Source organism: Selenobaculum gibii (genome assembly GCF_030273445.1).
Classification (GTDB): Bacteria; Bacillota; Negativicutes; order ICN-92133; family ICN-92133; genus Selenobaculum; species Selenobaculum gibii.
On the sequence record NZ_CP120678.1, the window covers coordinates 943,528 to 1,058,870 of the forward strand.

At 35.6% G+C, this 115,343-nt stretch carries 113 protein-coding genes, 3 rRNA genes and 1 other annotated feature (2 of these 117 only partly in view); of the genes, 97 read left to right on the forward strand and 19 right to left on the reverse strand.

The genetic code is table 11. The annotated features are described in order from the left end of the window. From P3F81_RS04430 to P3F81_RS04445, 4 genes are all read left to right on the forward strand, one after another. Window positions 1–723, forward strand: partial view of a SagB/ThcOx family dehydrogenase gene (locus tag P3F81_RS04430; RefSeq protein WP_147667970.1) — the 3' portion only. The gene continues 12 nt to the left of window position 1, outside the view; the window shows 723 of its 735 coding nt (coding positions 13–735); its start codon lies off the left edge, out of view; its stop codon occupies window positions 721–723. Window positions 724–933: 210 nt separating this feature from the next. Then, window positions 934–2,664 (forward strand): phosphoethanolamine transferase family protein, encoded by a 1,731-nt coding sequence (locus P3F81_RS04435; protein WP_309320695.1) that lies wholly within the window; start codon window positions 934–936, stop codon window positions 2,662–2,664. A 6-nt stretch (window positions 2,665–2,670) separates the two neighbouring features. Beyond that, window positions 2,671–2,847, forward strand: coding sequence for a hypothetical protein (locus P3F81_RS04440; protein WP_309320697.1), 177 nt, complete (start codon window positions 2,671–2,673; stop codon window positions 2,845–2,847). 191 nt (window positions 2,848–3,038) lie between these two features. Beyond that, on the forward strand, window positions 3,039–4,331 hold the full coding sequence (locus P3F81_RS04445; protein WP_147667972.1) for a divergent polysaccharide deacetylase family protein: 1,293 nt from the start codon (window positions 3,039–3,041) through the stop codon (window positions 4,329–4,331). 25 nt (window positions 4,332–4,356) lie between these two features. Here the strand turns inward: P3F81_RS04445 and P3F81_RS04450 are convergent, their stop codons facing one another. Then, window positions 4,357–5,148, reverse strand: coding sequence for a tRNA 2-thiocytidine biosynthesis TtcA family protein (locus tag P3F81_RS04450; protein ID WP_147667974.1), 792 nt, complete (start codon window positions 5,146–5,148; stop codon window positions 4,357–4,359). A gap of 288 nt (window positions 5,149–5,436) precedes the next feature. Between P3F81_RS04450 and P3F81_RS04455 the strand changes: the two genes are divergently transcribed. From P3F81_RS04455 to ligA, 3 genes are all read left to right on the forward strand, one after another. Further along, window positions 5,437–7,077 carry a putative manganese-dependent inorganic diphosphatase gene (locus P3F81_RS04455; protein ID WP_147667976.1) on the forward strand — a complete coding sequence of 547 codons (1,641 nt, stop codon included), beginning with the start codon at window positions 5,437–5,439 and terminating at the stop codon, window positions 7,075–7,077. 136 nt (window positions 7,078–7,213) lie between these two features. After that, entirely contained in the window at window positions 7,214–9,436 is a 2,223-nt protein-coding gene (gene pcrA, locus P3F81_RS04460; protein WP_147667978.1) for a DNA helicase PcrA, read from the forward strand. Between the two features lie 22 nt (window positions 9,437–9,458). Continuing rightward, window positions 9,459–11,477, forward strand: a complete 2,019-nt coding sequence (gene ligA / locus P3F81_RS04465) for an NAD-dependent DNA ligase LigA (protein ID WP_147667980.1) — start codon at window positions 9,459–9,461, stop codon at window positions 11,475–11,477. A gap of 46 nt (window positions 11,478–11,523) precedes the next feature. On the opposite strand, the gene P3F81_RS04470 is transcribed toward ligA, so the two are convergent. Then, window positions 11,524–12,576 carry a nicotinate phosphoribosyltransferase gene (locus P3F81_RS04470; RefSeq protein ID WP_147667982.1) on the reverse strand — a complete coding sequence of 351 codons (1,053 nt, stop codon included), beginning with the start codon at window positions 12,574–12,576 and terminating at the stop codon, window positions 11,524–11,526. A gap of 138 nt (window positions 12,577–12,714) precedes the next feature. Between P3F81_RS04470 and folP the strand changes: the two genes are divergently transcribed. The 66 genes from folP (at window position 12,715) to P3F81_RS04800 (ending at window position 71,540) form a co-directional block, all read left to right on the forward strand. Next, entirely contained in the window at window positions 12,715–13,923 is a 1,209-nt protein-coding gene (gene folP / locus P3F81_RS04475) for a dihydropteroate synthase (protein ID WP_147667984.1), read from the forward strand. Further along, window positions 13,916–14,284, forward strand: coding sequence for a dihydroneopterin aldolase (gene folB, locus P3F81_RS04480; RefSeq protein WP_147667986.1), 369 nt, complete (start codon window positions 13,916–13,918; stop codon window positions 14,282–14,284). Before folP ends, folB begins: the two co-directional genes overlap by 8 nt. Continuing rightward, entirely contained in the window at window positions 14,281–14,760 is a 480-nt protein-coding gene (folK, locus tag P3F81_RS04485) for a 2-amino-4-hydroxy-6-hydroxymethyldihydropteridine diphosphokinase (RefSeq protein ID WP_147667988.1), read from the forward strand. The genes folB and folK overlap by 4 nt, the downstream gene beginning before the upstream one ends. Window positions 14,761–14,798: 38 nt before the next feature. Further along, complete coding sequence (locus P3F81_RS04490; RefSeq protein ID WP_147667990.1) at window positions 14,799–15,911, forward strand: MGDG synthase family glycosyltransferase; 1,113 nt, start codon at window positions 14,799–14,801, stop codon at window positions 15,909–15,911. A 99-nt stretch (window positions 15,912–16,010) separates the two neighbouring features. Continuing rightward, on the forward strand, window positions 16,011–17,105 hold the full coding sequence (dprA, locus tag P3F81_RS04495) for a DNA-processing protein DprA (protein WP_147667992.1): 1,095 nt from the start codon (window positions 16,011–16,013) through the stop codon (window positions 17,103–17,105). Then, window positions 17,102–19,336 (forward strand): type I DNA topoisomerase, encoded by a 2,235-nt coding sequence (topA, locus tag P3F81_RS04500; RefSeq protein WP_147667994.1) that lies wholly within the window; start codon window positions 17,102–17,104, stop codon window positions 19,334–19,336. The genes dprA and topA overlap by 4 nt, the downstream gene beginning before the upstream one ends. After that, entirely contained in the window at window positions 19,336–20,646 is a 1,311-nt protein-coding gene (trmFO, locus tag P3F81_RS04505) for a methylenetetrahydrofolate--tRNA-(uracil(54)-C(5))-methyltransferase (FADH(2)-oxidizing) TrmFO (protein ID WP_147667996.1), read from the forward strand. The genes topA and trmFO overlap by 1 nt, the downstream gene beginning before the upstream one ends. Before the next feature lie 20 nt (window positions 20,647–20,666). After that, complete coding sequence (gene hslV / locus P3F81_RS04510) at window positions 20,667–21,200, forward strand: ATP-dependent protease subunit HslV (protein WP_147667998.1); 534 nt, start codon at window positions 20,667–20,669, stop codon at window positions 21,198–21,200. 11 nt (window positions 21,201–21,211) lie between these two features. Then, window positions 21,212–22,597, forward strand: a complete 1,386-nt coding sequence (hslU, locus tag P3F81_RS04515) for an ATP-dependent protease ATPase subunit HslU (RefSeq protein ID WP_147668000.1) — start codon at window positions 21,212–21,214, stop codon at window positions 22,595–22,597. Window positions 22,598–22,713: 116 nt separating this feature from the next. After that, a complete protein-coding gene (gene codY, locus P3F81_RS04520) occupies window positions 22,714–23,490 on the forward strand; it encodes a GTP-sensing pleiotropic transcriptional regulator CodY (protein WP_147668002.1) in 777 nt (258 codons plus the stop codon). 242 nt (window positions 23,491–23,732) lie between these two features. After that, window positions 23,733–24,146 (forward strand): flagellar basal body rod protein FlgB, encoded by a 414-nt coding sequence (gene flgB, locus P3F81_RS04525; RefSeq protein ID WP_147668004.1) that lies wholly within the window; start codon window positions 23,733–23,735, stop codon window positions 24,144–24,146. A 44-nt stretch (window positions 24,147–24,190) separates the two neighbouring features. After that, window positions 24,191–24,631 (forward strand): flagellar basal body rod protein FlgC, encoded by a 441-nt coding sequence (gene flgC / locus P3F81_RS04530; RefSeq protein ID WP_147668006.1) that lies wholly within the window; start codon window positions 24,191–24,193, stop codon window positions 24,629–24,631. 19 nt (window positions 24,632–24,650) lie between these two features. After that, the gene (gene fliE, locus P3F81_RS04535) at window positions 24,651–24,950 is read left to right on the forward strand and encodes a flagellar hook-basal body complex protein FliE (RefSeq protein ID WP_147668008.1); all 300 of its coding nucleotides are present in this window, start codon (window positions 24,651–24,653) and stop codon (window positions 24,948–24,950) included. 43 nt (window positions 24,951–24,993) lie between these two features. Beyond that, on the forward strand, window positions 24,994–26,565 hold the full coding sequence (fliF, locus tag P3F81_RS04540; protein ID WP_147668010.1) for a flagellar basal-body MS-ring/collar protein FliF: 1,572 nt from the start codon (window positions 24,994–24,996) through the stop codon (window positions 26,563–26,565). A gap of 22 nt (window positions 26,566–26,587) precedes the next feature. After that, entirely contained in the window at window positions 26,588–27,601 is a 1,014-nt protein-coding gene (gene fliG / locus P3F81_RS04545; protein WP_147668248.1) for a flagellar motor switch protein FliG, read from the forward strand. Between the two features lies 1 nt (window position 27,602). Continuing rightward, window positions 27,603–28,388: a FliH/SctL family protein gene (locus P3F81_RS04550; protein ID WP_309320784.1), complete on the forward strand. Its 786-nt coding sequence runs from the start codon at window positions 27,603–27,605 to the stop codon at window positions 28,386–28,388. After that, a complete protein-coding gene (gene fliI, locus P3F81_RS04555; RefSeq protein WP_147668014.1) occupies window positions 28,388–29,704 on the forward strand; it encodes a flagellar protein export ATPase FliI in 1,317 nt (438 codons plus the stop codon). The genes P3F81_RS04550 and fliI overlap by 1 nt, the downstream gene beginning before the upstream one ends. 18 nt (window positions 29,705–29,722) lie before the next feature. Then, complete coding sequence (fliJ, locus tag P3F81_RS04560; RefSeq protein WP_147668016.1) at window positions 29,723–30,169, forward strand: flagellar export protein FliJ; 447 nt, start codon at window positions 29,723–29,725, stop codon at window positions 30,167–30,169. 4 nt (window positions 30,170–30,173) lie between these two features. Next, on the forward strand, window positions 30,174–30,692 hold the full coding sequence (locus P3F81_RS04565) for a lytic transglycosylase domain-containing protein (protein WP_147668018.1): 519 nt from the start codon (window positions 30,174–30,176) through the stop codon (window positions 30,690–30,692). A gap of 37 nt (window positions 30,693–30,729) precedes the next feature. Next, on the forward strand, window positions 30,730–31,365 hold the full coding sequence (locus tag P3F81_RS04570; RefSeq protein WP_147668020.1) for a MotE family protein: 636 nt from the start codon (window positions 30,730–30,732) through the stop codon (window positions 31,363–31,365). 28 nt (window positions 31,366–31,393) lie between these two features. Continuing rightward, complete coding sequence (locus tag P3F81_RS04575; protein ID WP_147668022.1) at window positions 31,394–32,749, forward strand: flagellar hook-length control protein FliK; 1,356 nt, start codon at window positions 31,394–31,396, stop codon at window positions 32,747–32,749. Between the two features lie 15 nt (window positions 32,750–32,764). After that, window positions 32,765–33,259: a flagellar hook capping FlgD N-terminal domain-containing protein gene (locus tag P3F81_RS04580; protein ID WP_147668024.1), complete on the forward strand. Its 495-nt coding sequence runs from the start codon at window positions 32,765–32,767 to the stop codon at window positions 33,257–33,259. Window positions 33,260–33,274: 15 nt separating this feature from the next. After that, window positions 33,275–33,661 (forward strand): TIGR02530 family flagellar biosynthesis protein, encoded by a 387-nt coding sequence (locus P3F81_RS04585; protein ID WP_147668026.1) that lies wholly within the window; start codon window positions 33,275–33,277, stop codon window positions 33,659–33,661. 79 nt (window positions 33,662–33,740) lie between these two features. Further along, complete coding sequence (locus P3F81_RS04590; RefSeq protein WP_147668028.1) at window positions 33,741–35,135, forward strand: flagellar hook protein FlgE; 1,395 nt, start codon at window positions 33,741–33,743, stop codon at window positions 35,133–35,135. Between the two features lie 52 nt (window positions 35,136–35,187). Then, window positions 35,188–35,388, forward strand: coding sequence for a flagellar FlbD family protein (locus P3F81_RS04595; protein WP_147668030.1), 201 nt, complete (start codon window positions 35,188–35,190; stop codon window positions 35,386–35,388). A 162-nt stretch (window positions 35,389–35,550) separates the two neighbouring features. Next, window positions 35,551–36,036: a flagellar basal body-associated FliL family protein gene (locus P3F81_RS04600; protein ID WP_309320700.1), complete on the forward strand. Its 486-nt coding sequence runs from the start codon at window positions 35,551–35,553 to the stop codon at window positions 36,034–36,036. Between the two features lie 47 nt (window positions 36,037–36,083). Further along, window positions 36,084–37,088, forward strand: a complete 1,005-nt coding sequence (gene fliM / locus P3F81_RS04605; RefSeq protein WP_147668032.1) for a flagellar motor switch protein FliM — start codon at window positions 36,084–36,086, stop codon at window positions 37,086–37,088. Beyond that, on the forward strand, window positions 37,081–38,310 hold the full coding sequence (fliY, locus tag P3F81_RS04610) for a flagellar motor switch phosphatase FliY (protein WP_147668034.1): 1,230 nt from the start codon (window positions 37,081–37,083) through the stop codon (window positions 38,308–38,310). The genes fliM and fliY overlap by 8 nt, the downstream gene beginning before the upstream one ends. 41 nt (window positions 38,311–38,351) lie before the next feature. Further along, window positions 38,352–38,714, forward strand: a complete 363-nt coding sequence (locus P3F81_RS04615; RefSeq protein ID WP_147668036.1) for a response regulator — start codon at window positions 38,352–38,354, stop codon at window positions 38,712–38,714. 5 nt (window positions 38,715–38,719) lie between these two features. After that, window positions 38,720–39,259: a flagellar biosynthetic protein FliO gene (gene fliO, locus P3F81_RS04620; protein ID WP_147668038.1), complete on the forward strand. Its 540-nt coding sequence runs from the start codon at window positions 38,720–38,722 to the stop codon at window positions 39,257–39,259. A 65-nt stretch (window positions 39,260–39,324) separates the two neighbouring features. Then, window positions 39,325–40,041, forward strand: coding sequence for a flagellar type III secretion system pore protein FliP (gene fliP / locus P3F81_RS04625; RefSeq protein WP_147668251.1), 717 nt, complete (start codon window positions 39,325–39,327; stop codon window positions 40,039–40,041). 14 nt (window positions 40,042–40,055) lie between these two features. Then, window positions 40,056–40,325 carry a flagellar biosynthesis protein FliQ gene (gene fliQ, locus P3F81_RS04630; protein WP_147668040.1) on the forward strand — a complete coding sequence of 90 codons (270 nt, stop codon included), beginning with the start codon at window positions 40,056–40,058 and terminating at the stop codon, window positions 40,323–40,325. 16 nt (window positions 40,326–40,341) lie between these two features. Then, the gene (gene fliR, locus P3F81_RS04635; RefSeq protein ID WP_147668042.1) at window positions 40,342–41,127 is read left to right on the forward strand and encodes a flagellar biosynthetic protein FliR; all 786 of its coding nucleotides are present in this window, start codon (window positions 40,342–40,344) and stop codon (window positions 41,125–41,127) included. Further along, window positions 41,081–42,232 carry a flagellar biosynthesis protein FlhB gene (gene flhB / locus P3F81_RS04640; protein ID WP_147668044.1) on the forward strand — a complete coding sequence of 384 codons (1,152 nt, stop codon included), beginning with the start codon at window positions 41,081–41,083 and terminating at the stop codon, window positions 42,230–42,232. Before fliR ends, flhB begins: the two co-directional genes overlap by 47 nt. A 26-nt stretch (window positions 42,233–42,258) precedes the next feature. Then, window positions 42,259–44,328, forward strand: a complete 2,070-nt coding sequence (flhA, locus tag P3F81_RS04645) for a flagellar biosynthesis protein FlhA (RefSeq protein WP_147668046.1) — start codon at window positions 42,259–42,261, stop codon at window positions 44,326–44,328. Then, complete coding sequence (gene flhF / locus P3F81_RS04650; protein WP_147668048.1) at window positions 44,329–45,504, forward strand: flagellar biosynthesis GTPase FlhF; 1,176 nt, start codon at window positions 44,329–44,331, stop codon at window positions 45,502–45,504. Between the two features lie 9 nt (window positions 45,505–45,513). Next, on the forward strand, window positions 45,514–46,398 hold the full coding sequence (locus P3F81_RS04655) for a MinD/ParA family protein (RefSeq protein WP_147668050.1): 885 nt from the start codon (window positions 45,514–45,516) through the stop codon (window positions 46,396–46,398). 26 nt (window positions 46,399–46,424) lie between these two features. Next, the gene (locus P3F81_RS04660; RefSeq protein ID WP_147668052.1) at window positions 46,425–47,111 is read left to right on the forward strand and encodes a flagellar brake protein; all 687 of its coding nucleotides are present in this window, start codon (window positions 46,425–46,427) and stop codon (window positions 47,109–47,111) included. A gap of 6 nt (window positions 47,112–47,117) precedes the next feature. Then, window positions 47,118–48,191, forward strand: coding sequence for a protein-glutamate methylesterase/protein-glutamine glutaminase (locus tag P3F81_RS04665; RefSeq protein WP_147668054.1), 1,074 nt, complete (start codon window positions 47,118–47,120; stop codon window positions 48,189–48,191). Between the two features lie 28 nt (window positions 48,192–48,219). Continuing rightward, window positions 48,220–50,268 carry a chemotaxis protein CheA gene (locus tag P3F81_RS04670; protein WP_147668056.1) on the forward strand — a complete coding sequence of 683 codons (2,049 nt, stop codon included), beginning with the start codon at window positions 48,220–48,222 and terminating at the stop codon, window positions 50,266–50,268. 16 nt (window positions 50,269–50,284) lie between these two features. After that, window positions 50,285–50,743 (forward strand): chemotaxis protein CheW, encoded by a 459-nt coding sequence (locus P3F81_RS04675; RefSeq protein WP_147668058.1) that lies wholly within the window; start codon window positions 50,285–50,287, stop codon window positions 50,741–50,743. A 9-nt stretch (window positions 50,744–50,752) separates the two neighbouring features. Beyond that, window positions 50,753–51,388 (forward strand): chemotaxis protein CheC, encoded by a 636-nt coding sequence (locus P3F81_RS04680; RefSeq protein ID WP_418627508.1) that lies wholly within the window; start codon window positions 50,753–50,755, stop codon window positions 51,386–51,388. A gap of 1 nt (window position 51,389) precedes the next feature. Then, on the forward strand, window positions 51,390–51,875 hold the full coding sequence (locus P3F81_RS04685; protein WP_147668062.1) for a chemotaxis protein CheD: 486 nt from the start codon (window positions 51,390–51,392) through the stop codon (window positions 51,873–51,875). A 16-nt stretch (window positions 51,876–51,891) separates the two neighbouring features. After that, on the forward strand, window positions 51,892–52,257 hold the full coding sequence (locus tag P3F81_RS04690) for a hypothetical protein (protein WP_147668064.1): 366 nt from the start codon (window positions 51,892–51,894) through the stop codon (window positions 52,255–52,257). Window positions 52,258–52,280: 23 nt separating this feature from the next. Further along, entirely contained in the window at window positions 52,281–53,033 is a 753-nt protein-coding gene (locus tag P3F81_RS04695) for a FliA/WhiG family RNA polymerase sigma factor (RefSeq protein WP_147668066.1), read from the forward strand. Between the two features lie 220 nt (window positions 53,034–53,253). Next, window positions 53,254–54,912 (forward strand): flagellar assembly protein A, encoded by a 1,659-nt coding sequence (locus tag P3F81_RS04700; RefSeq protein WP_147668068.1) that lies wholly within the window; start codon window positions 53,254–53,256, stop codon window positions 54,910–54,912. Window positions 54,913–54,950: 38 nt separating this feature from the next. Beyond that, window positions 54,951–55,274, forward strand: coding sequence for a hypothetical protein (locus P3F81_RS04705; protein WP_147668070.1), 324 nt, complete (start codon window positions 54,951–54,953; stop codon window positions 55,272–55,274). A 42-nt stretch (window positions 55,275–55,316) separates the two neighbouring features. Further along, window positions 55,317–55,790, forward strand: coding sequence for a DUF6115 domain-containing protein (locus P3F81_RS04710; RefSeq protein WP_147668072.1), 474 nt, complete (start codon window positions 55,317–55,319; stop codon window positions 55,788–55,790). A gap of 175 nt (window positions 55,791–55,965) precedes the next feature. Further along, the gene (rpsB, locus tag P3F81_RS04715; RefSeq protein ID WP_147668074.1) at window positions 55,966–56,679 is read left to right on the forward strand and encodes a 30S ribosomal protein S2; all 714 of its coding nucleotides are present in this window, start codon (window positions 55,966–55,968) and stop codon (window positions 56,677–56,679) included. Between the two features lie 78 nt (window positions 56,680–56,757). Beyond that, complete coding sequence (tsf, locus tag P3F81_RS04720; protein ID WP_147668076.1) at window positions 56,758–57,408, forward strand: translation elongation factor Ts; 651 nt, start codon at window positions 56,758–56,760, stop codon at window positions 57,406–57,408. Window positions 57,409–57,513: 105 nt separating this feature from the next. Beyond that, a complete protein-coding gene (gene pyrH / locus P3F81_RS04725; RefSeq protein ID WP_147668078.1) occupies window positions 57,514–58,239 on the forward strand; it encodes a UMP kinase in 726 nt (241 codons plus the stop codon). Then, window positions 58,239–58,796 carry a ribosome recycling factor gene (frr, locus tag P3F81_RS04730; protein WP_147668080.1) on the forward strand — a complete coding sequence of 186 codons (558 nt, stop codon included), beginning with the start codon at window positions 58,239–58,241 and terminating at the stop codon, window positions 58,794–58,796. The genes pyrH and frr overlap by 1 nt, the downstream gene beginning before the upstream one ends. A gap of 5 nt (window positions 58,797–58,801) precedes the next feature. Next, window positions 58,802–59,005, forward strand: a complete 204-nt coding sequence (locus tag P3F81_RS04735) for a hypothetical protein (RefSeq protein WP_147668082.1) — start codon at window positions 58,802–58,804, stop codon at window positions 59,003–59,005. 2 nt (window positions 59,006–59,007) lie between these two features. After that, window positions 59,008–59,175: a 4Fe-4S ferredoxin gene (gene fdxA, locus P3F81_RS04740; RefSeq protein WP_147668084.1), complete on the forward strand. Its 168-nt coding sequence runs from the start codon at window positions 59,008–59,010 to the stop codon at window positions 59,173–59,175. Between the two features lie 60 nt (window positions 59,176–59,235). Further along, entirely contained in the window at window positions 59,236–60,009 is a 774-nt protein-coding gene (gene uppS / locus P3F81_RS04745) for an undecaprenyl pyrophosphate synthase (RefSeq protein WP_147668086.1), read from the forward strand. Between the two features lie 29 nt (window positions 60,010–60,038). Further along, window positions 60,039–60,872 (forward strand): phosphatidate cytidylyltransferase, encoded by an 834-nt coding sequence (locus tag P3F81_RS04750; protein WP_147668088.1) that lies wholly within the window; start codon window positions 60,039–60,041, stop codon window positions 60,870–60,872. 14 nt (window positions 60,873–60,886) lie between these two features. Next, a complete protein-coding gene (locus P3F81_RS04755) occupies window positions 60,887–62,056 on the forward strand; it encodes a 1-deoxy-D-xylulose-5-phosphate reductoisomerase (RefSeq protein WP_147668090.1) in 1,170 nt (389 codons plus the stop codon). Window positions 62,057–62,078: 22 nt separating this feature from the next. Further along, window positions 62,079–63,110, forward strand: coding sequence for an RIP metalloprotease RseP (rseP, locus tag P3F81_RS04760; RefSeq protein ID WP_147668092.1), 1,032 nt, complete (start codon window positions 62,079–62,081; stop codon window positions 63,108–63,110). Window positions 63,111–63,139: 29 nt separating this feature from the next. Then, on the forward strand, window positions 63,140–64,201 hold the full coding sequence (gene ispG, locus P3F81_RS04765) for a flavodoxin-dependent (E)-4-hydroxy-3-methylbut-2-enyl-diphosphate synthase (protein ID WP_147668094.1): 1,062 nt from the start codon (window positions 63,140–63,142) through the stop codon (window positions 64,199–64,201). 7 nt (window positions 64,202–64,208) lie between these two features. After that, complete coding sequence (locus tag P3F81_RS04770; protein ID WP_147668097.1) at window positions 64,209–65,912, forward strand: proline--tRNA ligase; 1,704 nt, start codon at window positions 64,209–64,211, stop codon at window positions 65,910–65,912. Window positions 65,913–66,210: 298 nt separating this feature from the next. Next, window positions 66,211–66,480 carry an ACT domain-containing protein gene (locus P3F81_RS04775; RefSeq protein WP_147668099.1) on the forward strand — a complete coding sequence of 90 codons (270 nt, stop codon included), beginning with the start codon at window positions 66,211–66,213 and terminating at the stop codon, window positions 66,478–66,480. Between the two features lie 32 nt (window positions 66,481–66,512). Further along, on the forward strand, window positions 66,513–67,871 hold the full coding sequence (locus P3F81_RS04780) for a PFL family protein (RefSeq protein WP_147668101.1): 1,359 nt from the start codon (window positions 66,513–66,515) through the stop codon (window positions 67,869–67,871). A 75-nt stretch (window positions 67,872–67,946) separates the two neighbouring features. After that, the gene (gene nth / locus P3F81_RS04785; RefSeq protein WP_147668103.1) at window positions 67,947–68,582 is read left to right on the forward strand and encodes an endonuclease III; all 636 of its coding nucleotides are present in this window, start codon (window positions 67,947–67,949) and stop codon (window positions 68,580–68,582) included. A gap of 263 nt (window positions 68,583–68,845) precedes the next feature. Continuing rightward, window positions 68,846–69,298: an N-acetyltransferase gene (locus P3F81_RS04790; protein ID WP_147668105.1), complete on the forward strand. Its 453-nt coding sequence runs from the start codon at window positions 68,846–68,848 to the stop codon at window positions 69,296–69,298. Between the two features lie 52 nt (window positions 69,299–69,350). After that, window positions 69,351–69,588: a binding site (T-box leader), on the forward strand. Window positions 69,589–69,639: 51 nt separating this feature from the next. Beyond that, window positions 69,640–70,656 (forward strand): 3-deoxy-7-phosphoheptulonate synthase, encoded by a 1,017-nt coding sequence (gene aroF, locus P3F81_RS04795; RefSeq protein WP_147668107.1) that lies wholly within the window; start codon window positions 69,640–69,642, stop codon window positions 70,654–70,656. Further along, on the forward strand, window positions 70,653–71,540 hold the full coding sequence (locus P3F81_RS04800) for a prephenate dehydrogenase (protein ID WP_147668109.1): 888 nt from the start codon (window positions 70,653–70,655) through the stop codon (window positions 71,538–71,540). Before aroF ends, P3F81_RS04800 begins: the two co-directional genes overlap by 4 nt. Window positions 71,541–71,630: 90 nt before the next feature. On the opposite strand, the gene fba is transcribed toward P3F81_RS04800, so the two are convergent. The 4 genes from fba to P3F81_RS04820 form a co-directional block, all read right to left on the reverse strand. Beyond that, window positions 71,631–72,566: a class II fructose-1,6-bisphosphate aldolase gene (gene fba / locus P3F81_RS04805; protein WP_147668111.1), complete on the reverse strand. Its 936-nt coding sequence runs from the start codon at window positions 72,564–72,566 to the stop codon at window positions 71,631–71,633. Window positions 72,567–72,828: 262 nt separating this feature from the next. Further along, the gene (locus tag P3F81_RS04810) at window positions 72,829–73,719 is read right to left on the reverse strand and encodes an RluA family pseudouridine synthase (protein WP_147668113.1); all 891 of its coding nucleotides are present in this window, start codon (window positions 73,717–73,719) and stop codon (window positions 72,829–72,831) included. Window positions 73,720–73,808: 89 nt separating this feature from the next. Next, window positions 73,809–74,273 carry a hypothetical protein gene (locus P3F81_RS04815; protein WP_147668115.1) on the reverse strand — a complete coding sequence of 155 codons (465 nt, stop codon included), beginning with the start codon at window positions 74,271–74,273 and terminating at the stop codon, window positions 73,809–73,811. Between the two features lie 12 nt (window positions 74,274–74,285). Continuing rightward, window positions 74,286–74,600: a hypothetical protein gene (locus P3F81_RS04820; protein WP_147668117.1), complete on the reverse strand. Its 315-nt coding sequence runs from the start codon at window positions 74,598–74,600 to the stop codon at window positions 74,286–74,288. A gap of 441 nt (window positions 74,601–75,041) precedes the next feature. Here P3F81_RS04820 and P3F81_RS04825 point away from each other — a divergent pair, with 441 nt between their 5' ends. Together P3F81_RS04825 and P3F81_RS04830 are read left to right on the forward strand one after the other, a co-directional pair. Then, a complete protein-coding gene (locus P3F81_RS04825; RefSeq protein WP_147668119.1) occupies window positions 75,042–75,302 on the forward strand; it encodes a hypothetical protein in 261 nt (86 codons plus the stop codon). An 11-nt stretch (window positions 75,303–75,313) separates the two neighbouring features. Then, window positions 75,314–75,805, forward strand: coding sequence for a YajQ family cyclic di-GMP-binding protein (locus P3F81_RS04830; RefSeq protein WP_147668122.1), 492 nt, complete (start codon window positions 75,314–75,316; stop codon window positions 75,803–75,805). Window positions 75,806–75,852: 47 nt separating this feature from the next. On the opposite strand, the gene P3F81_RS04835 is transcribed toward P3F81_RS04830, so the two are convergent. The 4 genes from P3F81_RS04835 to P3F81_RS04850 all read right to left on the reverse strand — a co-directional run bounded on the left by P3F81_RS04835 (window position 75,853) and on the right by P3F81_RS04850 (window position 79,797). After that, complete coding sequence (locus P3F81_RS04835) at window positions 75,853–76,986, reverse strand: ABC transporter permease (protein WP_147668124.1); 1,134 nt, start codon at window positions 76,984–76,986, stop codon at window positions 75,853–75,855. Continuing rightward, window positions 76,983–78,119 (reverse strand): ABC transporter permease, encoded by a 1,137-nt coding sequence (locus P3F81_RS04840; protein WP_147668126.1) that lies wholly within the window; start codon window positions 78,117–78,119, stop codon window positions 76,983–76,985. Before P3F81_RS04840 ends, P3F81_RS04835 begins: the two co-directional genes overlap by 4 nt. Next, window positions 78,106–79,128: an HlyD family secretion protein gene (locus P3F81_RS04845; RefSeq protein WP_147668128.1), complete on the reverse strand. Its 1,023-nt coding sequence runs from the start codon at window positions 79,126–79,128 to the stop codon at window positions 78,106–78,108. The genes P3F81_RS04840 and P3F81_RS04845 overlap by 14 nt, the downstream gene beginning before the upstream one ends. A 108-nt stretch (window positions 79,129–79,236) precedes the next feature. Further along, complete coding sequence (locus P3F81_RS04850; protein WP_147668130.1) at window positions 79,237–79,797, reverse strand: TetR/AcrR family transcriptional regulator; 561 nt, start codon at window positions 79,795–79,797, stop codon at window positions 79,237–79,239. 152 nt (window positions 79,798–79,949) lie between these two features. Between P3F81_RS04850 and cobO the strand changes: the two genes are divergently transcribed. From cobO to P3F81_RS04865, 3 genes are all read left to right on the forward strand, one after another. After that, a complete protein-coding gene (cobO, locus tag P3F81_RS04855) occupies window positions 79,950–80,486 on the forward strand; it encodes a cob(I)yrinic acid a,c-diamide adenosyltransferase (RefSeq protein WP_147668132.1) in 537 nt (178 codons plus the stop codon). Window positions 80,487–80,561: 75 nt separating this feature from the next. Further along, window positions 80,562–81,914, forward strand: coding sequence for an amino acid permease (locus tag P3F81_RS04860; protein WP_147668134.1), 1,353 nt, complete (start codon window positions 80,562–80,564; stop codon window positions 81,912–81,914). Between the two features lie 276 nt (window positions 81,915–82,190). Beyond that, window positions 82,191–82,298 carry a flagellin gene (locus tag P3F81_RS04865; protein ID WP_147668137.1) on the forward strand — a complete coding sequence of 36 codons (108 nt, stop codon included), beginning with the start codon at window positions 82,191–82,193 and terminating at the stop codon, window positions 82,296–82,298. Window positions 82,299–82,487: 189 nt separating this feature from the next. Here P3F81_RS04865 and hydG read toward each other — a convergent pair whose 3' ends face one another. Then, on the reverse strand, window positions 82,488–83,915 hold the full coding sequence (hydG, locus tag P3F81_RS04870; protein ID WP_147668139.1) for a [FeFe] hydrogenase H-cluster radical SAM maturase HydG: 1,428 nt from the start codon (window positions 83,913–83,915) through the stop codon (window positions 82,488–82,490). Further along, window positions 83,908–84,183 (reverse strand): TM1266 family iron-only hydrogenase system putative regulator, encoded by a 276-nt coding sequence (locus P3F81_RS04875; RefSeq protein WP_147668141.1) that lies wholly within the window; start codon window positions 84,181–84,183, stop codon window positions 83,908–83,910. Before P3F81_RS04875 ends, hydG begins: the two co-directional genes overlap by 8 nt. A 342-nt stretch (window positions 84,184–84,525) precedes the next feature. Between P3F81_RS04875 and ilvD the strand changes: the two genes are divergently transcribed. From ilvD to P3F81_RS04910, 7 genes are all read left to right on the forward strand, one after another. Then, on the forward strand, window positions 84,526–86,178 hold the full coding sequence (ilvD, locus tag P3F81_RS04880; RefSeq protein ID WP_147668144.1) for a dihydroxy-acid dehydratase: 1,653 nt from the start codon (window positions 84,526–84,528) through the stop codon (window positions 86,176–86,178). Window positions 86,179–86,345: 167 nt separating this feature from the next. Further along, window positions 86,346–87,869 carry a phosphohexomutase domain-containing protein gene (locus P3F81_RS04885; RefSeq protein WP_147668253.1) on the forward strand — a complete coding sequence of 508 codons (1,524 nt, stop codon included), beginning with the start codon at window positions 86,346–86,348 and terminating at the stop codon, window positions 87,867–87,869. 153 nt (window positions 87,870–88,022) lie between these two features. Continuing rightward, entirely contained in the window at window positions 88,023–88,481 is a 459-nt protein-coding gene (gene trmL, locus P3F81_RS04890; RefSeq protein WP_147668146.1) for a tRNA (uridine(34)/cytosine(34)/5-carboxymethylaminomethyluridine(34)-2'-O)-methyltransferase TrmL, read from the forward strand. Window positions 88,482–88,589: 108 nt separating this feature from the next. Beyond that, complete coding sequence (gene murB / locus P3F81_RS04895; RefSeq protein ID WP_147668148.1) at window positions 88,590–89,507, forward strand: UDP-N-acetylmuramate dehydrogenase; 918 nt, start codon at window positions 88,590–88,592, stop codon at window positions 89,505–89,507. Window positions 89,508–89,735: 228 nt separating this feature from the next. Continuing rightward, window positions 89,736–91,340: an MBL fold metallo-hydrolase RNA specificity domain-containing protein gene (locus tag P3F81_RS04900; RefSeq protein ID WP_147668150.1), complete on the forward strand. Its 1,605-nt coding sequence runs from the start codon at window positions 89,736–89,738 to the stop codon at window positions 91,338–91,340. A 223-nt stretch (window positions 91,341–91,563) separates the two neighbouring features. Further along, window positions 91,564–93,378, forward strand: coding sequence for a translational GTPase TypA (typA, locus tag P3F81_RS04905; protein WP_147668152.1), 1,815 nt, complete (start codon window positions 91,564–91,566; stop codon window positions 93,376–93,378). Between the two features lie 168 nt (window positions 93,379–93,546). Then, window positions 93,547–93,957 (forward strand): cell division protein SepF, encoded by a 411-nt coding sequence (locus tag P3F81_RS04910; protein WP_147668154.1) that lies wholly within the window; start codon window positions 93,547–93,549, stop codon window positions 93,955–93,957. A gap of 45 nt (window positions 93,958–94,002) precedes the next feature. Here the strand turns inward: P3F81_RS04910 and P3F81_RS04915 are convergent, their stop codons facing one another. Then, window positions 94,003–94,908: an RluA family pseudouridine synthase gene (locus P3F81_RS04915; RefSeq protein ID WP_147668156.1), complete on the reverse strand. Its 906-nt coding sequence runs from the start codon at window positions 94,906–94,908 to the stop codon at window positions 94,003–94,005. 236 nt (window positions 94,909–95,144) lie between these two features. On the opposite strand from P3F81_RS04915, the gene pepD reads away from it, so the two are divergent. The 3 genes from pepD to thrC all read left to right on the forward strand — a co-directional run bounded on the left by pepD (window position 95,145) and on the right by thrC (window position 98,830). Beyond that, window positions 95,145–96,617 (forward strand): beta-Ala-His dipeptidase, encoded by a 1,473-nt coding sequence (gene pepD, locus P3F81_RS04920; protein ID WP_147668158.1) that lies wholly within the window; start codon window positions 95,145–95,147, stop codon window positions 96,615–96,617. Window positions 96,618–96,842: 225 nt separating this feature from the next. Further along, the gene (gene ybaK / locus P3F81_RS04925; protein WP_147668160.1) at window positions 96,843–97,313 is read left to right on the forward strand and encodes a Cys-tRNA(Pro) deacylase; all 471 of its coding nucleotides are present in this window, start codon (window positions 96,843–96,845) and stop codon (window positions 97,311–97,313) included. 23 nt (window positions 97,314–97,336) lie between these two features. Beyond that, on the forward strand, window positions 97,337–98,830 hold the full coding sequence (gene thrC / locus P3F81_RS04930; RefSeq protein WP_147668162.1) for a threonine synthase: 1,494 nt from the start codon (window positions 97,337–97,339) through the stop codon (window positions 98,828–98,830). A 136-nt stretch (window positions 98,831–98,966) separates the two neighbouring features. Here the strand turns inward: thrC and P3F81_RS04935 are convergent, their stop codons facing one another. From P3F81_RS04935 to P3F81_RS04945, 3 genes are all read right to left on the reverse strand, one after another. Beyond that, entirely contained in the window at window positions 98,967–99,269 is a 303-nt protein-coding gene (locus P3F81_RS04935) for a zinc-ribbon domain containing protein (protein ID WP_147668165.1), read from the reverse strand. Between the two features lie 133 nt (window positions 99,270–99,402). Further along, window positions 99,403–101,265 carry an oligoendopeptidase F gene (gene pepF, locus P3F81_RS04940; RefSeq protein ID WP_147668167.1) on the reverse strand — a complete coding sequence of 621 codons (1,863 nt, stop codon included), beginning with the start codon at window positions 101,263–101,265 and terminating at the stop codon, window positions 99,403–99,405. Window positions 101,266–101,358: 93 nt separating this feature from the next. After that, on the reverse strand, window positions 101,359–102,138 hold the full coding sequence (locus P3F81_RS04945) for an N-acetylmuramoyl-L-alanine amidase family protein (RefSeq protein WP_147668169.1): 780 nt from the start codon (window positions 102,136–102,138) through the stop codon (window positions 101,359–101,361). 278 nt (window positions 102,139–102,416) lie between these two features. On the opposite strand from P3F81_RS04945, the gene P3F81_RS04950 reads away from it, so the two are divergent. The 6 genes from P3F81_RS04950 (at window position 102,417) to P3F81_RS04975 (ending at window position 111,006) form a co-directional block, all read left to right on the forward strand. Continuing rightward, window positions 102,417–104,168: a B12-binding domain-containing radical SAM protein gene (locus tag P3F81_RS04950; protein WP_147668171.1), complete on the forward strand. Its 1,752-nt coding sequence runs from the start codon at window positions 102,417–102,419 to the stop codon at window positions 104,166–104,168. Continuing rightward, window positions 104,158–105,102 (forward strand): tRNA modification radical SAM protein MnmL/YtqA, encoded by a 945-nt coding sequence (gene mnmL / locus P3F81_RS04955; RefSeq protein WP_147668174.1) that lies wholly within the window; start codon window positions 104,158–104,160, stop codon window positions 105,100–105,102. Before P3F81_RS04950 ends, mnmL begins: the two co-directional genes overlap by 11 nt. A 402-nt stretch (window positions 105,103–105,504) precedes the next feature. Next, a 16S ribosomal RNA gene (locus P3F81_RS04960) occupies window positions 105,505–107,061 on the forward strand. A 245-nt stretch (window positions 107,062–107,306) separates the two neighbouring features. Continuing rightward, window positions 107,307–110,231: ribosomal RNA gene (locus P3F81_RS04965) — 23S ribosomal RNA — on the forward strand. Between the two features lie 332 nt (window positions 110,232–110,563). Beyond that, a 5S ribosomal RNA gene (rrf, locus tag P3F81_RS04970) occupies window positions 110,564–110,680 on the forward strand. The 16S, 23S and 5S rRNA genes sit together here, the layout of an rRNA operon. Before the next feature lie 203 nt (window positions 110,681–110,883). Then, the gene (locus P3F81_RS04975) at window positions 110,884–111,006 is read left to right on the forward strand and encodes a hypothetical protein (protein ID WP_309320710.1); all 123 of its coding nucleotides are present in this window, start codon (window positions 110,884–110,886) and stop codon (window positions 111,004–111,006) included. Between the two features lie 60 nt (window positions 111,007–111,066). On the opposite strand, the gene P3F81_RS04980 is transcribed toward P3F81_RS04975, so the two are convergent. Beyond that, window positions 111,067–111,783, reverse strand: a complete 717-nt coding sequence (locus tag P3F81_RS04980) for an SIMPL domain-containing protein (protein ID WP_147670794.1) — start codon at window positions 111,781–111,783, stop codon at window positions 111,067–111,069. Between the two features lie 117 nt (window positions 111,784–111,900). Next, a complete protein-coding gene (locus P3F81_RS04985; RefSeq protein WP_309320712.1) occupies window positions 111,901–112,611 on the reverse strand; it encodes a M48 family metallopeptidase in 711 nt (236 codons plus the stop codon). A 215-nt stretch (window positions 112,612–112,826) separates the two neighbouring features. On the opposite strand from P3F81_RS04985, the gene P3F81_RS04990 reads away from it, so the two are divergent. Next, window positions 112,827–113,174: an ASCH domain-containing protein gene (locus P3F81_RS04990; RefSeq protein ID WP_147670790.1), complete on the forward strand. Its 348-nt coding sequence runs from the start codon at window positions 112,827–112,829 to the stop codon at window positions 113,172–113,174. A gap of 66 nt (window positions 113,175–113,240) precedes the next feature. Here P3F81_RS04990 and P3F81_RS04995 read toward each other — a convergent pair whose 3' ends face one another. Beyond that, window positions 113,241–113,441 (reverse strand): DUF1858 domain-containing protein, encoded by a 201-nt coding sequence (locus P3F81_RS04995; RefSeq protein WP_147670788.1) that lies wholly within the window; start codon window positions 113,439–113,441, stop codon window positions 113,241–113,243. A gap of 392 nt (window positions 113,442–113,833) precedes the next feature. Here P3F81_RS04995 and P3F81_RS05000 point away from each other — a divergent pair, with 392 nt between their 5' ends. After that, a complete protein-coding gene (locus tag P3F81_RS05000) occupies window positions 113,834–114,616 on the forward strand; it encodes a prolipoprotein diacylglyceryl transferase (RefSeq protein WP_147670786.1) in 783 nt (260 codons plus the stop codon). 48 nt (window positions 114,617–114,664) lie between these two features. Then, window positions 114,665–115,343 carry the 5' portion of a polysaccharide deacetylase family protein gene (locus P3F81_RS05005; RefSeq protein WP_147670784.1) on the forward strand. It continues 134 nt past the right edge of the window, so 679 of the gene's 813 nt are visible here — the first part of the coding sequence; its start codon is at window positions 114,665–114,667; its stop codon lies beyond the right edge, outside the window.

A 115,343-nucleotide genomic window follows, 5' to 3' on the forward strand; every position in this document is an offset into this window, starting at 1 on the left:
GTTGGAACTCAATTTATGCAAGCAACGACGTATGAAAATCTGAACCCGAGTGGACAAAAACAAGGCTTGCCAATGCCAGCATTTGAATTGCCATATCAGACGAATGTAAAAATGGTAAAATTACCCGAGCCTGATATGCTAGCCGAAAAAGAAGTCAATTTCTTAGAGCTGATTGAACTTAGAACAAGTGTAAGACAATATCACAATACGGTGCTTACATTACATGATTTATCTTATCTCTTGTGGTGCTCACAAGGGGTAAAAATGGCAATGCCAGAAACGGGGACACTGAGAAATGTTCCATCAGCTGGAGCGAGACATGCATTTGAAACCTATGTTTTAATTAATCATGTCGAAGGAATTCCAGCGGGACTATATCGTTTTCTTGCTTTAGAACATGTGTTAATTGAGGTTAATATATCAGACACAATTGCCCAGGAAATTACGCAAGCATTTTTGAATCAAAAAATGATTTTATCAAGTTCGGTAACTTTTATCTGGACGGCTGTTGCTGAACGCATGACATGGCGCTATGGTGATCGTGGGTATCGTTATTTACATTTAGATGCTGGACATGTTTGTCAAAATATATATTTAGCAGCGAATACGTTAAATTTTGGCGCTTGTGCAATCGCAGCTTTTAATGATGAAGAATTGAATAAAGTACTTGGTGTAGATGGCGAAAAACAATTTGCAATTTATGGCGCGTGTATCGGAAAATGAAAAAAGCAAGCAAAAAGCTTGCTTTTTTGTTTTAGAGACAGGAAAAAGGTATATAAGAAATTTTCATACCGTATAAATAGTTTAAGAGAATTTTTAAATCTAAGATATTCCAAAAAAAAATGCAAACTTTATATTGCCTAAAGTTTATTTATAGTCTATCATAATAAAATGATTGAATTATTTTGTAAAATATAGTGGTGGGTGAATGTGTTGAATAAAAAAGTTTTAAAGATGAAACTTTTAAGTTTTGGTGAAAAAGTGCAATGTATTTTTCGGGATTGTCTAGGATTTATTATTACTTTATTTTTGCTCAACTTTACGACAATGGCCTGGTCACTGATTAATGAAGATAAAATAGATCTTTTATTTTGTTATGGATTTAGTTTGTTCTTTGCTGTCTTTATTGTAGCGGGGATGATTAATTTGCTTTGCAAAAAGACCTGGCTAAAAGAAACGGTAAAGGGATTTGTTTTATTTATTTCATCTATTATTTTTGGTGTTGAATTTTTTACGATGTATAATTATCAGTCTTTAATTGGTACAGGAATTATTAATTCATTATTTGAGACAAATTTTCGTGAAGCTTTAGAATTTTTGGATATGTATGTTGGTGTAAAAGAAGTTGCCTATGTCGTATTATCATTAGTATTTTTTTATTTTGTGAGAAAGCGCAGGCTGATTGATGGTGTGCGTAGTCAACCTCATTTCAACAAATTTGCAATGGGCGTTTTTGTTATAGGTCTTTTTTATATGGTACGGATGTTTTATTGTTATGGTGAATTTTTTATAGATCATCAGTTTATTCCTTTTCAGCGTGCATATGCTTCAGCAAAAGTGGCTTTGAAAAATATAGAAGCGTATGATGATTTATCAGGAAAGCTAAACGCCAATATTGAGTTAAGGGAAAATAAATCTAAAGTTAAAAATGTTGTTTTAATTTTAGGAGAGTCGACGAATAGAAATCATATGGGTGTATATGGCTATTATTTGCCGAATACGCCTAATTTTCAAAGAATGCGCGATAATCAAGAATTACAAGTTTTTACTGATGTTATTAGTCCACATTCAACGACAATTGCCGTATTAAGTAAATTATTTACATTTTGTAATTATGAATCGGATAAAGAGTGGTATAAATATAATAATTTGATTGATATTGCAAATGCGGCAGGTTATAAGACTTTTTGGCTATCAAATCAAGAGAGTTCTGGAATTTGGGGCAACGTTGCTCAGATTTTTGCGCAACATAGTACAAAGCATGAGTTTACAAGGATTCGTGAATCCAGAGAAGATTATGGGATTGTAGATGGGGAGTTATTTCCATTAATAGATCGCGCATTGCTAGAACCGGGGGAAAAGAATTTTTTTGTGATTCATCTTATGGGAGCACATGGACTTTATTATAATCGCTTTCCTTATGCTTTTTCTAAATTTTCCAAAGATGATATTCATCTTGATGTCAATGATGAAAAGAAAACGATTATTGCCCAATATGATAATGCTGTTTATTATAATGATTTTGTCGTCAATGAAATTATTAATAAATTTAGGGATAGAGAAACCGTTGTTTTATATGTTTCAGATCATGGCGAAGCTGTATATGATGAGCAAAATTTCACTGGACATATTGAAGAAAATCCAAATCGTCACATGATAGAAATTCCGATGATGATATGGGGTTCAGAAGAGTTTAAAAAGAATTATCCAGAGAAGATGCAGCATATTATGAATTCAACAGACAATCCATATATGACAGATGATATGATTCATACGTTTTTAGATCTTATGGACATAAAAACTCCTGATTATAATTCTGGACGCAGCATTATTAATGAAAATTTTGATATAACAAGAAAACGTATTTTTAATGAACGTGATTATGATAAGGAAATAAAAAATGGTGCTGCTAAAGAATCTGATGTAATACAGAATAGAGGGTAGATTATATTGGAAAAATGTAATGTGGAAAATTGTACGTGTCCACACGTGAATTGTGAAAATCATGGAAAGTGTTGTGCCTGCATCAATGCACATTATCGCAAAAACAGCCTTGTTTATTGTATGAGAAAGATAAGTGAAGCGAGAATTAAGCGAGCTGTGGATGAAGCTTTAGCAGGAAAATAGAAAAAATACTGGAATGTTTAAAATAATGAACATTCCAGTATTTTTATCCGATGGCTAACGGGGGCTATAATATTCCCTTCTAGACGAAAGTAAAGATACCGTAAGCCCCTGGATTATGTGTCTGATTTCAGTAGGACTTTAACTCCCACTGAAACAGCCGGGTTCATATCAGGAAAAGTAGGTGATTTTATATGGCAACAAATGGAACAGGGAAGAATAAGAAAACTAATACAAAGTCAAAAGTAAAACAAAGCCATTCGAGGACTATTTTTCGTTCATTTTTTATGATAAGTTTAGCGATTGCACTGGCTTGCGGATATTTTTACTTTGTTAACGATGACAAAAAAGATGACCATATAAAATCAGTGCCTAATTATATTGTTGAGAAAACAGGTTCAGCAGCAATTGCTGATTTTACAGATAAAACGAAGCAAGTGAATCAAGTTGTTGATGATGTGATAACTGAAAATGGAGCTACGATTCTTGATGTAAAGAATTTAAGCAAAATGGTATCAAGAAAATCGGTTGAGGGATCAATTAAATGGACCTGCAGTGAGATTCCAATTTCGCTGGAGATAAGCAAAATCAATGATTTTGAGCAATTGTTAAAAAAACGCCTTGGAAAGATTGGGGCTGATATTTTAACTATAGAACCTGACAAATATAATGGTCAGTCTGTGATGCGTTATGATATTGGCGTAAAAGATAAATTAGAAGATAATGATGATGTAACGATTATTGCAACTAAAATTTTTGTCATACAAAAGTCAAATGAAAATATTGCAACTGTCGAGAAAGTTAAGGAAAGAAAAACTACGCCAGGAGCGGGGAAACTTGCTTTAATTATTGATGATTTTGGTTATACAAAGGAACCAATTCAAGCTTATCGTAGAATTCATCGACCGCTTACTTTTGCAATTTTACCAAATCATCCATATAGTATGGATGCAATGAAATATGGAAAGCAGGATGGCAGGATACTTATTTTACATTTACCAATGGAAGCTATGAGTAGTGCGGCAAAAGAAGAAGCGATAACGATTCATACTGACATGAGTGAGAGTGAAATTAGAGCGGTGATTAACCAGTTAACAGAGGCTGTCCCTAATATATCCGGAGTAAATAATCATCAAGGATCTAAGGCGACAGCAGATAACAGGGTTATGCAAACCGTAATGAATGAGATGGAGGGAAAAGGATTATTTTTTATTGACAGTCATACGAGTGGTAGTTCTGTTGCATATAGTACCGCACGTAAACTTGGTGTACCAACGGCTCAAAATGAACTATTTATTGATAATGATAGTGATGTTAATGCGATTAAAATGCAATTAAGAACTGCTGGCGATATGGCTTTGCGCAATGGTGATGCGATTGCAATTGGGCATGCGAGAATGAATACAGCAAAAGCAATAAAAGAAATCATTCCAGAGCTTGAAGCAAAAGGTGTTGAATTTGTATTTGTAACTGAACTTTTACAGTAAGAAAAAAACTGAGCTGAAATTCAGCTCAGTTTTTGTTTTCTCCATAGATAAATTTGTTATAGATATCTTTCATTTCATAACGATTTTTTTGTGGAGGCCATAACTCGACGATTGCACTTTCACGCATGCCAGCCGCAAGATGAGAATAAAGCATTGGGTTATTTTTGCCAAGAGTAGCAATGAGTTCTTTAATTTCTTGACGCTTTGTTTTTCCATTTAGCGGACATGGACTTTCTATTGGCGTAAATCCGTGAATGTGAACGCTATCTTTTAATTCTGATTCACGAAAATAGACAAGAGGGCGAATAACCGTCAAATCTTTGCGATCTAAATAAGTTTTGGGTAAAAAAGTTTTTAATTGCCCTGAGCAAAGTAAACTCATGAAAAAAGTTTCTACGGCATCATCATTGTGATGTGCGTAGGCTACTTTATTATAGCCTTTTTCTTTAGCATAACGATTTACTGCTCCACGGCGAAAGAAAGCACAGGTAAAACAAGGATCTTTGCCATTTTGTTCTTTAATAATACCGGCGATATCTACTTGCTGCGTAAAAAATGGAATTTTTAAATCTGTGCAAAATTTTTCGAGACGGCTAGTTTCAAATTTATCAGTAAACATAGGATCAATCGTGATGGCAGCTAAAGAAAAATTTTTGTTTAATCGTTCACGGAGTACAGCCAATGCATAGGTCATAAACACGCTGTCTTTACCACCTGATAAACCGATTAATATTTTATCGTTTTCTTCAATTAAATCGAATTCTACAATCGCACGTAAAATTCTACTAAAATACATTTGGGGGAGTTGAATATTCATTTTACACCTCAATTAAACCTTTTATATTCTCTTTATTATAGCGTAAATCAATAAAAATAAAAGAATGATTATAAATATTTTTATTTTCGCTAAATACAAAAGTAGAAATATGAGAATATTAGGGAATACTATAATATCTCGTTTAAAAAGAAAAAATAGGAGGGTACTTTTCTAGAATAGGTAAAATGTCGTATAATAATATATAATGAAAACTATGCGGGCAGGTAAGCAGGTTTTTTGTATAATGAATTCAATTTATTATAGATAAAGATAATGGGGGTTAATCTTATGAAATCAACAAAACCAACTTATACGATTGGACATCGTAATCCAGATACCGATTCAATTTGTTCGGCAATTGGTTATGCACATTTGAAACAAAAATTAGGTGAGAATGTTTTACCAGCAAGAGCGGGAAAAATTAATGCAGAAACGAAATATGTATTAGAAGCATTTAAAATGGAAACGCCGAAATTAATTACTGATTTATATCCAAGGGTAAAAGATGTTACTTTGGCTTGTAATATTGTAGTTAAAGAAACGGATAATTTACGAAGACTAGGTGAGGTTCTGCGTAAACATGATATGAAATCAGTACCAGTTGTTGATTCTCATAATCATTTATGCGGGATAGTTACAGTGAGTGACTTAGCGAAACGTTATTTTAATGAGTTGAGCATGCAAAACTTAGCAGAAGCTAATGTATCATTAAAAGCAATCGTTGAGGTTGTTGATGGGGAAATAATTAATCAAGGCGATATGAGTCAAACGGTAAAAGGCAATGTACGTATTGGAGCTGGAAGCCGTGAGACTGTTCATAAATTTATTAAATCAGGCGATGTAGTATTGATTGGCGATCGAAAAGAAGCGATGTATATTGTTGCTCAGCAGGATATTTCTTGTTTAATTGTTACTGGTGATGGTGAAATTCCAGCCAATGTACTTGAGCTTGCAGAAGAGAAAAATTTATTAGTTGTATCTTCTCCATATGATACATATACTTGTGCTAGACTGGTAAATCAATGTATTCCTGTAAGTATGATTATGCAAAAAAATGTAACGACATTTAAACCAACAGATATGCTTAGTGATATCAAAGGAACGATGCAAGCGACACAATTTAGAAATTATCCAGTAGTAGAAAATGAAAAATTAATTGGTATTGTAAGTCGTGATCGGTTATCCATTCCAGAACGCGAAAAAGTAATTTTAGTTGATCACAACGAACGGAGTCAGGCTGTTGAAGGAATTGAAGAAGCTAAAATTCTTGAAATTATTGATCATCATCGTTTAGGTGGGATTCAAACAAGTGATCCTATTTTTACGCGTCAAGAACCGGTTGGTTGTACTGCTACAATTGTAGCTAATATGCATTGGCATCGTGATATAGAAATTCCGGCGGATATTGCTGGCTTATTGTTATCGGCGATTATTTCCGATACAGTGTTATTTAAATCTCCAACATGCACACCTTATGATAAAGAAACTGCTGAAAAGTTAGCGAAAATTGCGGGGGTTGATCTTAATGAGCACGGTATGGCATTATTAAAAGCTGGCTCAGGTATTGGAGATATGACACCGATGGAAATCGCAAAAAATGATTTGAAGGAATTCCAAATTGGTGATTATCGTATGATAGTCAGCCAAATTTCGGTTATGGATACAGAAGAAGTATTGGCATTAAAAGATGAATTGATTGCTTGTATGAACAGTATTTGTGAAGCTGAAGGGTATAATATGAGTTTGCTCATGGTAACTGATATTATTGAAGAAGGAACACATCTACTGTTTACGGGTAATCCAAAAACGATTATAGGTGAAGCATTCCATCAAGATGCAAGTGGTAATTTGATTTATTTACCGGGCGTAATGTCTCGTAAAAAACAAATTATTCCACCGATGGTTGAAGCATCTAAAAAAGATATGTAAAATAAGTTACGCAAATATAGAGACGTAAATTAACCTCTGGAGACTGAATCATCAGTTTTCAGAGGTTACTATATTCTTTATGCATAAGAATATAGCGGAGATTCATGATTTGGCGAAAGTAAAGATGGAGGAAAAGATGGATATATTTGAAGGATTAAACCCAGCGCAGACCGAGGCGGTAAAACAAACGAAAGGGCCGTTACTTATCATGGCTGGAGCTGGTTCTGGCAAGACGAAGGTGCTAACTTGCCGAATTGCAAATTTATTAGAACAAGGGATTGCCCCTTATAATATTTTAGCAATTACGTTTACCAATAAAGCAGCAGCTGAAATGCGTGAACGTGTAGATAGAATGATCGGAAATAAAGCGAAAGATGTTTGGCTTAACACATTTCATTCCTTTTGTGCAAAATTTTTAAGACGTGAAATTGAAGTTTTAGATGGCTATAAAAAGAATTTTACAATTTATGATTCCAGCGATTCCTTAACTTTAATAAAGAATTGTTTAAAAGAGCTAAATTTAGATGACAAACAATATGCACCGAATAGCGTCCAAGGCGTCATTTCTAACGCCAAGAATGCTTTAACGGGTGCGCGTGAATTTGAGCGCTCGGCAGATACCTTCTTTACGAAAAAGGTCGCGGAAGTATATGCGTTATATCAGAAAAAATTAAAGGCCAATAATGCATTGGACTTTGATGATTTATTAATGGTAACGGTAACTTTACTGCAAGAACATGAAGAAATTTTGCAGAATTATCAAGTTCGGTTTAAATATATTTTAATTGACGAGTATCAGGATACAAATGCGGCACAATATTTACTAGCTAAATTATTAGCGGCAAAATATCGTAATTTATGTGTTGTTGGTGATGCTGATCAGAGTATATATGGCTGGCGTGGTGCTGACATTCGTAATATTATGGATTTTGAAAATGATTATCCTGATGCTTTGACCATAAAATTAGAGCAAAATTATCGTTCGACGAAAAACATTTTGGCAGCTGCAAATGCGGTCATTGAAAACAATATCGACCGTAAGCCTAAAGAACTTTGGACGGAAAATCAAACCGGTGAAAAGATTACATGTTATTTAGCAAATGATGAACGTGATGAAGTGCAATTTATCGCCAATACAATAGTAAAACAAAAAACGATTTTTAATACATCTTATGGAGATATTGCCGTATTATATCGTACGAATTCACAGTCGCGTGTTTTAGAAGAAGGCTTTATGCGCGCGGGGATTCCTTATACGATGGTTGGTGGGTTAAAATTCTATGATCGCAAGGAAATCAAAGATATTCTTGCTTATTTAAGAGTGATTTTTAATCCCAATGATACCGTAAGTTTGATGCGAATCATCAATGTGCCAAAACGTGGGCTTGGGGATGCGACGATTGGCAAATTGAATGAATATGCCAATGCAAATCAATTATCGTTGTTTGATGTTGTATCAAATCCAGATATGGTACCAGGAATTACGGCACGTGTAAAACGACCGTTAGAACTGTTTGCAGAATTTGTTTTTAAAATGATGGCGTATCAAAATAATATGTCGGTGATGAATTTAATTGATCATGTGATGAAAGAATCCGGCTATCTTGCCGAGCTTGAAGCGGAAGATAAAGTGGAGAATCAAACGAGAATTGAAAACTTGAAAGAGCTGTTAAGTGTGGCAAAAGATTTTGCTAAAAGCGGTGAAGTGGACAATTTGGAAAATTTCTTAAGCCAAGTTGCGCTGGTATCAGATATTGATAATGCCGATTTAGAAGATGATCGCGTGACGTTAATGACGCTTCACTCCGCAAAAGGTCTGGAATTCCCAATTGCATTTATTGCGGGGATGGAAGAAGGGTTATTTCCACATGCGAGAACGTTAATGAATGAAAGTGAAATTGAAGAAGAGCGGCGAATTTGTTATGTGGGGATTACGAGAGCCAGACGTAAATTGTATTTAACAAATGCCAAAATGCGGACAATCTATGGAAAGACATTATCGTATCCACAATCTAGATTTTTAAATGAAATTCCGGATGAATATTTAGATAGGCTGGTTGTACGGGCAAATAATTATGGCTTTACCAATGCGAGCAATAATCAAATTGGGTTTAGCAGCAGCTTCCGTCCAACGAACCAGATGCAAACAGCGACGACACCAGTGCAAAGGGCAGATGTGATTAAGCCTGATACGAATGTAGCATGGCGTGCTGGCGATAAAGCAAAACATGGAAAATGGGGAATTGGCACTGTGGTTGCAGTAAAAGGATCAGGGGAAGAAGTTGAGCTCCAAATCGCATTTCCAGAGCAGGGAATTAAAGCTTTAATGCAGAAATATGCACCGATTACGAAAGTATAAGTAAAGCAGTAGAGGTGGCAAAATGAACCGCGAGCAGGCAAAAAAAGAAATTACCAGTTTGAGAGAAAAAATTAATTATCATATGCACCGATATCATGTATTAGATGCTCCTGAAATTGATGATTATACGTATGATATGATGTTTAAACAACTTAAGGAATTAGAGGAAAAGTATCCGGATTTAGTTACTGAAAATTCACCAACGCAACGTGTTGGTATGCAGCCGGCTGAAGGGTTTCAAAAAATCACGCACTTTACGCCAATGCGTAGTTTAGGAAACGTTTTTTCAGAAATGGAATTATTGAACTTTCATAAACGGGTGCAAAATGGATTAGATACTACACAAGCAATTGAATACGTCATTGAGCATAAGATTGATGGATTGGCAATTAATCTTGTTTATGAAAATGGCAAGTTGGTACGTGCGGCTACGCGGGGAGATGGAGTTACTGGTGAAGATGTAACTGCAAATATTAAAACGATTCGTTCAATACCACTGGAACTTCATCAAGATAAGGTAGAAATTCCGCAATTTTTAGAGGTGCGCGGTGAAGTATATATGCCCAAAGAATCGTTTATTCGGTTAAATGAGCAGCGGGAAGAAAATGACGAACCTTTATTTGCAAATCCGCGGAATGCAGCAGCTGGTTCATTAAGACAGCTTGATCCTAAAGAAGCGGCTAAAAGGTCATTAGATTCGATTTTATACGGAATAGGAGCGCATGAAGGCATTGAAATTTCTACTCATGAGATGATGCTAAAATGTCTTGAAGCTTGGGGCTTTAAAATTAATCGGATGTATAAAGTGACCAGTGATATTGATGAAGCTGCACAATATTGCCAAAGCTGGTCTGATAAACGCAACGATTTACCATTTGCGATTGATGGAATGGTAATGAAGGTTAATGATTTAGCTGCACAGGAGCTGCTTGGAGCAACAGCAAAAGATCCACGTTGGGCAATTGCATATAAATTTCCACCAGAACAGGCAGTAACTGTTGTTGAAGATATCATTATTAGTATTGGACGTACAGGGGTGTTAACGCCTACGGCAGATTTAACGCCAGTATTACTATCAGGCTCTACAGTTAGTCGAGCTACTTTGCATAATGAGGACTATATCAAAGAAAAAGATATTCGTATTGGTGATACGGTGTTAATTCATAAAGCGGGAGAAATTATTCCAGAGGTTCTTACCGTTTTAACTGAAAAGCGTACAGGTAAAGAAGTCCCTTTCGTTATGCCGCATTTATGCCCGGTTTGTGGAAGCGAAGCAAAACGTGTGGAAGATGAAGCCGCTTATCGGTGTACAAACGAAAATTGTCCAGCATTAATCCGGGGAAAAATTATTCATTTTGTATCGAGAGATGCAATGAATATTGAAGGGCTAGGGCCTGCGGTTGTCAGCAATTTATTAGAATCTCATTTAATTGAAGATGTTGCGGACTTATATCAATTGACGCGAGAACAATTGGTCAATTTAGAGCGAATGGGCGAAAAATCAGCGGCGAAATTACTTCAGTCAATTGAGATAAGTAAAAAAGCGGGTTTATCTCGTGTTTTATTTGGACTTGGAATTCGGTTTGTCGGTGTAAAAGCAGCAGCAACTTTAGCCAGAAAATTTGGCGATGTTGTTTCATTGCAAAGGGCAACAGTAGACGAACTTATTTTGCTTGAAGATATCGGTGAGAAAATTGCGCAAAGCGTAGTAACTTACTTCAATCAACTCAAACACATTGAATTAATTGAAAAACTCAAAAGTAGAGGCGTAATAATGACCGCTGAAAAAGTTGAACATAGAGTGGCGCAGAATTTTGCTGGGGTAACTTTTGTTTTAACAGGAACGTTGCCGACTTTAACGAGAAAAGAAGCAGCTGAGATGATTGAAAATAGGGGAGGCAAGGTCTCTGGTTCGGTAAGTAAAAAAACGAATTACGTTCTTGCCGGAACAGAAGCGGGAAGCAAGCTCGACAAGGCGGCGAATTTAGGAATCGCGATTATTGACGAAGCTGCATTTATGAAAATGGTAGAAGAAAATTAAAGCAAAAGGGTGCATGAACTTTTATGTTCATGCACCCTTTTGCAATTTACTTAACAATTTCTAAACGTGGATTTGGATTGTAGTTCCTACCTACTTTTGAGCAAGGCTTTCCATCGACCATAACAACGTCAGCCGTAAAATCAACATTCGTTTTAAAAATACTGCTTCCTACCGCATATACATCTACGGGAACATTTTCTTTTTCAAATTGTTTTATGCGCGCTTCGTTAAATCCACCAGAGACCATAATTTTTACATGGTCAAATCCTTCGTTATCCAAAGCATTGCGGACATTGTGAACCAATTGTGGATTTACGCCAGTAGGAGGGAAACTTCCCATTTGTTCATGAATTGACTTATCTACCATCTTATCTGATGTATCAAGTCTTACTGCATATAATCGGTCGCCTAGTGTTTTTGCTACGGCTAGACTTGTACCAACGCAGTCATTGTTAAAATCGACGAGAGCAACACGACGGATTGAAGGATCGATGTAATGATCAAATGCTTTCGTCGCAGCTACTGTATCGCCTTGATATGCAGCGATTAAAGCGTGTGGGATTGTCCCGGCAGCTTCAATCGCCCATGTTTTTGCATTTGCTGGTGTAGAAATTCCCTGCATACCCCCAATTTTGGCTGCATATCCGTCAGATTCTTGTACTGTGTAATGATCAAAGCGTGATGGGAAGAAAAGTACAGGTTTACCATTTGCAGCTTTAACAACTTTTCGTGCATTTGTTGCAATTTTTGTTTGGCGTGCAAGAATTCCCAAATAAAGAGTTTCTAGATGAGAGAAATCAGCTAAATCGCCTTCAATTGTCATGATTGTTTCCCAAGGTGCAATTTCATCACCGTCGTGTAACGCATGAATTTTAATTGTGTCAGGATGGTATGCACATTGCTTAATTAATGCAATTGCTTCATCAATTCCACAGAGAATTGCATGGTCGCGTTGAAAAATTTGCATCATTATACGTGGATGATATTGAGCAGCATTTAAAATTTCTTGTGTACGTAGAAAGTACACATCACTGTAATACCCAGATTTTATTTGTTCTACAGGAAATATGAATGTATTTGGATTATGTCTAGTTTTCATTATGAGTTCCTCCTGGTTAGATTTTTAATAATATACTTTGCTAAGAGAATATTTAGTTTAAAAGAAAGAAAACTTCTATTTAAGTAGTTTTAATTATGATACAATAAAATCGCATTTGTAATCAATAGGAGGACTGAAATGGAAACAGATATTACGATTCTTGATTTTAAGAATGAAGCACAATCATGGGAAGAATTAAAAAAAATTAACTGCGATGAAATGGGATTACATATATTGTGTCCAAAGAGCGTATTTAAAGTAATAAAAATAAAAAAAATTAGAACAAAAGCAGCAAATATATTGAAGCAAACTTTTTTAGGAAAAGGAGGAGATGTTGCTGTCTCACGTAAAACGGTTGATCTTAGTGCAGAATATACAGATGTAATCATTTTTGCAACATTAAAACAATATAAAGTTGCTTTAGCACAGCTAAAAGTTCAACCTTGGGGATTAGCAAAACTTGCGCAGCAAATTGAGAATATTTTAATGAAAAGCAAAGCTTTACCTTATCGGAATTATCAATGGTCAGATCGCGCTTTAGAAATTAATGATACAAATAGTTTAGTTATGGGGATTTTGAATGTAACGCCGGATTCTTTTTCTGATGGTGGAAGATTTAATCGAAAAGAAAGTGCAAAGGAAAGAGTAATAGCTTTGCAAGAGGCGGGAGCTGATATTATTGATATTGGGGCGGAATCTACACGACCATATGGAGGCGCGGAAAAAGTTACGGAAAAAGAGGAATTAGAAAGATTATTGCCAATATTAGAATATATAAATCCCTATTGTAAAGTTCCAATTTCAGTTGATACATATAAGGCGAATGTTGCTGAAGCTGCTTTAAAATGTGGAGCGCACATGATTAATGATATTTGGGGATTGCAACAAGATGAAAAGATGGCGCAAGTTGCTGCAAAGTATAATGTGCCAGTTGTTGTTATGCATAATCATGTTGATATGCAATATCCAGATGGTATTATGTATCATATGCGAAGTTTTTTTGAAAGAAGCATCGCAATTGGATTAGAAAATGGCTTAAAGAAAGAAAATATTATTATTGATCCGGGAATTGGGTTTGCAAAAAATTTTCAACAGAATATGTATGTGATGAATCACTTAGAAGATCTACAGCTGATGGATTGCCCAGTCCTTCTTGCAACCTCGCGTAAACGGTTTATTGGTGAAGTTTTGGATTTGCCAGTAGAGGAACGTGTAGAAGGGACCATTGCTACAGCTGCATTAGGAAGACAAAAAGGGGTGCAAATTCATCGAGTGCATGATGTAAAGGAAGTAAAACGAACTTTAAAAATGTTAGATGCAATGATGAGGAGTGGCAGAGATGAATAAGATTTTAATTGACAATGTAATGTTTTATGGATTCCACGGGGTATATGAATATGAGCGGGAGCAAGGACAAAAATTTTACTATGATATAGAAATGTACTGTAATGATATTACAGCTGCTCAGACGGATGATTTAACAAAAGGTGTTGATTACATTCATGTATATCAATTGGTGAAAGATATTGCAGAAAATAAGCGTTTTCAATTATTGGAAGCGTTAACTATGCATATGGCAGATAAAATTTTAGAAGCCTGTCCAGTTGTAGCAAAGGCAGTTGTCAGAGTCCGTAAATATGGGGTACCTATTGCAGGACCGATAAATTTTGTTCAAGTAGAATCAATTCGGGACCGCAAAGCAGAATGATTTTTTTAGGTCTTGGATCGAATATAGGAAATCGTAAGCAAAATCTTATGCGAGCAATTGAATTATTAAATCATCATAATGATATTATAGTAAGGCAAATTTCATCAATTTATGAAACTGAACCATATGGAGTAAAAGAGCAGGATGATTTTTTAAATGCAGTGATAGTAGTTGAAACGAAGCTTTTTCCGGAAGAATTATTAGATGTTTGCTTAACAATTGAAAGTCGAATGGGGAGGACGAGAGAATTGCGTTGGGGGCCAAGAGTTATTGATATTGATTTGCTTTCATATAATAATGAAGCAATGCATACAGAACGGTTGACACTACCCCATCCCTTTTTTGCTTTGCGAAAATTTGTTTTAGTACCCATGGCAGAGATTGCAGGAGATTTTATAGTTTCAGATGGAATGACTGTGAAAAATTTGCTAATGCAGTGCCCAGATAGTAGTAATGTTACGCTCTATTTTGGATAGAATATTCTTAAAAGTAGATTAAGGAGAGCGTACGCAATATGAAACGAATCATGATTTTGAGTGCTTCTATTGGGGCTGGTCATGTAAAAGCGGCACAAGCAATTCATGAAAGCTTAAATGATTTAGATGATATTTGTATTGTTGAATATGATGTACTTACTTTTATTCCTGAGATTTGTAAAAATTTTCTTTTGGGTTTATATTTATATAGTTTAAAATCATTCCCTCAAGTGTATGATCAAGCATATGCTTGGGGGAATGATAATAAGTGGGCATTGTATGGGAAAAAATTGTTGAATCAAGTATTTTCAAAAAAATTACTACATTATATTCGTGATTATTCGCCGGACTGCATTATTGCTACACATGCGATACCAGCAGGATTTGTCAGTTATTTAAAAGAAGAGAAGTATATAGAGTTAATGAGCGCCACGGTGATTACGGATTTTGCTGTACATCGGTTATGTTTTAATCAAAATACTGATTTGTTTTTTATTGCACATGAAGGATTAGTTTCAAATAAAGTATTTGATAATTTTTCGATGGAAAAAGTATATACTACAGGAATTCCAGTTAGGCAATCTTTTCTTGAACAGGTAGAGAAAAAGAAGATTTACAAGGATTTAAATTTTGTGGAGGATAAACCGACAATTTTGATTATGGGTGGCGGTGCTGGACTTTTGCCAATGGAAAAAATTTTGAGGGAATTTGAAATGATTGATATTCCGTTACAAGTGATTGCTGTTGCGGGCAATAATAATATCTTGTATAATAAGCTGCAATGCGTCAAATCAAGTCGCCATGATATTAAAACATTTAAGTTTGTTCAATCTATTCACCAGTTTATGTCTATTTCTGATTTAATGATTACAAAAGCTGGGGGAGTTACAATTGCAGAAGCTTTATGTAAAGGCCTTCCAATGTTAATCTATCGCCCTTTCCCAGGGCAAGAAAATTATAATGCGAAATTTATTGAAACTGCAGAGGTTGGATATATTATAAAAGATATTAATAAAATAAGTCGTTTTATTAAATTTTTGTTGGCAAATAATGCTGCGAGATTAAAAGAACTGCGGGAAAATTCCCAGGCTATAGCAAAGCCGAATGCAGCAAAACATATCATAGAGTGTATTTCTCAGAATTTTTCATAGTTTTTTATTGGTTTCGTTGTATTATAATATTCCTATGTGCTATAATTACCCATATTCTATACTTCGTACTTTTTAGATTCTATATGGGTGGTGTAGATATTGGAAAAGATTTTTTTAGCAGCATTACAAATGACTCCGGGAATTGGTAACGCTAAATTACGGAGTTTAATTGAGTACTTTGGCAGTGCGAAAAGTGTTTGGCAGGCGGACAATAGTGATATTGTAGCAAGCAAATGTCTTACTCAATCAGACTGTGAATGTTTATTTTCTCAGAGGAAAAAACTGGACGTTGTCGAAGGTTTAGCGGAAAAATGGGAAAAACAAGAGATTAAATTATGTAGTTATTTTGAAGAATCCTATCCAAGTCGGCTAAAAGAAATTTTTCATCCACCTATGCTCTTATATTATCGAGGCAATTTTACTTGTAATGAGAACAATATTGCGATTGTTGGTGCACGAAAAGCGTCACCTTATGGGAAAAATGTTGCTGAAAGTTTAGCGAAAGATTTAGCAAAAGCAGGCGTTACTATAATTAGTGGGGCGGCACGAGGGATTGATACAGCATCACATCGAGGTGCTTTAGATGCTAAAGGAAAAACGATTGCGGTATTAGGATGTGGAGTAGATATTGTTTATCCAGCAGAAAATCGCAGTCTATTTTGTGAGATTGTAGATAAAGGTGGTGCAATTGTATCAGAATTTGCACCAGGGACAGCACCACTGGCAAAAAATTTTCCGGCTCGTAACCGAATTATTAGTGGACTATCTAATGGGGTTGTAGTGGTTGAAGCAGCTGTAAAAAGCGGGTCTTTGATTACAGCGGAATTCGCTTTAAGCGAAGGGCGTGATGTTTTTGCTGTTCCAGGAAGTGTTTTTTCACCTTTAAGTGGTGGTTGCCATACTTTAATTAAACAGGGTGCAAAATTAATTGAAGATGCGAAAGATATTTTAAATGAGTATACGATACAATATAGATTAAAAAAAGAAGATGTATTGCAATTGTCCGAAGAAGAAAAATTGGTTTATCAAACGCTAAGCGAGGATAGGCCTTTAACGATAGAAGACATTATTTTAAGAACACGAAGTAGTGCTTCGCATATTGCTTTCGTGATATTGCAATTAGAGTTGCGCGGCTTAGTAAAAGAATGTGCGCCGCATTGTTATGTTCGGACCGTTGAGGAGGGCGTTTTGTGAGTAAAGTATTAGTGGTTGTAGAATCTCCGGCAAAAGCAAAGACAATTGAAAAATATTTAGGGAAAAATTATGTTGTTAAAGCTTCAATGGGGCATTTACGTGACTTGCCAAAAAGTCAATTTGGGATAGATGTTGAAAATAATTTTAGCCCTAAGTATATTAATATTCGAGGTAAAGGAGATCTAATCAAATCGCTGAAAAGTGCAGCGAAAAGCGCTGATAAAGTATTTCTTGCATCTGACCCAGACCGTGAAGGGGAAGCTATTGCATGGCATTTAGCGCATATTTTAAATGTTGACGAAGATGAAAAGTGCCGTATTGTATTTAATGAGATAACAAAACCTGCGATTCAAAATGCTGTAAAGTCACCACGACCGATTAATATAGATCGAGTCGATGCACAACAGGCACGGAGAATGTTAGATAGAATTGTCGGATATAAATTGAGTCCTTTGTTGTGGAGAAAAGTTCGTAAAGGATTGAGCGCTGGTAGGGTTCAGTCTGTAACGGTAAAATTGATTTGCGATCGAGAAAAAGAAATCCAAAGTTTTATTTCTGAAGAGTATTGGACAATTGATACGAAACTACGTGAAAAAGTAAAAAGCCCGATGTTTGATGCGGAATTAATTACCATTGACGGAGAAAAGTTGGCGGTAAATAATGAAAAGGTAGCAACTGAGATTTGCGATGCTTTAGAAAAGCAAACATTCGTTGTAAAGGAAGTAAAGAAGCGCCAAAGACAACGAAAAGCATTGCCACCATTTATTACGAGTAGTTTACAGCAAGATGCATCACGAAAACTTGGTTTTACATCAAGAAAAACGATGATGTTAGCGCAACAACTTTATGAAGGGTTAGAGCTGGGGCGCAAAGGGCCAGTGGGTTTGATTACTTATATGCGTACGGATTCTACACGCGTATCTGATCTTGCACAGCAAGAGGTACGAGATTATGTGAATGCAGAATTTAGTGCAGAATACTTGCCAGAAAAACCCCCTGTATATTCTACAAAGAAATCACAGGATGCGCATGAAGCAATTCGTCCGACAAGTATAATCTATACGCCGGATAGCATTGAAAAATACCTATCAAAAGATCAATACAAATTGTATCGCTTAATTTGGGAGCGTTTTGTTGCCAGTCAAATGGCACCAGCGATTTACGATACATTAACAATTCAAATTTCAGCAGGAAAATATGGTCTAAAAGCAACAGGATCACAGCTAAAATTTCCGGGTTTTAGAGCGGTATATATAGAATCAAAAGAGCAAGATAAAGATGTTACTTTGCCAGAGTTAGCGATAGATCAAGTAATAAAATTGCAAAAGGTTTTACCTAAACAGCACTTTACTGAGCCACCTCCGCGCTATAATGAGGCATCTTTAGTAAAAACGCTTGAGGAAAAAGGAATTGGTAGACCTAGTACTTATTCACCCATTATTGAAACAATTTTAGGAAGAGGCTATGTTGTCCGCGTAGATAAGAAGTTTGAACCGACAGAACTTGGTTTTGTCGTTGTAGATATGCTGAAAGAGTATTTTGAAACAATTGTTGATGCGGAATTTACTGCAGGGTTAGAAAATCAGTTAGATGAGATTGCAGAAGGAAAAATTGATAAAAATCAATTGTTAGAAGAATTTTATGAGCCATTTGCGAAAACGCTTGAGCATGCTGAAGAAGCAATTGGGCATGTCGAACTTCCAGAGGAAATTTCAGACATTCCATGTGAGCATTGTGGCAGAATGATGGTTGTAAAGCAAGGACGGTATGGAAAATTTTTAGCATGTCCTGGTTTTCCTGAGTGTAGAAATACAAAACCTTTATTAAAAGATACAGGGGTTATTTGTACAAAATGTGGAGGGGCAATTGTTGAACGGCGTAGTAAACGCGGAAAGCATTTTTATGGGTGTAAAAACTATCCGGAATGCGACTTTGTTAGCTGGGATATGCCGTTAAAAGAAAACTGTGAAGTTTGTGGTGCTTTTATGTTAAAGCACAATTATAAAAATGGTCGATTTATTACTTATTGTAGTAATGAAGAGTGTACATCAAGAATAGATCATCCGATTAATAAAGAGCTAGAAAAAAATAAAAAGAAAACGCAAGAACAAGCTGAGAAAAAAGAAAATGCAGATGTAGCCTTAGATAATTCAAAAAAATCAGGAAAAACAAAGACGACGCAGAAAAAGTCAACGAAAAAGACATCGCGTAAGAAAGCGGAGGAAAAGTAGTGGCGAAGGTAATTATAATTGGTGCGGGTCTAGCTGGCAGTGAGGCTGCTTGGCAGATTGCACAAAGAGGAATAGATGTAGATTTATATGAAATGAGACCTAAGGTTTCTACTCCAGCACATCATACGGAGAATTTTGCTGAATTGGTTTGTAGCAATTCTTTACGTGGGGCAGGTCTCGAAAATGCAGTGGGTTTGCTAAAAGAAGAAATGCGTCAAATGGATTCTTTAATCATGGAAGCTGCTGATGCCAACAGAGTGCCTGCTGGTGGTGCTTTGGCTGTTGATCGTGAAGGTTTTAGTAAATATATTACAGAAAAGATCATAAACCATCCGCGTATCAATATAATAAATGAGGAAGTAAAACATATAATTGAAACGGATTCTCCAATGATTATTGCTAGTGGTCCGCTTACTTCCGATTTGCTGTCAAAAGAAATTGCTAAATTAACAGGGCAAGAATACTTGTATTTTTATGATGCAGCTGCACCGATTGTTGTTTATGAATCTTTGAATATGGATAGAGCTTATAAAGCCTCTAGATATGGAAAAGGTGATGCGGACTATATCAATTGTCCAATGAATAAAGAAGAATATGAACTTTTTTGGAATGAGCTTGTCAATGCTGAAAGAACAGCGACGAAAGATTTTGAAAAAGCGATTTTTTTTGAAGGATGTATGCCTGTTGAAGAGATGGCAAGTCGCGGCATAGATACGCTTCGTTATGGCCCATTGAAACCAGTTGGGTTAGAGCATCCAGTAACAGGCGAAAAACCTTATGCCGTAGTGCAGCTAAGGCAGGATAATTATGCAGCAAGTTTATATAATATCGTTGGATTTCAAACTCATTTAAAATGGCCAGAGCAAAAAAGAGTATTTGGGTTGATTCCGGGTTTGGATACAGCGGAGTTTGTGCGGTATGGTGTAATGCATCGTAATACGTTTATTAATTCTCCAATGGTGTTAAGTCCTACCTTACAATTAAAATCTAACGCAAAAATTTTCTTTGCTGGACAGATGACAGGGGTCGAAGGATATATTGAGTCAGCATCAGGTGGTTTGATAGCAGGAATTAATGCGGCGCGTTTGATGGAAGAAAAGGAACCAGTTGTTTTCCCAGAGGATACAGCACATGGCGCATTATGCCATTATATTACACAGGCAGAAAGTAAAAAATTTCAACCGATGAATGTGAATTTTGGATTGTTACCACCGCTGGGTGAAAGAATTCGTGATAAAAAGGAAAAAAATCGTACAATTGCAATGAGGGCATTAGCAAGTTTGCAGAAATTTAAAGATAGTTTAGAATAAATCGTACTGGGGGCGAAAATATGTTTCATGCAACAACGATTGTAGCGGTTAAACATAAAGGAAAAACTGCAATTGCTGGAGATGGTCAAGTAACATTTGGCGGCAATACAGTAATGAAGCATAATGCAAAAAAAGTAAGAAGATTGTATCATGGTAAAGTTTTAGCTGGGTTTGCTGGTTCAGTAGCAGATGCTTTTACTTTGTTTTCTAAATTTGAGACTAAATTAGAAGAATTTAATGGGAATTTGATGCGCGCAGCTGTGGAGCTTGCTAAAGACTGGCGTACAGATCGTGTACTCAGAAAATTAGAAGCTTTGCTTATCGTATTAGATAGTGAAAAAATGTTTATCTTATCAGGAAATGGTGAAGTAATAGAACCAGATGATGGTGTAACAGCAATTGGTTCAGGTGGGGCTTATGCGCTTGCGGCCGCACGGGGGATGGTAAAACATTCTGAGCTAACAGCGTCTGAAATAGCATGTGAGGCTTTAGAAATAGCGGCTGATATTTGTGTGTTTACAAATCACCATATTACTGTGGAAGAGTTAGAATAGGAGGGAGTATTTTGAACGAGCAAACACCTAAACAAATAGTTCAAGAATTAGATAAATATATTATTGGTCAAGCACAGGCGAAGAAATCCGTAGCTATTGCACTTAGAAATCGTTGGCGTAGCAAACAATTATCGGAAGATTTGAAAGATGAAATTATTCCTAAAAATATATTAATGATCGGATCAACTGGTGTTGGTAAAACAGAAATCGCAAGAAGACTTGCTAAGCTTGTACATGCTCCTTTTGTAAAAGTTGAAGCAACTAAGTTCACAGAAGTTGGGTATGTAGGACGAGATGTTGAATCAATGATTCGCGATTTGGCGGAAACCGCAATTCGAATGGTGAAGCAAGAAAGGATGTTAGAAGTAAATGATCGTGCGAAATCTTTAGCGGAAGAAAGAATTGTTGATTATTTTATTCCAACACAGAAGAAAGAAATGCGAAATCCATTAGAGGCTTTATTTAGTGCAAAAACGGTTGAGCAGCCAGAGGCAGAAGCGGAGGAAAAACCACAATATCAAGCGGGAAAAGATTGGTTTAGAAAAAGATTAGCCTCTGGTGAAATGGAAGAAGAATTGATTGAAATTACGGTGGAAGATAATGGTGGTCCTATGGTTGGGATGTTTGCTGGATCTGGTATTGAGGAAATGGGAAATAACATTCAAGATATGATTAGCAATATACTGCCAAAGAAACCCAAAAAACGTAAGGTCACAGTCGCGAATGCGAGAAAGATTTTTACTCAAGAAGAAGCACAGAAGCTTATTGATATGGATGAAGTGATTTCTGCGGGGACAAAATTAGCAGAAGATAGCGGTATTATATTTTTAGATGAAATCGATAAAGTTGCAGGAAGAAGTAATTCTTCAGGCCCGGATGTTTCTCGTGAAGGAGTTCAAAGAGACATTCTTCCAATCGTAGAAGGATCTACGGTGGTTACAAAATATGGACCAATAAAAACCGATCATATACTTTTTATTGCTGCGGGTGCGTTTCATGTATCTAAACCTTCGGATTTAATCCCCGAATTACAAGGGCGTTTTCCAATTCGTGTAGAGTTAACGAACTTGTCAAAAGAGAACTTTAAACAAATTCTTACTGAACCTGCAAATGCATTGTTAAAGCAATATCGTTCGTTATTGGCAACTGAGGGCGTAAAAATTGAATTTACTGAAGATGCTATTGATGAATTGGCGCAGATTGCATGTGATGTAAATGAGCAGACAGAAAATATTGGAGCGAGACGTCTTCATACGATTTTGGAAAAATTGTTAGAAGATTTAGCTTTTGAAGCACCTGATTTAGAAATAAAAGATATCGAAATAAATCGTGCTTATGTACAATCAAAATTATCACATATTGTTGTAAATCAAGACTTAAGTCACTTTATTTTATAATAATAAAGAAATTTTATTATTTTAGTACAATTATTTTAATTATCGTGTTAATATATATAATATGGTGTAGGATTGCGCCATATTATATATTTTTTTTTTGAAAGGAAGGCTGTTTTGTGACTTCATTATTGGAACGTACGCGCAAAATTAATAAATTATTACAAAAATCGGAAAATGTAGAATATAGCGAAATATCTAAAGTTCTTAGTAGTGTAATCGGTGCTAATATATATATTGTAAGTAAAATTGGAGAAATCTTTGGACATGCTTTTATTGATGATTTTGAATGTGAGTTAATGATTGATAAAGTTGTTATGCAAGGTGCGTTCCCAAAACATTATGTAAATTGGCTTTTAAATATAGAAGAAACTTCATCTAATTTGAAATTAAAAAGTGGGATTTGTGCATTTAGTCAAGACACTGAATGCATTTTCCATGGGAAAAACACTACAATTGTACCGATTTATGGCGTTGGTGAACGAATAGGAACATTGATCATTGCTAAATTTGACGAAGAGTTTACAGATGAAGATTTAGTTTTAGCTGAGTATGGGGCAACTGTTGTTGGAATGGAAATGCTTAGAGACCGTACACAAAAGATTGAAAGTGAAGCAAGAAAAAAGGCCACAGTACAGATTGCTTTGGCAACGCTTTCTTATTCGGAAGTTGAAGCTGCAATCAACATTCTAGGTGAACTTGATGGAGATGAAGGACTTCTAGTTGCTAGCAAGATAGCGGATAGAGTAGGAATTACTCGTTCAGTTATTGTCAATGCTTTACGAAAATTTGAAAGTGCCGGTGTTATTGAATCAAAGTCATTGGGAATGAAAGGTACTTATATAAAAGTGCTAAATGAGTACTTGTTAGAAGAAATTGAAAAATTGAAAAATTGAAAGGTAAATGCAATTCCCAAATATAAAATCTCGTACTGTTTACAGCACGGGATTTTGGTAGTTTTAGGACAATCTTAGGACAATTCGACTATCTTCTACTTTTGGATAAATATTTTAATTGTTTTTCAAAGGAATTTTATAGAAAAGTGTAGAAACATAGTCGTAGAAATGAAAAATAATGTAGAAATATATGATATGTGAATTGCAATGGATTGCTTCATTTTATGATATGGAGGGATAAAATGTTAGAACAAATTGTTGGGTCGTCGATGGTAAACTCTTTAAGTGGAGCCTTAGGCGCGGCGGAGTTAAGACATAAAGTGATAAGTAATAATATTGCAAATGTAAATACGCCTCATTTTAAAAAAAGTGTTGTCGATTTCGAAGAGTTGTTAGCGAAAGAATTGCAACCAGATACAAATAAATTAGCGTTAACAAAAACAAATGCTAAACATCTGCCTCTATCGAAAAGCGGCGGAGTATCTCCTGAAATTAGAACAATAAATAATACGACAATGCGGACTGATGGAAATAATGTTGACATTGATGAAGAAATGGCTGGACTTGCAAAAAATAATATTTATTATAATGCTGTGGCTAGACAAATCGGAAGTTACTTCAATACAATGAAGTCAATTGCCTCAGGTCAAAAATAGAGTAAAGACAAGTTTGTTTTGAATTGAGATAAGGAGAGGTTAAAATGGGAATGTTTGATGCGATTGATGCTGCAGCATCGGGGCTTACAGCTGAAAGGTTACGAATGGATGTTATCTCAAATAACTTAGCAAATGTAAATACAACGAGAACTCCAGAAGGCGGATCATATAAGAGAAAGCTGGTCGTATTTGAACCGAGAAATCAACAAGGTCTGTCTTTTGCAAAGACATTGTCAGGTGAAATGCAACAGTCAGGTGAAGGTGTGCGAGCGGTAGGGATTATTTCAGATGATACGCCGGGAAATACAATTTATGACCCAAATCATCCTGATGCGAATAAAGATGGATATGTTGAAATGCCAAATGTAAATGTTGTAAATGAAATGGTTGATATGATTACAGCATCAAGGGCCTATGAAGCAAACGTTACTGCGGTAAATACGGCTAAAAGTATGGCGATGAAAGCGTTGGATATTGGAAAATAACAAGGTAGGTGTGCAATTTATGCAAGTTGAGAAATTACAGTTAACGCCAGTTAGAAGTAGTGCGATAAGTAATATAAATCAAACTGCGGAGGTAGAGGGGAAAAGCTTCGGAGACTTTTTTAAGGAGTCGTTAAATGAAGTGAATAATCTACAACTAAAAAGTCGTGATGCATCTATTGATTTAGCGGCTGGAAAAGTGAATGATATATCGCAAGTTGTAATTGCAGGTGAAAAAGCAGGAGTTGCTTTACAGTTAACTATGCAGATACGTAATAAGGTAGTAGAAGCATATCAAGAAGTTATGCGTATGCAAGTTTGATTATAATTTTTAGTATCTGTGTTTAGGCGAAAGGATTGAGACGATGGCAGACTGGAAGGAACAGTCTCTGCGTGTTTGGCGAAAACTAGGTAAAAAAGAACGTTATACGATTATTGGATCGGCGATATGTTTAATGATTGCTATTTTAGGGTGGAGTTATTGGTGGGGTGGAAAACCCGATATGGTTCCATTGTTTACCGGTATGGAAGCCAAAGACGCAGGTGAAGTTGCAGCAAAACTAAAGGAAATGAAAATTACTTATGAACCTCAGGAAACATCAAGTGGTACTTCTATATTAGTACAGGCAAAAGATGTTCATAGTGCACGGTTAGAACTTGCAACGCAAGGGCTTCCAAGAGGAAAAAAAGGCTTTGAAATTTTTGATGATAGCAAATTAGGTGTAACCGAATTTCAAAATAAAGTAAATTATCTGCAAGCTTTACAAGGCGAACTTACAAGAACAATTGAAGAACTGGAGGAAGTAGAAAAAGCACGTGTACATATTGTACTTCCGGAAGATAGCTTATATAAAAAGAATGAGAAACCGGCAACTGCTTCTATTATGCTTAAATTAAGACCTAATGCTCAATTGACAAAACAGCAGGTAAAAGGGATTGTTAATTTAGCATCGCATAGTGTACAGAGCTTATTACCGGAAAATGTAACAATTGTTGACAATATGGGTAAGGTTTTAAATGATCCGGAAGATGATGAAAAATCGGTGGGAAATGTTACGTTAACGCAATTAGATATGACGAAAAAAATTCAAGAAAGATTGCAAAGAGACGTACAGTCTTTGTTAGATCAAGTAATTGGTGAGGGAAAGGCTGTTGCCAGAGTTAATGTAGAATTGAGCTTCGATCAAAGGACAATGGATAAACAGGTTTTTGAACCGGTTGTTGATGATTCAGGAATTATTCGCAGTTCGCAACAAACAAATGAAACTTATAGTGGTTCATCGGAAACGCCAGGAGGCCCAGCAGGGACAGCTTCTAATATTCCAGGATATGTTACATCAAATGGAAATAATAAATCTGATTATACCAAAAAAGAAGTAACGAAAAATTATGAAATAAATGAAACGAAAGAAAAGGTTGTAGCAGCTCCTGGGTCTATTAAGCGATTGACTGTTGCAGTATTAGTGGATGAACAAGTAACACCAACGCAACAGGAAAGTTTGCAAAGAGCGGTTGCTTCGTCAATTGGTTTAAATACGGAACGAGGCGATATGATTTCTGTTGAGGCTTTACCATTTAGTACAGATGCATTTGATAGACAGGCTCGCGCTGAACAGGATGCAGCAGCAAAAGAACAACAGATATTCTGGTTGCAAATCGGCTTGCTTGTATTGATTTTAGGGGCAATCGCGGTATACTTCATTAATAAACGCCGTAAAGAACGTCTGGAACGAGAAGAGCAAGAACGTCTTGCTATGGAAGCATTGGCTGCGAAAGAACAAGCAGCTACGTTTATAGATACGAATATTGATAATGAACCAGAATTAAGTCCAGAAGAACAAACAAAATTAAATGAACGTAAAGTAATTGAGGATATGATTAGAACGCGTCCAGAGGATGTTGCTCAAATCGTAAAAACTTGGTTGGCTGATGAATAAAAGGAGGTTGTGATGAATGGATATGTATGGCGCTAGTAAAGAGATGTCGACGAAACAAAAGGCAGCAATATTTTTCATTGCAATGGGGCCCGAATGTTCAGCCCAACTATTTAAGCATTTGCGCGAAGATGAAATAGAAAAACTTACTTTAGAAATTGCAAATCAAAGACAAGTGAGTCAAGAGGATAAAGATAAAGTAATTAGTGAGTTTTATCAAATGCTAGTTGCGAAAGAATATATATCCTCTGGTGGTTTGGATTATGCAAGAGAAGTGTTGGAAAAAGCGCTTGGAACGGAAAAGGCGGTCAATATTATAAACCGCCTAACTTCCAGCTTGCAAATACGCCCTTTCGATTTTGCAAGAAAAACTGATCCAGGTCAATTGTTGAACTTTATTCAAAGTGAACATCCGCAAACGATTGCTCTAATTATGGCGTATTTACAGCCAGAACAATCCGCAGCGATTTTATCTGGATTGCCAGCGGAACGACAAGTTGAAGTTGCAAAAAGAATTGCAACAATGGATCGTACCTCTCCAGATGTACTTAGAGATGTGGAACGTGTTTTAGAAAGAAAATTATCTTCGCTTGTATCACAAGATTTCACAGCAGCTGGGGGAATTCAATCAATCGTAGAAGTATTAAATCGTGTTGATCGGAGTACGGAGCGTACAATTATAGAAAACTTAGAAGTTGAAAATCCAGAATTGGCTGAAGAAATTAAACGGCTTATGTTTGTATTTGAAGATATTGTTATGCTTGATGATCGTTCACTACAGATGGTACTACGCGAAATCGATTCCAAAGATTTGGCACTTGCATTAAAAGCAACATCTCCAGAGGTTGGCGAAAAAATATACAAAAATATGTCAAAACGCGCTGCGGATATGTTACGTGAAGAAATTGAGTACATGGGACCTGTTAAAATTCGCGATGTTGAAGAATCTCAACAAAAGGTTGTTAATGTAATTAGACGCCTTGAAGAGTCTGGTGAAATTGTTGTAGCACGTGGTAAGGGAGACGAAATGATTGTCTAGAGTGATAAAAGGTGCTGTGTTACAAGATGATAATCCAAAAGTAGTAGATATTCCGCGAATTATAGTTTCAAGTACCATGTTAAATGATGATGTGATAAGTGAAGAAGACAGAAAATTTGCTGCTGCGTGTGAAGTTTTTATGGCAGAACAACAAAAAAAAGCAGAAGTGTGTTTAAGTGATGCTCAGACGCAGGCAAGCAAGATTTTAGTAGAAGCACAGAGTAAGTATGATGGGTTTCTCAACCAAGCAAAGGTTGAAGCTGAAGAGTTAAAAACAGCAGCTAAAGAAGAGGGATATCGTTTAGGATATGATGAGGGGTATGCAACCGCTTTAGAACAAGTGAAAAAAGAAATGGAAACAGCTATTGAAGAGGCGAATATAAAAGCAAAGCGCATCATTGAAGTAGCGGAATGTGAAAAAAAAGAAACGATATTAAAGGCTGAACGCGAGATTTTAGCAATTGTTACAGCAGTAGCAGAAAAAATTATAAAAGAGAAATTTGCAGAAAATCATACACTCGTTGTTGAAGTAATAAAAAAGGCTTTAGAAAAGGTTAAAAACCAGAGAAAAATCAATATTAGGGTTTCGATGGATGATTATGAGTTCGTATTGCAATCTAAGCTGATTTTTGAATCTATGCTTGATAGTGATTTTGAACTTTCAATTATACCTGATAAGCTTATTGATAACGGTGGGTGTATAATTGAAAGTGAGAATGGTACGGTTGATGCAAGATTGGAAACTCAATTGGATGCAATAAAAAAAGCTGTTCAGGATGTTATATAATGATGGAAATTGATTTTTCAAAATATATAAATGCAATAGATGCTTGTGAACCCATTAAGTTGAATGGGAAGATTACACAGGTTATTGGTTTGGTTATAGAGTCTCAAGGCCCTAATGTTAGCCTTGGTGAACTCTGCTATGTATGTTCAAGATTAGATGATGTTGAGCCGATTCCAGCCGAAGTTGTTGGTTTTCGTCAAGGCAGCGTTTTATTGATGCCAATTGGTGAAATGCAAGGGATTGGTCCAGGGTGTGAAGTTATTGCTGCACAAAAAATGCTCAAGGTCAATGTCGGCAGGCAGTTACTAGGTCGAATTCTTGATGGACTTGGTAATCCTATAGATGGAAAAGGCCCGTTGATTACAGGAACAGAATATCCGTTAAATGCAATGCCGCCACATCCATTGTCAAGACCGAGAATTCAGAAGTCTCTATCTGTAGGGGTAAGGGCTATTGATGGGGTGATTACAATGGGATGTGGGCAGCGTATTGGAATTATGGCAGGAAGTGGTGTCGGAAAAAGTACATTGCTTGGAATGATTGCCCGAAATACCGAGGCAGACATTAGCGTAATTGCTTTAGTTGGTGAACGTGGTCGTGAAGTACGAGAATTTATCGAACGTGATTTGGGGGAAGAAGGTTTGAAACGTTCGGTAGTAGTTGTCGCTACATCCGACCAACCGGCATTGGTAAGAATAAAAGGTGCGATGACCGCTACAGCAATTGCTGAATATTTTCGTGATCAGGGCATGAATGTAATTTTAATGATGGATTCAGTTACTCGTTTTGCAATGGCACAACGTGAGGTTGGGCTGACAGTTGGAGAGCCTCCAGCTACACGTGGTTACACTCCATCTGTATTTGCAATGTTACCACGTTTGTTAGAACGTGCAGGAACGAATGACAAAGGTTCTATTACGGGCATTTATACAGTTCTTGTCGATGGTGATGATATGAATGAACCTATTGCCGATGCGGTTCGAAGTATTCTTGATGGGCATATTGTTTTATCTAGAGCTATTGCGGCGCAAAATCATTATCCAGCAATTGATATTTTAAATAGTGTAAGCAGGGTAATGTTAGAGATTGTTGAAAAGAAACATTATCAAGCCTCACAAAAGTTGCGTTCGGCGATGGCTGTATATCGAGAGGCTGAAGATTTGATTAATATTGGTGCATATGTTGCAGGCAGTAATGAAAATATTGATAAGGCAATTCGGGTCATTGGTGAAATAAAAGCGTTTTTGCAACAAGATGTGTATGAAGTGGATACATTTGAAGAAACGGTTGAACGTTTGTTGAAATTATCTTCATAACTGTGGAGGCTTTTCTAAATGAAAAAATTTAAGTTTCGTTTAACCGCAGTATTAAAAGTTGCCCAAATAAAGAAAGAACGGGCTGAAATTGCTTTTGCAGAAGCGACAAATGCCTTGATAAAGGAAAAGGAAAGCCTGAAAATTTTTGAGTTAGAGCTAGAAGCGGGTCTTAAGTCGTATGAAGAAATAGAAAATCAAAAAATTACAATTGGATTACTCACAAGTTATAATACATATTTTTTCCGTTTGCGCACGCAAATTGAACAACAAAAACATGTAATTAATGAAGCAGAAAAAAAAAGACAAGAACGGTTGGACGAATTTCAAGAAGCTTTAAATAAATTGAAAACTATTGAACAATTAAAAGAAAAACGTTTAGAAGAATTTAAAGCGGAACAATTGATAGAAGAACAGAAAGAATTAGATGAAATCGGTTTGCAGATACATGCTCGAGCGATGAGGTGAAATGATGAATGGAGTAAATCTTGTCTTTCAACGAATAAAAGAAATTGAAACTAGATTTGGTATTTCAGGGGCTAGTTATACTGGAGTAAAAATGAATAGCGCAAAGGCCAATGCTAGTAAATTCCACAATGAAGGTGCATTGAAATCTGAAAATGATTTTTCAGATTTGATTCGTCAGGCTGCTCATAAATATGGAGTAGATGCTAAATTAGTAGATGCGGTAGCAAAAACTGAGTCCAATTATTCTCCTACAGCAGTTTCCGAAGTTGGAGCAGTCGGGATCATGCAGTTAATGCCGGATACAGCGTCTTCCTTAGGGGTAAATAATATTTATGACCCAAAAGAAAATATTGAAGGTGGCGTTAAGTATATAAAACAACTCCTAAATACTTTTGATGGCGATGTAAAGAAAGCTGTTGCTGCATATAATGCTGGTGCACAAGCTGTAAAGAATTATAATGGAGTTCCTCCATATACAGAAACACAAAATTATGTAAGTAAAGTTTTAGATTTATATCGTTAAGATGATTTTGTATATTATTTAGAAAGTAGGTAAGCAGATGGCGATTTGGCGAAAAAATAACGAACAGACAACAGAAGCAACTAAAAAACCGAATCGTTTTTTACGCTTAATAAAAATTCTAGCTTTTATCTTATTATTTCTTTGTTTGATTATAGGGGGGTTCTTTTTAGGGGTGTATTTACGTGTTTTTGATGTAAATGCAATGAATGAGAAACTAGAGCTATATAAATACCCTGTGATTGGACAGTACTTTGAGCAGCCCGAGAATATCGATGAAAAAGAACACAGTGATAATATTGAACTAAAGTCTAAGCCAGCAGCTAAATCAGAGGTAAAACAAGACTTGTTGAAGAATAATAATGCAAATGGTAGGACGAACCCTAACAGTGCTGTTGTCCTAACAAAAGAAGAGATTGAAAAACAAATGAAACTTCGACAGGCAGAAGAAAAAAAACGTATTTCAAAGCTAGCAAGGCTTTATAATGAGATGAAGCCGGAAGATGCCGTTAAATTACTAGAACAACTTGATGATAATATGGTATTAGCTATTATGGGGAAAATGGAAGATGATCAGGTTGTCCAGATTTTACCGCTTTTTAATACTGCACGTGGAGCGCATTTAACGCGTATTATGTATAATGGAAAACCTCCGGTTGTTACGGAGGTAAGATGATTTTTATGAATGAAAGGAGGTGAGAAAGATGAATATGATGCTAAACATGGTGAATGTTCCAGTAAAAGAGCCTGTAAAAGGACAAGTAGCAACGAATATATCTACTGAAAAAATATCGAATCAAAATACTTCTAAAGTGTCTACCAATAGCAAAGGGAAAGATGGAAAGAATTTTAATGATGTTTTAACTAATGCGACAAATGAAAATCAGACTGTAGAAGAAAATGCTGTTCAGGCAGGAACAAATGATGTATTAAATGCTATGGCAACAGCAGTAGTGAATCCGAAACTGACAGTAGTGGATAATCAGACTGAAACTTCGATTAATTTTGCTGAGATAAAAGAAAATGCTTTGGAAGTATCAAATGAAGTTCTTGAGAAAAATCCAAATGATGTTCTTGAGCAAAATCTAGCTAATGATTTTGCAAGTAAATTGCAAAATATGCAATTGCAACAGTGGAGTCAAAAACAAGTAGGCGATGTGAGTAACACTATTCAGCAACCGATAGAAGCAGCTGTAGCAACTCAAGAGGTAGTGGAGTCTATTCTACCACAAATAGATCCAACACTGACTAAGTTGAAAACTGATGGTAAGAAAGATTCTTTGCAAGCGTATTCAACAGATGTAAATAAATCGGAAACTGTAGGTAAGCCATTAGTAAGTGAGAATGTCATTCCGTTAGCTGTTGAGAACTTGCAAAATACAAATCCTACAAAAGTGGATTTACTTAAGTCAAATCAGCAACCTCAGGAAAATTTAAAAAGTAATCTAAATGTTTTATTTGTTTCTGATAATGCTAAGCAAAAGATTAGTCAACCGTTACAAAATGTTGAGCCACAAACAACGCTGGATACTTCTACACCAATTAATCAATTTGCGGTTATGATGAATAACCGTATAGATACTAATGTTGTTCAACAAACGAATGCCTTGAGTCAACCAGAGGAAACAGTAACTGATTATGATATTCATACACAAATTATTGACAAAGCAAAATTAATAAAAAATAACGAAGATACACAGATGATCATTAAGCTTAAACCAGAACATCTTGGAGATTTGACGTTAAAAGTTATCGTTGAAAAAGGTGTGGTAAGTGCTTCGTTCCATAGTGAGAATGCACAGGTGAGGACAATGTTAGAATCTTCATTAATTCAACTGAAACAGGAACTGGCAAGTCAGGGGATTAAAGTTGATAATGTAAGTGTGTATGCTGGACTTGGCGACTTAATGTCTAATGGGGAACAGGCTCAATATAATCAACAGAAGTCCTCAAAGTTTAAGAATCAAAAAATTGATTTAGCTGATTTTGAAGAAGAAGTTGATAAAGTCAATGTACCTATTTCGAAAGTTACAGATGATGGCGTAGATTATCGAATTTAAAGGAGGTTTATACATATGTCAGATAGTACAACAATCGCAGATGGTACATCTTTAAACACTACAAATGGAGTAGTAAATAGTACGATAAAAAAAACAACGACAACACAGGCTGGTGGAGAGCTTGGTAAAGAATCATTTTTAAAACTTTTAGTTACACAAATGCAATATCAAGATCCATTGGACCCACAAGATAATGCTGAATATATTGCGCAATTAGCACAATTTTCTTCGTTAGAGCAAATGACAAATGTTAACTCTGCATTAGAAAAAATGAATACTTTGATAGGTAATATGGACACTTCTTTATTAGTAGGTCAAACAAGTAATTTCATTGGCAAAGAAATTGAATGGCAAAATGACAAAAAAGAAATGCAAACTGGTACAGTTACAGGAGTTAAAATTGTGGATGGACAACCATATGTTTTAGTTGGTAATATTATAGTTTCTATTTCACAAATTCATGGAATTGGTACAATGCCAACTGAAGAGGGAACAGGAGATAAATCGTAAGAGGAGGATTAGTGAATGGCTGAAAATAAAATTTATTTTCAAGCACAGCCACTCTTGCCGATTGATAATCGTCTCAAGGGAAACAATGTAACAACTCATAAAAGTGCAGGTATTAATGATTTTGATAAGCTGTTGAATGAGAAACTTGATACTTTGAAGTTTTCACAACATGCTTTAGATCGTTTGCAAAGCAGAAATTTGCAGTTAAGTGAATCTGATTTAAAAAAGTTGAGCCAAGCTGTAGATAAAGCGGCGCAAAAGGGTGCAAAAGAATCATTGGTCATGATGAATGATATTGCGCTTGTTGTGAGTGTGAAAAATCGGACGGTTATTACAGCCATGGATGGCAATGGTGCAGAAGATAAAATAATTACAAATATTGATAGTGCAGTGATTTTATAAGCTTGGACCTTAGGAGAGTTTTGACTATAGAATGATTGATATAGTCGCACTGCAGTATCTTAGGGAAGGATGATTTATTATGATGCGTTCATTATTTTCCGGTGTGTCTGGCTTAAAAAATCATCAGACGCGAATGGATGTTATTGGTAATAATATTGCCAATGTAAATACTACGGGCTTTAAAGGAAGCCGTGTAACTTTCCAAGATATTTTAAGTCAAAATATCGCTGGTGCGGCATCCGCACAAGGAAATAAAGGGGGAACAAACCCTAAACAAATTGGTCTTGGTATGGGAATGGCGTCAGTAGATACAAATTTTGGTGACGGTTCATTGCAATCGACAGGGAAAAATACAGATCTTGCACTTTCGGGAAATGGATTCTTCATTTTGGGTGATGGTGCAAATAAAATTTATACGCGTTCGGGTGCATTTGAATTTGATTCGGATGGTAATTATACGGTACCAGGTAGTGGTTTGCTAGTGCAAGGCTGGATGGCTGATGCAAGTGGAAAGATTAATGCGGGTGGCGATGTAACTGGTATTACAATTCCAAAAGGACAGACAATGGCAGCACAAGCTACCCAAAGTATAGGGTATACGAAAAATTTATCTGCTGAAGGTAAAGCGAGTCAAACGACAACTACTACAGATACTGTAGCTGATACTACACCTGCTTCAGGGCCAACGACCACTACAAACACCCTGACAGATGGAACGGTTATTGTAACGACAATAACTTATGATGGAACGAATAAGACAACAGAAACTAAAACAACGACTCCTCCAACCAAAGTAATTGCACCAGTTACTGTTTATGATAGTGAAGGTGTGGAACATAAAATTACAGGGGTTTTCACAAAAACTGGCGAGAATAAGTGGCAATATACTCCGGGATCTGCAACGCCATATCAAACTGATACTGGGTTTGCAATTACAGGAGGAGTCTATGACATAGAATTTAATACGGACGGTACTTTTAAATCTGTTTCTGGAACTCCGATGACTTTTCAACCTACACAAGCAAATGCAATGACAGTAACACCGGATTTTTCAAAAATGACACAGTACTCCGGAGAATCGACAGCTACAGTAACGAGTAGAGATGGATATCCGGCGGGTGATTTAGAGAGCGTAAGTATCGATTCATCAGGAGTTATTACGGGGAAATTTAGTAATGGCTTAACAAAAAGCCTTGCACAGGTAGCAATCGCTACATTCAATAATCCTGCGGGCTTAACTAAACTTGGCTCTAATACTTTTGCAGAATCCAACAACTCTGGTGTTGTTCAGATTTCTACATCCGGCAATGGTGGTGCAGGGACGATTACTCCAAGTAATCTGGAAATGTCTAATGTTGATTTATCAGAAGAATTTAGTAGTATGATTATTACACAACGTGGTTTCCAGGCAAATTCGAAGATTATTACAGTTTCTGATGAAATGCTTGAAACTTTAGCAAACTTAAAACGATAATTTAAATATGGAAAGGGGATTTTCCCCTTTCCTATAAAAAGGGGAAGGTATTGTGATTAAAGTAACACGTTTTAATTCTGACGGTGAAGGTGAAATAATTTTAAATGCGGAAATTATTGAAATGATAGAACAAACGCCGGATACTGTAATTACGCTTACAAATGGCAAGAAACTAATTGTTGAGGAAAAAATGGAAGAGGTCGTAAGAAGAGTTATGACTTATCGAAGAGCTTTAGGGGGAAATTTTCGTTAATAAAATTGAATGTCCAATGTAATCTTTTCTATAAAAAAGATACATTTTTATTATAATTACAAAAGGGCAGAAGGTTATACAACTTATGAAAAGTTGTATATTACTTGATGAAAGAAATAATAATCAAGTGATGTTTTATCCTTTACATGGAGGTGTGGATGATTGGCTGAAGAAGAAAAAACAAAAGAACAACCAGCTAAAAAATTCCCTATGCTTATGGTTGTAGGGCTGGTTGTGGTAGGATTATTGTTAGCTGGAGCTGTATCGTACTTTATTGCGACAAAGGTAATGGCTGATTCTGCTACCAAAATAGAAAAGCGAGACCCAGGAATATTTTTGAAACTTGGTGACAAAGATGGAATGATTGTTAATGTTGGCGGTGTAAAGAGTGGGCGTTTTCTTAAAGTGGGTGTTGTCTTAGAGATGCGTGCACCGAAAAGTGAAAAAGCAGAAGAAGGAAAACTAAGTTCGGTTACAGAAACTAAATTATTAGATTCCGTCTTACAATTGTTACGGTCACAAAAAATAGAGGATTTTGATCCATTAAAGCAAGAAGAGTTAAAAACACAAATAAAAAATGAAGCAAATAAAGTGCTTGGTGAGGATTGTGTTTATGAGGTTTATATTACCAGCTTTGTGTTGCAGTAATGATATAACTGATGTTCACTTAAGCTTAAATGAAAGGAGGGTGAACATTGGCCGCGTCTGATGTCTTATCGCAGTCAGAAATTGATCAGTTGTTATCAGCTTTGTCTACTGGTGTTGTTTCTGCAGAAGAAATAAAAGATGAAGAGAAACAAAAGAAAATAAAAGTATATGATTTTAAACGACCTGATAAATTTTCAAAAGACCAAATTAGAACTTTATATATGTTACATGAAAACTTTGCACGTTTATTGAATACATATTTATCTACACATCTTAGAGCTATCGTTAACGTAAATGTTGCTTCCGTTGATCAGTTGACATATGAGGAATTTGTAAGGTCTTTATCTAACCCAAGTGTTATTGGGGTATTAAACATGGAACCTTTAAAGGGAAACATTATTTTTGAAATGAATCCTAATATTGCTTTCGTTATTATAGATCGTCTTTTTGGTGGTTTAGGCGAAAGTTTGTCAAAAATAAGGGCTTTGACTGATATTGAAGAAGTAATTATTCGTAGAGTATTTAATAAAGCTTTGGAGAGCTTTAAGGAAGCATGGCATAATGTGATTGAAATAACGCCTAAATTAGAGGCGATTGAAACCAATCCGCAATTCACCCAGATTGTTCCACCTAATGATATGGTGGTTATTATTACCTTGCAGGTGAAAATTGGTGATATAGAAGGTTTAATGAATATCTGTATTCCTTATCTTGTACTGGAGCCAGTTATGTCAAAATTAACGACCACCTATTGGGTAGCTTCCTCAGTGGCGAAAGAAGATCATCCTGAACAGGTTAAAGTTTTACAACGGAAGATTGAAAAAACGTATGTGCCGCTTATTGTTGAACTTGGAAAAATTGATATTACTGTTCAAGAGTTTTTAGATTTGGCAGTAGGTGATGTTTTACAGCTAGATGCGAAAGTTGGCAATGAATTAAACGTAATTGTAGGTAGAAAGTCTAAGTTTTGGTGTAGACCAGGCACCTCAAGTAATAAGGTTGCTGTACAAATAGCAAGGGTAAATACAGAAGGGGATGATGAGGATGAATGATGGTTTTCTTTCACAAGAAGAAATAGATGCTTTGCTTAATGGTGGTGGAAGTACACCAGAATCGCAACCAGAGCCGGAAACATCTGAAAGTGTGTCTGTGGGCATTACGGAAGATATTTCAGATATGGAGAAGGATGCTTTAGGTGAAATTGGAAATATTTCCATGGGAAGTGCGGCTACGACATTATCCGTACTTTTAGGTCGACGCGTTTCAATTACTACGCCAAGAGTTTCAGTAGATACTTTAGGGGCAATAAAAAATCATTATCCATTACCATATTTAATTGTTCAAGTAGGTTATACCAAAGGCATTAGTGGTGATAATATTTTAGCAATTCAGGAACAAGATGCTTTAATTATTGCTGACTTGATGATGGGGGGAGAAGGAACGAATCCTCCAACAGAATTGAATGAATTGTATATGAGTGCTGTTGCAGAATGTATGAACCAAATGATGGGAGCTGTTGCTACGTCCCTATCAACTATGTTTAGCAAAAAAATTGATATTTCTCCACCACTTGTAAACTTAATAGATTTGGCAAGCGAGACAAAAATTAGTGAGGTAGTCAATGAGAGCGAAGAAATTGTAAAAGTCGCATTTAGAATGGAAGTTGAAGGATTAATTGATAGTGAAATCATGCAAATTCTTCCGCTTAATATTGCGAAAGAGATGGTTGATAATTTAATGTCTGGTGGAATGCAAGCTGAAGAGACACCGGCAGCTCCAGTTGCTGAAGCAATGTCTCCACAACCCCCAGCTGCTACAGCGCCAACACAAACAGTACCTGTTGCTGCTGCTGCGGCACCGTCTGTTGCGGCGCCTGCACCACAACCAACGCCAGTAGCTTATGCACAACAGCCAATGTATGCTGCGGCACCAATGGAAGCTAGAGTTTCACCAAATGTTCCTGTGCAGCCAGCTCAGTTTTCCCCATTAACACAATCAGCTGTACCTATAAATGATGGTAATATTGGCTTGATCTTGGATGTGCCTCTTCAGGTTACTGTTGAATTAGGAAGAACTAAGAAGTTAATAAAAGATGTTTTAGAATTATCTACAGGCTCGGTTATTGAATTAGATAGATTGGCTGGGGAGCCTGTCGATATTTTAGTTAATGGTAAGTTGTTAGCTAAGGGAGAAGTTGTAGTTATAGATGAAAATTTTGGTGTTCGTGTTACTGATATTGTAAGTAGCATGGAGCGTATGAGAAATTTGCAATAAAGTTTAGTGTACGAGAATGATAATTAAGGAGAGATTAAAATATGGCGATTAGAGTTTTAGTTGTTGATGATGCGGCTTTTATGAGAATGATGGTTAAGGATATTTTATCAAAAAATGGTTATGAGATTGTTGGAGAAGCTGAAAATGGGTTAAAAGCTTTAGAAAAATATCAAGAATTGAAACCGGACTTAACTACTATGGATATTACAATGCCTGAAATGGATGGGATTAGTGCAGTTAAAGAAATCAAAAAAATTGACCCAAATGCAAAAGTTATCATGTGTAGCGCAATGGGGCAACAAGCAATGGTAATAGAAGCAATTCAGGCTGGGGCAAGAGATTTTATTGTAAAACCGTTCCAACCTGATCGTGTTTTAGAAGCTGTTCGTAAAGCCGTAGGTTAAATCCGATGAAGAAAAAAACATATAAAATAGTTTGGCTTTTAGTAGCAGTCATGTTGTTAACATTTGTGCATACGATTGGGTATGCAGAGACTATGCAAAGCGGCTATTTAACATATGAAGAGCCAACGACGCAATCGTCACAATCTTCATGGGTGTCGACAATTGCCTATTTATTTAGCTTATTAGTGGTCTTTTTATTTGTTGCCGGAATGGCTTATTTTGTTTCTAAGTTAATAGGACAGAAGCTAGGGGGAGTGGGGCTTTCTAAATCAAGTAGAGTTTTAGAAAGCTTGCCACTTGGCGCAAATAAATCTTTATGTATCGTTGAAATGGCTGGTAAAGTAATGCTTATTGGAGTTTCAGATCATAATATTACTTTATTAAAAGAGATTACTGACGAAATGGAAATTGTTAAATTACGTGCCCAAGCTGAGGAATTAAAAGGGCAAAGTGATTTTAATCATATTTTTGAAAAACAACTCATTTCTTTAGAGGAATTGTCAAGGCGAATTCCTGCTATGCTAAAAAAGAAGGATCATAAGTAAGAGAAGGGGTAAAATTTGTGATTAAACGCCAGAATATAAATTTTTTAATTATTGGCATATTTTTTATGTTTTTAATTGTGCCAATAGATGTTGCTATGGCTGCGCCTTTAATTCCTAATATTAATATTGGTGTTGAGTCGGCTAATAATCCACAGGAGGTAGCAACTAGCCTACAGGTTTTAGCTTTATTAACTATCCTATCTATCGCACCCTCTATTTTAATTATGACAACCTCTTTTATTCGAATCGTTGTAGTTTTATCTTTTTTGCGTAATGCATTAAGCACGCAAAATATGCCACCTAATCAGGTTGTAATTGCTTTATCAATGTTTTTAACCTTTTTTATTATGTCACCATATATTGATGCAGCAAATCAGAGTGGTTTGCAACCTTATCTAGCGGGAACCATTACACAAGAGCAAGCTTTGACGGAAGTGGTAAAACCGATGCGGGAATTTATGTTTAAGCAGACGAGAGAATCTGATTTGGCTTTGTTTGTGAATTTGTCACAATCACCACGACCAGAATCACAAGATGATGTGTCTACTTTTACATTAATACCTGCATTTGTTATTAGTGAATTAAAGACAGCTTTCCAGATTGGTTTCATGATTTATATTCCGTTCATTGTTATTGATATGATTGTGGCAAGTACACTTATGTCAATGGGGATGATGATGTTACCGCCAGTTATGATTTCGTTGCCATTTAAAATATTGTTGTTTGTTATGGTAGATGGATGGCATTTGTTGATTAAATCGCTAATTGTTAGTTTTAAATAGGAGCTGGGTGAACAATGTCAAATGATTTAGTAATTCAACTGGGGCAAGAAGCCCTAATGATGGTTATGATTATATCAGCACCAATGCTTGGCTTAGGATTAATGGTTGGTATTATGGTAAGTATTTTTCAAGCTACAACGCAGATTCAAGAACAAACATTAGCCTTTATTCCCAAAATTATTGCAGTTTTCGTATCAATTCTGATTTTTGGACCTTGGATGCTTCGGATGATGATTTCGTATATACAAAACTTATTTATTAATTTACCAGGATTTATCGGCTGATAGGTAGGAGAGCTTTTTGGATATTTTTGAAATAATACAAAATCAGATGGGAATATTTTTATTGGTTTTAACGCGAATCAGTGGGATTTTTATTATGTCTCCTTTCTTAGGGAGCCGAAATATCCCAATGGCAATTCGTGTTGGTTGTGCTTTGGCAATATCCTTAGTTCTTTTTCCTGTACTTTCGCAAGAATCACAGTCTATTGTACTACCACAAAATTTGATTATTTATACATTGGTTATATTTTCAGAATTATTTGTAGGATGGATCATTGGATTTGTTGCATCGTTAGCTTTTTCAGCCATTCATATGGCGGGGCAGCTTTTAGATATGCAAATTGGTTTTGGGGTAGTTAACGTGTTAGATCCAACATCAGGGCAGCAAGTTCCGATTGTTGGTAGTTTTAAATATAATTTAGCAACTATTGTATTTTTAGTTTCCAATAGTCATCACATGTTACTGAGTTCGCTATTTGATAGTTTTCATTTAATTCCTGTAATGGGGGCTCATATTAAGCCAGAAATAGTAACTTTAATTGTTGACATGATATGGGCAGTCTTTGTAATAGCAATTAAGATTAGTATACCTATTCTAGTAGCTATTATTTTAACTGATGTAGGATTAGGAATTTTAGCGAGAACGATGCCGCAAATGAATATTTTCGTTGTAGGTATACCGGCTAAGATTTTTGTCGGTCTTTTTGTATTATCTTTTGCTTTACCGTTTTATATCATATTTTTGGATGTGCTGTTTAATGAGATGTTTGGAAACATATATGTTGTTTTACGATTTATCAGTTAGACCCTCGAAGAAAAATTTGTTAGATCAAAAGGACTTTATTTTTGATTTACAGCTTTTTAATGGGGAAAAGACAGAAGATCCTACTTCTAAACGCAAATCAGATGCAAGAAAAAAAGGTCAGGTCGGTAAGAGTCAGGAAATTAATTCAGCAGTTATTATTTTAGTTGCATTTGTAGCTTTAAAGGTTCTAGGTACTTTTATTTTTGAGCAAATATCTCAATACATGGTCTTTAATTTTTCTAATATGCAAGATGTATTAACGATAGAAAAAGTAATGAGTATTTTTTTAGGAATGGTCGTTCTTTTAGCAAAGACAGCATTGCCAATTATGATGACGATTCTAGTTTTTGCTGTAGCGGCGAATTTGTATCAAGTTGGACTTAATTTTACTACAGAACCAATTATGCCAAAATTAGAAAAATTAGATCCTATTAGTGGCGCAAAAAGAATGTTTTCTTTACGTTCTCTGGTGGAGTTAGTAAAATCCGTTTTGAAAATTTTTATTGTTGGTTATTTTTTATGGGGATTTTTAGAAGAAGAAATAGGTCATCTGCCTAAGCTAATTTATGCTAGTTTGAATGAATCTATGGTGGTTGTTGCATCCTTGATTTTTGCTTTAGTATTAAAAATAGGTCTTGTACTTGTTATTTTGGCTATTTTAGACTTTTTGTATCAAAAATGGCAACATAAAAAAAGCTTAAAAATGAGTAAGCAAGAAGTCAAAGATGAATTTAAGCAACAAGAAGGAGACCCGAAGATTAAAGGGAAAATCAAGCAAAAGCAGCGAGCGATTGCGATGCAGAGAATGATGCAAGAAGTACCTAAAGCAGATGTTATTATTACCAATCCGACCCATTTTGCTGTTGCATTAAAATATGAACAAGGAATGATGGCTCCAGTCATCGTTGCAAAAGGGCAGGATTTAATTGCAAAACGCATAAAAGATATTGCCCGTGAGGCAAAAGTTGTTATTGTTGAAAATAAGCCTCTTGCCAGAGCATTATATGCAACTACAGAGGTAGGGGATGTAGTGCCGGAAGAGTTATATAAATCAGTTGCTGAAGTATTGGCTTATGTTTATAGATTAAAGAAAAAATTGTCATAAGATAATTTTATGGGGAGCGAAAAAATTTGGCTAGTCAAACATCGCTATCTACGATAGGGTTTTTAAAAAAATATAGTGACATTATTATTGCTCTAGCTATTATTACGATAGTTATTATGATGATTATTCCGCTTCCAACTATTTTGTTGGATTTATTATTATGCTTGAATATAACCATGGCCTTGGTTATTGTTATGGTAGCTGTATATAATGTCGAACCATTAGATTTCTCAGTATTTCCTTCACTATTGTTAATTACAACATTGTTCCGATTAGCACTAAATGTTTCTTCAACTCGGTTAATTTTGTTGGAGGGATATGCTGGAGAGGTTATTTTATCCTTCGGTAATTTCGTTGTTGGTGGTAATGCTGTTATTGGATTTATTATCTTTGTTATTTTAATTATCATTCAATTTATTGTTATTACTAAAGGTTCCGAACGTGTTGCTGAAGTTGCGGCTCGTTTTACGTTAGATGCTATGCCAGGCAAGCAAATGAGTATTGATGCGGATTTGAACACGGGGGCAATTTCTGATGCGGAAGCAAGCCGCAGGCGGGAAAAAATTCAAAAAGAAGCAGATTTTTATGGAGCAATGGATGGTGCAAGTAAGTTTGTTAAGGGAGATGCTATTGCTGCAATTATCATTATTATTATCAATATTATTGGTGGATTTATCATTGGAATGGTACAGCGTAATCTTGATGTTGTTCATGCATTACAAACATACACATTGTTAACGGTAGGCGAAGGTTTGGTAAATCAAATTCCTGCACTTCTTATTTCTACAGCTACAGGTATCGTTGTAACAAGAGCTGCTTCTGATTCCGACTTAGGGCATGATATTAGTAATCAGTTATTTAGTAATTCAAGAGTATTTTTTATTGTATCAGGAGTATTAATGCTTTTGGCAATTGTTCCAGGTTTACCAGGACTTCCATTTATGACATTATCTATTGCATTAGGTTTGATTGGCTATAATCTACATAAAGCTGTAAAAACGACGACGGAAAAAACGCAAGTGCAGCAAGAAGAAAAGGAAAAAGAAGAAATCAGAAAACCAGAGAATATTATATCTTTACTGCAAGTGGATCCAATGGAACTGGAAATTGGTTATAGCTTGATTCCGTTGGTTGATACTGGTCAAGGTGGAGATTTATTAGAGCGGATTGTCATGATTAGGCGACAATGTGCGCTGGAAATGGGCCTGGTTGTACCGACAATTCGTATCCGTGACAACATTCAAATTAAACCCAATGCCTATATTGTAAAATTAAAAGGCATTGAAATTGCAAGGGGTGAACTATTGCTAGATCATTACCTAGCTATGAATTCTGGAACGGTTTTTGAAGAAATGTCGGGAATTGACACAGTTGAACCTGCCTTTGGATTACCAGCAATCTGGATTCCTGAATCTGATAGAGAACAAGCTGAGTTAAACGGATACACTGTAGTCGATGCTGTTTCGGTTTTAGCTACACATATTACAGAAGTAATAAAAGCACATGCTTCTGAAATTTTAGGTAGACAAGAAACACAGAATTTAGTTGATAGTATTAAAGATAATAATGCGAGCGTAGTGGAAGAATTAGTGCCAAATCTACTATCTATTGGTGAGATTCAAAAAGTTTTAGCAAATTTATTGCGTGAGCGTATATCCATTCGTGACATGGTTACAATTTTGGAGGTTTTAGCAGATTATGCTAGATTGACGAAAGATCCAGAAATTTTAACGGAATATGTAAGGCATGCTCTTTCTAGACAAATTAGTAGCCAAAATGTCCAGAATAATATTTTACCTTGTGTTACAGTCAATCCGGAAACTGAAAATATTATTTCATCTGCAGTACAGCGGACTGAGCATGGGTCTTATGTATCGTTAGAACCTGAGCAAATGAAAAGATTATTAGATAGTTTAAATATTGAATTGCCAAAATTGACGAATTTAGGATATCAACCAATTGTACTTACGAGTCCAGCAGTGAGGTTATATTTTCGAAAATTAATTGAGCGATCAATACCCGGATTAATCGTTTTATCACATGCAGAAATAGAACAAAGTGTTGAGATACAAGTTCTAGGGGTGGTGAAGATATAGATGCGAATAAAAGCTTTTACAGCGATGACTGTTCAAGATGCGATGAGCCAAGTGAAAAATGAATTAGGCGCGGAGGCTGTAATTTTACATACTCGAAAAGTAAAAAAAGGTGGATTTTTAGGTTTTTTTGCGAAAGAAGTTGTAGAAATTATGGCGGCAATTGAAGATGTTCAAGAAGTAGCAAAATCTAAAACAGCTGGAAATGAAAGTAGAGAACCAATTAAGAAGGAAAAAATTGTTCTTCAAAATGAAAAAACAGATAATAACATTTATATTCCAAATCAAACTTCAATTAATGCTTATAAAGCGCAAGAGTCTTTAAAAAATATAAAACTAGATGAAAAAACATTGGAAAAAAGCGAGAAAAATACAAAATCACAGCAGGTGATAGATGATAATTTGCAGAATAATTTCAATAAAGAATCTTTATTCGACATTTTGGTCGAAAATGATGTAAACCCTAAAGTGGCTACATCTATTGTAAACGCGATTCAAAAATATGATGCAGAAGGAAAAGATTACTTACCTCTATTAGCAGATTATTTTTCAAAAAAGTTTGAGCCAACGATTCAAATTAAAGAGGGAACTGAGAAGACAAAAATTGTTGCGTTAATTGGGGCAACTGGAGTTGGAAAAACAACGACGATTGCGAAAATTGCAGCGAGTTTCGTCTTAGAAAAGGGATGTAGTGTAGCCTTAATTACCGCTGATACATATAGAATTTCAGCGGTAGAGCAATTGAAGACATACTCCGATATTATTGGGGTACCTCTAGAAATTGTATATTCGGCCTTAGAACTTCAGACGGCAATAACAAAACATATGGATAAGCAACTTGTTTTAATTGATACAGCAGGAAGAAGTCAGTATAATAGCGAACAGTTAGATGAGTTGAGAAGTCTTTTAACAGCATCAGAAGATATCGAAAAACATCTCGTACTTAGTTCAACCACAAAATACAAAGATGCTGTGGATATTATAAAGCAATTTTCTCAATGCTCTCCGGACCGAGTTTTATTCACAAAAGTAGATGAGACTAGTGGAATTGGTACTGTTATTAGTGTTTTGCATGAATTTCCAATGCACTTATCTTATTTAACAACAGGTCAGAGTGTTCCTGATGATATTATTATTGCTGATCCCCATAAACTAGCAGAATTAGTATTGAAAGAATAGGTATAGGCAATGGATCAAGCATATATGTTAAGAAAGCTAGTACAAAACAAGCAAAGTTTAAATTTAGGTGTTGAAAAAGAACCTGCTCATAAGTCTAGAGTTATTGCTGTCAGCAGTGGTAAAGGGGGAGTAGGCAAGACGAATTTGTCTGTGAATTTAGCAATTGCTTTATCGCAGATGGGATATCGTGTTCTCATCATTGATGCTGATTTGGGTATGGCAAATGTAAATATTGTTTTGGGTGCTAGTGCAAAGTATAATTTATTAAATCTCATTAGAGATAATGTTAATGTTGAAGATATTCTTGCTGAGGGACCTTGCGGAGTAAAGTTTTTGTCTGGGGGATCTGGAATTGAAGAACTTGCGAATTTAACAGCTTTTGATTTAGAACGAATTATATCTAAATTGAATTTATGTGAAAATTTAGCGGATATTATTTTAATTGATACTGGTGCTGGATTGAGTAAAAGTGTATTAAATTTTTTAATGGCTGCTGATGATGTTATTTTGGTTACAACTCCTGAACCTACTGCGATGACAGATGTTTACGCGATAATGAAAGCCTACAGCAATCAGCCCGATTGCTCAGAGGTAAAACTAGTTGTGAATCGAGTAACAGAGCCAAATGAGGGAATAGATGTTCAGGCAAAACTAGAAAAAACTGCATTGAGATTCTTGAATTTGAATGTTACTACATTAGGTGAAATAAAGGAAGATAGAAATTTGGTTCGCGCTGTAAAAGCGCAAAGGCCAGTTGTTTTGTCATATCCTAATTCTGATGTAGCCAAGTGTATCAAAAAGATTGCCTCTGTATTGATAAGCGACGATACAGATCAAGTAAGAACCAAAGGACTGGGAGGCTTTCTTAAAAAAGTTTTTTCGTTTTTAAGATAGTTTATGCTTGAAACAGGAGGGATAGCGTGGCAAAGATAGAGAAGGTGGAGACCAGTAAAGCTTTAAAAATTGGTCAACGTATAGAAGTTACACTTTTGCAAGATGAAAATCAGAATAGATATAGTAGTAGAATTGAAGATATTGAGGATAACAAATTAATTTTAGCTTTACCAATGGAACAAGGATATCCAATCATTCCCATGCGGGGTAGCGTATTTGAAGCAAAGTTTGTAACAGAGGCATCGGCTTTTCGTTTTTCGGCGGTATTTATGGAAAAGCGGATGGGAGCAGTTCCTGTATGGATTACTTCATTGCCAAGGTTTGTAGAAAAATTTCAACAACGTGAATTTGTTCGTGTAGAAACTAGTGTCCCATTGAAAGTTCAACTGCTAAATAAAGAAGATAATACATTACTTTCACCTATTACTACATATGTTCGCGATATTAGTGGCGGCGGGATGAGAATTATTTTAGATAAAAGTTTGAAAAAAGGTGAAAAGCTTTATATAGAAATTGAGTTACCAGAGGTTGGATTATTAACAACCTATTGCGAGGTGGTAAGATCGTTTCAACCCATTAAAGATGAAAAAATTTTTTGGATTGGCACGCGCTTTATTGACTTACCGAATATTACACGAAGTAAGTTAATTCGCTTTATTTTTAAGCGACAGAGGGAGATTATACAAAAGGCATTTATTTCTGGCAGGGGGTGATAGGTTATGATTAAGATTTTTATTGCAGATGATTCAGCCCTAATGAGAACTCTATTATCGGACTTGTTTTCGAAAGAGGCAGATTTTCAGGTTATAGGAACTGCTAGTAATGGAAGAGAAGCGGTTGAGAAAATTAAAGTTCTTAAGCCAGACTTAGTAACTATGGATATCAACATGCCAATAATGGATGGTATTGATGCACTCGAAATTATTATGAAGGAATGTCCAACATCTGTGATAATGATTAGTAGTTTAACAAAGGCTGGAGCTGATGCTACAATAAAAGCATTATCTTTAGGAGCTGTTGATTTTATACAAAAAGTTTCTGGTACGATTTTCCGAGTAGATATGATAAAACGTGAAATTTTAGATAAATGTAGAGCTGCTGTCAAAGTTAATTTTAAAAAAACAACTTTTGTTGAAAGCTTTCCAAAGCTTGAGTATCCTAAAAAAAGTTTTGCTTCTTTTAATAGCTTTCAAAAAGACTTTAAGGTGGCATCTAAAAAAATGGATGAAAAAATCATTGCTATTGGGACGTCAACGGGTGGTCCAAGGGCTTTGCAACAGGTGATAACGAAGTTACCAGAGGATTTACCTTGTGGTGTAGTAGTTGTACAACATATGCCACCCGGTTTCACAAAATCGTTAGCGGAACGTTTAAATTCACTTTCAAAGGTTACTGTGAAAGAGGCAGAACACAATGATGTTGTTAGTCCTGGAACAATTTTCATAGCCCCGGGGAATTATCATATGACCGTCGAGAGTCAAGGCGATAAAAGAGTTATACATTTAAATCAAGATCCACCACTAGCAAGTCATAGACCTGCAGTTGATATTTTATTTTCATCTCTTGCGAAATTCGGAGATAGAGTAGTTGCGGCTATTCTTACTGGAATGGGAAGTGATGGGGCAAAAGGAATGAAGTGTATTAAAGAACATGGTGGATTTGCAATAGCAGAAGATGAATCTACTGCAGTAGTATATGGCATGCCAAAAGCGGTTGTTGAACTTGGATTAGCTGATAGAGTTAGACCGATTGATGCAATTGCTGATGAATTAGTTCAAATCGTTAAAAAATAGCAGATATAAAATAATTGGGGGAATTAATATGGACACCAACCAGTATATGGGAATGTTTTTAGAAGAATCACGTGAACATTTACAAACACTGAATAGCTGTCTACTTGAGTTAGAGCATAGTCCAGAAGATCCAGATGTATTAAATGAGATTTTTCGGAGTGCGCACACAATAAAAGGTATGTCAGCTACAATGGGATTTACCGAAATTGCTGAGCTGACACATGAAATGGAAAATGTTCTTGATTTACTACGTAAAAACCAATTAAAGGCAAATGAGGATATTGTTGATACGATTTTTAAGTGTGTAGATACTTTAGAACAAATGGTGGAAAATATTTCTAGTGAGTCTGCTAACAATATTGATGTAACAGAATTAGTAGCAAAACTTGTTGCTATAGCAAAAGGTGAATCAATTCCTACTGCTCCTCCCCAAGAAGAGGCAAAAGAAAAAGAACCTGTAGTATCTGAGGTTGTAGTGGAGCTAAATGATACTGAGACAACAATTATAAAGAAGGCAATGGAATCAGGATTGCAAGTTTTTGATATAAAAGTATCCTTAAGTCCAAATTGTTTATTGAAATCTGCAAGAGTTTATATGGTGATGAATGCATTAGATGAAATTGGTGATGTTTTGAAATCAATTCCATCTTCGGAAGATTTAGAACAAGAAAATTTTGAATCAAGTTTTGAACTTATTGTTGCAACAGCAACGGAACAAGCAAGAGTACAACAACTTCTATCGTCAATTTCTGAAATTACAGAAGTTATAGTTGAATCTTTAGAGCTACCTAAATCGGAAGCGAAAGCAGTGGTGGCTGAGGATAATAAAAAAATGCAAGAAGCTTCATCAGCAAAAAGAAGTCAGGAAAAAACAAAGGCACCGATAGCGCCATCGTCGAGTGGTAGTATTGATAAAAAATTAAAGAGTGGGCAATCGGTAAGAGTTGACATCGAAAAGCTTGATTCTTTATTAAATCTTGTTGGTGAGTTAGTCATTAATAAAACTCGTTTGGAGCAAATTGGGATAACACATAGATTAACTGAATTAGTTGAAACGATTGAACAAATGGATAGAGTAACGACTGATTTGCAATCTGTAGTGATGAAAGTCAGAATGGTTCCAGTGGGGCAAGTTTTTAATCGCTTCCCGCGGATGGTTCGAGATTTATCACGTGAATTAAACAAGGAAATTAATTTGACTATTGAGGGTGAAGAGACTGAACTTGATAGAACAGTTATTGATGAAATTGGTGATCCTTTAGTTCATTTAATTCGAAATTCTCTTGATCATGGAATTGAACATCCGGATGAGCGTCTTGCGAAAGGTAAAGAACCGACTGGTGAGGTTCGATTGATTGCGCGTCATGAAGGGAATAACGTTATTATCATGGTTGAAGATGATGGTAAGGGTATTAATCCGGAAATAATTAAATCTAAAGCGGTAGAAAAAGGCTTAATTACACAAGAAGATGCCGATAAAATGGAGGATAACGAAGCAGTACGATTAGTGTTTTTAGCAGGATTTTCTACAGCTGATGTCATCACTGATGTATCTGGACGCGGCGTAGGTATGGATGTTGTAAAAAATAAAATTGAATCGCTTGGTGGATTAATTGATGTTGAAACAAAGTTGGACGAAGGAAGTAAATTTAAAATTCGCTTACCTTTAACATTAGCGATTATCCAGGCTTTACTAGTAAAGGTACAGGAAGAAATTTATGCTATTCCTTTAGGCTCTATTGATAGTACAATTAATATAACGACAGATAATATCAAAACAATTCAAAATAGAGAAGTTATTTTACTTCGTGGACAGATTATTCCAATTATAAGATTAAATGATGTCTTACATGTACCAAAAGTAGAGGAAAGTAACGATAAGGATTTATTTGTTGTTGTTGTACATATGGGGGATCAAAAAGCGGGGATTATTGTTGACAATTTAATTGGGCAACAAGAAATTGTAATTAAAACGCTGGGAAAATTGTTAGCTGGAATAAAAGTAATTGCTGGTGCGACGATTCTAGGAAATGGTCAAGTTGCATTAATTTTAGATGTTGGCACTTTAATGCAGTAAGTGAGGAGTGAGGATCATGTCAGAAAAAACGTATTCTAATGATGAAGTTCAATTAGTTGCTTTTAAATTAGGGAAAGAAGAATATGGGGTTAGCATTTTGCATGTGCAAGAGATTAAACGTTTGACGGATATAACACGTGTTCCATATACTCCTGGCTTTATTAAAGGCGTTATGAATTTACGTGGTAGTGTGTTGCCAGTTATTGATTTAAAAAACCGTTTAGGTCTTTTTGAAGAACCATATTCTGAAGATACTCGTATTATCATTGTAAAAGTAGATGATATATCAATTGGAATGATTGTTGATGCGGTAACTGAAGTATTGTCTATTGCGCCAGAACATATTGAGGAACCAGAAGCAGTTGTGGATGGCAATGGTAATAATTTTATTAGTGGAGTTGGAAATTTGGATAATCGTTTAATTATTATGTTAAATCTTAATGAAATTATTGGTTTGACGGGAGAGACTAAGTAGATTTGTTAAATGAATGAGGTGGCAATTTTGTCAGATGAAATGTTAAAGCTATCGCCAATGCAATTAGATGCCCTAAGAGAAATTGGAAATGTCGGAGCAGGTAATTCTGCGACAGCTTTATCACAAATTATTAATCGTAAAATTGATATGTCGGTTCCAGACGTTGCTATTATGCCACTAGATGAAGTTCCTGATGTAGTTGGTGGCCCTGATGTAATGGTTGTAGGGGTATTTTTAAGAGTATATGGACTGGCTCCAGGCAGTGTTTTGTTTTTATTGCCTAAAGAAAGTGCTTTTTATCTTATTGATATGTTAATGGGGAAAGAGCGTGGGCAAACACAAAGCCTAGATTTTATGGATGAATCGGCTTTGATGGAGATTGGTAATATTTTAGCAGGAGCGTATTTAAATGCATTGTCTTATTTTACAAAATTAACTCTTTTACCGTCTATTCCAGCGTTGGCAATGGATATGGCAGGAGCTATATTGAGTGTAGTTTTAGTTCAATTAGGACAGATGGGAGATCATGCATTGGTAATTGAGACTGAATTTTTATCAGAGGATGATGGCATCAAAGGTCACTTTTTCCTAATTCCTGATCCAGGATCACTAGATACGATTTTAGCCGCGGTAGGAGTGAAATAGTATGTCTGATTTAATTAGGGTTGGGATGGCTGATTATAAAGTTGGTCGTTCACCATCATCTTTGATTAGTTATGGTCTTGGCTCATGCATAGGTATAGCTATTTATGATTCTGCTACTAGGGTAGGCGGATTGTCTCATATTATGTTACCTGATAGTAAACAAGCAAGGTCTAATGAAAATCCTGCTAAGTTTGCTGATACTGCACTTCCACTTATGGTTCAAGAAATGATTACATTAGGAGCTGTAAAGTCTCGTATGATAGCTAAAATAGCTGGTGGAGCTCAAATGTTTAAATTTGCGAATGCTACAGATATTATGCGAGTTGGTGAGCGGAATGCAGAGGCTGTAAAGCAAGTATTAAAAGAAATTGGAATAAAAATTATCGCTGAAGATACCGGTGGAAATTATGGTCGTACGGTAGAATTAAGGTTAGATACTGGCGTGTATCGTATAAAAACAATTGATAAAGGCGAAAAAGAGCTATAGAAAGGGGCTTTTTGTATTGAAAGTAAAGTTAGCTATAGCTCTAGCTGTAATAGCAGCTATTATTACAATTATTATGGGATTTGTGAATCATGCTAGGATGATAGTAATATTATATCGGACTGTCATTTCAATTGCTCTTTTTGGAACATGTGGTTATATAATGGGACTTGTTTATGAGAAAAATTTATTACCATATTGTATGAAGCTGCTTAAAGAAGAAGAAGTGGGGTCTAAGCTTGACATTCAGAGTTCGCCTGATGAAGATTCTATTATAGAATCTGAGGACGAAATTGATTCAGAAAAAAACAAAGGGGCTAAGAATGACGAATTTGCACCATTTACTACGAATAATTTAAGGCGTGTAAAATCACCGGAGGAATAATTGGTAAGTGGAGGTAATTTGTGATGTCAAATAATCAAGAATATGATATTCAAGAGTTATGGATAGCTTACCAAGAAAAAAAAAGTCCTATCATTCGTGAGCATATCGTAAATCATTATTTGTCTTTAGTTAATTTAATTGCTGGTCGAATTGCGATTAGTCTACCTGCTTATGTGGATCGTGATGATTTAATTAGCTGTGGTTTTTTCGGATTGTTAGATGCCATCGAACGTTACGATCCGGTTCGCGGTAATAAATTTGAAACATATGCCGGAGTAAGGATTAGGGGGGCTATTTTAGATTCTTTAAGAGCTAAGGATTGGTTGCCAGTTTCTCTTAGGCAAAAAATTCGTAAATATGAAAAAACTGTTGAAGAGCTTGAGGGCAAGCTAGGAAGGGCTGCAACGGATAAAGAGATTGTAGATGCATTAAAGATATCTATACAGGATCTGAATTCTTTACTTAATCAGCTTAATATAGCAACGATTATTCCTTTGGAAACTTATGTAAAAAATGAAACTGCACAAGATAGTATTGATGGTCCAGCAAAACAATTTGAAATTAAAGAGGTACAAGAAAATTTAGCAAAAGCAATTGATAAGTTGCCAGAAAAAGAGAAGCTCGTAATTTCTTTATATTATTATGAAGAATTAACTTTAAAAGAAATCAGTCTTATTTTAAAGTTATCGGAGGCTAGAATTTCACAATTACATACGAAAGCTGTCTTTCGATTAAGAGGATATTTAGCTAGAAATAAAATGAGTTTCATAGAATAAGATAAATGGAGTTTTATAGTAACGAATTTTGTAGACTTTGCATCGATAGATGATGATAAATAAAATGGATTTTAATAAACACAATGATTTCATAATTTGCAAGAAAAATACCGCTTTTAAATAAAGTTAAAATTTAAAGCGGATTATTTTTTAAAGTCATTTGTGATTATCTATTGGTGCAAATTTTAATTCGTTATATAGTTTCGGAGGAGGTATTTTCATGGATGGAGAAAAGTATTCACAGACCGAAATTGATAGTAATAATAAAAAGGGATATAATCTGGATTTTTCTGAAAATGGAGTTTTTTTACAAGTATTCCCAAGGGATAATGATGAAGTTTTATTTGAATTAAACGACATAACAAATAATCTGGAAGAACGAGGAATAAAAGAATATCCTATAGATATCATTGCAAAGGCGATGAGAGAAAGTACAGGTGAGTTAATAAAGATAGTTGAAGAAAAGAAAGCTATTGAATCATCTGATAATTTAGCAGAAAAAGATGTTCCAGCGATAAAAAAGGAACCTAAGATAACAATTAGTGTTAGTAGAGATCGTATGGAAGCAGTATTGAAAATTGAGCGAGAAGCAAATGATCAAGAACCAACGATAGAAATGATTCAAGCTAAATTAGCAGAAAAAAATATTGTTTATGGAATTGATGAATCTGCAATTAAAGAAGCTATAGGCATAGATAGTTGCGAACTTCTTATAGCTAAAGGGCAGCGCCCTGTAAATGGCGAAAATGCACAGATTATAAAGCCTAAAAATATGGAAAACAAAGGGAAACCAGTTGAACTGGAGGATGGTAAAGTAGATTTTAAAAATTTAAATCTTTTTGTTATTGTGCATGAAGGAGATCTACTAGCCGAACGGATTCCACATACAATGGGGACTCCGGGAACGGATGTTCATGGGCAAACAGTTGCGGCAAAGCCAGGAAAGACAGCTATGCTGCCCGTAGGAAAGAATACGAAAATTGTAGATGAACATAAATTAATTTCTTTAATTGATGGACAACTAACGTTAAATGGTAATAAATTTTCTGTATTACCTACAATTGAAATAAAAGGGGATGTAGATTTATCTACTGGAAATATTGATTTTATTGGAAGTGTGATTGTTCGAGGTAGCGTACAGACAGGCTTTTCAATTAAAGCTACAGGTGATGTTGAAATTTATGGCACGATAAGCGGTGGCACGGTAGAAGGAAAAAATATCATCATAAAAGCTGGGATTCAAGGCATGCAAAGAGGATATATTAAAGCAGCGGAAGACATAAAATCAAGCTTTGCTGAAAATGCAAATTTAATTGCAGGACGTGATATTTTTATTACTGAGGCAATTTTACACTCAAATGTAAGCGCAGGAAAGCGGGTAGTAGTACAAGGGCGACGAGGAATTATTGCCGGGGGAGTCACTGTTGCAGGTGAAGAAATTCTTGTAAAATGTGCAGGGAATCAGATGGATACGGCTACACGACTTGAGGTGGGGATTAATCCAATGCTAAAGGAAGAATATAAAAAGGTGAAGCAGGATTTATCGAAATCTGAAAATGCGTTAGATCAAGCTCAGAAATCTTTAAATTTACTAAAAGCAATTAACCCAGCAGTTTTGTCCCCTGCGAAAAAAGAATTATTATTAAAACTTACGAAATCACAATTTCCTCTTGCTGGTGAAGTAAAAAAATTAAAAGATAGATTAATTGAAATTGAAGATTCTTTTGAAGAGCTAAAAGTGGGAAAAGTTAAAGTTTCAGAAAAAGTTTATCCCGGAGTAAAAATTATTGTCGGATCAGTAATAAGGAATATTAATACATTAATGCAACATTGCCGTTTTTATGAAGAAGATAATGAAATAAAAATAGGTCCTTTCTAAGTTATATGCTTATATGAAAATAAAGGACGGTGTTGGGTATGAATATAAGTCCGATGGATATGCAGGTTGTTATACCTAAAGCAACTGAAGTAGGAAAAGGACAGCAGCAACGGGAGCAGCAAGCTGTATTTCAGCAAGATTTTGGAGCCGAAAAATATCAGCAGAATGCACACAAACGTTTGAAGCAAGTTCAAAAAACCGAAGAATCTGAAAGTAAAAAAATTCATGATAATCAATCTAAAGAGGAAAAACGCAGAGGTCAGCAAAATTTTGAAGAAAAGAATAAAAAGAAAGAAAACGATGAAGAAGTAGTAATGGCAGTAGATACTTTTAGAGGTCATAATATCGATATAAAAATGTGAAATGTGGCTTTATAATTTAATTCATTACTTGGAGTGGAAGTTATGATTAGTGGAGTTATTTTTTTTTTGTTGATTGTATGTGGTGGAATTTTTTTGTTTTTTAAACATGCGAAAATCACAAGAAAAATTGATGCAGTGGCAGATTCTACAGATTATTTTCAATTACAATTAGAAGAGTCTGCTGAACAGATTATTTCAAAGTTGAGAAATCATGTGGAGCATTTGGAATATTTAATTCAAGAGGCCGATGAAAAGATTTTTGCGTTAGATCAACGACTGAAAAGATTTGATACTTTAAATAGAATTCAAACGGATGTTGAAAAAAATATAATTACTGAAGAAGCAATTGAGAATTCATCTGCACTCGAAGAAAAAGTAGAACTGAATATAAGTGAGATAAATCAACAAGTTTATGATCTTATAAGTCAAGGGATAGATACTAATGAAATTGCGAAAAGAACTGGGATTGGAAAAGGTGCAGTTTTATTGATTAGTCAAATGTATAAGAAAAAATAATTTGGGAAAAATTTAGAATGAAGCTATAAAAATATCTTGTGATTTATAGAAATCTATGATAAAATACAAAACGGTGTAAAAAAACGCACGCATTTTGATTTTGTACTGTGCCTGCTTAAGCAGGTGAAAACAAAAGATGAAAAATGCGGAGGAAAAATAACAGGAGGTGCACCAAATGGCAGTTATTTCAATGAAACAATTATTAGAAGCTGGTGTTCATTTTGGACATCAAACAAGAAGATGGAATCCTAAAATGGCTACATACATCTTCACAGAACGTAATGGAATTTATATTATTGACTTACAAAAAACAGTAAAAAAAGTTGATGAAGCTTATAATTTCTTACGCGATGTTGCAGCCCAAGGTGAAACAATTCTTTTTGTTGGTACAAAAAAACAAGCGCAAGAAGCTGTAAAAGACGAAGCAATTAAATCTGACATGTATTATGTTAATGAAAGATGGTTAGGCGGAATGTTAACAAACTTCCAAACTATCCAAAAACGTATTAATCGTTTAAAACAGTTGGAAACCATGGAAGAAGATGGCACTTTTGAAGTGTTAACTAAAAAAGAAGTTCTTTCTCTTCGTCATGAAATGGAAAGATTACAAAAATTCTTAGGCGGAATTAAAAACATGGATAAACTTCCAGGAGCTTTATTCGTGATTGATCCTCGCAAAGAAAGAATTGCTGTTGCGGAAGCAAAAAAACTAGGTATTCCTATTGTTGGTATTGTTGATACAAATTGTGATCCAGATGAAATTGACTATGTAATTCCTGGTAATGATGATGCGATTCGTGCAGTTAAACTTCTTACAGCTAGAATGGCAGATGCTATTATCGAAGGTCGTCAAGGGGAGCAACTTGAAGAAGCTGCAGACGCTGAATAATAGATAAAAAAATAAATGTAAATTAGGGATAGGGGAAAACTTTCCCTTATCCCTAATTTTATAAATAGGAGGATTTTTATGGCAACTATAACTGCTGCAATGGTTAAAGAATTACGTGAGATGACTGGTGCTGGAATGATGGACTGTAAAAAGGCACTGAATGAAACGGAAGGTAACATCGAGAAAGCGGTTGATTTTTTACGTGAAAAAGGTCTAGCGGCTGCTGCAAAAAAAGCCGGTCGTGTTGCTGCTGAAGGTGTAGTTGAAGCTTACATACACGGTGGCGGAAGAATTGGTGTTATGGTTGAAGTTAACTGTGAGACAGACTTTGTCGCAAAAACAGATGATTTCAAAGCACTAGCTCGTGATATTGCAATGCAAATTGCTGCTACAAATCCTCTATTTGTTCGTCGTGAAGAGGTTGATGAAGCGGTACTAGAACATGAACGTGAAGTATTACGTGCTCAAGCATTAAATGAAGGCAAACCAGAAAAAATCGTTGAAAAGATGATTGTTGGTCGTATTGAAAAATATTACAAAGAAATTTGTTTAATGGAACAAACTTTTATTAAAAATCCAGATCAAACAATTGCTGACTTAATCAATAGTTCTATTGCAAAAATTGGTGAAAATATTTCCATTAGAAGATTTGCTAGATACCAGCTTGGTGAAGGTATTGAGAAAAAAGAAAATGATTTTGCTGCAGAAGTAATGGCTGCTGTAAAATAATAAAAAAAGAGAACACCGATGTGTTCTCTTTTTTAAAAGTCCAAAGGAATATTTATAAATTTGTCGAAATAAACATAGAATATACGTAGACTGGGGGTTTTGTATTTGGAAGAGACTAAATATAAACGTGTAATTCTTAAACTAAGTGGTGAAGCACTAGCTGGTGATAAAGGGTTTGGTATTGACCCAGTTGTTGTGGATTCTATTGCACAAGAAATAAAGAAAATTCGTGAACATAATATTGATGTAGCTGTAGTTGTTGGTGGAGGAAATATTTGGCGTGGACTAGCTGGAAGCGCAAAAGGCATGGATAGAGCTACAGCGGATTATATGGGAATGCTTGCAACAGTAATGAATTCTTTAGCATTACAAGATGCTTTAGAAAAATTTGGTGTGGACACTAGGGTGCAAAGTGCGATTGAAATGCGTCAAATGGCAGAGGTATATATTAGACGTAAAGCAATTCGCCATTTAGAAAAAGGCAGAGTTGTTATTTTTGGTGCTGGAACAGGTAATCCTTATTTTTCAACGGATACAACCGCAGCACTTCGTGCTGCTGAAATAGAAGCAGATGTTATATTAATGGCTAAGAAAAATACAGATGGAGTATATGATTCTGATCCTAAATATAATCCGGATGCAAAAAAATTCGACGCTTTAGAATATATCGAGATTTTACAACGTGGTTTAGCGGTAATGGATTCTACAGCAACGAGTTTGTGTATGGATAATGAAATTCCGCTTATCGTATTTAATATTGATGATCACAGTAATATTTTGAAAGTGGCATTAGGGCAAAATATTGGTACTGTTGTGGGAGGTAAACCTTAATGGTAAAAGAGATTTTTTTAGCGCAAGAAGAAAGAATGAAAAAAACGGTTGAAGCTTTAAAAAGAGAATATGCTTCAATTCGTGCTGGAAGAGCAACTCCGGCGTTATTAGATAAAGTTATGGTAGATTATTATGGTGCGCCTACTCCGGTAAATCAAGTGGCGAATGTAAGTGTACCAGAACCACGGATGATTACGATTCAACCATGGGAAAAAACTATGCTTGGAGCAATTGAAAAAGCAATTTTAAAATCTGATTTAGGGCTTACGCCAAATAGTGATGGAACAATGATTCGCTTGTCGATTCCGCAATTGACAAATGAAAGACGGACTGAAATTGCAAAAACAATTCATAAAAAAGCCGAAGAAGCAAAAGTCGGTGTACGGAATATTCGTCGTGATGCTATTGATGCGGTGAAAAAATTGGAAAAAGATAAATTAATTACAGAAGACGAAAGCAAAAAAGCACAAGATGATATGCAAAAAATTACGGATAAATATATTAAAGAAATTGATTCCGTAATGGCAGTAAAAGAAAAAGAAATTATGGAAGTGTAATTGTCGTGAACGCTGTTGCTAGGATTTTAGGTGAAGTTGAGGCAGAACTTCAGAATCTCAATATAAAATATACAGTGATTCGTACTTATCCAACACGAGATTTCTTTTCGGTTGATGATAAAACTTTATATGTTGTCAGACAAAAGCTTCTGGATGATAATACATATGAGTTGATTGTTGCAGCAAAGATGCGAAAGGAGGTGTTGTGATTATGGCATATAATATTAGTGAAGAATGCATTTCCTGCGGTTCTTGTGCAGCTACTTGTCCAGTTGGTGCTATCTCCGAAGGAGATACTCAATATGTGATTTCAGAAGAATGCGTTGAATGCGGTGCCTGTGCGGCGGTTTGTCCAGTTGGAGCTATTTCAGCGCCATGATAAAGACCCCCTCTTGCCAGAGGGGGTTTAGTCTTACTATATTCTTTTGGAGGTTAATTTATGTGGAAAAGATGGTTTGGCAAAACGAATGAAGATGTTACCAAGCTAGAAGCATATAAAAGTATTGATTTTGATAAATTGCCTAAGCATATAGCAATTATTATGGACGGAAATGGAAGATGGGCGCAGAAGCAAGGATTAATGAGAACGCTTGGACATCGTGCTGGTGTTGAGACGCTGAGAGAAGTAGTTAAGGCGGCTTCTGGACTTGGAATTCGGGCGCTTACTGCATATGCATTTTCGACTGAAAATTGGAAAAGACCAGATTCGGAAGTTAAGTTTTTAATGGATTTATTCTCGGAATATCTTGATCGTGAAATAGATGAGTTACATGAAAATAATGTGAAGATTAGATTTATTGGTAGAATAGAAGAATTGTCTGATTTGTTGCAAACTAAAATAGAAAGTGCTCAGTTGCGTACAGCAAATAATACAGGTCTTATTTTGAACTTGGCAGTAAACTATGGAAGTAGAGATGAGATTACGCGTACTGTTAAAATAATAGCGAATAAAGTAAAAAATAATGAGATAAAAATAGAGGACATTAATGAAAATTTCATTACAAATCATTTAGATACCGCGGGGATTCCAGAAGTCGATTTAGTAATTAGACCAAGTGGTGATTTGAGAATTAGTAATTTTTTATTGTGGCAAATGGCATATGCAGAGTTTTGGTTTACTGAGATTAATTGGCCGGACTTTAAGCCGAACGATTTGTTACAAGCCGTTTTATCATATCAAAAACGTGAACGAAGATTTGGTGGATTAAAATAGACGAGTAATATAAGTATAGTAGGTGAAGTATGTTAATTCAAAGGATAATTACAGGTATTATTGGTATGCTTGCTACAATTGCTGTAGTAATGTATGGAAGTTGGGCTTTTGTATGTGCAATTACATTGTTGGCAGTGATTGCATTTTATGAGTATGGAAAAGTTTTTAATCATATAGATGTTTCTATATGGAGAACTATAGGTTTTATTTTAATTCCATTGATTATGGGATGTGCATGGCTAGGAAATGCACATGAAACTATTGGACTATTATTAGCAGGAGTGTTAATTATTTTTGCTAGAGTTGTTTTTGCACATGTTAAATTCTCCATTCCTAGTGCAGCGATTACAATCAGTGGTATTTTCTATGTTGGGTTAACTTTTTCACACTTGATTTTATTACGCTTTGCTTATAGTGATATTGTAATTTCAACTGCTTTAGGGGATATAGCTGCGGGCGCGGCTTTTATTTGGTTAGCGTTTGTTGGTACGTGGGCAAGTGATACTTTTGCTTATTTTGTTGGCTGTTCGATTGGAAAGCATAAATTATGTCCTAGTATTAGTCCTGGAAAAACAATAGAAGGGTTTTTAGGTGGCTTAATAGGAACAGTATTAGCATTAGTAGGTTTAGGGATGCTTTTTCATTTTTCACCATATCATATGGTTTTCTTAGGGGTATTATTAGCGAGTGTAGCAACGATTGGCGATTTGGTGGAGTCATGTATTAAGCGATTTACAGGGGTAAAAGATTCTGGGGATATCTTGCCTGGGCATGGTGGTGTTTTAGATCGTTTTGACAGCATTATGTTTACTGTGCCATTAGTGTATTATTACGTACATATTTTTTCAATTTTTAATCAGTAATGAGGGGTTCTAAGATGAAAAATATTGCTATTTTAGGTTCTACTGGTTCCATTGGGACCCAAACATTGGAAGTGGTAAGAGAAAATGCAGATCGATTTGCAGTAAAAGCCTTGGCCGCTTACCATAACGATCAATTATTAGAGCAACAGATTCAAGAATTTCAGCCTGAATTGGCTGTATTAGTAGATGAAGAGGCCGCAAAGCGTTTACAAGCTAGATATAAAGGAAAAACAATTATTTTATCTGGGAAAAAAGCACTGGTAAACGCTGCAATTTTAGAATCAATTGATGTTGTAGTTACTTCTTTGGTTGGCTTTGCTGGTCTTGAGCCTACAGTAGCTGCAATTCGAGCAGGAAAAGATATTGCATTGGCAAATAAAGAGACTCTAGTAGTTGCTGGTGAAATTATTATGAATCTAGCAAAAGAATATGGTGTAGCGATTTTGCCTGTAGATAGTGAACATAGCGCGCTTTTTCAATGTTTACAAGGGGAGGAGCATGAAAAGGTCGAAAAAATTATTTTGACTTGCTCAGGTGGCCCTTTTCGTGGCAGAACACATGAGGAGCTATTGTCAGTTTCTATTGCAGATTGTTTAAATCATCCGAATTGGGCAATGGGAAAAAAAATTACAACGGATTCAGCTACATTGGCGAATAAGGGCTTGGAAGTCATTGAGGCAAAATGGCTCTATGATGTGGATTATGATCAAATTGAGGTAGTAGTTCATCCACAAAGTATTATTCACTCAATGATTGAATATGTTGATGGTGCGGTTATGGCACAATTGGGAGTGCCAGATATGAAATTACCCATTCAATATGCCTTAACTTATCCGCATCGAGAAGTAATGCATTCTCCTAAACTAGATTTATTCAAAGTTGCAACATTAACTTTTGAAAAACCGGATACTGAGACATTTGAAGCTTTAGCATTGGCTTATCGAGCAGGAAAAACAGGAGGTTCTATGCCTTGTGTATTTAATGCGGCAAATGAAATTGCAGTCAATGCATTTTTGGAAGGAAAAATATCTTTCTTATCTATTAGTAAAGTAATAAAATCTGCGATGAATAACCATACTGTTATTGCAAAACCAAATTTAGCGGATTTATATCAAATAGACGCTTGGACGAGAAATTTCGCGCAAGAGAATCTTTTAAATTTTGAAAATAATAAAAATGATTAGAATGAATGGAGGCGATTCGTAATTGACTACATTAGTAGCAACTATATTTGTCTTTGGTTTATTAGTTTTATTTCATGAACTTGGACATTTTATTACTGCCAAAATGGTAGGTATGCGTGTAGAAGAATTTGCAATAGGATTTGGACCAAAACTTTTTAGCTATCAAAAAGGTGAAACTTTATATTCCCTTCGAATTATTCCTTTAGGTGGATTTAATAAGATTGCAGGGATGGATCCGGATGAGGAAAAGGATGAACGCGCTTATACAGCGAAACCTATTTGGGCGAGAATGATTGTAATCCTAGCTGGATCGACAATGAATTTTATTTTACCTGTATTAATATTTCTAGGTATCTTTCTTACTGCTGGAATCAATACACCTTCTCCAGAACCTATTTTTGGCGAAGTTATGGAGGGAAAAGCAGCTGCACAGGCGGGTTTAATGCAAGGTGATAGAATTATTAAAGTTGATGATAAGGATATTCATACATGGAAAGAATTTGTCTCTGTTGTTCAAGTCAGTGATGGGAAAATATTAAAAGTGCAATATGAACGTGAGGGGAATATTGGAGTAGCTAGCTTAATTCCTGTTTATGATGAACAATCTAAAAGGGCAATTATTGGGGTGCTTTCTAAATATGATAATTACCGGCCGGGATTTGTTGAAGCTACTGGGTTAGCAATAAAGAATACAATTTCGGTGACTGTAGCGATGGTAGATGGATTAATCCAGATGGTCGCTGGAAAAATTGATGCTGAATTAGCTGGACCGATTGGTGTAGCACAAATGGCTGGTGAAGTAGCGCAGATGGGGATTATTCCATTACTACAATTTGCTGCTTTTTTGAGCATTAATTTAGGGATTATTAATTTATTGCCAATCCCGGCTTTAGATGGTGGTCATTTTGTGACTTTAGTGATTGAAGGTGTAAGAGGAAAACCTTTGAGCCCAGAGTTGGTGCAAAAAGCGCAAATGTTTGGCTTTATGTTACTCTTAGCTTTAATGGTATTTGCGACATCAAAGGATATTATCAGAACAAATTGGTTTGGCTGATAAGCCGTAGTAATTGAGGTGTGGATAGAATGAAGCGGAAGATGACGCGGAAAATAATGATTGGCGATATTGCTATTGGTGGCGGTGCTCCAATTAGTGTTCAGTCAATGACGAATACAAAGACACAAGATGTGACTAGCAGTGTAGAGCAAATCCAAAGATTAGTTGCGGCTGGTTGTGATATTGTACGCTTAGCGATTCCCGATATGGAAGCGGCGATAGCATTAAGAAAAATAAGGGATTTAGTTGATGTTCCTTTAGTTGCGGATATTCATTTTGATTATCGTTTGGCTATTGCTGCAGTCGATAGTGGGATTGATGGACTTCGCTTAAACCCAGGAAATATTGGAGATTCTGACCGTGTTGAAGCTGTAGTCAAAGCAGCAAAAAATAGACATATTCCAATTCGAATTGGTGTAAATGCCGGTTCATTAGATAAAATTTTGTTAGCGAAGTATGGCCGTCCAACGCCTGAGGCAATGGTTGAGAGTGCCATGCAGCATATTAAAATTTTAGAAAGTCTGAATTTCTATGATACAAAAATTTCGTTAAAGGCACATGACGTGCCTTTAACGATTGCAGCATATCAATTAATGAGTGAAAAGAGTGATTATCCACTTCACTTAGGTATTACAGAAGCTGGAACTGTTCATTCGGGGGTTATTAAATCATCTGTTGGTATAGGGGCACTGTTAGCCCAAGGAATTGGGGATACCTTTAGAATTTCTTTAACTGGGGATCCAGTAGAAGAAGTAAAAGTAGCAAATCAAATTCTAAAATCCTTGAAGTTAAGAGAATGTGGTCCGACTTTAGTATCTTGTCCGACTTGTGGACGTTGTAATATTAACTTGGCAGAAATTGCAGGCCGAGTTGAAGATAAATTAAAAGTAATTACAAGACCCATTAGCGTAGCTGTTATGGGCTGTGTTGTAAATGGACCAGGAGAAGCACGCGAAGCTGATGTGGGGATTGCTGGCGGGAAAAAAGAAGGATTAGTGTTCCGTAAAGGTGAAATCATTCGGAAAGTGCCAGAAGAATGTCTGGTTGAAGAATTGTTTAAAGAAATAGATGCGATTTTAGAGGAGGAGTAAGTTTTTCATGCGTACTACACAATTATATGCACCTACACTTAGAGAAACACCAGCTGAGGCGGAAGTTATCAGCCATCAATTAATGCTTAGAGCTGGAATGATTAGAAAGGCTGCCGGTGGTGTTTATACATATTTGCCGTTAGCTTGGCGTGTTTTAAAGAAAATTGAAGAAATTGTCCGTGAAGAAATGGATAATGCAGGTGGACAAGAACTTGCTATGCCAATAATGCAACCTGCGGAATTATGGCATGAAACTGGGCGTTGGGATGTTTATGGAGATGAAATGTTCCGCTTAAAAGATCGTCACAATCGCGATTTTTGTCTAGGCCCAACTCATGAAGAAATGATTACAACGCTTGTTCGCTCGGATGTACGCTCTTATCGTCAATTACCATTGATGTTATATCAAATCCAAAATAAATATCGTGATGAAATTCGTCCTCGCTTCGGACTTATGCGCGGACGTGAATTTATCATGAAAGATTTATATTCTTTTGATAAAGATGAAGAAGGCTTAGATATCAGCTATAAAAAAATGTACGATGCCTATACGAATATATTTAGTCGTTGTGGACTTAATTTCCGTGCTGTAGAAGCCGATGGTGGGGCAATTGGCGGGAGTAATACGCATGAATTTATGGTCATTGCTGAATCTGGTGAGGCAGCCATCGTATATTGTGAAGCGTGTGATTACGCTGCAAATGTGGAAAAAGCTGAATTAAAACCTATTTTGGCAGGAAAAGAAGCTGAATTACCTTTAGAAATTGTGGATACGCCAAATACTAAAACAATTGAAGCAGTTTCTCAGTATTTAGGTGTAGATATTAAGAAGAATATAAAAGCAGTTGCTTTCCAGAATGAAAAGGATGAAGTTATTCTTGCATTTGTCCGTGGAGATCATGAAGTAAATGATGTAAAATTACAAAATGCTGTAGGTGCTATTGTGCTTCGTATGGCAAGTGAGGAAGCAATTTTGGCAGTTGGCGGAGTACCAGGTTTTATGAGTCCTATCGGGATTAAAGGTGCGACGATTGTAGTAGATGCAACGGTTATGGAAATGTATAATGCAGTCGCTGGTGCAAATCAAGTAGATAAACATTATAAAAATATCAATCCAAAACGTGATTTTAAAGATGTACTCGTTACAGATATTCGTTTGATTCAAGTTGGTGATCCATGTCCGCATTGTGGCAAACCGTTAAAAACTGCGCGGGGAATTGAAGCGGGACAAGTATTTAAACTAGGAACTAAATACAGTAAAGCTTTAAAGGCGATGTATCTGGATGAAAATGGCCGTGAAAAGCCAATGGTTATGGGATGCTATGGAGTTGGTGTAAGCCGTACAATGGCAGCAGCAATTGAACAAAATTTTGATGAGCATGGTATTATTTGGCCAGCAGCAATTGCACCATATACTGTAGTTATAGTACCGATTAATACAAAAGATGCAGAGCAAATGGAAATCGCTGAAAAATTATATGAAGAATTAAAAGCCGCAAAAATAGAAGTTTTACTTGACGATCGTAAAGAACGTGCAGGTGTAAAATTTAAAGATGCAGATTTAATTGGGTATCCATTGCGCATTACTGTTGGTCCTAAAGCTGTAAATGAAGGTACCGTAGAGATAAAAGTAAGACGTACGGGCGAAGCGTTCGACTACACACAAGATAAATATTTAGCAAATGTACAGAGATTACTTGCAACGTTATAATAGAATGGACGGTTGGACTTCAGCTTGTTTAGAAGCAAGATTATATATTTTTTCTAAGTTAAAGCATTTGAAGGCAAAGGATTGTCAGTAGTTATTAAAAACATTAAGGGACGTATATGCGTCCCTTTTTTATTAAAGAAAAGTGGAGGATTTTTCCGTAGAATATAAAAAAATTGTTTAAATAACTTGGCTTTTTTTTTATTTTGCGTATAATATAATATATGACATTTTGTGCATATACAAAGTTCATAATTTACACACTTTTATAAATAATTAAAAAAATAAGGGGAGTATGTATATGAAAATAGTTGTAACAATCGTTGGTAAAGATAGAGTTGGTATTATTGCAATGGTAAGTAACATTTTAGCGGAAAATAATGTAAATATTTTAAATATTAATCAAAATATTTTAGATGGTTTTTTTAATATGGTAATGATTGCTGAAATGAGTGAAAGTAAATTAAAATTAAAAGATTTACAGCAAATACTGCGCGAAAAGGGTGAAGAAATCAATCTTGAGATTAAGGCACAACATCAGGATATTTTTAACATCATGCATAAAATCTAAATCTTTTAAAATGATACATAGGGGGAAAATTTGTGATAACGATACATGATATATTAGAAACAAACCGAATGATTACAGAAAATAAATTAGATGTTAGAACGATTACAATGGGGATTAGTTTAAGGGATTGCGCACATCCTAACATTAAGCAATTCTGCCAGAATATCTATGATAAAATCACAACATCAGCAGAATTTCTTGTACAAACGGGTGAAGATATTGAGGCGGAATATGGGATTCCAATCATTAATAAACGCATATCTGTAACGCCGATTGCGATTGCAGCAGAAGCGTGCCGAACGGATAGTTATGTGCCGGTTGCTGAAGCTTTAGATGCAGCGGCAAAAGAAGTTGGCGTAAATTTTATTGGTGGTTTTTCAGCTTTAGTTGAAAAAGGCTACACAAATGGCGATAGAATTTTAATTAATTCAATTCCACAGGCTTTGGCTACAACGGATCGTGTTTGTTCTTCAGTAAATCTTGGCTCAACAAAAGCTGGAATCAATATGGATTGTGTACGTGAAATGGGCGAAATTGTAAAGCGTACTGCTGAACTTACACGCGATCGTGATGCGATTGGCTGTGCTAAGCTTGTTATCTTTTCTAATGTTCCTGGTGACAATCCATTCATGGCAGGCGCTTTCCATGGCGTGAGTGAAGCAGAAAAGGTAATTAATGTTGGTGTAAGTGGTCCTGGTGTAGTAAAACGGGCGCTTGAAGATATAAAAGGGGCGGATTTTAGCCAGGTTGCTGAAACAATAAAGAAAACTGCATTTAAAATCACTCGCGTAGGACAACTAGTAGCTCAAGAAGCATCAAAACGCCTTGGTGTTCCATTTGGGATTATCGACTTATCGCTTGCACCTACTCCAGCAGTAGGAGATAGTGTAGCACATATTTTAGAAGAAATGGGACTTGAAAGCTGTGGAGCTCCAGGTACAACGGCTGCCTTGGCATTGCTGAATGATGCTGTGAAAAAAGGTGGGCTTATGGCCTCTTCTCACGTTGGCGGGTTAAGTGGCGCATTTATTCCTGTAAGTGAGGATGCTGGAATGATAGCAGCTGTTGAATCTGGCGCATTATCGTTAGAAAAGTTAGAAGCAATGACATGCGTTTGCTCTGTGGGTCTTGATATGATACCTGTAGCTGGTGATACTACTGCTGCGACTATTTCTGGTATTATTGCTGATGAAGCAGCAATTGGGATGATTAACAATAAAACGACGGCCGTTCGCATTATCCCAGTACCGGGGAAAAAAGTAGGCGACACAGTTGAATTTGGCGGTTTATTAGGATATTCTCCAGTAATTCCAGTTAGCAAATATAGTTCGGAAGCATTTATTGCGCGTGGTGGACGTATTCCAGCGCCTGTACGCAGCTTAACAAATTAGTATAATCGCATAAATATGCAAAAAAAACTGGTTCTTAAAAATCGTTTGGAATTTATCTGTCATGAGGTGAATAGGATGCGTGTTACTAAAAAGATAAAAGCTGAAATGATAGACATTTTGGGTGAAGTATATAAGGATGTAAAACCAGCATTGCATTATACATCTCCATTTGAACTTTTGATTGCTGTAATTTTGTCTGCACAGTGTACAGATGTCAGGGTGAATATAACAACAGCGAGATTATTTGCCAGGGCAAATACACCACAGGCGATTTTAGCAATGGGTGTTCACGACCTTGAAGAGGAAATTCGCGATTGTGGATTATTTCGCAGTAAGGCAAAAAATATAATGGCAGCTTGTCAAAAAATTTGCGATGAATATCATGGTGAAGTTCCGCAGACAATTGAAGAATTAATGAAGCTTCCCGGCGTTGGCCGAAAAACGGCTAATGTTGTTGTGAGTATTATTTTTGATATTCCCGCAATTGCTGTAGATACACATGTATTTCGTGTATCAAATCGCTTAAAATTGGCAGTAGGAGATAATCCTTTAACAGTTGAGCAAGGCTTGATGAAAGCGATTCCAAAGGAAAAGTGGTCGGCAGCGCATCATTGGCTCATTTGGCATGGGCGATTGGTTTGTAAATCAAGAAAGCCATTATGCGAAGAATGTCCCTTAAAAGAATTGTGTCCAAGTTTTAAGCTTGCATAAAAATAAATAAACAAGTATAATTATAAACAAGGCTGTTTCAGTGGGAGTTTTAACTCCCACTGAAATCAGACCCGTAATCCAGGGGGGGACGAGGCCTTTACTTCCGCTTAAGAATGGAGGTATTATAAGCAGAGAACCAAAATCTTTGATTTTGTGTGAATCGCTTATTTCGATAGATGACCCCGTTAGCCATCAGATAAAAGGAAGATTAAATATTCATGATGTTGATTTACTTGTTTAAAGAATTTTAAGGGGATGAGTTTATGGAATATAGAAAGCCTACGTTTTCTGATGTAGAGAAGATATATGAATTGGTTAATGCATATGCAAATGATGGTCTAATGTTGCCAAGGTCGCGCAATAGTTTATATGAGTGCTTGCGTGATATGATTGTTGCTGAAAATGAGGGCATATTAGTTGGTGTTGGTGCACTGCACTTAATTTGGGACAAATTAGCGGAGGTGCGAACTTTAGCAGTATCGCCGCAAATGAAATGCGCTGGCATAGGAAAAAAAATTGTTGAATTATTAGTCGATGAAGGTAAAGTGCTAGGGGTAGAAACTGTTTTCACACTTACATATCAACCTGAATTCTTTGGTAAATGCGGTTTTGAAGAAATCAGTAAAGATCAGTTACCACATAAGGTTTGGAAAGAATGTATCAATTGTCCTAAATTTCCCAATTGTGACGAAATTGCGATGATGCGAAAAATTTAATAAATAGGGTTGACAAGCAAATTTTAGTTTGTTATAGTAACAATCAATAAGCACAAAAGCATTGATCAAGAGAAGTAAATCAGAAGTATTTTTTAGAGAGCTGAGGTTTGGTGGAACTCAGTAAATTCGCTGATTGAAATACACTTGTAAGCTACAGGCTGAACACTTTTGGTAAATAGGCTGTGTCGGAATGCCACCGTTATCATAGGCTAGAGTATGTATGTACTTGAATTGAGTGGCTTGCTTTGGCAAGCAGGGTGGTACCACGGGTAGTTTAACTCGTCCCTGATATAGGGGCGGGTTTTTTTGTACTTAAATTTAAATTATTGGGGGAAAAAGATATGATTATTGTAATGAAACCAGGAGTTGGAAGAGAACAAATTGAACAAGTAATAAATAAGATTTCCGCAGCTGGATTACAAGTCCACTTATCTGAAGGTCATACAAGAACTATAATCGGTGTAATTGGCGATAAGAAAACGATTGCTCAATTGCAAGTTGAAGTTTTCCCAGGGGTAGAAAAAGCTGTATCTATTACAGAAAGTTATAAATTGGTTGGGCGCGAATTTAAACGCGAAGATAGCATAGTTGACATTGGCGGTGTAAAAATTGGTGGAGGACAATTAGGCGTTATGGCTGGCCCTTGTGCAGTTGAAAGTAGAGAGCAACTTCTAGAAGCTGCTACAGCAGTGAAAGTTGCAGGAGCTCATTTCTTACGGGGAGGGGCATTTAAGCCACGCACGTCTCCGTATGATTTTCAAGGTTTAGCTGAAAAAGGATTAAAAATGCTCGCTGAGGTTGGACAAGAAACTGGACTAAAAGTAGTTACAGAAATTGTTGACGTAAATGCCATTGACATGCATTGTGAATACGCTGATGTATTACAAGTTGGTGCACGCAACATGCAAAATTTCCAATTATTAAAAGTAGTTGGAAAAGCTAATAAACCAGTTTTACTAAAACGGGGTCTATCTGCGACAATTAGTGAATGGTTAAATGCAGCTGAATACATTATGGCAGAGGGAAATTACAATGTTATTCTTTGTGAACGTGGAATTCGTACTTATGAAACTTACACAAGAAATACTTTAGATTTAGGCGCAGTAGCTATTGTAAAAGAATTATCGCATTTACCAGTTATTGTTGATCCTAGTCATGGTACTGGGCGTTGGCAAATGGTTCGTCCAATGGCAAGAGCTGCAATTGCTGCTGGCGCGGATGGATTAATGATTGAAGTACATCCAAATCCGGAGATTGCTTTGTGCGATGGGAAGCAATCGTTAACTCCTAGCAACTTTAATGAAGTAATGAACGAGGTTGAAAAATTCGCTCAACTTATGGGGAAAAAATTAAGATGAGCGAATTAAAAATTTGCATTGTTGGGATTGGATTAATTGGCGGCTCAATTGGATTAGCACTAAAAAAAGAATTGCGGGATAAAGTTTGTATTTCAGGTTTGGATAAAAATCGCGAAACTTTACGTATTGCTGTCGAACGTGGTGCTGTAGATATGGCGACTAGTGATTATGCACAAGCGGTAAAAGATGCAGATATCATTTTTTTTAGTACTCCGGTATTACAGATTGGGCCAATGGTTGAAAAGATATTGCCATTTATAAAATCAGGAGCGGTAATTACGGATACAGGAAGTACAAAACAATTTATATGGCAACAATTAAGAAAAATTTTACCGCCTGATATTTATTATGTTGCTGGACATCCTATGGCAGGAAAAGAACATAGTGGAATAAAAGCAGCTGATGCAAATTTATTTAAAAATAAATGTTATGTGATTGTTGAGGATACCGGGGCACCACGTAAAGTTGTTCACAAGATATGTTCTATTCTGAAACTTACTGGTGCGAACATTACAACACTGGATATAGCTAAACATGATCGTTGCGCCTCGATTATCAGCCATGTGCCACATGTAACTGCAGCGGCGTTAGTTACGCTATTAAATCATAATAAAAATGACATTGAGGCGAATTTAAAGCTTGCGGGTGGTGGATTTAAGGATACAACGCGAATTGCCTCTTCTAATGCGGATATGTGGGCGGATATTTGTATGTCAAATCCAGAAGCAATTATGGCTCATTTAGAAGAGTTAAAAGAAATCATTGATACGGTGATTATTGATATAAAGAATAAAAATAGAGAAAACATTTATGATTATTTTTATGAGGCAAAAGAGCGACGAGATAAGATTCTTGATAAAACGCATAATTTATTTGAAATTTAAAAAATACTGCTTGACCATTATGGTCAAGCAGTATTTTTGCATTTATTATATAAAAAGACGAAGGCATGCTATACCTTCGTCCTTTTTGTATTAAGCTTTGCCGTCGCAGCCTAAAACATGAACTAATTTATGTTTTACTACATCTTTAATATTTTCTCTCGCTGGTTTTAAATATTGTCTAGGATCGAAATGTTCAGGATGTAAAGCTAGGTATTCTCTGACTCCAGCAGTCATTGCTAAACGCAAATCGGAATCAATGTTGATTTTACAAACTGCCATCTTCGAAGCTTCACGTAACATATCTTCTGGAATGCCAATTGCATTATCAAGATTTCCACCATATTTATTAATGATATCAACATATTTAGGAACAACAGAAGAAGCACCATGTAAAACAATTGGAAAATTAGGCAAACGCTTTTCTACTTCTTTTAAAATATCAAAACGTAGCTGTGGTTTTTGTCCAGGTTTAAATTTAAAAGCACCATGGCTTGTTCCGATAGCAATAGCAAGAGAATCAACACCTGTTTTTGAAACGAACTCTTCAACTTGATCCGGTTGCGTGTAAGAAGCATTTTCTGCAGATACATTTACGTCATCTTCAATACCTGCAAGCTGTCCTAATTCCCCTTCAACAACGACACCTTTGCTATGTGCATAGTCAACTACACGTTTTGTTAACTCGATATTATCTTCAAAACTATGGTGAGATCCATCAATCATAACGGAAGTAAATCCGCCATCAATACAAGATTTGCAAATCTCAAAATCAGCGCCATGATCTAAATGTAGACATATTGGAAGACCACTATCTTCAATAGCAGCTTCAACTAATTTTGTTAAGTAAACATGATTTGCATATTTACGAGCACCAGCGGAAACTTGCAAAATAAGAGGTGCTTGTACTTCTTTAGCAGCAGATACAATCCCTTGAATGATCTCCATATTATTAACATTAAATGCACCAATCGCATAATGGCCTTCGTAAGCTTTTTTAAACATTTCCGTAGATGTAACTAATGGCATAATATTACCTCCTGAATTTAGTTTTATTTTCTTTACGTAGTAATTATACCATAACTTATAGGTAATGGTAGTAAAAATTTTTTATTTATTTAAAAATTTTTATAAGATGTGAAGATTTATTTAACTTTTAAGGAAAAGTTTTTATTTTACAAAAGAAAAATAAAAAGTATAGATGTAAAAATACATTGAAAAATAAAGATTGTAGGCAATAAAAAATTTAAAAGCTTTAAAATAATTGAATTATATTTTATTAGCAGATTGTCTACAGAGTTTTTAGCTGTATGAGTAATTTTTCTATATCATTTGGTAGTGGACTATTAAAGCTTAAGGTTTGTTTAGTAACTGGATGAGTAAAAGTTAAATTAAAAGCGTGCAAGGCTTGACGCTGTAATAAAGATATGTCCCCCCCATATAAATCATCACCAATAATAGGATGCCCTAAATATGATAAATGTACTCGAATTTGATGGGTTCTACCAGTTTTTAATGATAATTTTATTTGACAAGCATTAAGATACCTTTCGACTACTTGGTAATGCGTAATTGCTTCTTGCCCAGAAGAAGAAACAATACGTTCAATAATACTATTAGGATGCCTAGCAATTGGCAGATTTATAATTCCATTTTCATTAGCAATATTTCCTTGTATAATTGCGATATAATTACGTGCAAGCAATTTGTTTTCTAGCGCATGAGAAAATTGATGCTGAATATGTGGATATTTGGCGATAAGAACGAGACCAGACGTATTTTTATCAAGCCTGTGCACTGGATGATAATTTAATGATAAGTTATTTTTTTGATAATGGAATAATACTGCATTGGCTAACGTATGATGATGTTCTTTAGTCGTTGGATGAACAAGCATATTTGCAGGTTTATTAATCACTAATAAATATTCATCCTCAAAAATAATGTCTATAGGAATAGGCATTGGTTGCATAGAATTCTTCTTTTTTAAACATAATTCATACGTTATGATATCTTTTGGATAAATGACAGCTCGTCCAGGACTGGTTATGATTCCATTAATTTTTAAAGAATCACTCTGTTTTATTTTACGCCAGCCGGTCAAAGATATTCCACAAATTTTCCTTAAAAAATCTTTCAGCGGTTGAGCGGGTGTATTTTCGGGTACAATAAATGTAGTCATGAAAACTCCTTCTTTTTTAGATATGAATGTATTATAATATATAGATTCAAAAATTAATAGGGAATGAAATATTATCATTCCCTTGCTGATTAAATTAGATTATGAATGATTGTAATTGTAGTTACTAGGTAATCACGCTCAATTGGTGCTGCAAGAGAAAGAAAATCTTTTGCAGGATTATTTTGATTAGAAAATACATACTCCATACGACGATGTCTTTTAATAAGACTTGTAGTTAGAGCTAAAAGAAGAACCCTTTTCACTTGGTATTCTTTTTCTTGATTAGATTCTGTATTACGAGCGTTTAGACCAACTTTTAATAAAGAGTCTTTTAAATCATTGTCATGCATTGATAAAAGATGTAATGTATCTAAATAGAACTGCCAATGATTTTGGGCCATATAGTCTAATTGATCCCGAATTTCATCATTAGAAAGCTGGGCAGATTCTAAAGAAATTTTCATTAATTCTAGTTGTTCAATACATTCATCATGTAAGTATTTTACATGAGCATAGTCAATCGCTGCTGCTTTGCGAGGGCGAAATACACTCAACTTATTCACCTCCTATTGATCTAAAGCAAGAAAACGAATCTTACAAATAGGGACATACATAGAAATTGGTTTACGTTTTAGGCAAATATTCACAATGATAAAATCGCAGCCAACGTAGCAAAGCGAGCCGCATAAAGTCTCTTTACCGCAAACTCTTGCGTCTACTGAGAAAATAATTTTATTTCCGAGCATGCCTAGTAATCGATCTTTAAAAGATGCATCTGGCATTGCATATAATCTCGGATCATAATGATTACAGTCTTGCATATCTTTACATGAATCACTAGAATCGTTGTTTTTATACCAATGAGGATAATGACAATCCATAGGATAACAAGCCTCCTTTTTAACGCTAAAATATGTTTATTATTTATCCGATACTAATCCGCTCATCTGACGAAATATACGTCACACAAAATCGGAGATTTTGGTTCGTGGCTTTTAGGCTTCCACATTTTACATATGGGAATTATAACCATAGGACCAGGTGAACGGTTAAGTTACTGGATAAGGGCGGCTAAGACTCAGAGGGAGTAAAACTCCATCTGAATCAAGTCTTAATTTACCGTATCCTATGAATTTGGAGGTAAGAGTGATACAAAATCTTATGAATTTTCACATAGTTACTTTATTGTTTTGTATTGAATTTGACGTGAGAAGTTTAATATATTTTTTAATATATGATTTTTAGCGTACTTTAAAAATAAAATATGATATAATGCATTATATAAATAGATTACATAATAAAGGAGGATTTTTGTACTAAAAATGGAAATTAGCCCTAATCTATATGCACTTTTCGCAGGTTTTCTAGTTTGGTTTTGTATTGCGCCAAAGGCTAGATGTAAAAATTATGGAAACCTGTTTGCCGCGTATACAATGACGATGGCATTAACCCTTGTGGGAACAGCCGATTTAATTATCATAAAACCGATAGCGTTCTTTTTTACTGTAGGTGGTGTGTTCGCTTTTTTCTATGTTTTGTTTACACGCACAATACAGATTATTATAAAAATAGGAAATGAATAAGGAGGCTTATTATGGCAAAGGACTCATCTTTTGATATTGTATCAGAAACAGATATGCAAGAAGTTAATAATGCGATTAGTCAAGCGATGAAAGAAATCGGACAAAGATTTGATTTTCGAAACAGTAAATCGGATATCACTTTAGAAGGTAATGACCTTAAAGTGATATCCGATGATGAATTTAAGCTGGAGAATGTACTCGATATTTTCCGCTCAAAAGCGATTAAACGCAATGTGTCAGTTAAGTGTTTTGATTACGGGAAAGTAGAACCAGCGGCAAAAGGGACTGTTCGCCAAATGATAAAGATAAAAAGCGGCATCAGCAAGGAAAATGCAAAAAAAATCATCAATCTGATTAAAGAGTCGAAACTCAAAGTGCAAGCGCAGATTCAAGATGATCAAGTCCGTGTATCAGGGAAGAATAAAGATGATTTACAGCAAGTCATTGCAAAATTAAGACAAGCTGATTTAGAGATTGATCTTCAATTTATTAATTTTAGATAAAGAGTGAAAAAGCGAAAGAATTCATAACGAGATTCTTTCGCTTTTTTCTATGCTTGAGCGAGTGTTTTTTTGTATTGGAATAAACCAATACAGGTGCAGATAAGGCAAATTAAGTTTAAGACTAATACATCATTCCATGTATTGGGGGAAGTACCTGTTAGGATGATTTCACGGCAAGTACTAGATAAATACGTAATCGGAAATAGGTAGGAAAGAAGTTTGCTAACTAGACTCATGGATTGATAGGGCCATATATACCCTGATAAGATAAAGGCGGGAACAGTATAGATAATAGAGCATCTAGTGAAATTTAATTCGCTTTTTATAAAGGAGGATAGCAGAAGTGTAAATGCGATTGCCGCACAAGTAAAGGCAACGCCCAATGCACTTAATTCAATGAAAGAAAATAAGTTTGGTAAGTTAAAATAATGAATTGCTGTATAGATTGTAAGTGCGAAAGCAAAAATGGAACTAAGAAAATATGGCGTTAACTTTGCGGAAAAGTGATAGAGAAGACTGCGATAACGATTGTCAGGAATATTAAGCGGCTGTGCGAGAAAAGATGCCCCAGTAGAAAGAAATATTCCCTGTTGAAATGCTGCCATTGCAAGACCGATTAGAAAGAAATACAGATAACTTTCATTTTGATTATGCAGTACGCGGTATTGCAATTGAACAGGCATAACTTTACCAAGGGTATTAGTAGGTGCTGTTAAATTTGCATTTAATAATTGGGCGGATACATTTGCCGTTGTGTTCGCGATGATTGGCTGAATTGTTGTTAAAAGTGTATTTGTGCTAATAAGATTACTACCGTCAACCGTTAACAGGATTTTGGAACTGATGCCAGTTTTAATTTGCTGCGAAAAATTTTGTGGGATATAGACTGTAGCCATAGTTATATTTTGATTAAATAAATCTTGCGTTCTAAATTCATTATTTGTAACAGCTACAAGATTTAATCGTTCACTATCGGATAATTGCTGAATGATTGCACGACTCAGCGGAGTTTGGTCTTCATCACATATAGCGATAGGAATGTGATTTACAATTTGGGGACTGTATAAGAGTCCAAATAAAAATAAATAAGCGATCGGTGCTCCAATGATAAAAATGATTCGCCGCGGATCTTTTTTTATCAATAGAGTACATTCTTGCATAAAAATTTGCCACCAAGTCATGAAGTGACCTCCTTCCTTTTTATCATCGTGAGACGTATTTTCAAAATAATGAAAGCAAGAATAAAAAATATCGCTGCCATGATATAAAGTGCGATCACATTATACAATAAATTACTGCTTGAGCCTGCTAAAATTAATTTGCGAAGCTCATCACCGGTATAATAGAGCGGCATTGCTTTTGCGAGAAGTAGACTGGTGTCATTCATCGCGTAGGATGGCCAACTTAATCCACTAAATAAAAGACCAGGCATGATATATAGCAACGGTGTTTGTAAGGCATTCACTGCATTTGGGCTGATTGCGGAAAAGAATGAACTAATTGCGATAAGTGCAAGACAAAAAGCACTACCTAATAGTATGATATCGAAGGGATTTGCGATGCAATGCACATTGTAAAATATATGTGCTAAATAAGGTAATGATAAAAATATCAGAATGGAACAAAGCCAATAAGGGAGAATCATTTTGCGAAAAGAGTTTTTCAAAATAAATGAAATTTTATTTTTATTATGCAAATAAGGCATAAAAATTGGAGTTAGTAAAATGATAAGCGCGATCTGTAGACCGTTTAAGCCCAAACCAAGCAACATGAAATTATTGTAACTTATTTCGGGATTATTGATAATGCGGACACTAAGTGTAAGAGGCGCAACAGTGTGAAGGGATTGCGTAGGGAGTTGATTCCCTGCTTCAAGTAGTTTTTGTCCTGCCGCTGCGCTAAAAGTTTGCATAATTTGCCCCATAGATGACATAACAGCATTGTGAAACATCAAATTAGAAGCATCGGTAATTACCATAACCGAAGGTGATTTCCCATTTTTTAAATCTTGACTGAATCCTGTAGGAATTTCTACTGCTAATAAAGCATCGCCCGAGGCAAGAATCTCATTCATTGTTGCTTCATTTTGTGCGTATGCAACAATCTTATATTTTTCTACATCGTTTATGCAGTTGATTAACACACGACTATTGCTAGATTGATCCTGATCGTAGATAACAGTTGGGATATGTTCAACTACTTCGCTTTTATACGTTGAACCAAATAGTAATAAATAAACAATCGGCACCAACCAAAGGAATAATAAAGATTTTTTGTTATTTTCATAAAAAGCTAAAATGTTAATTATTCTCACTTCCTGCTAATTTGAATCGCATCCCTGGGCGGATATCTGGGGAGTTTACTTGAATTTTTACATTAAAGGTTACAATATCGGTATTATTTCTTTCATCAGAACCACGATACGTTGCAAATTCCGGCTTTTTACTAATATCAACGATGGTTCCATTGATTTTTAAATCTTCATTACGTCCAATTAAAGAAATGCTTTGATTTAGTTTATAACGATTTAATTCTGTTTCGGGAACTTTAATATTTACCCAATTGTCCAGTGGATCTTGAATAGCAACAACTGGCATGCCTTGAGAGATAATTGAACCTTCTTCAATGTATTTTGCCGTGATAATTCCACTAAACGGTGCTTTGATTTCAGTTTCATCTAAAGCAATTTTTATTTGCTCAATCGCAGCATTTGCTTGTTCAATTTTACTGGCAATATTTTTTTCATTAGCAGTATCAACATCGACTTGTAAAAGACGTGCTTTGGCCGCAGCTAAGGCTGTTTCGGCTTGTTTATAATTAGATTGTGCTACTTGATATTTCGTTTGATAAGAATCAAATACTTGTTGAGAAACTGCACCAGAGCTTAATAATTCTTGGAAACGTAAAAAATCGTTTTCTGCCATCGTTAAGTCCGCGCTTGCTTTACTTAACCCTGCGATTGCAGTATCTACATTAGAATTTGATACTGCATCATTTAACTTTGTAACAGTGGATGCTTGGTTTTGTTGCGCTTGAATTGCTGCGATATTAGCGAGATTTTGATTTAATTGTGCTTCTAAATCGCGTGTATCTATTCTGGCAATGACTTGCCCTTTTTCAACAGTATCGCCTTCCTTAACATATAGAGAAACTACACGACCAGGGATTTTGGAAGTTAAATCGATTTCTTTAGCTTCACTGCGGCCCCATTCTACATTTTGTGCATTACTAGAGGTTGAGCAACCTGAAGTAAAAATTGATAACGAGAAAAGAAATAAAATAGGGAAGATATAAATATTTTTTTTAGATAGATTTATAAACATGTGTAAATTTCCTCCTAATATTAAACTGCTGGTACCAAAAAAATATTTTAAGTACCAAGATGGCAAATAAAAATACAACAAATGCTTAAAATTGTTGTATTTTTATTATTATTTTTTGTTACCTGTTAATAATCCATGAATCAAAATATCTAACATTGCATTGATAGCATCTTTATAAGTAAGATTATTAGAGTTTAAGAATCGATAGGTGGTAAAAGCATCAAAAGAAGTTTTTAAAATTTCTTGTAAAACATAAATGTTAATATTTCGAATGATCCCAGCATCAATTCCGACTTTTAATACTTTTTCAATACGCTCCATACGAATTTTTCGCGAAAGTTCTACTTTTTTCCATTGCTCAGGAAACGCTGTTTTTAAATCTTCATAAATGTGTTTATCAAAAGTTTCTGCTTCATATGGAAGGATGCTAAGTAATGCTTTAAGTTTATCGATGATAGGCATTTGGGTTTGATAAATTTCCTCTTCTTGTTTTTCTAAATTAGATAATAATATAGTCAAAATAGAATCAATCAAGTCTTGTTTTGATGGAAAATTTTCATATAAAGAACGTTTGCTGATTTTTAAGCGTTTGGCCAAATCATTCATTGTAAACTTTAATCCATGAATATTTACTTCTTCCATAGTCGCAGCCATAATCCGCTCTTTCATTGCTTCACCTCCACTAACGGTACTAAAAAAAACATTTCGGTACCATTAGTATAATTTCCTGATAAGAAAATGTCAATGATAAAATATAGTTGTTTAGTATTTCTTATCTATGTATAATTGAGTGCAAAGTAATTTGTAAGGAGGATGAATAAATGAACAAGAAAAAACAAGGGCTACTTATTGTTCATACGGGAAATGGAAAAGGGAAAACGACAGCTGCGCTTGGGTTAGCAGTCCGTGCCTGGGGACAAGGTCTGAAAATATTAATTTTACAATTTATCAAAGGCAATTGGAAATATGGAGAATTAAAAGCTTTAGAAAAATTTGCTCCTAATCTTATGATTGAACAGGCGGGAGAAGGTTTTGTAAAACAAGCAGAAGGTGAAGAAAAATCAAAGCATATAGAAGTTGCACAAAATACTTTTTGGCGAGCTAAAAAAGAAGTTGTATCAGCAGAGTGGGATATGGTTATTCTTGATGAATTAAATTATGCTGTTAAATTTGGTTTGATTGAAAAAGAAGCTGTATTAGAATTAGTAAAAACGAAGCCGGAAAGTTTACACTTAGTAATTACAGGTCGAGATGCAATACCTGAATTAATTGAAGTGGCTGATTTGGTAACTGAAATGAAGGAAGTGAAACATCCATATAAGAAAGGAATAAAAGCGCAACGCGGGGTTGAATTTTAATCAGCTTGCTATAGTTTTATCTTATAATATGGTATCATAGTAAAGTATGTATTTTTAAGGAGGGGATAACTGTATATGGAAAATGTACCTGAAGAGAAGATGAAAAGGGGACTAAAGAATCGTCATATGCAGATGATTGCTTTAGGCGGGGCAATTGGCACTGGACTTTTTTATGGTTCGGCTTCGACGATTCAACTTGCTGGCCCGGCAATCGCATTGTCATATTTTATTGGCGGAACGATTATTTTCTTTATTATGCGAATGCTTGGGGAAATGGCTGTAGACAATCCTGTCTCAGGCTCATTTAGTTTTTATGCAAAAAGCTATTGGCACGAATTTATAGGTTTTTTGTCTGGATGGAATTATTGGTTTAATTATGTAGTGGTGAGTATGGCAGAGTTAACCGCCGTTGGAATTTATATGAATTATTGGTACCCGGATATTCCGCAGTGGGTATCTGCTTTAGCTTGTTTAATTATTATTACTTTGATTAATTTGATTAATGTAAGAATGTACGGTGAGTTTGAATTTTTTACAGCAATTATTAAAGTTGTTGCAATTATTGGTATGATTATTTTTGGTACATACTTAATTTTTACGCAGATGGGAGCCTTTCCAGATTGTTTTGCTAACCTATGGCAACATGGTGGTTTTATGCCGAATGGTATTTGGGGCTTAGCATTATCTTTAGTTATTGTTATGTTTTCTTTTGGGGGAATTGAGCTTATTGGGATTACAGCGGGTGAAGCAGATAACCCTAATAAAACAATTCCGAAAGCAATTAATCAGGTAATTTGGCGTGTACTTATTTTTTATATTGGTACTTTAGTTGTGTTAATGACATTATATCCATGGAATGAAGTTGGATTAGAAGCAAGTCCGTTTGTACAGATATTTTCTAATATCGGGATTCCAGCAGCAGCAAACTTATTGAATATCGTTGTTTTAACAGCGGCATTATCTGTGTATAATAGTGCAATTTATAGTAATTCTCGGATGCTTTATGGTTTGGCAAAACAAGGGGATGCGCCGAAAATTTTTACGAGGTTAGCAAAAAATGGTGTACCTTATATAGGAATTTTCGTCTCTTCAGGAATTACATTAATTGTAGTTGCGCTTAATTATTTTATTCCAGGAAAAGTCTTTATGTATTTGATTTCAATTGCTGTTGCAGCAGTTGTTGTTAGCTGGGTGATTATTACGATAACACATTTAAAATTCCGTAAGTTAAAAATAAGAGAGAATCAAGTGGAACAGTTACATTTTAAATCTATAGGGTATCCGTATATCAATTATCTTTGTTTGGCATTTTTAATTATGATTGTCTTACTTATGACACAAATTGAAGATATGCAGCTCGCCGTGGGAATATTGCCGATTTGGATTGGCTGTTTATGGATTGGTTATAAAATAAGGAAGAATAAATAGAAATTACCCCCGATTTTATTTCACCTAAAAAATCGGGGGTGATTTTTTATTTTTAAAAGAAAAAAATGGATAAAATGTAAGAAACGGATTTTTATCAGAATTATTGAAGTTGTTATTGTATATACATTTTTATTAATAATCGAAGAAATAGTGAATGTAGCTCCACAAAAGTATGAATTCATGGAGGAGGAACACAACGGGGACGAGTATACGGAATAATATATTAGCTGTATCAATTGTTAATATTTTAAATTGAAATGATGCACTAAGAGCCAGATGCGCAATGAGAATTTAACAGATGCGGAAAGTACAATTCGTGGTGCAGACATGGCAAAAGAAATTGTGGAATATACGAGGTATCAACTCTTAACACAAGCTGCGTAGGCTATGTTAGCACAATCAAATCATAAAGATGATTTCATTTTAGATATGTTAAAAGGATTATAGTCGAATATTTCATAAAGTAAATAAATCTAATAATAAAGGATATATAAATAAATATAGATTTCCCGAGTTTTAGACAAATAAAAAGGACTGTTATAAGTGTACTTGCTTATAATAGTCCTTTTATTATTAGAAAAATAAATCTCGAATTCCCTCTTCGATTAATTGGAGGCGTTCGATTGTCGTTTGGCGAATCTTTTCGTTTTCTATTGTTTTGATTTGATCGTTAATCAACTCTTCACCGATTTTTTTTGTTTCCTCATTGGCATAGTCAAGAAGATATTCTTTAAAGGTTAAAAGAGCATTTGGTAAGCAAACATTTTGTATTTCACCAGTTTTAGCAAGACTCATAAAGCGGTCGCCAGTGCGACCTTGGCGGTAGCAAGCAGTACAGTAGCTCGGTACGTACCCTTTTTTACAAAGCATTTGAATAATTTCATCAGGTGAACGCAGATCACTGGTCTCAAATTGCATACTGTTTTGATGATCAGGATGGTCGCTATAAGTTTCTTTATATGCACCAACACCTGTACCAGAAGCAGCGCTAATTTGTGAAATTCCATAATCAATAAGAGTATCTCGATAGTCTGGATCTTCGCGTGTTGATAAAATCATTCCTGTATATGGAACCGCCATGCGGATGATTGCAATGATTTTTGCAAAATCTTCATCACTTACGAGATGTGGCATAGTCGATAAATCGACATCTGATGCTGGACGAATGCGTGGCACGGAAATTGTATGTGGTCCAACACCGAATTCTTTTTCTAAATGCTCGGCGTGTAGAAACATTGCTACAGTATCGTATTTAAAATCATATAATCCATATAATGTACCAATGCCAACATCATCAATGCCGCCTTTCATTGCTCTATCCATTGCCGTTGTGTGCCAGTTGTAATCGTGTTTTGGCCCCGATGGATGAAGGCGGGCATACGTTTCGCGATGATAAGTTTCTTGGAAGAGAATATAAGTGCCGATGCCGGCAGCTTTTAATTTTGCATAATCCTCAATTGTAGTAGCGGCAATATTTACATTGGCACGTCGAATACTGCCGTTGTCAAATTTTAAACTATAAATTTGTTTTAATACATCGGTTACATATTCAATTGGGCAATTGACAGGATCTTCACCTGCTTCTACAGCTAAACGCTTATGTCCCAAAGCTTCAAGGATTTTGACTTCTTGTGCGACATCTTCCATGCTTAGACGGCGGCGAAGCTGTTTCTCGTTTGATGCGCAATAGCCACAATAGACACAGTTGTTTACACAATAGCTGGAAATATATAAAGGTGCAAAGAGGACAATTCGTTTTCCATAAATAGCTTCTTTAATTTCTGCAGCTGTGGAAAACATCTTCTGTATTAATTCTTGATTTTCTACTTGTAATAAGATTGCTACTTCGGCGGAAGTTAATCCGTGTTTTGTTCTGGCTTTCTCAATAATTTGTTTTACGAGACTTGCATCAGAAGCTTTGCTTTTCCCATCAGCAAGCAACTGAAAAATTAACTGGTCATCAATAAATGCATCACTGGTTCTTTGCGTGTTATCAATCATTTGATAATCCCTCCTTGAAATGTTGTTTCTTGGTGAGGGCAGACTTGACTGTGACACCGGAGAGATTTCCTAGTTTCCCAGTAAAGGCACCTACTTCATCGGTAGTTCCCTCAATGATGAGAGCGATTAAGCCTATTTTTTCTTCGTGTTTTGGAACCCCTATCCGGCCAATAATTAAATAGCTGTATTGGCTAATAATTTGATTGACATCATATGCAGTTTCGTTAGGGTTTTCAAGTACGATTCCTATGACTCCAAATCTTTTCATAGTGCCTCCTAAAATCTTTCCTAATGCGCAGGTTGTATACCCTTGCGTCAGAATGCTAAACAAATCCTTAAAACGATAACTATTATTGCTGAATAATTGTCGTTTATCAGATACCTTTATTATACAGCACAAAAAAAAATTTGTTAAGTTAAAGAAGTAGGCGATTATATTTTATGGAGTGGCAGGATTATAAAAATTTATAGAGAAATATAAAATGTTAAACGATTGTAATGTTGTAAACTGATAGTGAACTATTCTTTTTAGAGAGTAGTTAAAATTGCAATGGTTGTTAAGTAATTCTTACAATTCGTGAGATAGAACATATAGAATAGGAGATAATTTATGAAAAGTGATGCAGTAAAAAAAGGGTCAACACGGTCGGCGCACCGGTCGTTATTCTATGCAATGGGATATGGTCCGGAAGATCTAAATAAACCATTAATTGGTGTAGTGAATTCTTTTAATGAAATTATTCCTGGACATATTCATTTGAGAACAATTGCTGAAGCGGTGAAACTTGGTGTTGCAGCAGCAGGCGGAACACCGATAGAATTTCCGGCGATAGGTGTTTGCGATGGGATTGCAATGGGACATGAAGGGATGAAATATTCTTTGGCAAGTCGTGAGTTAATTGCTGATTCAATAGAGGCTGTAGCAAAAGCACATGCATTTGATGGTTTAGTATTGATTCCGAACTGCGATAAAGTTGTACCAGGAATGATTATGGCAGCAGCTAGACTTAATATTCCTTGTATAGTTGTTAGTGGTGGTCCAATGTTAGCCGGACGTTATCAAGGAAAAGATGCAAGTGTAAGCAATGCGTTTGAAGCGGCAGGGAAATTTGAAGCTGGAAAAATGAGTGAAGATGAACTTGCTGATTTAGAAAAAAGTGTTTGTCCCGGATGTGGATCTTGTGCTGGATTATTTACAGCAAATACAATGAACTCATTAACTGAAGCACTTGGGTTAGGGCTTCCTGGCAATGGAACAATTCCAGCGGCATATTTTGGACAACGTAGAATGCTTGCGAAAAAAGCTGGAGAAACAATTCTTCATTTAGTAAAAGAAGATATAAAACCTAAAGATATATTAACAAAAAAAGCATTTGAAAATGCCATTGCAGTTGATATGGGGATTGGTGGCTCTTCCAATACGGTACTTCATCTAACAGCGATTGCACATGAAGCGGGAATAGATCTTCCATTATCTTTATTTGATGAAATCAGCGCTAAAACACCTTATATTACTAAATTAAGTCCTGGTGGAACGCATCATATGCAGGATTTGAATGAGGCAGGTGGAATTAATGCTGTTTTAAAAGAGTTATCAAAACGCAATATTATTCATTTAGATGCACTTACAGTTACGGGAACAATGGAAGAAAGAATAAAATATGCAGAAATTGTTCGTCAAGATGTCATTAAAACAGTAGAAGCACCGTATCGTAATAAAGGTGGTATTGCAATTTTACAAGGGAATCTTGCACCGGATTGTGCTGTAGTAAAAGAAAGTGCTGTTACAGAAGATATGTTAGTGTATCAAGGAACTGCAAAATGTTTTGATTCGGAAGAAGCGGCAATTGATGCAATTGTCGGTGGGAAAATTAAAGACGGAGATGTCGTTGTAATTCGTTATGAAGGACCACAAGGTGGCCCAGGGATGAGAGAAATGCTAAATCCAACTGCTGTAATTACAGGAATGGGATTGAAGGTTGCCTTGATTACAGATGGTCGCTTTAGTGGTGCTACACGTGGTGCCTGCATAGGGCACGTATCTCCAGAAGCGATGGTTGGTGGACCAATTGCGCTTATACAAGATGGAGATAAAATAGATATTGATATTCCAAATCGCAAATTAAATTTAATAGTTAGTGATGAGGTCATGGCAAAACGTAAAGCAGCTTGGGTACAACCTCCACGTAAAATTACAAAAGGCTATTTATCACGTTATGCACGTCTTGCAGGTTCTGCTAGCATTGGTGCAGTTTTAGAATAGATTTAATCAATAAAGAGCATTGTGAATTTAAATTTTGCAATGCTCTTTTTATTTATATCTTAAATAATTAGTATTTGTCAGCTGAAAAAAAATAAGGTAGAATTTAAAGGGTTATTTGAGAGGAAGTTTGTAATATTTATATATTGAAATTAGGTTGGTGAAGAATGATGAGAGAAATATGGTCAGATTTACAAAATGGTACAGATATTCGTGGGATTGCAATTGAAGCACCAGGAAAAACAGTGAATTTAACGTCAGAAAAGGCAAAATATATCGCAATAGGTTTTGTGCATTGGATAAGCAAAACAAGCAAAAAAGAAATTGGTCAATTGAAGATTGCAGTAGGTATGGATTCAAGATTATCAGGTCCGGAAATTAAAGCTGCATTTATTGAAGGTGTAAAGAGTCAAGGATGTACAATTTATGATTGTCATATGGCAACAACACCTGCAATGTTTATGAGTACAGTTATGGATGCATATCAATGTGATGGTTCAGTTATGATTACAGCAAGTCATTTGCCATATTATTACAATGGATTAAAGTTTTTCACAAAAGATGGTGGCTGTGAAAAAGAAGATATTAAAGCAATTCTTGAATTGGCTTCAAAAACAGAAGTTGGTGAAAAAACTGAGAAGGCTGTAGTAAAAAGTGTGAATTTAATTGGTGATTATGCAAATTTACTTGTGAATATTATTCGGAAAGGTGTAAATTCTAAAACCAATTATGATCGGCCTTTAACTGGATGTAAAATTATTGTAGATGCAGGGAATGGTGCCGGAGGATTTTTTGCGGCTCAAGTTTTAGAAAAGCTAGGGGCAAACACAGAAGGAAGTCAATTTTTAGATCCTGATGGGAATTTTCCAAACCACGTACCAAATCCAGAGAATAATGAAGCTATTGAATCAATCAAAAAAGCGGTATTAGATACTAAAGCTGATTTAGGGATTATTTTTGATACGGATGTAGATAGGGCAGCAGTAGTAAGTTCTGATGGTGTAGAAGTTAATAAAAATGCTCTTATAGCGCTTATTTCCTCTATTATATTAGAAGAACATCCAAAATCTACAATTGTTACAGATTCGGTTACTTCTATTGGTTTAGCTGAGTTTATTGATAGTTTAGGCGGCATACATCATCGCTTTAAACGCGGTTACAAAAATGTTATTAATGAATCAAAAAGATTGAATCAAGAAGGGATTGCATCTTATTTAGCGATTGAAACCTCTGGACATGCAGCGTTAAAAGAAAATTATTTTCTAGATGATGGTGCTTATTTAATTGCAAAAATTTTAATTAAAATGGCATTATTAAATGAAGCAGGCAAATCTATTCAAAGTCTAATTACGAAACTAAAAACTCCGGTCGAAAGTTTGGATTTTAGAATTGGTATCAAAAAGACAGAGTTTAAACCTTATGGATTTATGGTTCTAGATGAATTAGCTACTTTTGTTACAAAGGTAGAAGGATGGAGTTTAGTACCCAATAATTATGAAGGTGTAAGAGTTAATGTAGGTGAAAATTGTGGTGATGGTTGGTTCTTGCTTCGTATGTCATTGCATGAACCTGTACTGGCGTTAAATGTAGAATCTGACGTAGCTGGGGGTATTCAAATGATAGTTAACAAATTAAGTGAATTTTTAGAGCAATATAAAGAACTGGATATAGATTCGATTAATAAAATAGGTTAGGAAAATAAGTTGAAGATTTTGAAAATCTTCAACTTATTTTTCTTATAATTGCATATTGTTAAAATATGTGATAGGATTTTATCTGACTTTGTGGAATGATATATATTTAACGGATTAAAGAATTTATTCATTATTTTTATAGAGGTGTAGGAAATGCATATTGTACTAATTGAACCAGAAATACCAGGAAATACGGGGAATATTGCAAGGTTATGTGCAGCTACAGGATGTGAGCTTCACTTGGTCAAACCACTTGGATTTTCTGTAGACGACAAATATCTAAAAAGAGCAGGATTAGACTATTGGAATTTGGTGAAAATTCATTATCATGAAAATTTCGCTGAAGTGCAGGGAAAATATCCTGAAGCAACGTTTTATTACAATACAACAAAGGCAAAAAAAGCATATAGTGAAATAAGTTTTCAAGTGAATGATTTTTTAGTTTTTGGCAAGGAAACAGCAGGAATTCCTGAAGATATTTTAAAGGCAAATTGGGAAAACTGTATTCGAATACCGATGATTCATGATGCAAGATCACTTAATCTTTCTAATTCAGTGGCAATTGTTGCATATGAGGCATTAAAACAATGTGGCTTCAAAGAATTATGTTAATTTTATAATAACATAGCTAAACAAATTCTATTTGCAATAAAATTAGCATAAAGATACGATAATATAAAGTGTAAAACATAAAATAAAAAGAGAAGGAATGAATTTATTTTGCACAAAGAAAATGAATTTATTTTAGCAATACAGAAGGTTTTAGAGCCTAAACAAATTTTGCTTAATGAACCAATGAAATATCATACGACTTTTAAAATTGGTGGACCGGCAGATTATTTGTTATTACCTGCATCACTTGATGAATTAACTGAAGTTTTGGCAGCTGTTAAATCATATGATATGCCGCTTACGATTTTAGGAAATGGTTCTAATGTATTAGTTCTTGATCGTGGAATTCGTGGTGTTGTAATAAAGTTTGATAAAAGTTTTGCTTACTTAAAACAAAAAGAAGATAGCGTGGTTGCTGGAGCGGGAGCCCTCCTTAAAGATGTTTCAAAATTTGCGGCGAGATGCGGGTTAACTGGAATGGAGTTTGCCGTAGGAATTCCTGGAAGTATTGGTGGGGCAGTTTTTATGAATGCTGGTGCTTATGATGGAGAAATTAGTCATATTGTTTCTGCGGTTACAGCCGTAAGCCGCGATGGAGAAGTAAAAAGATTTGAGCGTAAGGAATTGGACTTTGGGTATCGTCATAGTGTTTTCCAAGAAAATGGCGATATTATTTGTGAAATAGAATTATCTTTAATGTCAGGAATTCATACAGAAATTCATGATAAAATGGGCGATTTAACACAAAGACGTGAAAGTAGGCAACCGCTTGAAATGCCGAGTGCTGGTAGTACCTTTAAGCGCCCAGTTGGCCATTTTGCAGGGACATTAATAGAGCAAAGTGGATTAAAAGGGTTTAGAATAGGCGGTGCGCAGGTATCTCCGAAACACGCGGGGTTTGTTATTAATGCAGGAGATGCAAAAGCACAAGATGTTCTTGACTTAATCAATGAAGTACAGAGATTAGTTTATGAAAAACATGGTGTGAAATTGTATCCAGAGGTGCGGACGTTAGGGGAAAAATAAATAGATTTATAAAGTATTATATTTAAGATGGTGTTTGTTTATAAAATGATTTTATTCTGGATACGGCTGTATGAGTTATAGCTATAATCTGAGAATGAAATCATTTTTTATTTTAGATAGGGTTTAAATGGCAGACAATATAATGGCGAAAAAAGGGGGAATATAGTATAATAAATTACAAGAAAGAGTAGGTTAGTTATCACTTCTTAGAGAAAGAAGGTCAATGTTATGAAACTACAATTTTTAGGTGCCGCGCAAGTGGTTACAGGTTCATCTTTTTTGTTAGAAGTTGCAAATCGAAAAATATTGATTGATTGTGGGATGTTTCAAGGAGCTAAGGCAGTTAGAGCTTTGAATTATCGAGATTTTCTTTATGACCCTGGTAGTATTGATTGTGTATTGTTAACGCATGCGCATATTGATCATTGTGGGTTAATACCGAAGCTTTGCAAACAAGGATTTAAAGGGGCAATTTATGCAACGAAAGCAACTGTGGATTTATGCAAAATCATGTTGCCTGATAGTGCGCATATTCAAGAGTCAGATGCTGAAATTGCAAATAGAAAAGGACAGCGTGTTGGTAAAAAAACAGTGGAACCATTATATACTGTGGATGAGGCGTTTGAAGCATTGTCGCAGTTTGCACCTGTTTCATATGATGTTGATTTACAAATAACCTCTGAAGTTAGAGTTGTTTTTAGAGATGCTGGTCATATTATTGGGTCAGCAATTTTAGAAATATATGTACGAGAAGAAGGGCATACGACGAAACTTTTATTTTCTGGTGATTTGGGGCAACCAAACCAGCCGATTATAAAAGATCCGACATTAATTCATGGTGCTGATTATGTAATTGTTGAATCTACATACGGTAATCGCATGCATCAGTATTATAATAGAGAGGAAAAATTAGCAGAGATTATAAATGATACAATCGATAGGGATGGAAATGTAATTATTCCTTCTTTTGCAGTAGGGCGGACGCAGACGTTGTTGTATTATTTATATAAGCTATGGAAGGAAGATAAGATTCCTAATGTTCCAGTAGTTTTAGATAGTCCGTTGGCAATTGCTGCTACACAGATTTTTGCGAAGAATACACAAGAGTTTGATGAGGATTCTACTAAAATGTTAATTGCGGGTGGAAGCCTGCCGGAAATGCCTCATTTAGTTATTGCGAAGACAGCGGAAGAATCAAAAGCACTAAATGAAACAAAAGGCGCGAAAATTATCATTTCTGCTAGTGGAATGGCGGATGCGGGAAGAATCCTGCATCATTTAAAACATAATTTATGGAAACCTGAAACTAGTGTATTATTTGTAGGATATCAAGCTGAGGGGAGTATGGGACGTCGCTTGATAGAAGGGGTTAAACGAGTAAAGATTATTGGGGAAGAAGTTAGTGTAAAAGCAAAAATTTATAATCTTGATGGATTTTCTGCTCATGCGGACCGTGGCCAGATCGTAGATTGGCTTGCGAGTATTGATGGACCTAAACCTCATAATGTGTTTTTAGTTCATGGGGAGCCAGATGCAACTGAGGCTTTGAGTCAGTATATTGGAGAAAAATTAGGGAATAGCACATATATTCCGAAGTATGGCGATACAGCAATTATTCATTATGATAAATGGCAGGTTAAAGAGACTGATGTTGTAATTGAACCAGCAGTAAAAGAATTAGAAGAATTCTTAAGTTTGGCACAAGCTGATTATCGTCAAATAAGAAGAAGATTATTTACTATTGTTTCACGTGAACCGAATAAATTACGCGAAGTCGTTGTTCGGTTAGGAAAGGTACTTAAATATTTGAAAAAAGTCATGAACGATTTATAATATTGAAGGGATGAAGAGATAAAAATGCATCTTGAATAGTTTGATTTTGTCAACTATTTAAGGATGCATTTTTATTTTTATTATTTATTAAGATGAAATAATTTTATGAAGATAGTTGATATGGCATAGGAAAAGTGATAAAATTGCATATGCTGTTGAAAAAATTACAAAAATAATTGTGATAGATAAAACAAGGCTTTTCAAAAACTTAGGAGGCTAATGAATGGAAAAACAAGATATAAGAAATATAGCAATTATTGCACACGTTGACCACGGTAAAACTACATTAGTAGATGCGATGTTAAAACAAAATGGAACGTTTCGTGCGAATGAGCAAATTGCAGAACGCGTAATGGACTCGAATGATCTTGAGCGTGAACGTGGAATTACTATTCTTTCAAAAAATACGGCTGTCATGTATAACGATGTAAAAATTAATATCGTGGATACACCAGGGCATGCTGATTTTGGTGGAGAAGTAGAACGTGTACTAAATATGGTCGATGGGGTATTGTTATTGGTTGATGCTTTTGAAGGACCTATGCCGCAAACAAAATATGTATTGCGTAAAGCTTTAGAGCAAAAATTAAAACCTATCGTTGTCATTAACAAAATTGACCGTCCTGACCAACGTGTGGATGATGTTTATGACGAAGTACTCGAATTGTTTATGGAACTTGGCGCAGATGATGATCAATTGGATTTCCCAGTTGTTTATGCAGCCGCTCGTGCCGGTATTGCTAAAATGGCGATGGAAGACGAAAGTGAAAACTTAAATCCATTAATGGATTTATTATTAAAAGAAATTCCTGCACCAACAGGTGATGCAGAAGGCCCTCTTCAAATTATGGTAACTACGTTAGATAATGATGAATACGTTGGACGTGTGGCGATTGGTCGTATTATTCGTGGTAGTGCGAAGTATAACCAAAGTGTTGTAATCATTAATGGTGATGTTGAAACAAGATCACGTATTGGTAAACTATATACTTATCAAGGGTTAAAACGTGTTGAAGTGCAAGAAGCGGGTTTGGGTGATATTGTTGCATTAACTGGTCTTGGCGATGTTAGCATTGGACAAACAATTGCTGATGCTGAACAGCCAGAGGCTTTACCAAGCATTAATATTGATGAGCCTACTTTAGCAATGACTTTTGGAGTTAATACGAGTCCGTTTGCAGGTAAAGAAGGGGAATTTGTTACTTCTCGTCATTTGCGCGATCGTTTATTTAAAGAAATTGAAACAAATGTAAGCTTACGAGTGGAAGAAACAGATAATGCTGATACATTTAAAGTTTCTGGACGTGGTGAACTTCATTTATCTATATTAATTGAAACAATGCGTCGTGAAGGCTTTGAATTACAAGTTGGTAAACCAGAAGTAATTTACAAAGAAATTAACGGTCAGCTTTGTGAGCCAATGGAATACCTAACAATTGATGTTCCGCAAGAATTTATGGGAACTGTTATGGAAGCATTGGGAACACGCAAAGCCGAACTTGCGAATATGACTGAGTTATCTGGATATCTTCGTATGGAATTTGTCATTCCAGCACGCGGGTTAATTGGTTTTCGTTCTGAATTTTTAACGAATACAAAAGGAAATGGCATTATGCATCATTTATTCCATGGGTATGTTCCTTACAAAGGTGATATTCCAGGTCGTACACGTGGCGCTTTGGTTGCCTTTGAGCAAGGTGAAACAACTGGATATGGTATTTATAGCGTACAAGATCGTGGTACGATGTTTGTATCGCCAAATCAACCAGTATATGAAGGTATGATTATTGGGGAAAATTCTCGTGAAATGGATATGGATATTAATCCATGTAAGAAAAAGCATGTTTCTAATATGAGAACAAGCTCTTCTGATGAAGCAATTCGACTTGTTCCTCCGCGTATTTTAAGTTTGGAACAAGCGTTGGAATATATTAATAAAGATGAATTGGTTGAAGTTACACCAAAAAGCATCCGTTTACGTAAAGCTGTCCTTGATCGCTTGCAACGTGGTCGTGAGCGTAAAAATTCGCAAAAATAAAATAATAAAAGCACTTATTTTCGTAGGAAATAAGTGCTTTTTATTAAATAAAAAATAATTATTGTTAAATTTTGCAGAAAAAATTCTTTTTTGCAGGAAACTTGAATTAAATGAAGAATACTGACATAATGATAGTTAATTATTTTGTTATTAGAGGAGGCGGTGGGGATGTCTTCTAACAACCTGATTGATAAAATTGCAAATGTACTAATGCCTGAAGATGATGCGCCAATTGAAAAAGAAGATATACCTGAAATGACTAAGACTGAACGGCCGGCACTGAAGGTATATATGAATGAAGCACCAGCTTTAAAGGTGCTTGTGTTTGAACCGTCTAGTTTTAATCAAGGGAATATAATTGCTGACCATTTAAAAGCTAAGGAAGCTGTTTTTGTGAACTATGAATTTATAGATGTTTCTGAACAGCAGCGATTGTGTGATTTTGTAAATGGGGTGTGCTATATTTTAGAGGGATCTATACAGAGAGTTTCGGAATATAGCGTATTGTATACTCCTAAAAATGTTGATATTGATAAAGAATTATGCAGCTATAGTATTCCTACATATGCACAAGGGTAATATATTGAGTGAAATACACAGGCAGTCAGATTGACTGCCTGTAATTTATTTGCGTAACTGGATGAGTAACTCATTCATATCTTTTGGCATTGGTGCTTGAACTAAAATTTTTCGGTTGCTTTCAATGTGGTTAAATTGAACTTTTGCTGCATGCAGAGATTGATGTGAAATTAAATTGGATTTTTTTCCATACATGGAGTCGCCTAAGATAGGTAGCCCAACAGAAGCTAAATGAACGCGTATTTGGTGCGTCCTACCTGTTTCTAAAGATAATGATAGAAGACTATGGGTCTCTGCTAAATTTTCGATTACTTCATAATGAGTAATTGCTGTCTCTCCAGTAGACGAAGTTATTCGTTGATTAGGGAATGACGGATGTATGGCAATAGGGCGGTTGATGGTGGCCTTTTTTTCTTGCGGGCATCCTTCGGTTATTGCAAGATAGAAACGTTTTAAAATCTGGTGTTCAAGTTGCTTTGTTAGCAGAGTTTGGCTATGTGCGCTTTTGGCGAATACAATACATCCTGAGGTATCGCGATCAAGGCGATGCATAGGTCGGATAGTTGATAAAATTTGTTTGGATTGAAAATAGTACGCTAAATAATTCGCTAAAGTATTATTAGTTGTTTGTCCTGTTGGATGTGTTAATAGTTTTGGTGGTTTATTAAGTACGATTACATGTTCATCTTCATACAGAATATCAATTTTTTGATTTTGTGGTGTTACGCCATAACTTATATCTGGAAAGTCCATGACTCGTAATATGTCATTTTCTTTTAGTTGACGCTTCATAAAGGTTGTTTTTCGATTTAAATAAATTCCCTTATTTCGAGTAAGTAATTGGCGTTTACGTGAAGAATAATGAAGAATATTTTTTAAGTATTCTTCTACTGTAAGATTCGCAGAGTCTAAATTTATTACATAAGTTGAAAAAGATTTTTTTGTATGCATTTTTACCTCAATGATTTATTTTATTTATTTTGCATCAAGTATTATAACAAAAATAATACGATTTTTACATGAAAAAGAATTTTATTTTAAAAATAATGGAAGTATAATGATTCAATAGCAATGTAAATTTTTATTTGTCACATGCAAATTCGAGTCTTTACAATTGACCATCTAGATGAATTATGTTAAATAAGTGGTTTTTATAAGTAATGAATCAAAAAAAGGAGGAAAAATAAATGAGTTATGTTGATACATTAAACGATAAAGATAGAAAAATTTTAAATGGGGTGCTTAAACAATTTGAAAAATTAGCTGCTATTCCTCGTAAATCTGGTCATGAAAAAGCTGTAAGTGATTATTTATATCATTGGGCACAGCAGCAGGAATTAAAAGTTATTCAAGATGATACAAATAACATTATTATTGATAAACCAGCAACTCCCGGATATGAAGATTTGCCACGGGTAATTTTGCAAGGGCATATGGATATGGTATGTGTGGCTGAACCTGGTAAGGACTATAATCCATTGCAGGATGCAATAGAGTTAATCAATGACGGCAATGTACTTAAAGCCAAAGGAACTTCATTGGGGGCAGATGATGGAATCGGCGTTGCTGCAGCACTTTATATTCTAGCAAGTGACACAATTCAACATGGAGAGCTTAGAGTTATTATTACAACGGATGAAGAAGCCGGAATGAGTGGAGCATCAAATTTAGAGTCTACATATTTAGATGGTGCATATTTAATTAACTGCGACTCAGAAGATTGGGATAAAGTGACGATGAGTTCGGCAGGCAGTGTTAATATTGATGTTACAGGTGATATTCAATGGAAAAAGGCAATATATCAGAATGCGCTAAAATTTACCTTGACTGGAATGCTTGGCGGACATTCAGGTGTAATGATTCATGATAATCGTGCTAACGCGATTAAAATTATGGGATACTTTCTATATCAGTTAAAAAAGGCAGAGGTGGCATTTGAGATTGCAGATTTAAGCGGAGGCACAGCAAGAAATGCTATCCCATCTACTTGTGAAACTATTTTAGTTTTGGATGAAGAATATTTTGGACGTGCTAGAGAAGTGATTGTTAACGTTAAACAATATGTATTAGAACATTTCTCAAAAGAGATAGGTTTTGAAATTCAAGTAGAAAAAGTCGATATGCCAACGAAAGTAATTGAGGAAAAAATAGCGGATAAAATAATAAATTTTATTTGTATGGCGCAAGATGGTGTACATACAATGTCTTCAGCAGTAGATGGATTAGTTGAAAGCTCATCCAATATGGGATTGGTTGAAATAAATAATGATCAGATTAAATTTAATATTTTCCCACGTACTTCGGTGGATAAATATTTTAATTACTTTCAAGAGGTTTTTGGGAAAATAGCAAGTTTATGTGACTTTCATATGAATTTTTCGGGAAAATCGCCAGGATGGCCAGTAAATGAAAATTCTAAGCTTATTCCTTTAACAGTAAAAATATTTGAAGAACAAAATAAAATTCCTATGAAAAAAGAATCGATTCATGCAGGTTTAGAAGCAGGTTGGTTTAGTGCTAAAAATCCTGATCTGGATATTATTTCAATCGGACCAAATGTAAAAGATATTCACTCACCGCAAGAGCATTTAGAATTGTGTACTTTAGTGCCACATGTAAAATTAATCATAGAGATTTTAAAGCGAGTAAAAGAATTATAAAGTAAGCAGTAATCTAGGTGAATCCCCATCAGCAAATAAAAATCTAAAACTAATAATTCATAAATTTAACTTTATTTATCTAAAGATTGCTAAAAGATACATCATACGTTATAATGATTCATGTTGGTATACAATGTGGACTATTATAGAAAGAAAAATAGAATAAAATGTATCTATGTACTTGCGAGGGAATACAGATATATTTTAACAGAGGAGCCATAATGGATGAAAAAGACAAATGTAGCTAGGATCTTAGATGGTCTTAACATTCAATATGAACTTAAAGAATATGAAGTTGACTTGGAAGACTTAAGCGCACCAAATGTTGCTAAAAAAGTAGGAATGCCTTTAGAACGAGTCTTTAAAACGTTAGTAGCACGCGGGGATAAAAATGGGGTTTTGATGGCCTGTATTCCAGGTGGTGCAGAGCTGAACTTGAAAGCTTTGGCAGCTGTTAGTAACAATAAAAAGGCTGAAATGGTGCACTTGAAGGAAGTGCAAGGGTTAACTGGATATATTCGCGGTGGAGTTTCACCTCTTGGAGCTAAAAAAGTTTATCCTGTATATCTAGATCAACGCATGGATAATTTTGAAACTATAGCAGTTAGTGCGGGTGTACGCGGATGTCAAATTATAATTGCTCCAGATGACTTGAAAAAGGCTGTAAACGGTATGATGGCTAATTTAATCCGGTAATCTATTAGGTAAAGGAGAAAACTATGAGATATATAAGTACGCGGGGAAACGAAAAAGAATTAACAGCGGCAGGGGCGATTATTGCAGGGATTGCTGATGATGGAGGATTATTTGTTCCGAATCATATACCGGTATTGGAAAATAATTTTATTGAAAGTCTCATTAACTTATCTTATCAAAATCGTGCTAAGAAAATTTTAGCTGAATTTTTAACAGATTATACGGAAGCTGAAGTTTCAGCTTGTGTAGAGCGTGCCTATGGAAATCAAAAGTTTGATATTGATTTAATTGCACCAGTAGTTAATTTATCAGAGGATACAAATGTATTGGAATTATGGCATGGACCGACGAGTGCATTCAAGGATATGGCATTGCAATTGTTGCCTCAATTAATGTCTACAGCATTAAAAAAGACAGGTGAAAAAGCTGAGATTATTATCCTTGTCGCAACTTCTGGCGATACGGGGAAGGCTGCTTTAGAAGGATTTAAAGATGTAGATCAAATTCGTATTATGGTTTTTTATCCGCAAGAAGGCGTTAGTCAAATGCAACGATTACAAATGGTTAGCCAAAAAGGAAACAATGTTTCTGTTATTGCTGTTCATGGAAATTTTGATGATGCTCAAACCGGTGTGAAAAATATTTTCAATGATGAAGAGTTTAACAAAAATTTGAATGAAGCAGGCTTCCAGTTGTCTTCGGCAAATTCAATTAACTGGGGGCGTCTTGTACCACAAATCGTCTATTACTTTAGTGCATATGCTGATTTAGTAAAAGAAAATAAATTAAAAATGGGGGACAAAGTTAACTTTGTTGTGCCTACAGGAAACTTTGGCAATATTCTAGCTGGATATTATGCAAAACGGATGGGCTTGCCGGTACATAAATTGATTTGTGCATCAAATGCAAATAATGTGTTGACTGATTTTTTACAAACTGGTACATACAATCGAAATAGAGCATTTCATAAAACAGCTTCGCCGTCCATGGATATTTTGATTTCAAGTAACCTTGAACGATTATTGTTCCATATTGGTGGAGGAGATAAAGTGCAAGTTAAAGCGTGGATGGAATCACTAAATAAAAATGGTGAGTATACAGTTGGTGCTGATTATTTAGCAAAAATCAAAGAGGTATTTTGGGCTGACTGGGCAGATGATACAAAAACAGCAGGAAAAATTAAATCTGTTTATGAAAAACATCAATATGTTGCAGATACACATACTGCAGTAGCGTGGGAAGTAGCGGATCGTTATAAAAAAGTTACAGGTGATACAACTGTAAATGTTATTGTATCTACAGCGAGTCCGTACAAGTTTAATGCAAGTGTTTTGGCCGCATTAGATAAATCAAAAGTTACCGAAGGCAACGAATTTGCTATGCTAGATGCATTGGAAAAAATAAGTGGGATGAAAGTGCCTGAGGGATTGGATTCCTTAAGAACAATTAAAATATTGCATAAACAACAATGTGAAAAAGAAGATATGAAAAAGGTTGTTATGTCTTTAGTAAAGTAGTTTATAAATAAATAGGCTGTTACTAACCAATAAAGTTAGTAACAGCCTATTTATTTATAAAACAAAAGCTATTTGTATCGTGTAACAGCTCTTGTTTTTGCAATTAAAAAGGAGACCTAATAGGTCTCCATAATAATTAATAACTTTTATGTGCTTGGAAGCAATCGCGACAGAAAACAGGTTTACCTTCTGTTGGTTTGAAAGGAACTTGTGTATCTTTACCACATTCGCTACATACTGTATCGAACATTTCGCGTTGTTGACGGAAACCGCCATTACCGCCTCTGTTATTTTGTGCTTTTCTAGCAGAACGACATTCTGGACAACGAGAAGGTTCATTTTGGAATCCTTTCTCAGCGTAAAAAGCTTGCTCTGATGCAGTAAAGCTGAATTCAGCTCCACATTCTTTACATGTAAGTTGTTTGTCTTGGTAGGTCATTGTTAACCAACCTCCTTAAAAATATTAGTCGCCAACGAATTGAGCTGGTAAGTTGATTGGTTAGGCCTCGCAAGTTATCCAGAGCAATTTAATTAGTTACTGTAGTCTACTATACTGTGAAATCTTACTATTGTCAAGAGTTTATTAGTAATTCTTCCAATTCTTTAAGTCTTGAGGAGAATTTTTCTAAAGTAATTTCTAACGGTGTAGATGCCGTCATGTCTACGCCTGCTACCTTTAATAAATCAATAGAATAGTCTGATCCTCCGCTTTTTAAATAGTCAAGATATTTTTTTTGTGCGGATTGTCCTTGGGTCTGCAAATTATTCGCTAATGTAGTAGCGGCAGCATAACCAGTTACATATTTGTATACGTAAAACGGACGATAGAAATGGGGAATACGAGCCCATTCAATTTTGATTTCATCATCGATAATGATTTCATTTCCGTAGTAAGATTTATTTAAATCTAACCAAATTTTTTCAAAACTATCTGCGGTCAGAGATTCATCGGCTTCTGCTTTGTGATGAACAATCATTTCAAATTCGGCGAACATGGTTTGGCGATAAACAGTGGTTCGAATTTGTTCTAAATATTGATTGATAAAATAAATGCGTTTTTTAGGATCTTTTTCATTTTCTAACATATAATCAAGCAATAAAATTTCATTCGTTGTTGAGGCGACTTCAGCACAAAAAATTGTATAAGAAGACGTATTATAAGGCTGTGCTTCGTTACTATAATAACTATGCATTGCGTGCCCCAGTTCATGTGCTAATGTCGAAACAGCGCCGTATTTATTATCATAGTTTAATAATACAAATGGGTGAACATCATATATGCCCCAAGAATAAGCACCTGTGCGTTTTCCTTGGTTTTCATAGATATCTACCCAGCCGTTTTGTACGCCTTGTAATAAATCGTTAATGTATTTTTCACCCAATGGTTTTAAACTATCCACTACAAGTTTTAGACCAGTATCATAAGGATAGTTACTATTTACATTTTCTACTAGAGGCACATATAAATCGTACATATGAATCTCTGATAAATTTAAAAAGCGTTTTTTAAGATTAATATACTGATGAAGTTTTGAAAAATATTTATGCACTGTATCAATAACTTTTGTATAAACATTAGTTGGTACATTGTCTATTTCTAATGCAGCTTCAAGCGTAGAAGAATAGTTTTTTGCTTTAGTATAAAAAATTTTGTTTTTAATACAGCTGGCATAAGTGGTAGCCAAAGTATTGCGATAGGCGGCATAAGTATCAAAAAGGTTTTTAAACGCTGTTTCCCTCACTTCGCGATCAGTTGAACGAATTAAAGAATTATAGCGCCCTTCGCTAAGGGTTACCATCTCACCAGATTCTGTAGGTGTTTTAGGAAATTTTAAATCTGCATTTGTTAACATACTGAAAATATTGTTAGGAGCTTTTAAAAGTTCGCTTGTTTTGGCTAAAAGTTCTTCTTCTAGTGGAGATAAAACGTGTTTATTAAGTCGCAATAAATCCTGGATGAAAAATTTATATTCTCTTAGACTTGCTTTGCTTAAGAGCATTTGGCGAAGCTTATTTTCTGGCATAGCAAGCAATTCTGGTTCAATGAAAGCTAGAACGGAGGATGCTTGTGATAAAAGTGATTCTATTTGAGAAGTCATAGATTGATAATCTGAATTTTTGGCATCAATATCTCTATGCATACGTGCATATCCATATAATTTACCTAAAATGATATTGATCTTATCAGCGTTTTTTAAACAATCAAATAGTTGATGGGCATTTTCATCAAGCCTTCCTTTAAATTTAAGCATTTGCTTTAACAGAGTTTTGATTTCTGTAATATCTTTAAAAAAGTCATCTTTGGTTTGATAGATATGATTTAATTTCCATTGATCCTTACTGCTAATTTCACTGCGAAGCGGGACTTCGTGTAACTTTTTTATTGATGAAGCAGGTGTTAAATTTTGAAAAAAACAGTTTTTGTATAAATACATATAAGTTTTTAGCTCCTTTGAATTATTGAAATAGTTTTATTATATTGCAGTTCTATGAATATTATACCAACTTATTCTTTTAAAACACAGAGATTATACCTTAAAATATCGAACAATACCTTGGTAAATCCCATCAGCAATTTTTTCTCTACCATCTTCACTAGCTAAAAATAATTCTTCTTCTGGATTTGAGATAAAAGCTGCTTCTACTAAAACTGCTGGCATAGATGTATAGCGGATAACGTAAAAACTAGCAAATCTTACCCCAAGATTTTTTGTATGAATTTCTTGTATTAAAGAATTCTGAATACAAGATGCTAATACATAAGATTTTTCGTCATAATAAAAAGTAGAAGTGCCTGCATTTGTGCTATTAGAAAAAGAGTCATTATGAATGCTGATAAAGATATCTGCATTCGTATCATTTGCTAACATAACTCTTTGGCAGAGCTCTTCTCTTTTGCTTAAATTATTATAAGATACAGCTTGATCGGATGTTCTAGTCATGACCACGGTAGCACCATTGGCTTCAAGTTTTTGCTGTAGTTTTAATGCAATTGCTAAATTGTTGTTTTTTTCCATTGTTTTTTGTGGTCCCATGGCACCATAATCTTCGCCGCCATGACCTGCATCAACACAGATAATTTTATCTTGTAATCGTAAGCTTTCTAATTCTCCACATTCTATTGAATTTTCATCATAATTTATTGGGATTTGTTCATTAAAATTTGTAGAAACGTAAATCGTTTCTTTCGTAGGATTATAAGAAGTTCGCCAATTTAATGCTTTGGCTAAACTTTTGACTGTAACTAATAAGTCCTTGCTGGCTCGGAGATTATCAGCTAATTTTTGTCCATCGAATACAATTCGCATAGAGTTGCACCACCTTTAGTAGTTTTGGTGTATTCTATGATTACTTTTTAGTAAAATGTGATTATCATGTGGGTCTTTTGTTTTCAACGGTTTTTTATTCTATGATTAACGAGAATATCTAGCGAAATAAACGATTCTCGCAAAAGCAAAGAGTTTGTTTATCTGCTTTTAATACTTCCGTGACGGCAAAAGTAAACATGGATAATAAAAGGGCAAAACTTCTTTTGACAACGAACGTGTTTATGATACACTATTGAAAGATATACGAGGTGATTTATATGAAAGTAGTTTTAACAACATTAAATGCAAAATATATACATTCTTCATTGGCTTTGCGATATTTAAAAAAATATTGTAAAGATCTTATGCCTATAGAAATTGTAGAGTTTACGATTAATAATCATTTATTAGATATTGTTGGACAAATTTATGAAAAACGCCCAAATGTCATTGGCTTTGCCTGCTATATTTGGAATATCGAAATGACGATTAAAATTATTGATTTGCTAAGAAAGGTATTGCCAGAAACAAAAATCATTTGCGGTGGACCGGAAGTTTCTTATGATGGCATTGAATTTTTAAAAAAGCATCAAGCGGTAGATTATATTGTGCTTGGTGAAGGGGAAGAAACTTTTTATCAATTATTAGAACGATTACAAAGTAAGCAAGAAATTAAAGATATTGTAGGGGTTATAGAACAAAATAAAAAAGTAGATGGTAACCGGGCGGTCGTTGTCGAGAATCTGAATACAATACCATTTCCATATCAAGAACAAGATATGGATGGATTGAAAGATAAAATTATTTATTATGAAAGCTCTCGTGGTTGCCCATTTTCCTGTCAATATTGTCTATCTAGTGCGACAAAGGGCGTACGGTTCTTTTCAATAGAACGTGTATTAAAGGAATTAGAATTTTTTATTCAACATAATGTTCGCCAGGTGAAATTTGTTGATCGAACTTTCAATGCAAAGAAAAGTCACTATATTCCGATTTTAAAATTTTTACTTAAACAGGAGTGTCAAACCAATTTTCATTTTGAGGTCGCGGTTGATTTATTAGATGAAGAAGTTTTAGATATTTTGTCCAAAATGCCAAAGGGTAGGGTACAATTAGAAATTGGAATTCAATCAACTAACTTAGAAACTTTAGAGAGTATCCAAAGAAAGAATCAATGGGAGAAAATCGTAGGGAATGTGGGAAAGATTCTATCTTTTCATAATATTCATATGCACTTAGATTTGATTATTGGATTGCCAAAAGAGGATTATCGTTCTTTTGCAAAGTCTTTTAATGACGTGTATGCATTAAAGCCTCATATGCTGCAACTTGGATTTTTAAAAATGTTAAAAGGATCGGGAATTGCACAAAATCATCAAGTGGATGAATATATCTTCATGGATAGTGCACCGTATCAAGTATTGGCAAATCGTTATATTTCTTATGAAAAAATAAGATTTTTACAGATATTCGAAGAGGTTTTTGAGTTGTATTATAATGCAGGGCGGTTTAGAAATGTAACGGAGTATCTTATTCGATTAGAGAATAATGATGCTTTTCATTTCTATGAAAAATTAACACAGTATTGGATAACGAGAAAACTACATTTAGTGGCCCATACGACAAAGGCTCTTTATCAATATTTATATGATTTTTGTGAAGTGTATGAGCCAAAGGAAATAAAGATAATAAAAGAATTGATGAAATTTGATGCGTTAACTACTGATAAAGGTAGCATACGTCCAGCTTTTCTTAACTGGAATGAAGATTTATATTATGAAGCGAATGCTGATTTTTGGCGGAAAAATTGGGCGGGAAAATATATTAAAAATTATAAATTTACAACATGGCGCGACATTAAGAAAAAATATCATATTGAGTTTTTCTCTACTGACATTTTTACTTTAATCAAATCAGGTGTTATCATTGAAGAGAAGACAGCTGTTTTATTTTCGCTGGAGCAAGAAGAAATTCAATATCAAAAATTAGAGGTAAAAGATTTTTTGCAAGGGGATTGTCATGATTTATAATGCTTATTCGGATGATTTAAAGAAACGTTATGGAGAAAAGGTTTATAAATTACCTGTTGGTTTGCCACTTACCTGTCCAAACCGAGATGGGGTATGTGGAGTTTCAGGATGCACTTTTTGTGGGGAAATTGGTGCAGGTTATGAAAATTTGCCAGCTGATATGACGGTAACAGAGCAAATTAATGCCAATCGTGCGCATATTTCGCCCAAATATAAAGCTGAAAAATTTATTGCATATTTTCAAAATTTTAGCAATACGTATTTGCCGGTAGAAAAATTACGCTGTTATTTAGAGGAAGCCTGTCAAGATGATATTGTAGGAATTGCAATTGCCACTCGACCAGATTGTATTCATGATGACTATCTGGCGATGATGAAAGAGGTAAAAGAAAAATATCAGATTGATATTTCTATTGAATTAGGTTTACAAAGCGTGAACTATCATTCTTTAATCAAAGTGAATCGTGGACATACCTTAGCAGAATATATTGATGCGGTTATGCGGATTAAAAAATATGATTTAGCGATTTGTACCCATTTAATTTTAAACTTGCCATGGGATGATATGACGGATGTAATAGAAAATGCAAAAATGATGTCAGCATTACAGATGAATCAAGTCAAGTTACATGCTCTATATATTGTTAAAGAGACGAAAATGGCAAGGGAATACGAAGCTGGAGATATACAATTAATTAGTAAAGAAGAATACATGGAACGAGTTATCACGTTTCTTGAATACTTAGATGATAAGATTGTTGTCCAGCGTCTAATTGGACGAGCACCTGAAAGTAATACTTTATTTAGCAATTGGCAGACTGGCTGGTGGAAAATTCGCGATACGATTCTAAAGACCATGCAAGAGCGTGGTACTTATCAAGGGCGACTTTGTAATTATTTAAATGGTAGTGCCGTAAGAGGATTCGTTAAATAGGAAGTAGAATATAAATAGTTAAAAGATTAAGCAAAAATATGAGGATAAAAAAATTCTCGTATTTTTTCATAAAAGATATTGACAAAAAAGAATGAAGCGTGTAATATAATACAAGTCGCTAACGAGCGGCACGGGAAGTGAGCTTTATCAATCATCTTAAAAAAAGATGTTGACAAAACAAATCGCTTCTGATAATATAAATGAGCTGGTTACGCCGGCAATCAAGTGTTCCTTGAAAACTAAACAATGTAGATATTAAGTAATGTATTACTTGATTCAATTATGCCAGATGTGCGGGTTTCGTTTTAAACGAAACACAAAACAAATGTTACAAAAAAGTAACAACAATTTCTTTTAAAGAAAAGATAATTATTGAGCCATTTAGGCTTTCTAATAATAAATTTATTGGAGAGTTTGATCCTGGCTCAGGACGAACGCTGGCGGCGTGCTTAACACATGCAAGTCGAACGGAGAATTATTTCGGTAATTCTTAGTGGCGAACGGGTGAGTAACGCGTAGACAACCTACCTTTTAGATGGGGACAACATCGCGAAAGCGGTGCTAATACCGAATGTTGATAATGAAATGCATGTTTCGTTATTTAAAGATGGCCTCTATATATAAGCTATCGCTAAAAGATGGGTCTGCGTCTGATTAGCTAGTTGGTGAGATAACAGCCCACCAAGGCAACGATCAGTAGCCGGTCTGAGAGGATGAACGGCCACATTGGGACTGAGACACGGCCCAAACTCCTACGGGAGGCAGCAGTGGGGAATCTTCCGCAATGGACGAAAGTCTGACGGAGCAACGCCGCGTGAGTGAAGAAGGTTTTAGGATCGTAAAGCTCTGTTGTTTAGGACGAATGTGCCTTATGCGAATAGTATGAGGTAATGACGGTACTAAACGAGAAAGCCACGGCTAACTACGTGCCAGCAGCCGCGGTAATACGTAGGTGGCAAGCGTTGTCCGGAATTATTGGGCGTAAAGGGAGCGCAGGTGGGAAAATAAGTCTGTTTTAAAAGTGCGGGGCTCAACCCCGTGATGGAATGGAAACTGTTTTTCTTGAGTGCAGGAGAGGAAAGTGGAATTCCTAGTGTAGCGGTGAAATGCGTAGATATTAGGAGGAACACCAGTGGCGAAGGCGACTTTCTGGACTGTAACTGACACTGAGGCTCGAAAGCCAGGGTAGCGAACGGGATTAGATACCCCGGTAGTCCTGGCCGTAAACGATGGGTACTAGGTGTAGGAGGTATCGACCCCTTCTGTGCCGGAGTTAACGCAATAAGTACCCCGCCTGGGGAGTACGGCCGCAAGGTTGAAACTCAAAGGAATTGACGGGGGCCCGCACAAGCGGTGGAGTATGTGGTTTAATTCGACGCAACGCGAAGAACCTTACCAGGGCTTGACATTGATTGAAAGACGTAGAGATACGTACCTCTTCTTCGGAAGACAAGAAAACAGGTGGTGCATGGCTGTCGTCAGCTCGTGTCGTGAGATGTTGGGTTAAGTCCCGCAACGAGCGCAACCCCTATCATTTGTTGCCAGCACGTAAAGGTGGGAACTCAAATGAGACTGCCGCGGATAACGCGGAGGAAGGCGGGGATGACGTCAAGTCATCATGCCCCTTATGTCCTGGGCTACACACGTACTACAATGGGATTGACAGAGGGAAGCGAAATCGCGAGATGGAGCAAACCCCAGAAACAATCTCTCAGTTCGGATTGTAGGCTGCAACTCGCCTACATGAAGTCGGAATCGCTAGTAATCGCAGGTCAGCATACTGCGGTGAATACGTTCCCGGGCCTTGTACACACCGCCCGTCACACCACGAAAGTCAGTCACACCCAAAGCCGGTGGGGTAACTCTAACGAGAGCTAGCCGTCTAAGGTGGGGCCGATGATTGGGGTGAAGTCGTAACAAGGTAGCCGTATCGGAAGGTGCGGCTGGATCACCTCCTTTCTAAGGAGACATGAGAATTTGAAATAGAATTCTTGTCATCCAGGTCGACACATTTGGCATCTACATTGATTAGTTTTGAGGGAATACAAGTATGTATTGACTCAAAAATGTTCTTTGAAAACTACACAGAAGAAACAAATGAAATTAATCAACCTCTCAAAAGAGAGAGTAAATTAACGACATTTTAGGATTCAAAAAAACAAACTAAGCATCAAAAATGATGAACTTAGAGCTTAAATGACGTAAGTCAAGCTACTAAGGGCATACGGCGGATGCCTAGGCGCCAAGAGCCGAAGAAGGACGCGATAAGCTGCGAAAAGCCATGGGGAACTGCAAGTAAGTCTTGATCCATGGATGTCCGAATGGGGGAACCCAGCAGTAGTAATGTACTGTTATCCATGCCAAAGAGCATGAGAAGGTAGACCCGGGGAACTGAAACATCTAAGTACCCGGAGGAAAAGTAATCAAATGAGATTCCCTAAGTAGCGGCGAGCGAACGGGGAAGAGCCCAAACCAGCTGACTTCGGTCAACTGGGGTTGAGGACTGACAAAAAGCGAAATTTATCTAATCGAATGACTTGGGAAAGTCAAGCGTAGAAGGTGAAACTCCTGTAGATGAAAGATAAATAAGTGGGTCAGAATCCAGAGTACCACGAGACACGAGGAACCTTGTGGGAAGCAGGGGGGACCACCCTCCAAGGCAAAATACTCCTTGGCGACCGATAGCGTATAGTACCGTGAGGGAAAGGTGAAAAGAACCCCGGGAGGGGAGTGAAAAGAACCTGAAACCGTATGTCTACAAGCAGTTGAAGCACTATAAATGTGCGACAGCGTGCCTATTGAAGAATGAACCGGCGAGTTACAGTATCTAGCGAGGTTAAGTGGAAAACACGGAGCCGAAGCGAAAGCGAGTCTTAATAGGGCGAAAGTTAGATATTGTAGACCCGAAACCGCAGTGATCTATCCATGACCAGGTTGAAGCTCAGGTAAAATTGAGTGGAGGACCGAACCCGTGAACGTTGAAAAGTTTTGGGATGAGTTGTGGATAGGGGTGAAATGCCAATCGAACGCGGAGATAGCTGGTTCTCCCCGAAATAGCTTTAGGGCTAGCCTCAAGGTAAAAAGTATAGACGGTAGAGCTCTGATCGGGCTAGGGGGCGTAAAGCTTACCGAACCCAGTCAAACTGCGAATGGCTATACTTGTACTTGGGAGTCAGACTGCGAGTGATAAGACCCGTAGTCAAAAGGGAAACAGCCCAGAACGCCGACTAAGGTCCCCAATGCTGTGCTAAGTGGCAAAGGATGTAAAGCTTCACAAACAACCAGGATGTTGGCTCAGAAGCAGCCACCATTTAAAGAGTGCGTAATAGCTCACTGGTCGAGAGGCTTTGCGCCGAAAATGTCCGGGGCTAAAGCACAGAACCGAAGTCGCGTCAGCATACTAAGTATGTTGGGTAGGGGAGCGTTCTATACACGACGAAGGTATACCGAAAGGAGTGCTGGAGAGTATAGAAGTGAGAATGCCGGTATGAGTAGCGAAAAGGAAGGTAAGAATCCTTCCCACCGAAAGCCTAAGGTTTCCTGAGCAACGATCGTCGACTCAGGGTAAGTCGGGACCTAAGCCGAGGCAAAGAGCGTAGGCGATGGACAACAGGTAAAGATTCCTGTACCACCGATAATTGTTTGAGCAATGGAGTGACGCAGAAGGAAGGTTAAGCGGGCAGATGGAAACGCCTGTCTAAGCTGGTAGGGTGAGATGTAGGCAAATCCGCATCTTAAAAACCTGAGAAGTGACGGAAAGATGTAAGCAATTACATTGAATTTAACTGGACCACGCTGCCAAGAAAAGCTTCTAGTGAGATTAAAGGTGCCCGTACCGCAAACCGACACAGGTAGGCGGGGAGAGAATCCTAAGGTGCGCGGGAAAACCCTCGTTAAGGAACTCGGCAAAATGTATCCGTAACTTCGGGAAAAGGATAGCCATTTTTGGTGAAGCTACAAGCTAGCAGAGCTGAAGAAGGCGACAGAAGAGAGGCCCAAGCGACTGTTTACCACAAACACAGGTGCATGCGAAAGAGAAATCTGAAGTATATGTGCTGACACCTGCCCGGTGCTGGAAGGTTAAGAGGAGGGTTTAGAAGTAATTCGAAGATCTGAATTGAAGCCCCAGTAAACGGCGGCCGTAACTATAACGGTCCTAAGGTAGCGAAATTCCTTGTCGGGTAAGTTCCGACCCGCACGAAAGGTGTAACGACTTGGGCACTGTCTCAACGAGGGACCCGGTGAAATTGAAATACCTGTGAAGATGCAGGTTACCCGCGACTGGACAGAAAGACCCCATGGAGCTTTACTGCAACCTGACATTGGTTTTTGGTAAATAATGTACAGGATAGGTGGGAGACTGAGAATATGGTACGCTAGTATCATAGGAGTCAATGTTGGGATACCACCCTTTATTTACTGAAAATCTAACTGAATGAATAACAAACATCAAGACAGTGTCAGGCGGGCAGTTTGACTGGGGCGGTCGCCTCCGAAAGAGTAACGGAGGCGCCCAAAGGTTCCCTCAGCGCGGCAAGAAATCGCGCGAAGAGTGTAAAGGCAGAAGGGAGCTTGACTGCGAGACGGACAGGTCGAGCAGGTACGAAAGTAGGGCTTAGTGATCCGGTGGTACCGAGTGGAAGGGCCATCGCTCAACGGATAAAAGCTACCCTGGGGATAACAGGCTAATCTCTCCCAAGAGTCCATATCGACGGGGAGGTTTGGCACCTCGATGTCGGCTCATCACATCCTGGGGCTGAAGTAGGTCCCAAGGGTTGGGCTGTTCGCCCATTAAAGTGGTACGTGAGCTGGGTTCAGAACGTCGTGAGACAGTTCGGTCCCTATCCATCGCGGGCGTAAGAAACTTGAAGGGAGCTGCTCCTAGTACGAGAGGACCGGAGTGGACGAACCAATGGTGTACCAATTATGCCGCCAGGCGTACAGTTGGGTAGCTACGTTCGGAAAGGATAAACGCTGAAAGCATCTAAGCGTGAAACCAGCCTTAAGATGAGGTTTCTCATAGAGTAATCTAGTAAGACCCCTTGAAGAAGACAAGGTAGATAGGCCAGATGTGTAAGTACAGTAATGTATTTAGCTGACTGGTACTAATAGGTCGAGGGCTTGACTTAAAGCAGAGAGCCAATATACCATGAGCGAAAGCGAATGAAGTAGATTGAGCGAATCGCTTTACTCCGAGCGTAAAGAAATGGAGCGAGTGAGTTTCATATCTAAGCGAAGCGGAGTAAAGCAAGAATAAAATGTAGTTAAGATTAATTTCAATTCTTCTGTATAGTTTTGAAGGAACATATCTAAAAAGAAAGTTCACTTCAAAAAGCACGGATGACTAGAAATGTGCAGATACAAGGCGCAGCGGAAAGAAGAGAGGAAGGCGTAATGAGAATTACGTTGACTGAACGGATTGAGCAGTAACGAAGTAGATGTGCGTTTATAGACAGACGGATCTGGTGTCGATAGCTATAGGGTACCACCTGTTCCCATACCGAACACAGTAGTTAAGCCTATACACGCCGAAAGTACTTGGATGGAAACGTCCTGGGAGGTTAGGTAGATGCCAGTTATATTTAGCACTCACTTTGGTGAGTGCTTTTTTCGTTTGTTTGGATTTGTTTCGAAAATTTAAGTCTTAATGTATACTATTGGAAATGGGGGAGCACTAAAAATATAAAACGCATTTTTTCTATAATTATTAGAAATTTTTATGGTAATTATTACTTTATTCTTGAGGTATGCTCCTTTATTGAAGCAATAGGGCAAAGCGCGATGGATATTAAAGAAATTACTAAAGTTGAACAGAAAACTTCTATGGATATTCAAAGAAGAAGACAAGTAAATAAAAAGAGTTTTAATGCGCAAGATTATAGAAAAATAAGATTTAATACTTGAAAATAAATAAAAGCATTCACACTAGTGTGAATGCTTTTATCTGTTCATTAAAGGAAGCTTCTATTGAATTTCGAAAATAATCTCTACGTTTGCATTGACTTTAATATTATCTGGATTTATGGAAGGGGCAGTACTGTCGAAAGATTCACTTTTCATTAAGGCGTATCTTGAAATAGTAGAAGGTTGAAAATATACGTTATTTTCTTTTACTGCGACTACATTAACAATCTTTTTATTAATAGTTTTAGCAATGATATCAGCTTTAGCTTTAGCATTTTCGATAGCTGCGACGAGGGCTGTATTTTTTATATTATCATTATCTTTTACTGTAAAATTAATTGAGTTAATATTTGTAGCACCATTTTTTACTCCAACATCTATGATTGTTCCGACTTTACTAAGATCGGAGGATGTTATAGAAAGAGTATTACTTACTGTATATGCGATAATTTCGTGATGATTATTTTCTTGATTGTTGTAGATAGGATAAAAATTATATTGTGTAGTTTTGATTTCTTTTTTATTTGTGCCTATGTATTCTAAAGCTTTTTGTATTTGATTTGCTATTTGATTGTTTTTTGTTTCTGCTTCACCTGCATCGTTTGCCGAGGTAGTAATTCCAATTTGAATAGTTGCTTGGTTAGGTGCAATAGACATTTCGCTATTTCCTTCAACAGTGATTGTGTTAATTGTTAGTGAATTATTTTCATTTGCATACGTAATTACATGGAACATACATAAAATTGATACAATTAATAAAATTTTATGAAACTTCATAATAATCCTCCTCAAATTTTTATTTTCTTAACAACTTAATAACAGAAAACAATAAAGTATAAGAAACTTTCGTTATTAAATTGTTAATATATAGAATTGTTTATGTAAAAGCTATATTTATTTAGAGAAAAGACTTGATAAAATATAGCTGTTCTTTTTTAACCAATTTCGTTCATCTTTATAGTTAGGACAATAGAAGGCAACATGATCCCAAAAATCTGCTGAGTGATTTAAATGAATCAAATGGGATAATTCGTGTATGATAAGGTAATCAATTACAGATAAAGGAGCCATAATAATGCGCCAATTATAGTTAATATTTTTCTTCGATGAGCAACTGCCCCAGCGGGTTTTTTGTTCTTTAATTGTTAAACGATTTATTTTCAAATTCATTTTTTTACACCAAAAGATATTTCTCTCGCTAAGATAAGATAATGCCTCTTTAATATACCATGCTTTTATTTCTCTAGCAATTTCTTGTTTGTTTTTTGAATTAATATAGAGTTGATTCTGATCTAAAAAAATTGTTGAGCTAGAATTGTTATGGTAGGGGGAGATTTTTATTAGTCCTCCTTTAAATAGGATTAGAGAATCAAATTCTATATTTTGGTTAATATGAATTGATTCATTTTTCAAGATTATTTGATTTTTATTGTAAATCCACTTTGCTTTTTTAATAAGAATTGTCTTTATTTCATTATTTGATATTTGTAAAGGTAGTTTTATTTTTAACGTATAAGGGGCAACTAATTGAATTGCAATAGTTTTTCGTTCCGATTTCTCAATGTTTAGTTTATAGTTATGTTTATTAATAGAAATTACTTGCATAAGGAAGCCTACCTTTGTCATAGCGTAATTTTGTATAGTGTAAAATTTAGTAAATAAAGTTGTTTATAGGTTATATAATTTAGTCTTTACATTGTCTTTATAAATTGTAATTTTCATGGTAAAATTTTATATGAGAATGAATATAAAATTTTGTTTATTCCAGAAAAGGAAACTTACATAATTAGGTTTTATTTTACTTAAAGGAGCGCGATAAAATGTTTGCACTTAATTTCCAAGCCAAGAAACACGAAAAATTACTTTTAGCAAGACAAAAAAATTGTACCGTTCGCTTAGGAGATGTACGCGACCATTTTCCTGAAAATTCTATTGTTTGGATTACGACAGGTGTAAAATTTGAACCAAAAAGAAAATTGTACACTGCTTTTATTGATAGAGCACAAGTTAAAACAATAGCCGATTTGACATCAAATGATTTAGGGCATCAAAATCCGGACATAAAGACTAAAGAGGAGCTTATCGCGGATTTTGAGGTGATTTACAAAAAGAGAATCACACCAGAAGATACAGTTACAGTCATCTATTTTTCTGAGGTAACAGAATAATTGGCAAAATAAAAGCGGGTGTTGCAAGGAAAGCGCAACACCCGCTTTGTCCGTTATGGTAAAAAACTATTCAGCGGCTACCGCTTTGTTTAATGCATCGATTAAAGCATCAACATCAATACCATGAGCAGAAGCACCTTGTTCTACATTTTCGAAACGGGCTGCAGCACAGCCAAGGCATCCCATGCCAGCGCCGCGGAAAACATCTACAGTTTGTGGATATTTTTGAACAATTTCAAGAATCCCCATATCTTTTGTAATAAGCATTTATTTTCCTCCTTAAGATAAAATAAAGTTGATTCAGCAATACTAAAAAATATGACTGAAAACCAATGAATCATCCAATTTTTACAGAGTTTAATTTTATCCGATAACAAAACCACGTCAAGGCCCCCATTTTCTACAAATAGGAGTTATACCCACAGGGCACAGACGAGGAACTAAGTCCAAGGATAAGTGCGACTAGGACTCAGAGAAAATATGTTCTATTGAATCAAGTCTTTTTTGTTAAAGTCTGTTCATCACCGGATAAATTTTCACTAACTAAATTATTATATCATATTTTTTTTATTTTAATAAGAGTTATATAAAAATAGACTGGAAAATTTATAGTATTGGAGTTAGAATAGAAAACGCAGTAAAAAAAAGGAGATGAAATTATGGAAATAGTGGCTTTATCTATTGGTGATTTAAATATTTATTGTTATGGACTGATAATAAGTATTTCTATAATTATGGGATTATTCATTACTTATTGGCAAGTTAAATTACGTAATGAAGATTTTTCACCCGTTATAGATGTGCTAATTTTATCTATAATGTTGGGAATCATAAGCGCCAGACTTGTCTATGTCTTGCGAAATTGGGGACTATATGAGGGGCAGTGGATAGATATTTTTCAGTTCACTAAAGGTGGATTTTCGATATATGGAGCTTTTTTGGGTTTTCTAGTTGTTCTTTACTACTATTGCAAGTCTAAGAAAATATCTATGCTGTATTGGTTAGATATTTTAATTCCGGGGGTTATCTTTGGAATTGCAATGGATCAATTCGGTCATTTTGCATATCAATCCGTTATAGGGATACCGGATACGGGAAAGATTGCGGGTTATATTGAATATGCGTTTCGGCCATCAGGGTTCGAGCAATATGAATATTTTCGTCCTGTAGCATTATATCAAGCGGTTTGGCAAGTTGTTGTTTTTAGTGGGGTATGTATTTTTAATTCTTGGCAAAGTAAAAAGAAACAATTTTATACGGGAGTTTGCTTTATGTTAGGAATAAGTGGAGCTGCTATGGGAAGGTTTGTATTAGGATTTTTATATATTAGCGCACATCCTGGTTTGCATATAGAGCAAATTTTTAGCCTTTTTATTTTGGTAATTTGCATAGGTTTTATTTTGAAGTATAGCATAGATAAAAAGAATACAATGTCTCATTAAAGACGAATTTAATACTTTACTGATTGATGTTAGGTTGAGGAGGATTTTATGAAAAAATCTGAACGGTATAAAATAATTATCTTAGTTTTTTTATTGCTTGCATTACCTTTTATTATGTCAAGTCCAAAAGCGATTTCAGAAAGTTTTAAACCTCTATTAAATGATGGACCAAATATAACAATTTTAAATTATCACAAAGTTGATAATATGAAAATTGCCTTATCTGTATCACCAGAAGAATTTGAACAACAAATGAGTTATTTAAAGTCAGAAGGGTATACTACAATTAGTCCAAAAGATTTAATGGATTTTATGGAGTTTGATAAAGAATTGCCAGATAAACCTTTACTTATCACTTTTGATGATGGATATGTGGATAATTATCTAAATGCATATCCAGTGATGAAAAAGTATGGATTTACAGGAACAATTTTTATTGTGACTGATTTTATTAGTAGTGATGAACGTTTTCTTACATGGGATCAAGTAAAAGAGTTAAAAGAAAATGGATTTTATATAGGTTCACATACGATGCAGCATATTCCAATGACCGATGTTAATGATGAAATATTAAGAAATGAACTTTTAGGATCTGCTGCTGCGTTAGATTATCATTTGGGAAAGGACGATTATTTTATTGCTTATCCAACGGGAGCATATAATTCTCATGTGGAGAAAATTGTAAAAGAGTGTGGTTATAGGGCAGCATTCACTATTCAATATGGAA

What these genes read in the sequence shown, in the direction of transcription:
- nth (WP_147668103.1), top strand. Translation starts at nt 67,947, where the DNA reads ATGCGTGTTACTAAAAAGATAAAAGCTGAAATGATAGACATTTTGGGT.
- P3F81_RS04945 (WP_147668169.1), bottom strand. Translation starts at nt 102,138, where the DNA reads ATGCGAATTGTATTCGATGGACAAAAATTAGCTGATAATCTCCGAGCC.
- P3F81_RS04950 (WP_147668171.1), top strand. Translation starts at nt 102,417, where the DNA reads ATGAAAGTAGTTTTAACAACATTAAATGCAAAATATATACATTCTTCA.
- hslV (WP_147667998.1), top strand. Translation starts at nt 20,667, where the DNA reads ATGTTTCATGCAACAACGATTGTAGCGGTTAAACATAAAGGAAAAACT.
- P3F81_RS04975 (WP_309320710.1), top strand. Translation starts at nt 110,884, where the DNA reads ATGGATATTAAAGAAATTACTAAAGTTGAACAGAAAACTTCTATGGAT.
- P3F81_RS04570 (WP_147668020.1), top strand. Translation starts at nt 30,730, where the DNA reads ATGGCGATTTGGCGAAAAAATAACGAACAGACAACAGAAGCAACTAAA.
- pepF (WP_147668167.1), bottom strand. Translation starts at nt 101,265, where the DNA reads ATGTATTTATACAAAAACTGTTTTTTTCAAAATTTAACACCTGCTTCA.
- P3F81_RS04800 (WP_147668109.1), top strand. Translation starts at nt 70,653, where the DNA reads ATGAGCGAATTAAAAATTTGCATTGTTGGGATTGGATTAATTGGCGGC.
- flgB (WP_147668004.1), top strand. Translation starts at nt 23,733, where the DNA reads ATGTTAGAACAAATTGTTGGGTCGTCGATGGTAAACTCTTTAAGTGGA.
- cobO (WP_147668132.1), top strand. Translation starts at nt 79,950, where the DNA reads ATGAACAAGAAAAAACAAGGGCTACTTATTGTTCATACGGGAAATGGA.
- pcrA (WP_147667978.1), top strand. Translation starts at nt 7,214, where the DNA reads ATGGATATATTTGAAGGATTAAACCCAGCGCAGACCGAGGCGGTAAAA.
- P3F81_RS04470 (WP_147667982.1), bottom strand. Translation starts at nt 12,576, where the DNA reads ATGAAAACTAGACATAATCCAAATACATTCATATTTCCTGTAGAACAA.
- fliP (WP_147668251.1), top strand. Translation starts at nt 39,325, where the DNA reads ATGTTTTTAATTGTGCCAATAGATGTTGCTATGGCTGCGCCTTTAATT.
- trmL (WP_147668146.1), top strand. Translation starts at nt 88,023, where the DNA reads ATGCATATTGTACTAATTGAACCAGAAATACCAGGAAATACGGGGAAT.
- P3F81_RS04705 (WP_147668070.1), top strand. Translation starts at nt 54,951, where the DNA reads ATGAATATAAGTCCGATGGATATGCAGGTTGTTATACCTAAAGCAACT.
- P3F81_RS04490 (WP_147667990.1), top strand. Translation starts at nt 14,799, where the DNA reads ATGAAACGAATCATGATTTTGAGTGCTTCTATTGGGGCTGGTCATGTA.
- uppS (WP_147668086.1), top strand. Translation starts at nt 59,236, where the DNA reads ATGTGGAAAAGATGGTTTGGCAAAACGAATGAAGATGTTACCAAGCTA.
- pepD (WP_147668158.1), top strand. Translation starts at nt 95,145, where the DNA reads ATGAGTTATGTTGATACATTAAACGATAAAGATAGAAAAATTTTAAAT.
- ispG (WP_147668094.1), top strand. Translation starts at nt 63,140, where the DNA reads ATGAAGCGGAAGATGACGCGGAAAATAATGATTGGCGATATTGCTATT.
- P3F81_RS04875 (WP_147668141.1), bottom strand. Translation starts at nt 84,183, where the DNA reads ATGAAAAGATTTGGAGTCATAGGAATCGTACTTGAAAACCCTAACGAA.
- fdxA (WP_147668084.1), top strand. Translation starts at nt 59,008, where the DNA reads ATGGCATATAATATTAGTGAAGAATGCATTTCCTGCGGTTCTTGTGCA.
- fliJ (WP_147668016.1), top strand. Translation starts at nt 29,723, where the DNA reads ATGAAAAAATTTAAGTTTCGTTTAACCGCAGTATTAAAAGTTGCCCAA.
- P3F81_RS04860 (WP_147668134.1), top strand. Translation starts at nt 80,562, where the DNA reads ATGGAAAATGTACCTGAAGAGAAGATGAAAAGGGGACTAAAGAATCGT.
- hydG (WP_147668139.1), bottom strand. Translation starts at nt 83,915, where the DNA reads ATGATTGATAACACGCAAAGAACCAGTGATGCATTTATTGATGACCAG.
- P3F81_RS04820 (WP_147668117.1), bottom strand. Translation starts at nt 74,600, where the DNA reads ATGGATTGTCATTATCCTCATTGGTATAAAAACAACGATTCTAGTGAT.
- aroF (WP_147668107.1), top strand. Translation starts at nt 69,640, where the DNA reads ATGATTATTGTAATGAAACCAGGAGTTGGAAGAGAACAAATTGAACAA.
- P3F81_RS04580 (WP_147668024.1), top strand. Translation starts at nt 32,765, where the DNA reads ATGTCAGATAGTACAACAATCGCAGATGGTACATCTTTAAACACTACA.
- rpsB (WP_147668074.1), top strand. Translation starts at nt 55,966, where the DNA reads ATGGCAGTTATTTCAATGAAACAATTATTAGAAGCTGGTGTTCATTTT.
- P3F81_RS04910 (WP_147668154.1), top strand. Translation starts at nt 93,547, where the DNA reads ATGTCTTCTAACAACCTGATTGATAAAATTGCAAATGTACTAATGCCT.
- mnmL (WP_147668174.1), top strand. Translation starts at nt 104,158, where the DNA reads ATGATTTATAATGCTTATTCGGATGATTTAAAGAAACGTTATGGAGAA.
- P3F81_RS04450 (WP_147667974.1), bottom strand. Translation starts at nt 5,148, where the DNA reads ATGAATATTCAACTCCCCCAAATGTATTTTAGTAGAATTTTACGTGCG.
- flhF (WP_147668048.1), top strand. Translation starts at nt 44,329, where the DNA reads ATGCGAATAAAAGCTTTTACAGCGATGACTGTTCAAGATGCGATGAGC.
- folB (WP_147667986.1), top strand. Translation starts at nt 13,916, where the DNA reads ATGAATAAGATTTTAATTGACAATGTAATGTTTTATGGATTCCACGGG.
- P3F81_RS04710 (WP_147668072.1), top strand. Translation starts at nt 55,317, where the DNA reads ATGATTAGTGGAGTTATTTTTTTTTTGTTGATTGTATGTGGTGGAATT.
- fba (WP_147668111.1), bottom strand. Translation starts at nt 72,566, where the DNA reads ATGCCATTAGTTACATCTACGGAAATGTTTAAAAAAGCTTACGAAGGC.
- fliF (WP_147668010.1), top strand. Translation starts at nt 24,994, where the DNA reads ATGGCAGACTGGAAGGAACAGTCTCTGCGTGTTTGGCGAAAACTAGGT.
- P3F81_RS04565 (WP_147668018.1), top strand. Translation starts at nt 30,174, where the DNA reads ATGAATGGAGTAAATCTTGTCTTTCAACGAATAAAAGAAATTGAAACT.
- P3F81_RS04445 (WP_147667972.1), top strand. Translation starts at nt 3,039, where the DNA reads ATGGCAACAAATGGAACAGGGAAGAATAAGAAAACTAATACAAAGTCA.
- P3F81_RS04755 (WP_147668090.1), top strand. Translation starts at nt 60,887, where the DNA reads ATGAAAAATATTGCTATTTTAGGTTCTACTGGTTCCATTGGGACCCAA.
- P3F81_RS04915 (WP_147668156.1), bottom strand. Translation starts at nt 94,908, where the DNA reads ATGCATACAAAAAAATCTTTTTCAACTTATGTAATAAATTTAGACTCT.
- fliQ (WP_147668040.1), top strand. Translation starts at nt 40,056, where the DNA reads ATGTCAAATGATTTAGTAATTCAACTGGGGCAAGAAGCCCTAATGATG.
- P3F81_RS04835 (WP_147668124.1), bottom strand. Translation starts at nt 76,986, where the DNA reads ATGACTTGGTGGCAAATTTTTATGCAAGAATGTACTCTATTGATAAAA.
- fliE (WP_147668008.1), top strand. Translation starts at nt 24,651, where the DNA reads ATGCAAGTTGAGAAATTACAGTTAACGCCAGTTAGAAGTAGTGCGATA.
- P3F81_RS04885 (WP_147668253.1), top strand. Translation starts at nt 86,346, where the DNA reads ATGAGAGAAATATGGTCAGATTTACAAAATGGTACAGATATTCGTGGG.
- P3F81_RS04995 (WP_147670788.1), bottom strand. Translation starts at nt 113,441, where the DNA reads ATGCTTATTACAAAAGATATGGGGATTCTTGAAATTGTTCAAAAATAT.
- P3F81_RS04750 (WP_147668088.1), top strand. Translation starts at nt 60,039, where the DNA reads ATGTTAATTCAAAGGATAATTACAGGTATTATTGGTATGCTTGCTACA.
- P3F81_RS04675 (WP_147668058.1), top strand. Translation starts at nt 50,285, where the DNA reads ATGTCAGAAAAAACGTATTCTAATGATGAAGTTCAATTAGTTGCTTTT.
- P3F81_RS04985 (WP_309320712.1), bottom strand. Translation starts at nt 112,611, where the DNA reads ATGCAAGTAATTTCTATTAATAAACATAACTATAAACTAAACATTGAG.
- P3F81_RS04665 (WP_147668054.1), top strand. Translation starts at nt 47,118, where the DNA reads ATGATTAAGATTTTTATTGCAGATGATTCAGCCCTAATGAGAACTCTA.
- P3F81_RS04670 (WP_147668056.1), top strand. Translation starts at nt 48,220, where the DNA reads ATGGACACCAACCAGTATATGGGAATGTTTTTAGAAGAATCACGTGAA.
- P3F81_RS04850 (WP_147668130.1), bottom strand. Translation starts at nt 79,797, where the DNA reads ATGAAAGAGCGGATTATGGCTGCGACTATGGAAGAAGTAAATATTCAT.
- P3F81_RS04990 (WP_147670790.1), top strand. Translation starts at nt 112,827, where the DNA reads ATGTTTGCACTTAATTTCCAAGCCAAGAAACACGAAAAATTACTTTTA.
- tsf (WP_147668076.1), top strand. Translation starts at nt 56,758, where the DNA reads ATGGCAACTATAACTGCTGCAATGGTTAAAGAATTACGTGAGATGACT.
- typA (WP_147668152.1), top strand. Translation starts at nt 91,564, where the DNA reads ATGGAAAAACAAGATATAAGAAATATAGCAATTATTGCACACGTTGAC.
- ilvD (WP_147668144.1), top strand. Translation starts at nt 84,526, where the DNA reads ATGAAAAGTGATGCAGTAAAAAAAGGGTCAACACGGTCGGCGCACCGG.
- fliY (WP_147668034.1), top strand. Translation starts at nt 37,081, where the DNA reads ATGAATGATGGTTTTCTTTCACAAGAAGAAATAGATGCTTTGCTTAAT.
- P3F81_RS04575 (WP_147668022.1), top strand. Translation starts at nt 31,394, where the DNA reads ATGAATATGATGCTAAACATGGTGAATGTTCCAGTAAAAGAGCCTGTA.
- frr (WP_147668080.1), top strand. Translation starts at nt 58,239, where the DNA reads ATGGTAAAAGAGATTTTTTTAGCGCAAGAAGAAAGAATGAAAAAAACG.
- flgC (WP_147668006.1), top strand. Translation starts at nt 24,191, where the DNA reads ATGGGAATGTTTGATGCGATTGATGCTGCAGCATCGGGGCTTACAGCT.
- P3F81_RS04935 (WP_147668165.1), bottom strand. Translation starts at nt 99,269, where the DNA reads ATGACCTACCAAGACAAACAACTTACATGTAAAGAATGTGGAGCTGAA.
- P3F81_RS04680 (WP_418627508.1), top strand. Translation starts at nt 50,753, where the DNA reads ATGAATGAGGTGGCAATTTTGTCAGATGAAATGTTAAAGCTATCGCCA.
- P3F81_RS04865 (WP_147668137.1), top strand. Translation starts at nt 82,191, where the DNA reads ATGCGCAATGAGAATTTAACAGATGCGGAAAGTACAATTCGTGGTGCA.
- P3F81_RS04590 (WP_147668028.1), top strand. Translation starts at nt 33,741, where the DNA reads ATGATGCGTTCATTATTTTCCGGTGTGTCTGGCTTAAAAAATCATCAG.
- P3F81_RS04830 (WP_147668122.1), top strand. Translation starts at nt 75,314, where the DNA reads ATGGCAAAGGACTCATCTTTTGATATTGTATCAGAAACAGATATGCAA.
- P3F81_RS04700 (WP_147668068.1), top strand. Translation starts at nt 53,254, where the DNA reads ATGGATGGAGAAAAGTATTCACAGACCGAAATTGATAGTAATAATAAA.
- flhB (WP_147668044.1), top strand. Translation starts at nt 41,081, where the DNA reads ATGAGATGTTTGGAAACATATATGTTGTTTTACGATTTATCAGTTAGA.
- P3F81_RS04790 (WP_147668105.1), top strand. Translation starts at nt 68,846, where the DNA reads ATGGAATATAGAAAGCCTACGTTTTCTGATGTAGAGAAGATATATGAA.
- P3F81_RS04775 (WP_147668099.1), top strand. Translation starts at nt 66,211, where the DNA reads ATGAAAATAGTTGTAACAATCGTTGGTAAAGATAGAGTTGGTATTATT.
- P3F81_RS04770 (WP_147668097.1), top strand. Translation starts at nt 64,209, where the DNA reads ATGCGTACTACACAATTATATGCACCTACACTTAGAGAAACACCAGCT.
- fliG (WP_147668248.1), top strand. Translation starts at nt 26,588, where the DNA reads ATGTATGGCGCTAGTAAAGAGATGTCGACGAAACAAAAGGCAGCAATA.
- P3F81_RS05000 (WP_147670786.1), top strand. Translation starts at nt 113,834, where the DNA reads ATGGAAATAGTGGCTTTATCTATTGGTGATTTAAATATTTATTGTTAT.
- P3F81_RS04825 (WP_147668119.1), top strand. Translation starts at nt 75,042, where the DNA reads ATGGAAATTAGCCCTAATCTATATGCACTTTTCGCAGGTTTTCTAGTT.
- P3F81_RS04685 (WP_147668062.1), top strand. Translation starts at nt 51,390, where the DNA reads ATGTCTGATTTAATTAGGGTTGGGATGGCTGATTATAAAGTTGGTCGT.
- P3F81_RS04845 (WP_147668128.1), bottom strand. Translation starts at nt 79,128, where the DNA reads ATGTTTATAAATCTATCTAAAAAAAATATTTATATCTTCCCTATTTTA.
- P3F81_RS04585 (WP_147668026.1), top strand. Translation starts at nt 33,275, where the DNA reads ATGGCTGAAAATAAAATTTATTTTCAAGCACAGCCACTCTTGCCGATT.
- P3F81_RS04810 (WP_147668113.1), bottom strand. Translation starts at nt 73,719, where the DNA reads ATGACTACATTTATTGTACCCGAAAATACACCCGCTCAACCGCTGAAA.
- folP (WP_147667984.1), top strand. Translation starts at nt 12,715, where the DNA reads ATGGAAACAGATATTACGATTCTTGATTTTAAGAATGAAGCACAATCA.
- ybaK (WP_147668160.1), top strand. Translation starts at nt 96,843, where the DNA reads ATGAAAAAGACAAATGTAGCTAGGATCTTAGATGGTCTTAACATTCAA.
- P3F81_RS04615 (WP_147668036.1), top strand. Translation starts at nt 38,352, where the DNA reads ATGGCGATTAGAGTTTTAGTTGTTGATGATGCGGCTTTTATGAGAATG.
- folK (WP_147667988.1), top strand. Translation starts at nt 14,281, where the DNA reads ATGATTTTTTTAGGTCTTGGATCGAATATAGGAAATCGTAAGCAAAAT.
- P3F81_RS04695 (WP_147668066.1), top strand. Translation starts at nt 52,281, where the DNA reads ATGTCAAATAATCAAGAATATGATATTCAAGAGTTATGGATAGCTTAC.
- fliO (WP_147668038.1), top strand. Translation starts at nt 38,720, where the DNA reads ATGAAGAAAAAAACATATAAAATAGTTTGGCTTTTAGTAGCAGTCATG.
- thrC (WP_147668162.1), top strand. Translation starts at nt 97,337, where the DNA reads ATGAGATATATAAGTACGCGGGGAAACGAAAAAGAATTAACAGCGGCA.
- P3F81_RS04655 (WP_147668050.1), top strand. Translation starts at nt 45,514, where the DNA reads ATGGATCAAGCATATATGTTAAGAAAGCTAGTACAAAACAAGCAAAGT.
- ligA (WP_147667980.1), top strand. Translation starts at nt 9,459, where the DNA reads ATGAACCGCGAGCAGGCAAAAAAAGAAATTACCAGTTTGAGAGAAAAA.
- P3F81_RS04900 (WP_147668150.1), top strand. Translation starts at nt 89,736, where the DNA reads ATGAAACTACAATTTTTAGGTGCCGCGCAAGTGGTTACAGGTTCATCT.
- fliI (WP_147668014.1), top strand. Translation starts at nt 28,388, where the DNA reads ATGATGGAAATTGATTTTTCAAAATATATAAATGCAATAGATGCTTGT.
- P3F81_RS04455 (WP_147667976.1), top strand. Translation starts at nt 5,437, where the DNA reads ATGAAATCAACAAAACCAACTTATACGATTGGACATCGTAATCCAGAT.
- P3F81_RS04980 (WP_147670794.1), bottom strand. Translation starts at nt 111,783, where the DNA reads ATGAAGTTTCATAAAATTTTATTAATTGTATCAATTTTATGTATGTTC.